The sequence below is a fragment of the Burkholderia sp. SRS-W-2-2016 genome, from assembly GCF_001931485.1.
GTDB lineage: Bacteria > Pseudomonadota > Gammaproteobacteria > Burkholderiales > Burkholderiaceae > Paraburkholderia.
In genome coordinates this window covers 1-115,343 of the sequence record NZ_MSDV01000034.1, presented here as the reverse complement: position 1 = coordinate 115,343, position 115,343 = coordinate 1, and the positions used below count along the sequence as shown (strand labels likewise).

The window sequence follows — 115,343 nt, the reverse complement described above, 5'->3', positions numbered from 1 at the left end:
GCGACGATCGGCCGGCGCAAAAATTATTATCCGGCGCGGCATCGCGCGCGGGAGGACGCGATCGTGATGCGTCTGTCGTTTGCCACGGAGGGCGCAGATGGCGCTGCATGAATCGGTGCTCGAGGAATTCGGCCTCGCGCCAATGTGGGTGCGTCGCGGGATCGCGACGCGGGAGGAGGCGCAGGTCGTTGCGCCGGATGCGTCGGTGAATCAGGCGCGCGGTGCGGTGGCCGGGCAGGTGGCTCAGGAGGCGATGTCGGCGCAAGCGGGTGATGCGCTGCAATCGCGTCAAGAGCATTACGACGGTGAACGCCGCGGGGCGTCAGCGCCGCCGGTGGCGCGCGAAACGCAGCGTGCAGCCGGAGCAGAAATGCAGCCGCCGGCAGCTGTGGGTCAATCGCAGCGCGCGGCGAGGGCCGAACCGCAGTCGTCCGCAGCATCCCGCGAATCGCAGCGCACAGCGGAGGCGGAATCGCAAGCACCGGTAGCGCCGCGAGCCTCTATGCAACGGGAACAGGAACCTGCGTCGCACCGCGCGGCCTCGCCCACGCAAGCACCATCCTCCGAACCGCCAAACTTCGATATCCCCCCCGACGACGACTTCGCCTGGTTCGATGACCCCGGCGCACCCGCGCCGGCCTCCGCCGAAATGCGCGGCGACGCGCCCGCATTACCGGCCGTCCATACGCTCGACTGGGATGCACTGGCCGCGCGCGTGTCCGGCTGCGAAGCGTGCCGGCTGTGCGAGAAGCGCACCAACACCGTGTTCGGCGTCGGCGATCGCGAGGCCGACTGGATGCTGGTCGGCGAAGCGCCCGGCGAGAACGAGGACCGCCAGGGCGAGCCGTTCGTCGGTCAGGCCGGCAAGCTGCTCGACAACATGCTGCGTTCGCTCACGCTCGCGCGCGGCACCAACGTCTATATCGCGAACGTGATCAAGTGCCGGCCGCCCGGCAACCGCAATCCGCAACCGGACGAGGTCGCGCGTTGCGAGCCGTATCTGCAGCGTCAGGTGGCGCTCGTGAAGCCGAAGCTGATCGTCGCGCTGGGCCGTTTCGCCGCGCAAAGCCTGCTGAAGACCGACGCGAGCATCTCGTCGCTGCGTGGTCGCGTGCATGCGTACGAGGGCGTGCCGGTGATCATCACGTATCACCCCGCGTATCTGCTGCGCAGTCTGCCGGACAAGGCGAAGGCGTGGGCGGATCTGTGCCTCGCGCGCGATACGTGGCTCGCGAACGGCGGCACGCCGTCGACCGAAGCAAAGTGACGACGCCCGACCGGCCGGCGGCGCCCGCTGGCCGCGCGACGCTCGTCGATACGTTGCTGGACGGCCAGCAGCCATTGCGCGACCCCGCGGTTCGCGATCTGGCGTGGCTGCTGTTCAGTGCCGATCTGTTGCGCCCGCAACTTCCGGCGGGCGCGCTCGCGCAACCGTTCGACACGCCGGGTGAATTGCACGCGACCGTCGCGTGGCTACGCACGCTCGACGCCACGCCCGAGCCGCTTCATCACGACCTCGCGGCAACCCGCATCACGCGTCTGGGCCGCTACGCCGAGCGGCTGCTCGGCTTCTTCCTGCAACACGGTCCGGCCGCGCAACTGATCGCCGCCGGCGTGCCGTTGCGGCGCGCGGGCATCACGCTCGGCGAATGCGATTTTCTGCTGCGGACCCGCCAGCACGCGCATCTGCATTGGGAACTGGCGGTGAAGTGCTATCTGCACGCGGGGGAGACGGGCAGTGCGGACGCTACCGTGGAGTCGGCGCAAGCGCGGCTCGCCGATTACGTCGGCCCCAATCTGAAGGATCGTTTCGATCTGAAGCTCGCGCATCTGCTCGATCATCAACTGCGTTTGAGCGCGCACGAAGCGTTCGGCTCGACCGGCTATGCGGGCGTGTGGACGCCGCAGATGTTCGTCAAAGGTTGGCTGTTTTACCGGCACGGCGGCGGCGCGGATGGAATGCCCGTTGACCCGCCCGAACTCGATCCCGCGCATGGCCGCGGCTGGTGGGTCACACGGCGCGACTGGCCGGCTTTCGCGGCCGCGCGGGCGGACCGCTGGCGCGCGCTGCCCAGGCTTGAATGGCTCGCGCCGCGCCATGACCGGCAACATGCGGAAGCAGGCAGCAACGCCGCCTCACAATACCTGGATGCCCGCACACTCGCCGCGCAGACCGCGAATCACCCGGGCCCGGTGATGGTCGCCGCGTTCATCGAAAACACCACGGGCGAACTGCTCGAACACTCGCGCGGTTTTATCGTCCCCGACGACTGGCCAGAACACGCGCGACGTTACGCACAGCAATAACGCCGCTTACCACCAGCGATAAAAATGATGCACCGGCCCGACGCCGCTACCGACGTCGAGCTTATCGCTCGCCTGCAACGCGCCGGTCAGATACAGCTTCGCATCGGCCACCGCGCTGGCCAGATCGCCGCGCTGCGGAATCAGCGCCGCGATCGCCGACGACAACGTGCAGCCGGTGCCATGCGTATTCTTCACCGGCACGCGCGGGCCGCCCAGACGCAGCGTGCCGCTCGCCTGCACGAGCCAGTCGGGGCTGTCGGCCGCGCTCAGATGGCCGCCTTTCATCAGCACCGCGCGCGCGCCGAGCGCGCGCAATGCGTCGCCCTGTTCGACCATGCCGGCTTCATCGGTGGCGCTCTGGGTGCCGAGCAGCGCAGCCGCTTCCGGCAGATTCGGCGTCAGCAGATCGGCGAGCGGCAGCAGCTCGTCGCGCACCGCCGCGACCGCGTCGGGCAGCAGCAGCGCGTGATTGCTCTTCGAGATCATCACCGTGTCGAGCACGATGTGTTTCGGTTTGTGGCGACGCAGCGCATCGGCGACCGCGCGCGCGATCGGCGCGTTCGCGAGCATGCCGATCTTCACCGCGTCGATGCGGATGTCGTCGAACACCGCGTCGAGTTGCGCGGTGATGAAGCCCGGGTCGGGTGCGTGAATCGCGGTGACGCCGCGGGTGTTCTGCGCGGTCAGCGCGGTGATCACGCTCGCGCCATACGCGCCGAGCGCGGAGAACGCCTTCAGGTCGGCCTGGATGCCGGCGCCGCCGCCGGAATCGGAACCGGCGATCGTCAGCACATTGGGAATCGGTTGGGTCATGGTCAAGCGGGGAAGAAAGAGGGGGCGCGCAGGGACTGCGGATGGAGCGCCGAGACGGCGCGGGCGGCTCGTTGCGATCGGCCGGAACCGCGCACCGAGGGTCCGGCTCGCGGTAACGGGCTCGCGGCAAGCGGCTCGCCGCTCAGTGCTTCGCTTCGCCGATCAGCGCGACCGAGTCGAACGCGCGCTGGTTCGCCTGGTGGCGCCGCATCACGAGCCACATCATCAGGCACACGAAGGTGCCGAACAGCACGATCACCGCGGTGACCGGCACGTCGAGCCACACCAGCACAGCGTACAGGCACAGCATCACCAGCACGGACAGATTCTCGTTGAAATTCTGCACGGCGATCGAATGGCCCGCCGACAACAGCACGTGGCCGCGATGCTGCAGCAGCGCATTCATCGGCACGACGAAGAAGCCCGACAGCCCGCCCACGATCATCAGGAACACATACGCGAACAGCAGATAACCCGGCACGTGCACACGGCCGAAATAGATGCCCCAGTGCGCCGGAAACAGCTCGCGCGTGTAGAACGCCATCAGCATCACCGCGATACCCATCATGACGCCGACCGGCAGCACCGACAGCGACTTCTTCAGCGGCACCCGCGAGGCCGCAAAAATCGCGCCGCCCGCGACGCCGACCGCCACCACCGCCTGCAGGATCGCCGCCTCGGACAGCGACATGCCGAGCGACACCTCGGCCCACTTCAGCACGATGAATTGCAGCGTCGCGCCCGCGCCCCAGAACAGCGTGGTCACCGCGAGCGAAATCTGGCCGAGCTTGTCGCGCCACAGCACGAGGAAGCAGTCGGCGAAATCGGTGATCAGGCGGATCGGGCCGTGTTCCTGTTTCGGGTAACGCGCGCCGGTGTCGGGAATCCGTAGATTGAACAGCGCGGCGATCACGTAGATGCCCATGATCACGAGCATCGCCGCTTCGGCCGGCGTATTGACGGTGGGAATATGCAGCTTGAGGATCGGCGCGGCGATATGCGGGCTGATCAGCGCGCCGCCGAGCACGGTGCCCAGAATGATCGAGCCGACCGTGGTGCCTTCGATCCAGCCGTTCGCGGCAACCAGCCGGTCAGGCGGCAGCAGTTCCGTGAGAATCCCGTATTTGGCGGGCGAGTATGCCGCCGCGCCGAAACCGACGATCCCGTACGCGAGCAGCGGATGCGCGCCGACCAGCATCGTCACGCAGCCGACGACCTTGATGGTATTGGTGACGAACATCACGCGTCCTTTCGGACGGGAGTCGGCGAAGGCGCCGACGAAGGCGGCAAGGACGACGTACGACAGCACAAAGAACAGCTTGAGCAGCGGCGTCATCCAGTTCGGAGCGTGGAGATCTTTCAGCAGTGCGATAGCAGCGATCAGAAGCGCATTGTCGGCCAGCGACGAAAAAAACTGCGCGGCCATGATGGTGTAAAAACCTTTTTTCATCTGATGCGATGCTGTCCTCGCTGCGGTCTGTCCGCCCCGGCCGTTTGCAGTGCGTCCGGGCTTATGCCGATCGAAATGGGTTGTGCGCACGGCTTTATATCATGAAAATAGCTGGATTCGGACTAGCAGAATCCTTGATCGCACCGCCCAGCGGGCCGCCGAGCGCCGAAAACGCCCGGTAAGCCGCTGATTCGCAAGTGTCTTTACGAAAATATCCCATGCCGCGCCCCCTCTCAGCCACGATTCATACCGCCGCTCTCGCCAATAATCTCGCCGTCGCCCGGCGTTATGCGCCGAAGTCGAAGATCTGGGCCGTCGTCAAGGCGAATGCGTACGGGCATGGCCTCGCGCGCGCGTTTCCGGGTTTGCGCGCAACCGACGGCTTTGGTTTGCTGGACCTCGAAGAAGCGGTGAAGTTGCGTGAATTGGGCTGGGCCGGGCCGATTCTTTTGCTGGAGGGTTTTTTCCGGCCGACCGACATCGACGTGATCGACCGCTACAGCCTGACCACCGCGCTGCATTCGGACGAACAGTTGCGCATGCTCGAAATGGCGCGCCTGTCCAAACCGGTCAATATCCAGTTGAAGATGAACACCGGGATGAACCGGCTCGGCTACACGGTCGAGAAATTCCGCGCCGCGTGGGAGCGGGCGCGCGCGTGCCAGGGCGTCGGCCAGATCACCCTGATGACCCATTTTTCCGATGCCGACGCCCAGCGCGGCATCGCCCATCAGATGGCCGCGTTCGAGCGCGGCGCGCAGGGCATTGCCGGCGCGCGCAGCCTCGCCAATTCGGCGGCGACGCTGTGGCATCCGGATGCGCATTTCGACTGGGTGCGCCCCGGCATCATTCTGTACGGCGCGTCGCCGTCGGGCGTGACGGCCGCGATCGAAGGCACCGGCCTGCAACCGGCGATGACCCTCGCGTCCGAACTGATCGCGGTGCAGACGCTCACCGAGGGCAGCACGGTCGGCTACGGTTCGGCGTTCACCGCGCGCGCGTCGATGCGCATCGGCGTGGTCGCGTGCGGCTACGCGGACGGCTATCCGCGCGTCGCGCCGGAAGGCACGCCGGTGATCGTCGATGGCGTGCGCACGCGGGTCGTCGGCCGGGTCTCGATGGACATGCTGACCGTCGACCTGACCCCGGTGCCGACCGCCAACGTCGGCTCGCGCGTCGAGCTGTGGGGCGCCGCGCTGCCGATCGACGACGTCGCGCAGGCCTGCGGCACGATCGGCTACGAGCTGATGTGCGCGGTCGCGCAGCGTGTGCCGGTTCGCGCGGAGTAACGCGTGGCGAAATCGAAGACGTTGTACGTTTGCAGTGAATGCGGCGGCCAGTCGCCGAAGTGGTCCGGTCAATGCCCGTCGTGTCAGGCGTGGAATACGCTGGTCGAATCGGTCGCCGAGGGTCCTTCGACCCATCGCTTCCAGTCGCTCGCGAAGAGCACGCCGGTGCGGCGCCTCGCCGATATCGAAGCGTCGGACGTGCCGCGCTTTACGACCGGCGTCAGCGAGTTCGATCGCGTGCTCGGCGGCGGTCTGGTGCCGGGCGGCGTGGTGCTGATCGGCGGCGATCCGGGTATCGGTAAATCGACGCTGCTGTTGCAGTCGCTCGCGGAAATCGCCGCGGACAAGCGCGCGCTCTATATCAGCGGCGAAGAGTCGGGCGCGCAGATTGCGTTGCGCGCGCAACGGCTGTCGCTGCTCGAACCCGGTTCGAAAGCGAGCGAGCTGCAACTGCTCGCGGAAATCCAGCTCGAAAAAATCCAGGCGACGATCGCCGAGCAACGGCCCGACGTCGCGGTGATCGACTCGATCCAGACCGTCTATTCGGATGCGCTGACGTCCGCGCCGGGCTCGGTCGCGCAGGTGCGCGAATGCGCGGCGCAGCTCACGCGTATCGCGAAGCAGTCGGGCACCACGATCATCATGGTCGGCCACGTGACCAAAGAAGGCGCGCTTGCGGGTCCGCGCGTGCTCGAACACATCGTCGATACGGTGCTGTACTTCGAGGGCGATACGCACTCGTCGTACCGGCTGGTGCGCGCGATCAAGAACCGCTTCGGCGCGGTCAACGAACTCGGCGTGTTCGCGATGACCGAGCGCGGTTTGCGCGGCGTCGCGAATCCGTCGGCGCTGTTCCTGTCGCAGCACGAGCAGTCGGTGCCGGGCTCGTGCGTGCTGGTCACCCAGGAGGGCACGCGCCCGCTCCTCGTCGAGGTGCAGGCGCTCGTCGATTCGGCCAACGCGCCGAATCCGCGGCGTCTCGCGGTCGGCCTCGAACAGAACCGTCTGGCGATGCTGCTCGCGGTATTGCACCGGCATGCGGGGATCGCCTGTTTCGATCAGGACGTGTTCCTGAACGCGGTGGGCGGCGTGAAGATTTCCGAGCCCGCCGCCGACCTCGCGGTGCTGCTCGCGATCCATTCGTCGATGCGCAACAAGCCGCTGCCGAAGGGGCTCGTGGTGTTCGGCGAAGTCGGCCTCGCCGGCGAAATCCGGCCGTCGCCGCGCGGGCAGGAGCGCCTGAAGGAAGCGGCCAAGCTCGGTTTCTCGATCGCGGTGATTCCGAAGGCGAATGCGCCGAAACAGCCGATCGAAGGCTTGCAGGTGGTGGCGGTCGAGCGCATCGAACAGGCGATCGACCGGGTCCGCACGCTCGAATAGCGGCGCGGGCTTCGGCGGGGGAGCGTGTCGCGCGCACGCCTTCCCGCTGTAACGATCAGTAAATATCTCCCTATTGGCTGTAACCTGGCCGCCATCTCTTTTTTCTAAGCTGTTGCGATATGCATCCCTGTGATGCCGGAAAAAGGATCGCGCTTTGAAACAGTCACATGAAACCCTGGCCGAGGGTCCTATCCAGGTGCGCGGCTGCCGGGTCTCCGCACCGATTCATCAACCGTGGGGCGGCGCCTGCCGGATCGTCGAGTGGATCGACACCGCCGGGCAGATCTCGCGGCGCGTGGTCGCCGAAGACGTGACCGCCGCCGAAGTCCGCGCAACGATCAGCCGCCACGTGGAAGGCCGCAAACACCTGCTCTACGACGACGAAAAAACCCCGCGCCAGGTGCTGCCGAGACAGACGGCGATGCGGCGTTGATGGTCTGAGTGCGCGGGCGCGGTGCGGTTTGACGCGCGCGCCGCGGGTGGTGGTTTGTGTGGGCGATGACGGTCGCCCGCCGTTTATCGCGGGCGCCAGTCGCGCTCGCCCGCGCTCCCGCTATCCGCTTCATCGGCACTCGCGCTTGCCGCCGCATACGCGTGCGGATTGAACAGCGGATGCTGCGCCGCTTCAGCCGGCGTCAATACCGGCGACACACAGCAATCGAGCGCCTCCAGCGACTCCACCCATTCGGCCAGCGTGCGCGTGCCGATCACACCGGCCAGTTCCTGCGTCAACGCCGCCGCATCGGGTCCGCCGATCGCCTGTCCCAAACTCCAGTGGCGCGTCGCCCATTCGGGCCGGTCGAGCGCCATGCACAGCGTTTCCCAGAATTTGAGCTCCAGCGCGCCGACCGCGAGCCAGCGTTGATCGCGGGTGCGATACAGGTTGTAGCAGGGCACGCCGCCGTTCAGCAGCCCGGCGCCGGCTGCGGGCGCGGCGCCGTCGTTGGCGAGCGCGACCTGCGCGACCACGTTGTGCGCGTAGCTCGCGTGCGTCATCGATACATCGACGAAGCGGCCTTCGCCGCCGCGCGCGACCTGCCACAGCGCGGCGAGAATCTGCGTGACCGCGGCGAGCGCGCCGCCGAGCAGATCGGCGATCTGAAAGTTCGGCAGGATCGGCGCGCCGTCGCGGCTCGCCAGCTGATCGAGTACGCCCGCGTAGCCGATGTAGTTCAGATCGTGGCCCGCATGATCGGCGAACGGACCGCTCGCGCCATAGCCGCTGATCGCGCAATAAACGAGCCGCGGGTTGGCCGCGCGCAGCGTGTCGTAGCTAAGGCCCAGGCGCTCCATCACGCCGGGCCGGAAGCTTTCTATCAGCACGTCCGCTTCCGCCGCGAGCGCGCGCAGCACGTTGCAGCCCGCCGGAGTTTTGAGGTCGAGACGGGTTTCGCGCTTGCCGCGATTGACCATCCGGTAAAACGCGCCGGGCCGCCCGGCGACGCGGTCGCTCGACGATTGCATCATCGTGCGGGTCGGGTCGCCCGCGCCGGGCGCTTCGATTTTCAGCACGTCGGCGCCGAGTTCGGCGAGCCGCAGCGCGGCGACCGGACCCGGCAGCAGGCGCGTCAGGTCGAGCACGCGCAGGCCTTGCAGCGGGGGCGGGGGAGCGGGTACAGGCGCGGGCCCTGAAGCAGGTCCTGAAGCAGGCCCTTGAGCAGGCCCTTGAGCAAGCCCTTGAGCAAGCCCTTGAGCAGGCCCTTGAGCAGGCGACTGGCCGGACGGCTGAGCCGCCGCCCCATCCGCTGATGCAGACGCAGACGATGAGTTCGCAAATGACAAAGCCAAGCTCCCGTGGTTGCCGGCGCGGCTGTGCCGTGGCGTGCCGCTAGCCGATCTGTTCGAGTTCGTCGTGCGTCTCGAGCCACTCGGCTTCGAGGGTTTCGAGGCGCGCGTTCACGTCTGCCTGACGGCGGATCGCCTCCGTCAGCTTGTTTTTCTGCTCGGGCTCGTAGCTGGCGGGATCGGCGACGAATGCATCGAGCGTCGCCTTTTCCGCGTTCAGCGCGTCCATTTCCTTCTCGATCTTCGCGATGCGGCTTTGCAGCGGCTTCTTCAGATGCGCGAGCTTCTGGCGCGTTTCCGCTTCGAGACGGCGCTGCTCCTTGCGGTTCACGCCGCTGTCGGCGCCGTTCGCCGCGCCTGCTCCGTTACCCGCCGCGCCCGCATTGCCGGCCGCGTTCGCCTTCAGCGCCGCGCGCTGCTCGGCCGCGTGCTGCAGCAGCCAGTCGCGATAGTCGTCGAGATCGCCGTCGAATTCCTGCAGACGGTGCTTGGCGACCAGCATGAACTGGTCCGTGGTCGCGCGCAGCAGATGGCGGTCGTGCGACACGAGGATCAGCGTGCCTTCGAATTGCGCGAGCGCCATCGTCAGCGCGTGACGGGTTTCGAGGTCGAGGTGGTTGGTCGGTTCGTCGAGCAGCAGCAGGTTCGGCTTCTGCCAGATGATCAGCGCGAGCGCGAGACGCGCCTTTTCGCCGCCGGAGAACGGCGCGATCTTCGCGGTCGCCATGTCGCCGGAAAAATTGAAGCTGCCGAGGAAGTCGCGCAGTTCCTGCTCGCGCGTATCCGGCGCGAGGCGCGCCAGATGCTGCAACGGGGTGTCGTCCGGGCGCAGCGTTTCGAGCTGATGCTGCGCGAAGTAGCCGATCCGCAGCCCCTTGCCTTCGCGCACGTGGCCGCTCAGCGCTTCGAGCGTGCCGGCCAGCGTCTTGATCAGCGTTGACTTGCCCTGGCCGTTCGCGCCGAGCAGGCCGATGCGCTGGCCGTTCTGGATCGACAGCATCACGCGCTCGACGATCGGAATCTCGCTGCCGTCTTCCGCGTGATAGCCGCAGCGCACGTCCTCCATCACCATCATCGGATTGGGCGCGGAGTCGGGCGTGCGGAACTCGAACGTGAACGGCGACGCGATGTGCGCGGGCGCGATCAGCTCCATCTTTTCGAGCGCCTTCACGCGGCTCTGCGCCTGACGCGCCTTGGTCGCCTGCGCCTTGAAGCGGTTGATGTAGCTCTGCAGATGCGCGACCGTGCGCTGCTGCTTCTCGAACGCGCTTTGCTGCAACGCGAGCTGCTGCGCGCGCTGCACTTCGAATTGCGAGTAGTTGCCGCCGTAGCGCTTGATCTGCTGCTGCTCCAGATGCAGCGTGACGTTGCAGATCGAGTCGAGAAATTCGCGGTCGTGCGAGATCACGATCAGCGTGCCCGGATAACGATGCAGCCAGTCTTCGAGCCAGACGATCGCGTCGAGGTCGAGGTGGTTGGTCGGTTCGTCGAGCAGCAGCAGGTCGGAGCGGCACATCAGCGCCTGCGCGAGATTCAGGCGCATGCGCCAGCCGCCGGAGAAGCTGGTGACCGGCTCGCGGGTCTGGTCGAGCGTGAAGCCGAGTCCGAGCAGCAGCGCTTCGGCGCGCGCCGGCGCGGTGTAGCCGTCGGCGTCGGCGAACGCGGCGTGCGCTTCTGCTTCGGCCGCACCGTCGTGGGCCGCCGACGCCTGCGCGATACGCGCTTCGATCGCGCGCAACGCGGCGTCGCCGTCGAGCGTGTAGGCGAGGGCGGTTTTGTCGACCGCGGGGGTTTCCTGCGCGACGTGCGCGATGCGCCACGTGGGCGGAATCGAGAAGTCGCCGCCGTCCGCGTGCAGCTCGCCGAGCAGCACCGCGAACAGCGTGGATTTGCCCGCGCCGTTCGCGCCGACGAGGCCGGCTTTTTCACCGGGGTTCAGCGTGAACGTGGTGTTGTCGAAAAGCGGCTTGGTGCCGCGCGCGAGGCTGAACTGGTTGAAGCGGATCACGACGTGGCCGGCTGAAGAAAACCGCTATTTTAGACTGCCCGGCGCGTCGCCGGGCGGGCGCCCGGATTGGGGCGGCGCGCGGGCGCGTGCGGCGGGCGAAACGGGCGTCGGCCCTCATCGCTGTTGGCCATTCGGCCGACTATGTCGACGACGCGTTTGGGCATAGACTGACGGCTTTCTCGGAGGGCACATGACATCGATTTATTCGTTTTCGGCGCGCACGCTCGGCGGCGAGGAAGTCAGTCTCGCACAGTATCAGGGCAAGGTTCTGCTGATCGTCAACACCGCGAGCGAATGCGGATTCACGCCGCAATACGCGGGCTTGCAGAAGCTCTACGAAGCGTACGCGGCACGCGGGCTCACGGTGCTCGGTTTTCCGTGCAACCAGTTCGGCAAGCAGGAGCCGGGCGATGCCGCGCAGATCGGCGCGTTCTGCGAGAAGAACTACGGGGTGACGTTCCCGATGTTCGAGAAGATCGACGTGAACGGCGCGAACGCGCACCCGCTGTTCAGCTACCTGACCGGCGAAGCGCCGGGGCTGCTCGGGCTCGAAAAGATCAAGTGGAATTTCACCAAGTTCCTGATCGGCCGCGACGGCAACGTGGTCAAGCGCTATGCGCCGCTGACCAAACCCGATGCGATCGTCGCGGATATCGAAGCGCTGCTGTGAGGGCGGCGCGCGGCAACGATGCGCGGCGCGCGGCCGGCGCCGACGTTGCCGCTCGCTACAGAATCGGCGAGAACAGCCGGGCCACGTGCATCAGCATCCGCCGCCACGCGGCCGCCTTGCGGTACTCGTTGCGATCGATTTCGAGCGATACGGCGAAGTCGTTCAGCAGCATCGTTTCGACTTCGAGCGCGAAGCCGCGATCGACGGTCAGCACCATGATCTCGAAGTTGAGGCGAAACGAGCGGTTGTCGAGATTGGCGCTGCCGATCGCGGCCGCGACGCTGTCGATCAGCACCACTTTCTGGTGCAGAAAACCCGGTTGATAACGGAAGATGCGGATGCCCGCGCGCAGCGAGTCGTACGCATAAAGTTTCGACGCGGCGAACACTACGAGGTGATCGCGCCGGCTCGGCAGCATGATGCGCACGTCGACGCCGCGCAGTACCGCGAGACGCAGCGCGGCGAACACCGCTTCGTCGGGCACCAGATACGGCGTGGTGATCCACACGCGTTCGCGCGCCGCGTTGATCGCTTCGACGAAGTACAGCGAGCAGGTCTCCTGCTTGTCGGCCGGGCCGCTCGGCAGGACGAGGCAGTGCATGTTGCCGGCGGGGGCCGCGGTGGTGTCCGAGGTGTCTGACGGTTCAACGGCCTCATCACCCGCGGCCGCGTCCCGCAACTCGAGATCGGGCAACTGCTGGGTCGCCCAATACCAGTCCTCGACAAACACGAACTGAATGCTCGCGACCGCCGGTCCGCGCACTTCGATATGGGTATCGCGCCACGGCGACAGCGGCGGCTTCGCGCCCAGATATTCGACGCCGACGTTATGGCCGCCGACGAATGCGCGCTCACCATCGACCGCGACGATCTTGCGGTGATTGCGGAAGTTCAGCTGCAGACGGTTGACGAAACGGCGGTTGGTCGCGAACGGATGCATCGCGACGCCGGCCGCGCGCAGCGCCGCGACGTAGCGATGCGGCAGATCGAAGCTGCCGATGCTGTCGTACAGGAAGTACACGCGCACGCCCTGTTGCGCCTTCGCGATCAGTGCGTCCTTCAGCATCTCGCCGAGCGCGTCGTTGCGCACGATGAAGAACTGCACGATCACGTAATGGCGCGCGTGTTCGATCGCATCGAGGATCGCGGTGAAGGTCGCGGTGCCGTTCACCAGCGTGCGCACGGCGTTGCCGGGCAGGAACGGCATCCCGCCGAGCCGCGTGAGCGACTGCACCGGCCGCGCGCCGAGCTGTTGGGTCGGCAGTCCCGCCGACGACGCCTGGGTATCCCACTGCTGCGGATACGCGCGGGTGCGCAGCAGCTCGTTTTCGACCCGCCGCGCGTCCGCGTAGCCTGCGAACTTGCTGCGGCCGAGAAACAGATACGGGATCAGCGTCAGATAAGGCATCGCGACCAGCGACACCGCCCACGCGATCGCACCCTGCGAGGTGCGGGTGTGGAGGATCGCATGGCCGGCCGCGATGATGCCGAGGATATGGGCAAGAGCAACCAGCGGGCCGACGTGAAGCAGGTCGAATTGCATAAGCTCGCGAAAGTTGGCGAAGCGCCGCGCTTCGGATCGGCCCGCCTGTACTTATACCGGCAGGTCGCGCGCCTGGATCAGGAACACGTTGTCGTCGCCGGCGCTGGTCGGCAGCCACACCAGATCGAGGCCGCCGAACGCCGCTTCGACGTGCTCGCGCTCGTTGCCGATCTCGACCACCAGCACGCCTTCGTCGGTCAGCCAGTTGCGCGCGTCGGCGATGATGCGGCGCACGATATCCATTCCATCCGCGCCGCCCGCGAGCGCCATCTCCGGCTCGTGCTTGTATTCGGCCGGCAGCGCCTGCATCGAGGTCGCGTTCACGTACGGCGGATTGCTGAGGATCACGTCGTAGCGGCGCTCGGCGAGCGGCGCGTACAGATCGCCCTCGAACAGCGCGATGCGGTCGTCGAGCTTGTAGTCGGCGACGTTGCGGGTCGCGACTTCGAGCGCGGGCGCCGACAGGTCGACCGCGTCGACGTCCGCGTTCGGGAACGCGTGCGCGGCGAGAATCGCGAGGCAGCCGGAGCCGGTGCACAGTTCGAGCACCGCGCCGACCTGCTCGGGGTCCTCGACGTACGGTTGCAGACCGTCCTGCAGCAGCTCGCCGATGAACGAACGCGGCACGATCACGCGCTCGTCGACGTGGAAGCGATAGCCGTGCATCCACGCTTCCTGGGTGATGTAGGCGGCCGGCACGCGTTCGGCCGCGCGTCGCTCGATCACCTTCAGCACCGCGTCGATTTCGGCGCTGGTGAGGCGCGCGTCGAGGAACGGATCGAGCAGATCGAGCGGCAGATGCAGCGTGTGCAGCAGCAGATAGGCGGCTTCGTCGTAGGCATTGGCCGAGCCGTGGCCGAACGACAGTTTGGCTTCGTTAAAGCGCGACACCGCGTAACGCAGCAGGTCGCGGACAGTGGAGAAGGGCAGCGTCATTGCAGGGAGTTCCGGTCAGGCGATCAGTTGTTCGAGCACGCGGCGATACACGTTTTTCAGCGGCTCGATATGGGCGACTTCGATATGTTCGTCGATCTTGTGGATGCTCGCGTTCAGCGGACCGAATTCGATCACCTGTTCGCAGATGCGCGCGATAAAGCGGCCGTCCGACGTGCCGCCGGTGGTCGACAGTTCGGTGTCGACGCCGGTCTCGTCCTTGATCGCCTTCGCGAGCGCGTTCGACAGATCGCCGCGCGGCGTCAGGAACGGCAGGCCGCTGACGGTCCATTGCAGATCGTATTCGAGGCCGTGCTTGTCGAGGATCGCGTGCACCCGCTGTTGCAGGCCTTCCACCGTGCTCGCGGTCGAGAAGCGGAAGTTGAACATCACGTCCGCGTGGCCGGGGATCACGTTGCTCGCGCCGGCGCCGCTGTGCAGGTTCGACACCTGCCAGGTGGTCGGCGGGAAGTATTCGTTGCCGTCGTCCCAGCGTTCGGCGACCAGTTCCGCGAGCGCGGGCGCCAGCAGATGCACCGGATTTTTCGCCAGATGCGGATAGGCGATATGGCCCTGCACGCCCTTGACGACCAGCTTGCCCGACATCGAGCCGCGCCGGCCGTTCTTGACCATGTCGCCGAAACGCTCACTCGAGGTCGGCTCGCCGACGATGCAGTAGTCGAGCCGCTCGCTCCGCGCCTGCAGCGCTTCGACGACCTTCACGGTGCCGTCGGTCGCCGGGCCTTCCTCGTCGCTGGTGATCAGGAACGCGATCGAGCCGCGATGCTGCGGGTTGGCGGCGACGAACTCCTCGCTCGCGACCACGAAGCCGGCGATCGACGCCTTCATGTCCGCCGCGCCGCGGCCGTACAGCTTGCCGTCGCGCTGGGTCGGCTCGAACGGCGCCGAATGCCACTGTTCGAGCGGGCCGGTCGGCACCACGTCGGTGTGGCCGGCGAACGCGAGCAGCTTGCCGCGCGTGCCGTCGATGCCGCGTTTGACGGCCCACAGGTTGGTCACGCCGTTGGATTCGATCGTCTCGTGCTCGAAGCCGAGCGCGGCCAGGCGTTCGATCAAGAGACGCTGGCAATGCTGGTCGTCGGGCGTCACGGACGCGCGGGCGATCAGTTGTTCGGTAAGGGCGAGGGTGCCGGACATGGATTCAGTACAAGCCACTTTGAAATGAAAAAATGCCGGCTCGCGGTGATGCACCGCAGCCGGCAACAGCTTTTGAACGACGCGGCGCGCGGCCGCGTGCGTCACATTCAGGCAAACTCAGGCAAACAGCGCCGCGTAGTCATCCGCGGAAAAACCGAGCGACTTCACCCGCCCGTTGACCACCAGCACCGGCCGCTTGATCACCGACGGCTTGTGGATCATCAGCGCGATCGCGCCCGGCTCGGTTTCGGCGGCCGCCTTCATGTCGTCGGACAAACCGCGCCACGTGGTGCCGCGGCGGTTAACCAGCGCGTCGAGCTTCACGTCCTTCAGCCAGTCCTGCACCAGCGGCTCGGTCACGCCGGCCTTCTTGAAGTCGTGAAACTCGAACTCGACGCCGTGCTCTTCCAGCCACACGCGTGCTTTCTTCACGGTGTCGCAGTTCGGAATGCCGTAGACGACGGTTTTGGTGCCGCGCGCCATCAGTCGCCTCGCAGCAGCTCGTTCAGGCCGACCTTCGCGCGGGTCTTCGCGTCGACCTTCTTGACGATCACCGCGCAGTACAGGCTGTGCGAGCCGTCCTTCGACGGCAGGTTGCCGGCCACCACGACCGAGCCGGCCGGAATGCGGCCGTACGTGACTTCGCCGGTTTCGCGGTCGTAAATCTTGGTGCTCTGGCCGAGGTACACGCCCATCGAGATCACCGAGTTTTCTTCGACGATCACGCCTTCCACGACTTCCGAACGCGCGCCGATGAAGCAGTTGTCTTCGATGATGACCGGGTTCGCCTGCAGCGGTTCCAGCACGCCGCCGATGCCCACGCCACCCGACAGGTGCACGTTCTTACCGATCTGCGCGCACGAACCGACGGTCGCCCACGTATCGACCATCGTGCCTTCGTCGACGTATGCGCCGATGTTGGTGTACGACGGCATCAGCACGACGTTCTTCGCGATGAACGAACCGCGGCGCGCGATGGCCGGGGGCACCACGCGGAAGCCGCCGGCGGCGAAGTCTTCAGCGGTGTAGTTCGCGAACTTCGAGGGCACCTTGTCGTAGAACTGCGAGTAGCCGCCGGCCGCCATCGGCGCGTTGTCTTCGAGGCGGAACGACAGCAGCACGGCCTTCTTCAGCCACTGGTTGACGACCCAGTCGCCGTCCTTCTTTTCGGCGACGCGCAGCGCGCCCTTATCGAGTTGCTCGATCGCGTGGGCGACGGCTTCGCGCACTTCGGCCGGCGCGGCCTTCGGCGACAGGTCGGCGCGGTTGTCCCAGGCGGTGTCGATAATTTGCTGAAGTTGTTGCGACATATGCGTGATTTTCTGAAGAGTTGAAGTCTGAAGAGGGGAGAGCGCGCGGGCTCAGGCGGCGTTCAGCGAGCGGCAAAACTCGACGATCCGCTGCGCGCCTTCCGTGCATTCGTCGACGTCGGCGACGAGCGCGAGGCGCACGAAATTGCGGCCGGGGTTCACGCCGTGCGCGGTGCGCGCGAGGAACGAGCCCGGCAGAACCGTCACATTATAGTCGGCGTAGAGGCGCTGGGCGAACTCGGTGTCCGAGAGGCCGGTGCGCTCGACGTTGGCCCACAGGTAGAACGCGGCGTCCGGCAGACGCACGTCGAGCACGTCGGCGAGCATCGGCGTGACGGTGGTGAACTTCTGCAGGTACTTCGCGCGGTTCTCGCGCACGTGGGTTTCGTCGTTCCACGCGGCGATGCTCGCGCTCTGGAATACCGTGGACAGCGCCGCGCCGTGGTAGGTGCGGTACAGCAGGAAGGCTTTCAGGATCGCCGCGTCGCCGGCGACGAAGCCCGAGCGCATGCCCGGCACGTTCGAGCGCTTCGACAGGCTCGACAGCATCACCAGCCGCTCGTAGCCGCGGCCGAGCTGGTGCGCCGCTTCGAGGCCGCCGAGCGGCGGGTTCGCTTCGTCGAAATAGATTTCCGAGTAGCACTCGTCGGACGCGATCACGAAGCCGTAGCGGTCCGACAGCGCGAACAGTTCGCGCCAGTCGTCGAGCGTCAGCACCGCGCCGGTCGGATTGCCGGGCGAGCACACGTACAGCAGCTGCGTGCGTGCCCAGACGTCGGCGGGGACCGCCGAGTAGTCGCACGCGAAGTTGCGCGCCGGGTCGCTATTGACGAAGTACGGCTGCGCGCCGCCGAGCAGCGCCGCGCCTTCGTAGATTTGGTAGAACGGGTTCGGACAGAGTACGATCGCAGGCTGCCCGGCGGTCGCGCCATCGGCCTTGCTGCTCGCGTCTCGCTGCGGATTGAGCACCGTCTGCGCGAGCGCGAACAGCGCCTCGCGCGAGCCCGCTACCGGCAGCACTTCGGTGGCCGGATCGAGCGGCGGCAGGTTATAGCGCGTCGACACCCATTTCGCGATCGACTCGCGCAGCGGCGCCGAACCGAGCGTGGCCGGGTAGGTCGCGAGGCCGCCGAGCGAGGCGATCACCGCGTCGCGGATCAGCGGCGGGGTCGGATGTTTCGGCTCGCCGATGCCGAAGCTGATGTGCGCGAGGCCGGCCGGCGGCGTGACGTCCTTGAAAAGCACGCGCAGCTTTTCGAACGGATAGGACTGAAGGGAGTCGAGTAGCGGATTCACGGACGAGATGGCCTGATCGGGATGGACGCGGACGGGGCGAGAACACGTGCTTCGCAAGCCGGCGGGCGGCGCGTCACACGGCGTCTCATGCGCGCGCCGTGCGGCCCGGCGAGGGCCGGCCGGCAGCGGCGGCAAGCGGTCGATTATAGCGTGGCGCGCCCCGCCGGGCGGCGCCTCGACACGCAGCGCAAAGGCCGCGGCGAGCAATGGCGCCGGGCTTTGCACGAAAAAACACGCAGGAGCAGCAATGTACGCAGCAGTTCCGGAGACAGGCCGACCGAGCGGGTGCCAGGCCGCCGCCAGCGGCAGGTTGGCGGGCACGCCCACGCCCGCTCGGATATCCACACACAACGCCGCGGGCGCTCAGGGGCCAACGTCTACGGGCAAGTCCACGCTCCCTCCGACCCGCACCGTTACGCCAGCGCCAAGCCCGACGCTAACGTCAGCGCCAACCCCGGCACGGGCACCGGCACATCTACCCACTTCAGCCCGCACCACCCGGAGCCCCAGCCGATGACCAACTGGCTGCGCAACGGCTGGCCGACGCTCGCGATCATGCTCGGCGCGTCGGTCTGGGGAATCGTCTGGTATCCGCTGCGGATGCTTGCCGCGCTCGGCGTGACCGGCACCGCCGCGAGTGCGCTCACGAGCGGCACCGGGTGCCTGTTCGTGCTGCTGGTGCGGCGCCGCGCGCTGAAGACGGTGCGCTGGCACTGGCTGCTGCCGGCGCTCGCGCTCGCGGCCGGCGTTACCAATCTCGGCTTCGTGTGGGGCTCGATCCACGGTCAGGTGATGCGCGTGCTGCTGCTGTTCTATCTGACGCCCGCGTGGACCGCGCTGTTCGCGCACTTCATCCTGCACGAGCGGCTCACGTGGTCGGGCGCGGCGCTCGCGGCGCTGTCGCTGGCCGGCGCGGTCACGATGCTGTGGTCGCCGCAACTCGGCATCCCGATGCCCGGCAACGCGGCCGAATGGGCGGGTCTGGCGGGCGGGATGGGCTTCGCGATGAGCAACGTGCTGATCCTGAAGACGAGCCGCGTGCTGCCGGACATGAAGCCGGAGATGCGAACCGCGACGGTGTTCGGCGGCGCGGCGCTGCTCGGCGCGCTGGCGGCGCTGTTCGAGCCGATGCCCGCGCCGCCCGCCGGCGCGCATCTGCTCACGGCGGCGGGGCTGGTGCTGGGCCTCGGCTTGCTGCTCGCGTCGAACAACATGCTGGTGCAATACGGGCTTGCCCGTGTGCCGGCCAATCGCGCGTCGATCATCATGCTGTTCGAACTGGTCGTGACCGCGCTGTCCGCGTGGCTGTTCGCCGGCGAGATGCCGGGGCCGCGCGAATGGGCCGGCGGCGCGTGCATCGTGCTTGCGTCGGCGCTGTCGAGCTGGGTGCATCGCACGAAGAGCGCGCCGCCCGATCCCGCGATCGAGGACACCGGCGTGCCGGGCGAGCATGACGGCGGCGGCGCTGGTGCCGGCGGCGCCAGCACGCAGGTAAACGAACCCGCGAATGAGCGAGGAATCGAGCACGGAAGCGAGCACGGAATCGAGCACGGAATCGAGCACGGAATCGAGCACGGAATCGAGCACGGAATCGAGCACGGAATCGAGCACGGAAGCGAGCGCGCAAGCGAGCCAGGCCGCGAGCGCGACGACCACCGTAAGGGCGGTAAGAATCGCCCGCGCGCGATGGTATGATTCCCCCTCATTAGCCGGCGCGTGCGCAGTTGCAAATGCAGCAGCGCGCCCCGCCGGCAACCCAATTGCGAAGGCTCGCGAGGTTGCGTGGGCCGTCCCGCCACGGCGGTGAACGACCGGCGCAACCTCGCGAGCCACCTATCACACCCTCTTTTCAAACAGCGAAATCGCCGTGCGTCTCACCTCGATCAAACTCGCTGGCTTCAAATCCTTCGTCGATCCCACCCATTTCCAGGTCCCAGGCCAGCTAGTCGGCGTGGTCGGCCCGAACGGGTGCGGCAAATCCAACATCATCGACGCGGTGCGCTGGGTGCTCGGCGAATCGCGCGCGTCGGAGTTGCGCGGCGAGTCGATGCAGGACGTGATCTTCAACGGCTCGACGGCCCGCAAGCCCGGCAGCCGCGCGAGCGTCGAACTGGTGTTCGACAACGCGGAAGGCCGCGCCGCCGGCCAGTGGGGCCAGTATGCGGAAATCGCGGTGAAGCGCGTGCTGACCCGCGACGGCACTTCCAGCTACTACATCAACAACCTGCCGGCGCGCCGCCGCGACATCCAGGACATTTTCCTCGGCACCGGCCTCGGGCCGCGCGCGTACGCGATCATCGGGCAGGGCATGATCGCGCGCCTGATCGAGGCGAAGCCGGAAGAGCTGCGGGTGTTCCTCGAAGAAGCCGCCGGCGTGTCGAAGTACAAGGAACGCCGCCGCGAGACCGAGAACCGTCTGCACGACACGCGCGAGAACCTGACGCGGGTCGAGGACATCGTCCGCGAACTCGGCGCGAATCTCGAGAAGCTCGAAGCGCAGGCGATCGTCGCGACCCGTTATCGCGAGTTGCAGACCGACGGCGAAGAAAAGCAGCGGCTGCTGTGGCTGTTGCGCAAGAACGAGGCGGGCGGCGAGCAGCAACGCCAGCAGCGCGCGATCGAACAGGCGCAGATCGACCTCGAAGCGCAGACCGCGAGGTTGCGCGAAGTCGAATTGGAACTCGAAACGCTGCGGGTCGCGCACTATTCCGCGAGCGACGCGATGCAGGGTGCGCAAGGCGCGCTCTATGAAGCGAACGCGGAAGTGAGCCGGCTCGAGGCGGAGATCCGCTTCATCGTCGAGTCGCGTAATCGCGTGCAGGCGCAGATCGCCGCGCTGACCGCGCAGCGTGAGCAGTGGCAGTCGCAGGCGGACAAGGCGCAGGACGATATCGCCGACGCCGAGGAGCAACTGGCCGTCGCCGAAGAAAGGGCGGTGCTCGCCGAAGAGGACGCGGCCGCGAAGCACGACGCGCTGCCCGCGCTCGAAGCGCGCTGGCGCGATGCGCAGGCCGAACTGAACGCGGAGCGCGGCGGCATCGCGCAGACCGAACAGGCGCTCAAACTCGAAGCCGCGCATCAGCGCAATGCCGATCAGCAGTTGCAGCAGTTGCAGCAGCGCCATGAGCGGCTGAAGTCGGAGGCGGGCGGGCTCGACGCGCCCGACGAAGCGCAGCTCGAAGAGTTGCGCATGCAGCTCGCCGAACACGAGGAAATTCTCCACGACGCGCAGGCACGCCTTGCCGATGCGCAGGAAACGCTGCCGAGGCTGGATGGCGAGCGCCGCGCCGCGCAGGAGCGCGTGCAGGCCGAAAGCGCGCAGATTCACCAGCTCGACGCGCGCCTCGCCGCGCTCAAGCAGTTGCAGGAAAGCGTGCAGACCGAAGGCAAGATCCAGCCGTGGCTCGACAAGCACGAACTGGGCAGCCTGCCGCGTCTGTGGAAGAAGCTGCACGTCGAAGCCGGTTGGGAAACCGCGCTCGAAGCGATGCTGCGCGAGCGCCTCGCCGCGCTCGAAGTGTCGAATCTCGACTGGGTCAAGGCGTTCGCAACCGACGCGCCGCCCGCCAAGCTCGCGTTCTACGCGCCGCCCTCGGCCGGTCAACCGGCGCCGGCGGCGCCCGCCGCGCTGCGCTCGCTGCTGTCGCTGGTGCGGATCGAAGACGCGGGCATCCGCGCGGTGCTGAACGACTGGCTGGGACTTGCGTTCGTCGCGGACGATCTGCAGCAGGCGCTCGCAATGCGCTCGCAGCTGCCCGAAGGCGGCGCGTTCGTCGTCAAGGCGGGGCATCTGGTCACGCGCGTCGGCGTGCAGCTGTACGCGGCCGACTCCGAACAGGCTGGTATGCTCGGCCGCCAGCAGGAAATCGAAAACCTCGGCCGTCAGGTGCGCGCGCAGGCGCTGCTCGCCGACGACGCGAAGGCCGCCGCGATCCGCGCGGAAGCCGCGCATACCCAGGCCGCACAGGCGCTCGCCGATCTGCGTGCGCAAGCCGAGCGCGCGACCCAGCGGGTCCACGCATTGCAGATGGACGTGCTGAAGCTGACTCAGGCGCATGAGCGCTACACGCAGCGCAGCACGCAGATTCGCGAGGAACTCGAGGAAATCGCCGCTCAGGTCGAAGAGCAGCGCGCGTTGCGGGCTGAGTCCGAAGCGAACTTCGAGCGCCACGACGGCGAACTCGCCGAATTGCAGGCGCGCTTCGAAGACCATCAACTGGCGTTCGAAGCGCTCGACGAACAACTGACGGGCGCACGCGGCGAAGCGCGCGATCTCGACCGTGCCGCGACCGATGCGCGCTTTGCCGCGCGCAACATGACGAACCGGATCGACGAGCTCAAGCGCAGCATCCAGGTCGCGCACGAGCAGAGCGAGCGCGTGGCCGGCTCGCTCGAAGACGCGCGCGCCGAGCTCGAAACGATCAACGAGCAGACCGCGCACACCGGCTTGCAGGACGCGCTCGACATCCGCACCGCGAAAGAAGAGGCGCTGCGCGCGGCGCGGGTCGAACTCGACGACCTGACCGCGAAGCTGCGTGCGGCCGACGAAACCCGCCTGACCGCCGAGCGCGCATTGCAGCCGCTGCGCGACCGCATCAACGAATTGCAGCTGAAGGAACAGGCCGCGCGCCTGAACGGCGAGCAGTTCATCGAACAGCTCGCGGCGGCGGGCGTCGACGAGGCCGAATTGCAGGCCAAGCTGACGCCGGACATGAAGCCGTCGTATCTGCAAGGCGAAGTCACGCGGATCAACAACGCGATCATCGCGCTCGGACCGGTCAACATGGCCGCGCTTGACGAGCTGAAAGCGGCGAGCGAGCGCAAGACCTTCCTCGACGCGCAATCGGCCGATTTGACCAGCGCGATCGAAACGCTCGAAGACGCGATCCGCAAGATCGACGCGGAAACCCGCACGCTGCTGCAAAGCACCTTCGACGAAGTGAACCGTCATTTCGGCGAGCTGTTCCCGCGACTCTTCGGCGGCGGCCAGGCGAAGCTGATCATGACCGGCGACGAGATTCTCGATGCCGGCGTGCAGGTGATGGCGCAGCCGCCGGGCAAGAAGAATTCGACGATTCACCTGCTGTCGGGCGGCGAGAAAGCGCTGACCGCGACCGCGCTGGTGTTCGCGATGTTCCAGCTGAATCCGGCGCCGTTCTGTCTGCTCGACGAAGTGGACGCGCCGCTCGACGACGCGAACACCGAGCGCTTTGCGAACCTCGTGCGGGCGATGTCGGACAAGACCCAGTTCCTGTTCATCTCGCACAACAAGATCGCGATGGAGATGGCGCAGCAGCTGATCGGCGTGACGATGCAGGAGCAGGGCGTATCGCGGATCGTCGCGGTCGACATGGAAACGGCGGCGGGTTTCGCCCAGAATATCGTTTGAGTTAAGGCCTTCGCGGGCGGCGCGTTCAGCGCAGCGGCGGTGCTGACCGGCCGCGCGAGAACTGAAGCGCACGCGGTCCCGCGCGGATAGAAGAATTGCTGATGGAGCATGCATGGACGAGTTGACACTCGGTTTGATCGGCGCGGGCGCCGTGGTGGTCGGGGGCGTGGTCGTGTACAACGCGTGGCAGGGCGCGAAGGTGCGTCGCAAGATGCCGCGGCCGATGCCGGCCGAGACCGCCGAAAGCTTTGCGCCGCGGGACGAGCATGAAGAGCAGAGCCCGTTCATCGAGCCGGCCCGGCCGACCACCCGGCGCGAGCCGAGCGTGAGCGCCGAGCCGCTCGCGGATACGAGCGCCGCGCGGGTCGAGCCGACCTTTGGTGCAAGTGCGGCTGCGGGTGCGGCCACCGCGCCGCTCGATACGCCGGCCGATATTCAGGCGGAGATGACCTCGCCGAACGGTTATCCGGCCGCTGAAGAAGCGGCGCGAGCCGAAGGTGAGGGCGAGTCCCAGCACGCCGAGGCGTCCGACGGCGACAGCGAGCGTCCCGCCGCCGAAACGGCTGCCACCGCGAAGCCCGCGCCGGTCGAGCAGGAACGCGTCGAGCCGATCCTGCCGGCCGCCACGACGATTTCGTCGGCACCGCCGGCGATCGTCGACCGTCGTATCGACTGCATCGTGCCGATTCGCCTGAACGGCCCGGTGGCCGGCGACAAGGTGATTCCGCTCGCGCAGCGGCTGCGTCGCGCGGGCAGCAAGCCGGTACATATCGAGGGCAAGCCCGAAGGCGGCGCGTGGGAGCTGCTGCAGAACGGCACCCGTTACGAGGAACTGCGCGCGGCCGCGCAGCTCGCGAACCGCAGCGGCGCGCTGAACGAGCTCGAATTCTCCGAGTTCGTGACCGGCGTGCAGCAGTTCGCCGATGCGCTCGACGCGGCGCCCGAATTCCCCGACATGCTGGAAACCGTCGCGATGGCGCGCGAGCTCGACGGCTTCGCCGCGCAGTGCGACGCGCAGCTGTCGATCAACGTGCTGTCGGACGGCGCGCCGTGGTCGGCCAATTATGTGCAGGCGGTCGCGTCGCAGGACGGTCTGCTGCTGTCGCGCGACGGCACCCGCTTCGTCAAGCTCGACTCGCGCCAGAGCCCGGTGTTCATGCTGCAGTTCGGCGACACCAACTTCCTGCGCGACGACCTCACGTACAAGGGCGGCGAGATGATCACGCTGGTGCTCGACGTGCCGGTCGCCGACGAGGACATCCTGCCGTTCCGGCTGATGTGCGACTACGCGAAATCGCTGGCCGAGCGGATCGGCGGGCGGGTCGTCGACGATGGCCGCCGGCCGTTGCCGGAGAGCGCGCTGCTGGCGATCGAAAAGCAGCTGATGACGCTCTACGCGAAACTCGAACAGGCGGGCATTCCGGCGGGCTCGCCGGCGACGCGGCGGCTGTTCAGCCAGTAACCTCCGCCTCGTAGCACCGCGCGTTTTTCGCGCAGGAATTGACGGCCGCACAATGTGCGGCCGTTGTCGTTTCCGGCATCGTTTTCAGGCATTCGCGCGAGTGCGCGAAACGCCTCGCAAGTCCCCCATTCGGCCGATGTAAAGGGCCAGGCTTCCTGCGATAATCCGATGTCCGACTTTCATCCTGATAAAGCTTCCGCGCGTATGGCCCGAACCCCTGTCCCTCCTTCCGAAACCAGTGCGCCGGCCGAACGGGCCGCATGGCTGCGCGCCGAGCTCGAACGCGCGAACTACGCGTACTACGTGCTCGATCAGCCGGACCTGCCGGACGCCGAGTACGACACACTGTTCAAGGAACTGGAGCGTATCGAAGGCGAGCATCCGGACCTGATCGTGCCGGATTCGCCGACCCAGCGCGTCGGCGGCGAGGCGGCCAGCGGCTTCGAGCCGGTCGTGCACGATCAGCCGATGCTGTCGCTGAACAACGGTTTCGCCGATGAAGACATCGTCGCGTTCGACAAGCGCGTCGGCGACGCGCTCGGCAAGAACGCGAGCGAGCCGCCGGTGCCGGTCGATTACGCGGCCGAACTGAAGTTCGACGGCCTCGCGATCTCGCTGCGCTATGTCGACGGCGTGTTCGTGCAGGCGTCCACGCGCGGCGACGGCACGACCGGCGAGAACGTCACCGAAAACGTCCGCACGATCCGCTCGATCCCGCTGAAACTGAAGGGCAAGCGCGTGCCGCACGTGCTCGATGTGCGCGGCGAGGTGCTGATGTTCAAGCGCGATTTCGAGCGCCTGAACGAGCGTCAGCGCGCGGCCGAGCAACGCGAATTCGCGAACCCGCGCAACGCGGCGGCGGGTAGCCTGCGCCAGCTCGATTCGAAGATCACCGCGCAGCGGCCGCTGTCGTTCTTCGCATATGGAATCGGCGTGCTCGACGGCGCCGACATGCCGGCCACGCACAGCGAACTGCTCGACTGGTACAAGGAGATGGGGCTGCCGGTCAACGGCGAGCGCGCGGTCGTGCAGGGCGCCGATGGGCTGCTGGGCTTTTTCCGCGGCGTCGGCGAGAAGCGCGACGGGCTGCCGTACGACATCGACGGCGTGGTCTACAAGGTCAACCGGCGCGATGAGCAGGACACGCTCGGCTTCGTGTCACGCGCGCCGCGTTTCGCGCTCGCGCACAAATTCCCGGCTCAGGAAGCGCTGACCAAGCTCGTCGCGATCGACGTGCAGGTCGGCCGCACCGGCGCGATCACGCCGGTCGCGCGGCTCGAACCGGTGTTCGTCGGCGGCGCGACGGTCACCAATGCGACGCTGCACAACGAAGACGAAGTGCGCCGCAAGGACATCCGCATCGGCGATACGGTGATCGTGCGGCGCGCCGGCGACGTGATTCCGGAAGTGGTCAGCGCGCTGCTCGACCGGCGTCCGGCCGACGCGCGCGAATTCGTGATGCCGACGCAATGCCCGGTGTGCGGCTCGAATATCGAGCGCCTGCCGGACGAGGCGATTGCGCGCTGCACCGGCGGTCTGTTTTGTCCGGCGCAGCGCAAGCAGGCGCTGTGGCACTTCGCGCAGCGGCGCGCGCTCGATATCGACGGCCTCGGCGAGAAGATCATCGATCAGCTGGTCGAGCAGAACCTCGTGCGCACGCCGGCCGATCTGTTCAACCTCGGCTTCGCGACACTCGCGGAACTCGACCGCTTCGCCGAGAAATCCGCGCAGAACCTGCTCGACTCGCTCGAAAAAGCCAAGAACACCACGCTTGCGCGTTTCATCTACGCGCTCGGGATTCGCCATGTCGGCGAATCGACCGCGAAGGATCTCGCCAAGCACTTCGGTTCGCTGACGCCGATCATGGACGCGTCGCTCGAAGAGTTGCTGGAAGTCAACGACGTGGGCCCGGTGGTCGCCGAATCGCTGCACCAGTTCTTCGCGGAGGAGCACAACCGCACGGTGATCGAGCAGTTGCGCGCGCCGGGCCGGGTCACCTGGAAGGAGGGGCCGCCCGCGCCGAAGGCGCCGCAGGGCGTGCTGGCCGGCCAGACGGTGGTGCTGACCGGCACGCTGCCCAATCTGTCGCGCGAGGACGCGAAGGAGATGCTCGAAGCGGCGGGCGCGAAGGTGGCGGGCTCGGTGTCGAAGAAAACCAGCTACGTGGTGGCCGGCGCGGACGCGGGCAGCAAGCTCGCGAAAGCGGAGGAACTCGGCATCCCCGTTCTCGACGAAGAAGGTATGCGCAAGCTCCTGGAGGGGCATTCATGATTCACGACATTCTGAAGATGGGCGATCCGCGCCTGCTGCAAATCGCCAAACCGGTCGATCACTTCGATACGCCCGAGTTGCATCAGCTGGTGAAGGACATGTTCGAGACGATGCACCACGCGAACGGCGCGGGACTCGCGGCGCCGCAGATCGGCGTCGATCTGCAGGTGGTGATCTTCGGCTTCGGCTCGAACGACCGCTATCCGGACGCGCCGTCGGTGCCGGAAACGGTGCTGATCAATCCGACCATCACGCCGGTGTCGCAGGACATGGAAGAGGGCTGGGAGGGTTGTCTGTCGGTGCCGGGGCTGCGCGGCGCGGTGAACCGGTTTTCGATGATCCGCTATCACGGCTTCGACCAGTTCGGCAATGCGATCGAGCGGGTCGCCGAGGGCTTTCACGCGCGCGTCGTGCAGCACGAATGCGATCACCTGATCGGCAAGCTGTATCCGATGCGGATCACCGATTTCTCGAAGTTCGGCTTTACCGAGATCCTGTTCCCGGATCTGGATCCGAATAGCGACGATTGATCTGGCTTGGTTGTGGCACGCGCGACGCGCCGTGCCGGTGGCAATAAAAAAACCCACGCTCATGCGTGGGTTTTTTTATTGATTGAAGCCGCAGCGCGCCGGCTCACGCGGAGCCGGCGCAGTGTTCGGACGTCAGAGCATCAGAACGCTTCGTCTTCCGACAGATAGCGCCACTGACCCGGCGGCAACGCGCCGAGCGTCACGCGACCCATCCGCACGCGCTTCAGGCCGACCACTTCGAGGCCGACCAGCTCGCACATGCGACGGATCTGGCGCTTGCGGCCTTCGCGCAGCACGAAACGCAGCTGCTCGCCGTTTTGCCAGTTGACCTGCGCGGGTTTGAGCTGGACGTCGTCGAGCGTCAGGCCGTGGCACAGCAGCGCGAGCTTGTCGGCCGGGAAGTGGCTTTCGACGTCGACCGTGTGCTCGCCATAGGCGACGCGCACCAGATACTCCTTGTCGACCTCAGAATGACCGCCGATCAGCTGCTTCGCGATGCGGCCATCCTGCGTCAACACCAGCAGGCCGGTCGAATCGATGTCCAGACGGCCGGCCGGCGCGAGCTGACGCAGATGCGAGGCCGCGAAACGGATGCCCGACTGGTCGCCTTCCCAGCGGTTTTCCGGCGTGACCAGCGTGATGGCCGGCTGATAGCCGTCTTCCGCCTGGCCCGACACGAGGCCGACCGGCTTGTGGATCAGCACCGTCACCTGGCTCGACTGCGCGGCTTCGGCGGCCGGGTCGATGTCGATGCGCTGATCCGGGAACACCTTGGTGCCGAGCGTATCGACGCGTTCGCCGTCGACCATCACCCAGCCTTTCTCGATCCATTCGTCGGCTTCGCGGCGCGAGCACAGGCCGAGCTTGGACATCAGCTTCGACAGCCGCAGCATGCCGGGCGCGTCTTCCTGGTCGCGGCGCGGGCGCGGGGTTTCAATCGCGGTGTCGGGCGCTTCGGCGCGCGGTTTGGCGGTGCGTGCGGGGCGGTCGTCGAATTCGCGGCGGGGTGCGCGTTCTGCGCGGTCGCTGAATTCGCGGCGCGGCGCACGGTCACCACGCTCACTGCTGCCTTCAAAACGGCGGGGTGCGCGTTCAGGACGATCGCCGAACTCACGACGCGGAGCGCGTTCGCCACGCTCGCTCGTGCCTTCAAAACGACGCGGCGCACGTTCCGTGCGGTCGCCGAATTCACGACGCGGAGCACGTTCGCCACGCTCACTGCTGCCTTCAAAGCGGCGGGGTGCTCGTTCCGGACGATCGCCGAACTCACGACGCGGAGCGCGTTCGCCACGCTCACTGTTGCCTTCGAAGCGGCGGGGTGCGCGTTCCGTGCGATCACCGAATTCACGACGCGGAGCACGTTCGCCACGCTCACTGCTGCCTTCAAAGCGGCGGGGTGCACGTTCTGCACGATCGCCGAACTCACGACGCGGAGCACGTTCGCCACGCTCACTGCCGCCTTCAAAGCGACGGGGCGCGCGTTCTGCGCGATCACCGAACTCACGACGCGGAGCGCGCTCACCACGCTCACCGCCACCTTCAAAGCTGCGGGGTGCGCGTTCCGTGCGATCACCGAATTCTCGACGCGGAGCACGTTCGCCACGCTCACTGCCGCCTTCAAAGCGACGGGGCGCGCGTTCTGTGCGATCACCGAATTCACGACGCGGAGCACGTTCGCCACGCTCACTGTTGCCTTCGAAGCGGCGGGGTGCGCGTTCCGGGCGATCGCCGAATTCGCGGCGCGGCGCGCGCTCACCACGTTCGCTCGTGCCTTCAAAACGACGCGGCGCACGTTCCGTGCGGTCGCCGCCACCCTCAAAGCGACGGGGCGCGCGTTCTGTGCGATCACCGAATTCGCGACGCGGAGCACGTTCGCCACGCTCACCGCTACCTTCAAAGCGGCGGGGTGCACGTTCTGTGCGATCACCGAATTCCCGACGCGGCGCGCGTTCCGCACGATCACCGAACTCACGACGCGGCGCACGTTCACCACGCTCGCCAGCGCCCTCAAAGCGACGCGCCGGCCGTTCGCCGCGCTCGCCACCTTCACGGCGCGGCCCACGCTCACCGCCGCGCTCGCCGCCGAACCCGCGCTCCCCACGCTCGCCGCCACTTTCAAAGCGACGCGGCGCACCCGCACCCGTCGGCTTCGCACCAACCGGCCGCTTACCGGCACCACCGCCCGCGACGCCACCTTCGCGAGCCGCACCGGACTCCGGCGCTTTCGGCCGCACCGGGCGGGTCGGCTTACGCGCGGACGCGCTGCCGGAACGGACAGGGGCGCGTTCGGACGAGGCCGGCCGCGGATGCTTGGCTGTTAATTTGATTCGCATGAAAAGCTCACACTGCGATCGCGCGCAGCAGTTCGGTTTCGACCTGGATTTGCAGGCGGTTGTCCGACAGGCTGTGTCCCTCGAGCAGGAACACGTCCTCGACGCGTTCGCCGAGCGTATTGATCCGCGCCGAAGCGACGCCGACCCGGTGCTCGGCCAGCACGCGCGCGATCGAATAAAGAAGGCCCGGCCGGTCGTTCGCCGACACGGACAGGATGTAGTATTGGCCGCGCTCGTCGGCCCGCAGGTCGACGCGCGGCGTGATCGGGAAGGTGCGCGACAGCCTTGACAGCCGGCCCTTCGACGGACCCGGCAGCAGCGTGCCGTGGCCGGCGAGGCGAGCGGTGAGCTCCTGCTCGACCAGATTGGCGATGTCGCGGTAGTGCACGTCCTGTTCGGTGTGCGCGACGAGGAAATTGTCGAGCGCGTAGCCGTGACGCGTCGTGCTGACGCGCGCATCGAGCACCGACAGCCCGTTGCGGTCGAAATACGCGCAGATGCCCGCGAACAGATCCGGCTGATCCTTCACGTAGACCAGTACCTGCAGCGCCTCGCCGATCGGCGATGGCCGCGCGCGCACGAGCGGCGTCGGGGTTTCGACGTGGCGGTACAGCACGCGAGTTTGCCACGCGATGTCCGCCGCGTCGTGGCGCAGGAAGTAACCGACGTCGAGCTTGTCCCACAGCGCCCGTTGCGCGCCTTCCGGCACGGTTTCGAGGCGCAGCAGCGCGAGCGCCTCTTCCTGGCGCGACTTCAGTTCCGAATGGGTATCGGGCGTGGCGCCGCCGAGCACGGCGAGCGTCGAGCGATACAGGTCCTCGAGCAGCTTGCCTTTCCACGTGTTCCAGACCTTCGGGCTGGTGCCGCGGATATCGGCGACCGTCAGCAGGTACAGCGCGGTCAGGCGGCGTTCGGTGCCGACCAGCTCGGCGAAGCGCTTGATCACTTCGGGGTCGCTGGTGTCCTGCTTCTGAGCGACCTGGCTCATCGTCAGGTGCTGCTGCACGAGCCACACGACCAGCTCGCCGTCCTCGCCTTCGATCCCGTGCTGCCGGCAGAAGCGGCGCGCGTCGGCCATGCCGAGCGTCGAGTGATCGCCGCCGCGGCCTTTCGCGATGTCGTGGAACAGCGCCGCCACGTACAGCACCCACGGCCGGTCGAAGTTCACGATCAGCTGGCTGCAGAACGGATATTCGTGCGCATGCTCGGCGATCGCGAAGCGGCGCAGATTGCGCAGCACCATCAGGATGTGCTGATCGACCGTGTACACGTGATACAGGTCGTGCTGCATCTGCCCGACGATGCGCCGGAAGTTCAGCAGATAACGCCCGAGCACGCTGGTCTGGTTCATCAGCCGGAACGCGTGGGTGATGCCGGCCGGCTGCCGGATGATCTCCATGAACAGCCGGCGGTTTTCCGGATCGCGGCGCCAGTGCTGGTCCATCACATCGCGGGCGTTGTAGATCGCCCGCAGCGTGCGTGCCGACAGCCCCTTCACGCCGGGGGTGCGCTCGTACAGCAGGAACGCTTCGAGGATCGCATTCGGCTCGCGCTGGAACACGTCGTCGGACGCGATTTCGAGCATGCCCTGTTTTTCGACGAAGCGATCCGACAGCACCCGGGTGATCCCGCTGGTGCTCGGAAACAGCTGCGCCTCGATGTTCTGGATCAGGATCGTCGCGAGCTGCGTGACGGCTTTGGCGGCCCAGTAGTAGCGGCGCATCAGCTGTTCGCTCGCGCGCTTGGTCGCGGTCGGCTGGTAGTCGAAGCTTTCGGCAACGGGCGTTTGCAGATCGAACACCAGAATGTCCTGGCGGCGCCCGGCAATCACGTGCAGCCGCGCGCGCAGCGATTTCAGGAAACCCTCGTTGCGGCGTAGTTCGCGCGCCTCGCGCTCGGTGATCAGCCCGCGCGCCTCGAGTTCGCGCCAGCTGCTGCCGAAGTCGGCCGCCTGGGTGATCCACAGAATCAGCTGCAGATCGCGCAGTCCGCCGGGGCTTTCCTTGATGTTCGGTTCGAGCGCGTACGGCGTGTCCTGGAACTTCGCGTGGCGCTGGCGCATTTCGAGCACCTTCGCCTGGAAGAACGCCTTCGGGTCGAGCGCGTCGCGGTAGCGCCGAGCGAAATCGTCGAACAGCGCGGTGCTGCCGGTGATGTGCCGCGCCTCCAGCAACGAGGTGCGCACGGTGACGTCGTTGGCCGCTTCCTCGAGGCATTGCGACACGCTGCGCACGCTGCTGCCCAGTTCCAGCCCGAGGTCCCACGCGAGGCTGATGAAGCGCTCGATGCGCGCTTCCAGATGCTCCAGCGGCGTGTCGGGCAACAACACCAGAATGTCGATGTCGGAATGCGGCGCGAGCTCGCCGCGCCCATAGCCGCCGACCGCGACGAGTGCCAGATCGTCCGGCAGCTCGCAGGTGTCCCACGCGGCGCGCAGCGAATGATCGGTGGCGCGCGCGAGCGCGGCCATCAGCGCATCGACGTTGGTCGCGGTGCGAAAGCGTTCCAGCAACTGGGCTTTGGCCACTTTGTAGTCCGCCTTGAGCGACGACGCATGGGCAGGGGCAACGGCTGGAACGCTACTCATTGGAGGGCGGGCGAAAAGGGTCGAAGTGCGCTCAGGCAGTGGCCGCGACGAGCGGCGGACGCGCTGGCGTGCCGGCCGACACGGTCAGCACGTCGTAGCCGGTCTCGGTGACGAGCACCGTGTGCTCCCACTGCGCGGACAGGCTGCGGTCCTTGGTCTTGACGGTCCACTGGTCGGGCATCGTGCGGATATCGCGGCGACCGGCGTTGATCATCGGCTCGATCGTGAAGATCATGCCCGCCTGCAGTTCGAGCCCGGTGCCGGGGCGGCCGTAATGCAGGATTTGCGGGTCTTCGTGGAACACGGTGCCGATGCCGTGGCCGCAATACTCGCGCACCACGCTGTAGCCGAGGCCTTCCGCATGCTTCTGGATCGCATAGCCGATATCGCCGAGATGCGCGCCGGGGCGCACCTGGTCGATGCCGAGCCACATGCACTCGAAGGTGGCCTGCACAAGGCGCTTCGCCATGATCGAGCCTTCGCCGACGATGAACATACGGCTCGTGTCGCCGAAGTAGCCTTCCTTGATCACGGTGACGTCGATATTCAGCGCATCGCCGTTTTTCAGTGCCTTGTCGCCCGGAATGCCGTGGCAGATCACGTCGTTGACGGAAATGCAGGTGGCTTTCGGGTAGGGCGGGTAGCCGGGCGGCTGATAATTGAGCGGCGCCGGGACCGTGCCCTGTTCCTTCAGCATGTATTCGTGACACAGGCGGTCGAGTTCGCCGGTCGTGACGCCGGCCTTGACGAACGGCGTGATGTAGTCGAGCACCTCGCTGGCGAGCCGGCAGGCGACGCGCATCTGGGCGATATCGTGTTCGTTTTTGAGCGTAATAGCCATGAGTCGGGCCTGAAATGCGATTTATTGCGGGATTATCGCACCATATTCCGGCTGCCGCAGGCTTTTGAGAGAGGCGCGGCAGGTTGAGTCACCCGATAGTCACGTGCTATACTCTTCGGCTAAGTCGATCTTGTCCCTTGTCGTTGCATTCCGTGCATGACAGGTGGGGCGGAGCGGCTTGTCGCGGCACTTCGGTTGTCTGTGTCGCGAGCAAAGTAGCGATTCAGGCAGCCAATTCGCAAGCCGGCGCACCCAGGGTGTCGACGCGTTTTACAGCAGCGCACGAAAGTGCGGGCGGACGCGGCCGATACGGCAGCCGGCTTAAGACCCAACCCTCGTGGAGAATTTCATGGCAGTTACGATGCGTCAAATGCTGGAAGCAGGTGTCCACTTCGGTCACCAGACCCGCTTCTGGAACCCGAAGATGGCTCCGTTCATTTTCGGTCACCGCAACAAGATTCACATCATCAACCTCGAAAAGACGCTGCCGATGTACAACGACGCGCTGAAGTACGCGCGTCAGCTGGCATCGAACCGTGGCACGATCCTGTTCGTCGGCACGAAGCGTCAGTCGCGTGACACGATCGCCCAGGAAGCGCAGCGCGCCGGTATGCCGTTCGTCAACGCACGCTGGCTCGGCGGCATGCTGACCAACTTCAAGACGCTGAAGGTTTCGATCAAGCGCCTGAAGGACATGGAAGCAGCGCTGGAAGCAGGCGAAACCGAGCGCATGAGCAAGAAGGAAGCGCTGTTGTTCGAACGCGAAATGGCCAAGCTGCAGAAGTCGATCGGCGGCGTGAAGGACATGGGCGGCATTCCGGACGCGATCTTCGTCGTCGACGTCGGCTACCACAAGATTGCCGTGACCGAAGCGAACAAGCTCGGCATTCCGGTCATCGCCGTGGTCGATACGAACCACTCGCCGGAAGGTGTGGACTACGTGATCCCGGGTAACGACGACGCCAGCAAGGCAGTCGCCCTGTACGCGGCAGGCGTGGCCGACGCGATCCTCGAAGGCCGTGCGAACGCGGTCAACGAAGTGGTCCAGGCTGCACGCGGCGGCGACGGCGACGAGTTCGTCGAGGTCAACTCGGAAGCGTAAGGCTGCCCAGTGTCCGGCATAAAAGGGGGCTTTCTACAGGCCCCCTTTTTTTAAGTCGCGACACTTGTAACACGCATCTGGCAAGGTGCTGGCGGACGGCAACAACAGGTCGTCCGTAAAATTACGCGAAAACGCTGAAACGAATTCCTGCCGCCGGCATCGAAGTGCGGGCGGCGTGTCACAGACAGAACCCAAGGAGCAAATGATGGCGGCAATTACCGCAAGCATGGTTGCAGAACTGCGCGCGAAGACCGACGCGCCGATGATGGAATGCAAGAAGGCGCTGACGGAAGCCGACGGCGATCTGGCGCGCGCTGAAGAGCTGCTGCGCGTGAAGCTCGGCAACAAGGCGAGCAAGGCTGCATCGCGCGTGACGGCTGAAGGCGTGGTCGCATCGTTCATCGCCGGCAACGCTGGTTCGCTGGTCGAACTGAACTGCGAAACCGACTTCGTCTCGAAGAACGACGACTTCCTGGCTTTCTCGAAGAAGATCGCCGAGCTGGTCGCAACGCAAAACCCGGCTGACGTCGCTGCTCTGTCGGCACTCCCGCTGGACGGCCAGACCGTCGACGCAGTGCGTCTCGCACTGGTCGGCAAGATCGGCGAAAACCTGTCGATCCGCCGTTTCGTGCGCTTCGACACCGCCAACAAGCTGGCAGCGTACCTGCACGGCACGCGCATCGGCGTGCTGGTCGAGTACACCGGCGCGGACGAGCAGGTCGGCAAGGACGTCGCAATGCACGTTGCGGCAATGAAGCCGGTTTCGCTGTCGTCGAACGACGTGCCGGCGGAGCTGATCGCCAAGGAACGCAGCATCGCTGAACAGAAGGCCGCCGAATCGGGCAAGCCGGCTGAAATCGTCGCGAAGATGGTCGACGGTAGCGTGCAGAAGTACCTGAAGGAAGTGTCGCTGCTGAACCAGACGTTCGTGAAGAACGACAAGCAGACGATCGAACAGATGCTGAAGGCAGCGAACGCGAGCGTGCAGAAGTTCACGCTGTTCGTGGTCGGCGAAGGCATCGAGAAGAAGCAGGACGACTTCGCGGCGGAAGTGGCCGCCCAGGTCGCTGCTGCAAAGCAACAATAAGCCTTACCTAAGCTTCAACGCTGTACCGTTGGACCCGCGGCGGGGCAAGATCCCGCCGCGCTCGGCAGTACCGCAAGGCCGCGCCCGGGTTGACCCTCGCCGCGCGGCCGCCGTCGGCGGACCTCATCGGTTCGCCGAGCTGGCGGCGCTTGCCCGAATCAGCATTTCACCCCTACATTAGTCCCTTGTTGTTGCCCTGTTCTGCGCGATCTGGATACCTCTATGCCCACTGCCTACAAACGCGTCCTGCTCAAACTCTCCGGTGAAGCTCTGATGGGCGACGATGCCTTCGGCATCAATCGCGCGACCATCGAACGAATGGTGGCGGACGTGGCCGAGGTGGTCCGTCTCGGAACGCAGCTGGCCGTGGTGATCGGTGGCGGCAATATCTTCCGCGGCGTCGCGGGCGGCGCGGCCGGTATGGATCGCGCAACGGCCGACTACATGGGCATGCTGGCCACGATGATGAACGCGCTGGCATTGCAGGACGCAATGCGCCACGCCGGCATCGAAGCGCGCGTGCAATCGGCGCTGCGCATGGATCAGGTGGTCGAGCCGTACATCCGGCCCCGCGCGATCCGCCAGCTCGAGGAAGGCAAAGTCGTGATTTTCGCGGCCGGTACCGGCAACCCGTTCTTCACGACCGATACCGCCGCCGCACTGCGCGGCGCGGAAGTCGGCGCGGAAGTGGTGCTGAAGGCGACCAAGGTGGACGGCGTCTACTCGGCCGATCCGAAGAAGGATTCGAGCGCGACCCGTTACACGACGATCAGCTTCGACGAGGCGATCGGCCGCAATCTGCAGGTGATGGACGCGACCGCGTTCGCGCTGTGCCGCGACCAGAAGCTGCCGATCCGCGTGTTTTCGATCGTCAAACCGGGCGCGCTCAAGCGCATCGTACAAGGTGAGGACGAGGGCACCCTCGTCCACGTGTAAACTCTCGTTTACATTAGTGGGCTTTGACGCGAGCCCGGGCCGCCGCATCGCGCGTGCCGGGCGGCTCGCACCGTTTAGAAGGTTCGGAGGTTAAAAAATGTCTGTGGCTGATATCAGGAAGGGCGCTGAGCAGAAAATGCAGCGTTCGATCGACGCGTTCAAGAACGACCTGTCGAAGATCCGTACGGGCCGTGCTCATACGGGCCTGCTCGACCATATCCAGTGCGACTACTACGGTTCGCCGGTGCCGATTTCGCAGGTCGCGAACCTGACGCTGATCGACGCCCGCACGATCGGCGTGCAGCCGTGGGAAAAGAAGATGGTGCAGGTCGTCGAAAAGGCGATCCGCGAGTCGGACCTCGGTCTGAACCCGGCCACCCACGGCGACGTGATCCGCGTACCGATGCCCGCGCTGACCGAAGAGCGTCGTCGCGAGCTGACCAAGGTCGTGCGCAGCGAAGCCGAAACCGCCAAGGTGGCCGTGCGCAATCTGCGCCGCGACGCCAACGAGACGTTGAAGAAGCTCGTCAAGGACAAGGAAATCTCGGAAGACGACGAGCGTCGCGCAGGTGACGACGTTCAGAAGCTGACGGACCGGTTCGTCGCTGAAATCGACAAGCTCGTCACGACGAAAGAAGCCGAGATCATGACGGTCTGACGCCGCCCGGCTCAGTCCTTTTGATTTCCACTTCTTTACTGGCATTACTGTCCCGACGGCCATGACCTATACCAGCTCAACCGTGCGCGTGCCTGAAGTCGCCGCGGTGCCGCGACATATCGCGATCATCATGGATGGCAACGGCCGTTGGGCCACCCAGCGGCGTCTGCCGCGCGTGGCGGGCCATACGCGCGGCGTCGACGCAGTGCGGGCGGCCGTCGAGGCGTGCGCGCGCAAGGGCGTCGAGTATCTGACGCTGTTCGCGTTCAGCTCGGAGAACTGGCGCCGCCCGAACGAAGAGGTGTCGTTCCTGATGCGCCTGTTCGTGACCGCGCTGGAGCGCGAAATCGGCAAACTGCACGCGAACGGGATCCGTTTGCGGGTGGTCGGCGATCTCGACCGCTTCGACGCGAAGATTCGCGATCTGATCAAACGCGCGGAAACCAAGACCGCGCGCAATACCCGTCTCACGCTGACCATCGCCGCGAACTACGGCGGTCGCTGGGACATCATGCAGGCTACCCGCAAGCTCGTCGAACAGGCGGCCGCGACCGGCAAGACGGTCGAGGTCAGCGAGGACTCGTTCGCCGAGCATCTGTCGATGGCCTACGCGCCGGAGCCGGACCTGTTCATCCGTACCGGCGGCGAGCGCCGGGTCAGCAACTTCCTGCTGTGGCAGCTCGCGTACACCGAGTTCTATTTCACCGACACGTTCTGGCCTGACTTCGATGCCGACGCGCTCGGTCATGCCATCGCTTCGTACGCCGAACGGGAACGCCGTTTCGGCCGCACCAGTGCTCAACTCGAGCCGCAATCGCAAAACGTCGATTCGCTTCCATGCTAAAGACCCGTGTCATCACGGCGATCGTCCTGCTGGCAGTGTTGCTGCCCGTCACGCTGTTCGCGCCGATCGGCGGGTTCGGCGCGCTGATCGCCTTCGTCGTCGTGTTCGCCGCGTGGGAGTGGGCGCGCCTGCTCAAGCTCGGCGGCGCCGGTCCGATCGTGTATGCGCTGATCGCGGCACTCGCGCTGGTCGCGAGCACGCGCGCCGGCATCGGTCCCGAAGCCGCGCGGCCGTTCTTTCAGGCGGCCGCGGTGTTCTGGGTGATCGCCGGTCCGTTCGTGCTGCTGCGCAAGCCGGTGCTCGCGCAGGGCGCGTGGCGCGCGTTCCTGTTTCTGGCCGGCATCGTCACGTTCGTGGCCTGCTGGCATGCGCTGGTCGCCGCCCGCGTGCAGGGCGTGCCGTTCGTGCTGTCGCTGCTGCTGTTGGTATGGCTCGCCGATATCGGCGCATACTTCTCCGGAAAAGCATTCGGCAAGCATAAGCTGGCCCCCGCGATCAGTCCGGGTAAAACCTGGGAGGGCGCGATCGGCGGCTGGTTGCTGGTGATGATCGTCGCTGCGGCGGCGATCTTTTTGCACGCGTTCGAGCCGACCCTGTATTCTGCGCTGCTGGCGCAACTGGGCGCGCTGCGCACGGTGCTCGCGCTGACCCTGCTGGTGATCTTCAGCGTGGTCGGCGATCTGTTCGAATCGATGTTGAAACGCCAGGCCGGCGTCAAGGATTCGAGCGGTCTGTTGCCGGGGCACGGCGGCGTGCTCGATCGCATCGACGCGTTGTTGCCGGTGCTGCCGCTCGCCATGCTGCTGCTCGGCTAGAGAAAGAGATATGCAAAAACGTCTGACATTGCTCGGTTCCACGGGCTCGATTGGAGACAGTACGCTCGACGTCGTCGCGCGTCATCCCGAGCGTTTCTCGATTTACGCGCTGTCCGCGCATCGCAACGGCGACAAGCTCGTCGAGCAATGCCTGCGCTTTGCGCCCGAAGTCGCGGTGGTCGGCGACGCCGATACGGCCGCGCGGGTCGCCGCGAAGCTGCGCGAAGCGGGCAGCAAGACCGAGGTCACGTACGGGCCGCAAGCGCTCGTTGACGTCGCGAAGAGCGACGGCTGCGACACGGTAGTCGCGGCGATCGTCGGCGCGGCCGGCCTCGCGCCGAGTCTGGCCGCCGCGCGCGCCGGCAAGCGCATCCTGCTCGCCAACAAGGAAGCGCTGGTGATGTCCGGCGCGATCTTCATGGACGCGGTGCGCGACAACGGCGCGGTGCTGCTGCCGGTCGACAGCGAACACAACGCGATTTTCCAGTGCCTGCCGCGCGAAGCATCGCTGCACGGCGGTGTCTCGAAGATCATCCTGACCGCGTCGGGCGGGCCGTTCCGCACCCGCGAACCGGCGACCCTCGTCGACGTGACGCCGGACGAAGCGTGCAAGCATCCGAACTGGGTAATGGGCCGCAAGATTTCGGTCGACTCGGCGACGATGATGAACAAGGGTCTCGAAGTGATCGAGGCGCACTGGCTGTTCAATCTGCCCGGCGAGCGTATCGAGGTGCTGATCCATCCGCAGAGCGTGATCCATTCGCTGGTGTCGTACGCGGACGGTTCGGTGCTCGCGCAGCTCGGCAACCCCGACATGCGCACACCGATCGCGCACGCGCTGGCGTTCCCCGACCGGGTCGACTCCGGCGTCGCGCAGCTCGATCTCGCCGAGATCGCCTCGCTGTCGTTCGAGAAGCCCAATTACGCGCGCTTCCCGTGCCTCGCGCTCGCGATGAAGGCGCTTGCCGAGGGCGGCGTCGCCAGCGCCGCGCTCAATGCCGCGAACGAAGTCGCGGTCGACGCGTTCCTGACCCGGCGCATCGGCTTCATGGCGATCGCCCAGGTGGTCGACTCGGTGCTCAACGCATTGCCGAACCGCAGCGCGCACGCGCTCGACGACGTGATCGAGGCCGACGCCGCCGCGCGCCGCGCCGCTACCGAATTCATCGCGCGTCTGCCCGACGGCGCCCGTCGTACGGAACGCGCCGTCCAGTGAGGCGCTTATGAATCTGCTGATCGAACTGCTCGCTTTCGCGGTTGCGATTGGGGTGCTCGTGGTGGTCCACGAGTACGGGCACTACAGCGTCGCGCGTCTGTGCGGCGTGAAGGTGCTGCGCTTTTCGATCGGCTTCGGCAAGCCGCTCGTTCAGTGGGTCAGCCCGAAGACCGGCACCGAGTGGACGATCTCCGCGCTGCCGCTGGGCGGCTACGTGAAGATGCTCGACGAGCGCGAAACCGGCACCGCGGCGATTCCCGCCGCCGACTTGCCGCACGCGTTCAACCGCCAGTCGGTGTGGCGCCGGATCGCGATCGTCGCGGCCGGCCCGGTCGCCAACTTCCTGCTCGCGATCGTGCTGTTCGCGCTGGTCTTCGCGACCGGGGTGACCGAGCCCGCTGCGGTGATCGCGACGCCCGCGCCGAATACGCCCGCGGCCATGGCCGGCTTCGAGGGCGGCGAGACGATCGTCGGCGTACGCACTGGCAACAGCGACGAGACCGAGCCGGTGCGCTCGTGGTCGGATCTGCGCTGGAAGCTGCTCGGTGCCGCGTTCGATCACCAGCACATCGTGCTGGCCGCGAAGGATTCGCACGGCATCTCCGATTTCCCGCTGGACCTGCGCGGCCTGACCGAGAAAGAAGTCGACGACGACCTGATGGCGCGGCTGGGCTTCGAGCCCGGCGGCGGCAAGCTGACGGTCGCGGGCGTGCAGTCGGGTAGCGCCGCGCAGAAGGCGGGGCTGGTCGCCGGCGACCGGCTGCGCGCGCTCAACGGCGTGCCGACCGACAACGCCGCGGCGTGCATCGCCTATGTCAAATCGCACGCCGGCGTGCCGGTCGTGCTGCAGATCGAGCGCGGCGGCCGTGGCGGCCATCCGGCGGGCAAGCTCGAAGAACTGAGCATCGTGCCGCAAGCGCAGCGCGATGCGGCGAGCGGGCAGCAGATCGGCCGCATCGGCGCGGAACTGGCGACCCAGGTGCCGTCGATCGACGTGCGTTATGGACCGATCGACAGTCTGCGGCTCGGCGCGCATCGCACGTGGGAGCTGTCGGTGTACTCGGTGCGGATGTTCGGGCGGATGATCGTCGGCGAAGCATCGCTGCGCAATCTGTCCGGTCCGGTGACGATCGCCGATTACGCGGGAAAGAGCGCACGTCTGGGTCCCACCGCGTTTCTGTCGTTCCTGGCCCTTGTCAGCATTAGCCTCGGCGTGCTGAACCTGCTACCGATTCCGGTATTGGACGGGGGTCATCTGTTATATTATTTGGTTGAAGCTGTGACCGGTAAAGTTGTCTCCGATCGCTGGCAACTCGTTTTTCAGAGGGCGGGTCTCGCCTGCATCGTCGCATTGTCGGCGATTGCGCTGTTCAACGACCTGGCTCGTTTAATCCATTTCTAAAGTGTCTGGCGGCGTTCAAGAGGGCGGCCGTCCGACCTGATGCAGCTATACACACTGGGGAAGCACGTTGTTTAAACCTCATCGCTTTGGTCCAAAGACGGTTATAGCCGCGGCACTCGCCGCGCATGGGCTGGTTGCTCACGCAACGACGCCCTTCGTGGTGCAAGACATCCGCATTGAGGGATTGCAACGCGTCGAACCGGGCACCGTGTTCGCGTACCTGCCCATCAAGCAAGGCGATACATTCTCCGACGACAAGGCGTCCGAAGCGATTCGCGCGCTGTATGCAACGGGCTTCTTCAACGACGTCAGAATCGCGACCGAAGGCAACGTGGTCGTCGTGCAGGTGCAGGAGCGTCCGGCCATCGGCACGATCGACTTCGCCGGCATTCACGAGTTCGAGAAGGACAACCTGATCAAGGCGCTGCGCGCGGTCGGGCTGTCGCAAGGCCGTTACTACGACAAGGCGCTGGTCGACAAGGCCGAGCAGGAACTGAAGCGTCAGTACCTGACGCGCGGTTTCTACGCGGCTGAAGTCACCACCACGATCACGCCGATCGACCGCAACCGGGTCGGCATTCTGTTCTCGGTCGCCGAAGGCCCGAGCGCGAAGATCCGCCAGATCAACTTCATCGGCAACAAGACTTTCAGCACCGGCACGCTGCGCGACGAAATGCAGCTGTCCACGCCGAACTGGTTCTCGTGGTACACGAAGAACGACCTGTACGCGAAAGACAAGCTGACCGGCGACCTCGAGAACATCCGCTCGTATTACCTGAACCGCGGCTACCTCGAGTTCAATATCGAGTCGACCCAGGTGTCGATCTCGCCGGACAAGAAGGACATGTACCTGACGGTCACGCTGCATGAAGGCGAGCCGTACACGATTTCGAACATCCGCCTCGCCGGCAATCTGCTCGATCGCGAAGCAGAGCTGAAGAAGCTGATCAAGATCAAACCGGGCGACCGCTTCTCGGCGGAAAAGCTGCAGGCCACCACGAAGGCGATCGTCGACAAGCTCGGCGAATACGGCTACGCATTTGCGACCGTCAACGCACAGCCGCAGATCGACCAGAACAACCACACGGTCGACCTCACGCTGCAGGTCGATCCGAGCCGCCGCGTGTACGTGCGCCGCATCAACGTGGTCGGCAACACCCGCACGCGCGACGAAGTGGTGCGCCGCGAAATGCGCCAGCTCGAAAGCTCGTGGTTCGATTCGAACCGCCTCGCGCTGTCGAAGGACCGTATCAACCGTCTGGGCTACTTCACCGACGTCGACGTCACGACGATTCCGGTGGAAGGCACGCCCGACCAGGTCGACATCGACGTGAAGGTCGCTGAAAAGCCGACCGGCGCGATCACGCTCGGCGCGGGTTTTTCGTCGACGGACAAGGTGGTGCTGTCGGCCGGTATCTCGCAAGATAACGTGTTCGGCTCCGGTACCAGTCTGTCGGTGAACATCAATACCGCGAAGACGTACCGCACGCTGACGGTCACCCAGGTCGATCCGTACTTCACGGTGGACGGCATCAAGCGCATTACCGACGTCTACTACCGCACGTATCAGCCGCTGTACTACTCGACGGATTCGAGCTTCAAGATCGTCACGCTCGGCGGCGACCTGAAGTTCGGCATCCCGTTCTCCGAAGTCGACACCGTGTACTTCGGCGCGGGCTTCGAGCAGAACCAGCTGGACGTCGATGCGAACACGCCGGCTTCGTACAAGCAATACGTCGAAGACTTCGGCCGCATTTCGAACAACGTGCCGCTCACGGTGGGCTGGTCGCGCGATGCGCGCGATAGCGCGCTGGTACCGAGCCGCGGCTACTTCGCGCAGGCGAACGCCGAGTACGGCACGCCGATCGGCGGCACGCAGTACTACAAGGCCGACATCAACGCGCAGTACTATTACTCGTTCGCGCGCGGCTTCGTGCTGGGCTTCAACTTCCAGGGCGGTTACGGTAACGGTCTGTCCGGCAAGCCCTATCCGATTTTCAAGAACTACTACGCGGGCGGTATCGGTTCGGTGCGTGGTTACGAGCCGAGCTCGCTGGGTCCGCGCGACAAGACGACCGGCGACCCGATCGGCGGCTCGAAGCTGCTGGTCGGCAATATCGAGTTGACGTTCCCGCTGCCGGGCACCGGTTATGACCGCACGTTGCGTGTGTTCACGTTCCTCGACGCCGGTAACGTGTGGGCGGATGCGAGCTCGGCGGCGACGTCGGTGGGCTCGAACGGTCTGCGTTACGGCTACGGTGTCGGTCTCGCGTGGATCTCGCCGATCGGCCCGCTCAAGCTGAGCCTCGGCTTCCCGCTGACCAAGCACACCGGCGACCAGTATCAGAAGTTCCAGTTCCAGATCGGGACCGCGTTCTGATCGGAGCGACGACGCTTCCGGCCGCTGGCGGCCGGAAGCGGGCAGCAAACTACAGTATCGAGAGGATGACTTTGCTAACCGGAATGTTTTCGAAACGTGTAGCGTGCGCATTGGCGCTGGCCATGACACTGGGCGTCGGGGTCGCGCATGCGCAGGAGGCGAGAATCGCCGCGGTGAATTCCGACCGGATCCTGCGCGAATCGGCTGCGGCCAAGGCCGCGCAGGTCAAGCTCGAGGCCGAATTCGCGAAACGCGACAAGGATCTCGCCGACATGGCGCAGAAGCTCAAGTCGATGTCCGATTCGCTCGACAAGAGCGGCGCGTCGCTGTCGACCGCCGACCGCGCGCAGAAGCAGCGCGACCTGTCGCAGCTCGATTCGGACTTCCAGCGCAAGCAGCGTGAGTTCCGCGAAGATCTGAACCAGCGCCGCAACGAGGAACTCGCGGCGGTGCTCGATCGCGCGAACAAGGTCATCAAGCAGATCGCGGAAACGCAGCACTACGATCTGATCGTGCAGGAAGCGGTGTATGTGAGCCCGCGCATCGATATCACCGACCAGGTGCTGAAGGCACTGGCGGCGTCGGGTAACTGAGCACCGCAGGACAGGAGACAGGATAGGCATGGGATTTACGCTCGAGGACATCGTCCAGCGGTTCGGCGGTGAAGTAGTCGGTAACGGTTCGCAGCGCGTGGGCAGTCTCGCGCCGCTCGACCAGGCAGGCCCGGACCAGTTGGCGTTCCTCGCCAATCCGAAGTATCTGTCGCAGGTCGAGACGACCCGCGCGGGCGCGGTGCTGATCAGCGCCGGCGACCTCGCGAAGCTGGCCACGCCGGACAGCCGTAACTTCATCGTCACGCCGAATCCGTACGCTTACTTTGCGCGCGTCGCGCAAACCTTCATCGACCTCGCGGCGCCGAAGGCGGTGCCCGGCGTGCATCCGAGCGCGGTCATCGACCCGTCCGCGCAGATCGCGGCGAGCGCGGTGCTCGGCCCGCGCGTCACGGTCGAAGCGGGCGCGGTGATCGGCGAGCACGTGCGGCTCGACGCGAACGTCGTGATCGGCCGCGGCACGCGGGTCGGCGCGAACTCGCATCTGTATCCGAACGTGACCGTCTACTACGGCTGCAAGCTCGGCGAGCGCGTGATCGTGCACGCCGGCGCGGTGATCGGCTCGGACGGCTTCGGCTTCGCGCCGGACTTCGTCGGCGAAGGCGAGGCGCGCACCGGCAGCTGGGTGAAGATTCCGCAGGTCGGCGGCGTGTCGATCGCAAACGATGTCGAAATCGGCGCGAACACCACGATCGACCGCGGCGCGATGGCCGACACGATCATCGAGGAGTGCGTGAAGATCGACAACCTCGTGCAGATCGGTCACAACTGCAAGGTCGGCGCGTACACGGTGATCGCGGGCTGCGCGGGCATCGCGGGCAGCACCACGATCGGCCGTCACTGCATGATCGGCGGCGCGGTCGGGATTGCCGGCCACGTGACGCTCGCCGATTACGTGATCGTCACCGCGAAGTCCGGCGTGTCGAAGTCGCTGCTCAAGCCCGGCATGTACACGAGCGCGTTCCCGGCCGTGAACCACGCCGACTGGAACAAGAGCGCCGCGCTGCTGCGCAATATCGACAAGCTGCGCGACCGTATCAAGGCACTCGAAGCGAACGCAGCCGCCGCGGCGGACAAGGGCGCCCATGCCGGCGGCAACCCGGCAGCCGACTCATCCCCGGGTACAAACACCTAAGATCACCGGCGGCGCGCCGGCACCGCGTAAAATAGCGGGCGAGCATCAGGAAGCAAAGCCGGTTGCCGTGACCGGGTGGCACGGCCGCCGGTCACGAGAGGCGCCGGCCGCGCGCGTTCTCAACCCACCTGCACCAGCATCCGCAGTCATCATCGCGCAGTCAATGCGTGAGCAGAAACACCATGAGCACCGAAAAAATCAATCTCGACATTCATAAGATTCTCACGCTGCTGCCGCATCGTTATCCGATCCTGCTGGTCGACCGGGTGCTCGAACTCGAACCGCACAAGAGCATCAAAGCGTTGAAGAACGTGTCGATCAATGAGCCGTATTTCCAGGGACACTTCCCGACGCGGCCGGTGATGCCTGGCGTGCTGATCCTCGAAGCGCTCGCGCAGACCGCGGCGCTGCTGACGTTCTCGGAAGAGCCGAGCGATCCGTCGAACACGCTGTATCTGTTCGTCGGCATCGACAATGCGCGCTTCAAGCGCGTGGTGGAACCGGGCGACCAGCTGATCCTGAACTGCACGTTCGAGCGCCATATGCGCGGCATCTGGAAGTTCAAGGCGCGCGCGGAAGTGGACGGCGTCGTCGCGGCGGAAGCCGATCTGATGTGCGCGGTGCGCCACACGGACAAAGACGCCTGAAGCCCGTGAGCGGGCCAGCGGCGGCGCGCGCAGAGCGCGCTCCCGGCCCGCGCGCGAGTCCATCCAGACAACGCAACAGAATCAGAAGCGAGGACGCATGAGCAGGATTCATCCCACTGCGATCATCGAAGCGGGCGCGCAGCTCGACGAATCCGTCGAAGTCGGACCGTACGCCGTGATCGGCGCACACGTGACGATCGGCGCGCGCAGCACGGTCGGGTCGCACAGCGTGATCGAAGGGCACACCACGATCGGCGAAGACAACCGCATCGGCCACTACGCATCGGTCGGCGGCCGTCCGCAGGACATGAAGTACCGCGACGAGCCGACCCGGCTCGTGATCGGCAACCGCAACACGATCCGCGAATTCACCACGATCCACACCGGCACCACGCAGGACGCCGGCGTCACCACGCTCGGCGACGACAATTGGATCATGGCCTATGTGCACATCGGCCACGACTGCCACGTCGGCAACAACGTGATCCTGTCGAGCAACGCGCAGATGGCCGGCCACGTGACGATCGGCGACCACGCGATCATCGGCGGCATGTCGGGCGTGCATCAGTTCGTGCGCATCGGCGCGCATTCGATGCTCGGCGGCGCGTCGGCGCTGGTGCAGGACATCCCGCCGTTCGTGATTGCCGCGGGTAACAAGGCCGAGCCGCACGGGATCAACGTCGAAGGGCTGCGTCGCCGCGGCTTCTCAGCGGACGCGATTTCGGTGCTGCGGACCGCGTATCGCGTGCTGTACAAGAACGGTCTGTCGCTCGAAGAGGCGAAGGTGCAGCTGCGCGAACTCGGCGCGGCTGGCGGTGACGGCGACGCGCCGGTGCAGACGCTGCTCGCGTTCGTCGAAGCGTCGCAGCGCGGCATCATCCGCTAGGCGATGGCGTTGCAACCCAGTCCGCTGCGCGTCGCGATGGTGGCCGGCGAGCCGTCCGGCGACCTGCTCGCCGCCTCTCTGCTCGACGGTCTCTCCAGCCGGCTGCCGGATGGCACGCAGTACTACGGCATTGGCGGCCCGCGCATGATCGCCGCGGGTTTCGATGCCCACTGGCCGATGGAAAAGCTGACGGTGCGCGGCTATGTCGAAGCACTGCGGCACATCCCCGAAATTCTCGGCATCCGCAACGAACTGAAGCGCCAGCTGCTCGCGGAGCCGCCGTCGGTGTTCGTCGGCGTCGATGCGCCCGATTTCAACTTCGGGCTCGAGCATCGGCTGCGCGATGCCGGCATTCCGACCGTGCACTTCGTCTGTCCGTCGATCTGGGCGTGGCGCGGCGGGCGCATCAAGAAGATCGCGAAAGCGGTCGACCACATGCTGTGCGTGTTCCCGTTCGAAACCGCGCTGCTCGAAAAAGCGGGCGTCGCGGCGTCGTACGTCGGTCATCCGCTCGCCGACCAGATTCCGCTCGAGCCGGACACGCTCGGCGCGCGCCGCCAGCTCGGCCTTGCGGAAGACGGCCCGGTGATTGCGGTGTTGCCGGGTAGCCGGCGCTCCGAAATCGATCTGATCGGCCCGACGTTTTTCGCGGCGATGGAAATGATGCAGCATCAGGAGCCGGGTCTGCGCTTCGTGATGCCGGCGGCCACGCCGACGCTGCGCGCAATGCTGCAGCCGCTCGTCGACGCGCATCCGGGCCTCGCGCTGACCATCACCGACGGCCAGTCGCAACTCGCGATGACCGCCGCCGATGCGATCCTCGTGAAAAGCGGTACCGTCACGCTCGAAGCCGCACTGCTGAAAAAGCCGATGGTGATCTCGTACAAGGTGCCCTGGCTGACCGGCCAGATCATGCGCCGTCAGGGCTATCTGCCATATGTCGGCCTGCCGAACATTCTGGCCGGGCGCTTCGTGGTGCCGGAAATCCTGCAGCACTTCGCGACTCCGCAGGCGCTCGCCGAGGCGACCCTGAAACAGTTGCGCGACGAAGCGAACCGGCGCACGCTGACGGAAATCTTCACGGAGATGCATCACGTGCTGAAGCAGAACACCGCGCAGCGCGCGGCGGAAGTGGTCGCGAGCGTCGTCGAACAGCGGGCGGGGCGGCCATGACCGCAGCGCGCGCGCCGCGCCGCAAGACCGCGGCCGTGGTCCGGGTGACTACCCAGGCCGGCCTAAACTTCGAGAGTGCTGAAGACATCGTCTGCGGCGTCGACGAGGCGGGGCGCGGACCGCTGGCCGGTCCGGTGGTCGCCGCGGCGGTGATCTTCGATCCGGCCAAGCCGATGATTCGCGGTCTCGACGATTCGAAGGCGCTCAGCGCGAAGAAGCGCGAAGAGCTGTACGAGAAGATCGTCGATCGCGCGCTCGCTTACTGCATCGCGTCGGCCACGGTCGAGGAAATCGATTCGCTGAACATTCTGCACGCCACCATGCTCGCGATGAAGCGCGCGGTGGAGGGCCTGGCGGTCGTGCCGACGCTGGTCAAGATCGACGGCAACCGCTGCCCGACGCTGTCCATTCGCAGCGAGGCGGTGATCGGCGGCGACGCGCTCGTGAAGAGCATTTCGGCGGCGTCGATTCTCGCGAAGGTCACACGCGACCGCATGCTGCTCCAGTTGCACGAGGCCTTTCCGATGTACGGCTTCGACGCGCATTCCGGTTACGGCACGCCGCAACATCTGGCGGCGCTGCGCGAGCATGGTCCGTGCGCGCATCATCGGCGTTCGTTCGCGCCGGTGCGTGAAGCGCATCTGCGTTTCGGCACGGCTGTGCCTTTAGTGACGGCCGAGGCGGTCGTCGTGGCCGATGCGCTGCTCGATAACGACGCGTTCGGCGCGGCCGGTCTCGCATAAAGACCGCGGCGGCGCGGTCCACGCACGGTCCGCGTCGCAGTTCCGAAGCGCCAGTTCCTCCCTTATCCATTCTCATTGCCTTCGCTGCCTGTGAAAGCCATCACCTCGCGGGACAATCCGCTCTACAAGCGCCTGAAGGCACTGGCCGGTTCGACGCATCAACAGCGCCGCAGCGGCCATGCGCTGCTCGAAGGCTTCCATCTGGCGAGTGCGTACCTGGACGTCGCCGGTCAGCCCGAGTTGTGCGTCGTCACCGAAGGCGCGCTGCGTCACGACGAAGCGCAGGCGATCGTGTCGCGCATCGACGAGCACCGGCTCGTGACGCTGCCCGATGCATTGTTCGGTCAGCTATCGAACGTCGTGCACGGGGTCGGCCTTGTGCTGCTGGTCGAGAAGCTCGACGCGCCTCTGCCGGAACGGATCACGCACAACTGTCTCGTGCTCGATGGCGTGCAGGATGCGGGCAACGTCGGCTCGATTTTGCGCAGCGCGGCCGCCGCCGGCATTGAGCACGTGTTCTGCGCGCCGGGCACCGCGTATGCGTGGTCGTCGAAGGTGCTGCGCTCGGGGATGGGCGCGCATTTCCTGTTGCAGATTCATGAGGACGTCGAAGCGGGCACGTTGCTCGAACGTCTGGCGGTGCCGGTCGTGATCACCGACTCGCACGGCGCCGAGGCGATCTATGACTGCGACCTGAGCGGGCCGCTCGCGTGGGTGTTCGGCAACGAAGGGGCGGGGGTGTCGCAGATCTGGCGCGACGCGGTGTCGTTGCGGGTGACGATTCCGCAGCCGGGCGGAATGGAATCGCTGAACGTGGCGGCCGCGGCGGCGGTCTGCGTGTTCGAGCAGTGCCGGCAGCAGCGCGGTGGGGCCAGGAGCCCGAAGTAAGCAAATGGCGTTGCGCGCCGTTGTGTCCGGCCGCGCAACGCGTCAAAGTCAGGCGCCGCTCAATACGACGGCCGGTCCAGCTTGATTTCCTGCAGGATCGTCGTCGCGATTTCTTCGATCGACTTGTGGGTCGACGACAGCCACTTGATCCCCTCGCGCCGCATCATCGTCTCGGCTTCGTTGATCTCGTAGCGGCAGTTTTCCAGCGCCGCGTACTTGCTGCCCGGGCGCCGCTCGTTACGGATCTCCGACAAACGCTGCGGATCGATCGACAAACCGAACATCTTCTGCCGGTGCTCGAGCAGCGGCGTCGGCAGCTTGCCGCGTTCGAAGTCTTCCGGAATCAGCGGATAGTTCGCCGCCTTCACCCCATACTGCATCGCCAGATAGAGGCTGGTCGGCGTCTTGCCGCTGCGCGACACGCCGACCAGGATCACGTCCGCGTCTGCCAGATTGCGGTTCGACTGGCCGTCGTCGTGCGCGAGCGAGAAATTGATCGCCTCGATCCGGTTCTTGTACTCCTCGGTGTCCGCGTTCTGGTGACCGCGGCCCATCGCGTGGCTCGACTTCAGTTCGAGCTCCTGCTCCAGCGGCTCGACAAAGGTCTGAAACATGTCGAGCACAAGCGCATTCGAGCCCTTGACGATCTGATTCGACGCGCTATCGACGAGCGTCGTGAAGACGATCGGCCGGCGGCCGTCCTGGATGACCGACTCGTTGATTTTTTCGAGCGTCACATAGGCCTTTTCGGTCGAGTCGACGAAAGGCACGCGAACCAGGCGGAATTTCTGGTCGAACTGGGAGAGGATCGAATGCGCGAAGGTTTCGGCAGTAATCCCGGTACCGTCGGAGACGATGAATACGGTGGGCGGCATCAGTGGAACTGGGAACGTGAGCGGCGTTTGCGCGTCGACAATGGCGAAGCGCAGCGCGCTCGGATCTATCAGCGCTGCGGCGCTGCCGCGGTCCGGTGGCTGACCGGAGACGGGCGACGTCGACGCAGCGCGCCGTGAGCGCCACGCTCGCACCCGGGCCTTCATGCCGCGCAGAAGCCCGCTGGCTGGGTCGGGGCGCGAATCGAGGCGCAATTCTCGTCCGACTGCCACATTTCAGGAGTCGGCACGGTAGAATAGCGGCAACCTGTTGGATAAGCAATTGCAGGCGATTGGCGGCTAACTCGCCGCGAACGAACGTTCAACATCATGTTATTGGTCGCCAACGTGCGTCGAACATGATGGATCGAACGGCAAACTCCGCCAATCGCGTTCTTCTTCATCGCACGGCCGGCGCGCTCGCTCAGCGCGCCGCGTCCGCGTTGAATGCCACCGCGATTGCTTATCTAACAGGTTGTGCAAGACACGGGGTCGAGCTTCCAATGGGCCGCCCGTGTTCAAGCCCACTTGCACAGCCGTGAATTTCTTTCACACTTAGGGGCTTGTATGACTAACGCAGTTACCGTCGCAAAGGATAAGGCGTATGTAGTTCCGTTCGAGCAGTTGCGGATGACCGACGTGGAAATCGTCGGCGGCAAGAATGCGTCGCTGGGCGAGATGATCAGCCAGCTCGCCGAAGCAGGCGTGCGCGTGCCGACCGGTTTCGCCACCACGGCGCTCGCTTTCCGCGACTTCCTGCAGCACAACAATCTGACCGAACGCATCGCCAAACGTCTCGAAACGCTCGACGTCGACGACGTGAAGGCACTCGCCGAAGCGGGCAAGGAGATCCGTCAATGGATCGTCGACGCGCCGCTGCAGCCGCAGCTCGAGGCTGACATTCGCGCGGGTTTCGACACGCTGCAAAACAGCTCGCCCGAAGAGCTGTCGTTTGCCGTGCGCTCGTCCGCGACCGCGGAAGACCTGCCGGATGCATCGTTCGCCGGTCAGCAGGAAAGCTATCTGAACGTGGTCGGCATCGACGACGTGCTCGATCGCATGAAGCACGTGTTCGCGTCGCTGTACAACGACCGCGCTATCTCCTATCGCGTCCACAAGGGCTTCACGCATGCTGAAGTCGCGTTGTCGGCCGGTGTGCAGCGCATGGTGCGCTCGGACGTCGGCGCCGCCGGCGTGATGTTTACGCTCGACACCGAATCGGGCTTCAAGGACGCGGTCTTCATCACGTCGAGCTACGGCCTCGGCGAAACCGTCGTGCAGGGCGCGGTGAATCCGGACGAGTTCTACGTCTTCAAGACCACGCTCGCGCAAGGCAAGTACCCGATCATCCGCCGCTCGATCGGCTCGAAGCTGATCAAGATGGAATTCACCAAGCCGGGCGAGCCGGGCCGCGTGAAGACCGTCGACGTCGCGCACGAGCAGCGCAACCGCTTCTCGATCACCGACGAAGACGTGATCGAACTGGCGAAGTACGCGGTCATCATCGAAAAGCACTACCAGCGTCCGATGGACATCGAGTGGGGTAAAGACGGCCGCGACGGCAAGATCTTCATCCTGCAGGCGCGTCCGGAAACCGTGAAGAGCCAGGGCGGCGGCAAGGCCGAACAGCGCTTCAAGCTGAAGGGCCAGTCGAACGTGCTGACCACCGGCCGTGCAATCGGCCAGAAGATCGGCGCGGGTCCGGTGCGTGTGATCCACGATCCGTCGGAAATGGACCGCGTGCAGCCGGGCGACGTGCTGGTCGCCGACATGACCGACCCGAACTGGGAGCCGGTGATGAAGCGCGCAGCGGCGATCGTTACGAACCGCGGCGGCCGGACCTGCCACGCGGCGATCATCGCGCGTGAGCTCGGCGTGCCGGCGGTGGTCGGCTGCGGCGACGCGACCGACGTGCTGAAGGACGGCGCGCTCGTCACCGTGTCGTGCGCGGAAGGCGACGAAGGCAAGATCTACGACGGTCTGCTCGAAACCGAAATCACCGAAGTGCAGCGCGGCGAGCTGCCGGAGATTCCGGTCAAGATCATGATGAACGTCGGCAACCCGCAGCTCGCGTTCGACTTCTCGCAACTGCCGAACGCAGGTGTCGGTCTCGCGCGTCTCGAGTTCATCATCAACAACAACATCGGCGTGCACCCGAAGGCGATTCTCGAGTACCCGAACATCGATCAGGACCTGAAGAAGGCGGTCGAAAGCGTTGCGCGCGGTCACGCGTCGCCGCGCGCGTTCTACGTCGACAAGCTGACCGAAGGCATCGCGACGATCGCGGCGGCGTTCTATCCGAAGCCCGTGATCGTGCGTATGTCGGACTTCAAGTCGAACGAGTACAAGAAGCTGATCGGCGGTTCGCGCTACGAGCCGGACGAGGAAAACCCGATGCTCGGCTTCCGCGGCGCGTCGCGCTATATCGCGGAAGACTTCGCCGAGGCGTTCCAGATGGAATGCGTCGCGCTGAAGAAGGTGCGTGAAGAGATGGGTCTGGACAACGTCGAGATCATGGTGCCGTTCGTGCGTACGCTGAAGCAGGCGGCACGCGTGGTCGAGCTGCTCGGCAAGTTCGGGCTGAAGCGCGGCGAGAAAGGCCTGCGCCTGATCATGATGTGCGAAGTGCCGTCGAACGCGATCCTCGCCGAAGAGTTCCTGCAGTACTTCGACGGCTTCTCGATCGGTTCGAACGACCTCACGCAGCTCACGCTCGGCCTCGATCGCGACTCCGGTATGGAACTGCTCGCGGTCGACTTCGACGAGCGCGACGCGGCGGTCAAGTTCCTGCTCAAGCGTGCGATCGAAACCTGCCTGCGCCTCGACAAGTACGTCGGTATCTGCGGTCAGGGCCCGTCCGATCATCCGGATTTCGCGCAATGGCTGACCGACGAAGGCATCAAGTCGATCTCGCTGAACCCTGACACGATCGTCGAGACGTGGCAGCAGCTGGCCAAGTCGAAACAGTAATTGACGAAGTCGTGCATGCCGCTTTTCAGGCGGTATGCATAACGGCTGGCGTGGTGATTGTTAAACCCACCGACGCCTGCCGCGACACCCGTTAAATACACGTTCGCTTCGTGCTATAAACACCCCGGTAGATCCGGGGTGTTTTGCTTTGTGGAGGTCGACGTGGCGCCTGGTGGGCTGTTCTGGTGGATCGGGGCGGGTGTGCTGGTCGTGCTGGAGTTGACCAGCGGCACCTTCTATCTGTTGATGATCGCGTTCGGCTTCGTCGCGGCCGCGCTCGCGCATATTGCCGGGGCCAACGCGGATGTGCAGTTCGCGGTCGCCGCGGTGGTCGCGCTGGCGGCGGTCGTGCTGCTGCGGCGCTCGCGCTTTGGACGGCGCAAGCGCGAACATGCGTCGCGTAACCCGGACGTCAATATGGATATCGGCCAGACGGTGAGCGTGCCGGCCTGGCAAGGGCGCAAGGCGCGCGTCAACTATCGTGGCGCCGCTTGGGACGTCGAACTCGCCGATGGCGAACCCGAAGACGCGCAAAACTATGAAATCAGGGAGTTGCGCGGCAGTTGTCTCGTGGTCGTCGCGAGCCGAAGCTCGCCAGCCTGAAAGCGCGCATCACGCAGGTCGTGCAACCTGCGCACAACAATTCCAAACGCGGACCGGAGGTAGTCATATGGATTCAACCATCGTCGCGGCAGTGCTGCTGATCGTCGTGATCGTGCTGGCGTCGCAGACCATCAAGATCGTGCCGCAGCAGCATGCGTGGGTGCTCGAGCGACTCGGCCGTTATCATGCGACGCTGACGCCGGGTTTGAGCTTTGCGTTTCCATTCGTCGACCGGATCGCGTACAAGCACGTGCTGAAGGAAATTCCGCTCGAAGTGCCGAGCCAGGTCTGTATCACGCGCGACAACACGCAGTTGCAGGTCGACGGCGTGCTGTATTTTCAGGTCACCGATCCGATGAAGGCGTCGTACGGTTCGAGCAACTTCGTGTTCGCGATCACGCAGCTGTCGCAGACCACGCTGCGCTCGGTGATCGGCAAACTCGAACTCGACCGGACCTTTGAGGAGCGTGATTTCATCAATCACAGCATCGTCTCCGCGCTCGACGAAGCCGCCGCGAACTGGGGCGTCAAGGTGCTGCGCTACGAGATCAAGGACCTGACGCCGCCGAAGGAAATCCTTCATGCGATGCAGGCGCAGATCACCGCCGAGCGCGAAAAGCGCGCGCTGATCGCGGCATCGGAAGGGCGCAAGCAGGAGCAGATCAATATCGCGTCGGGTGGCCGCGAGGCGGCGATCCAGAAGTCCGAAGGCGAGCGTCAGGCGGCGATCAATCAGGCGCAGGGCGAAGCGGCGGCGATTCTGGCGGTGGCCGAAGCGAACGCGCAGGCGATCCAGAAGATCGCGGCCGCGATCCAGTCGAACGGCGGGATGGACGCGGTCAACCTGAAGGTGGCCGAACAATACGTGAATGCGTTCTCGAATCTGGCGAAGCAGGGCACCACGCTGATCGTGCCGGGCGATATGTCGAATATGAGCTCGATGATCGCGTCGGCGCTGGCGATCGTGAACAAGGGCAAGCCCGGCGGCGACGTTATTCGAAGCTGAGTTCGCTAATCACGCGTGGTGAGCCCACGCGCCGATCTTTCCCCGCAAAAGCAAATGGCCCGCACATCATCGTGCGGGCCATTTTTTATCAACGTATCGAAGTTGGACCGAGCAGCAAGCCCGGCCCGCACTCGACGATCAGGTCGGCGAGCGCATCAGGCGCGCCTTCTCGCGCTCCCAATCGCGCTTCTTCTCGGTCTCGCGCTTGTCGTGCATTTTCTTGCCCTTCGCGAGGCCGATTTCGCATTTGACGCGGCCGTTCTTGTAGTGGAAGTTCAGCGGCACCAGCGTATAGCCGCGCTGCTCGACCTTGCCGATCAGCTTGCTGATTTCCTCGCTGTGCAGCAGCAGCTTGCGCGTGCGCACCGGGTCGGGATGGATATGGGTCGACGCCTCGGGCAGCGGGCTGATGTGCGTGCCGATCAGGAACAGCTCGCCGTTGCGGATCACCACGTAGCCTTCCTTGATCTGGCCGCGCCCCGCGCGCAATGCCTTGACCTCCCATCCTTCGAGCACGAGGCCTGCCTCATAGCGCTCCTCGACCGAGTAGTCGTAAAAGGCTTTTCTGTTGTCGATGATGCTCATGAATGGAAAGCGCCCAACTCGTTTAAAATCACGATTTTAGCAAAGCGGTGCAAGGAAAGCCCGCGGCGCTTGTCCACCCTTGCCACGCGCTGTTCAATTTATGGCAGATGTCCAGAAAACCGTGTTGATTCGCCATTCGGCGGAGCAGATGTTCGACCTCGTCACCGATGTCGCCGATTACCCCAATTTCCTGCCTTGGTGCGGAGGCGTCGAAATTCGCCGCCAGGACGAAACCGGCATGGAAGCGAAGATCGATATCAACTTCAAGGGCATCAAGCAGCACTTCGCCACACGCAACTCGATGGAGCGGCCCACCCGGATCGATATGGAATTCGCCGACGGTCCGTTTCGCAAGTTCACCGGCTTCTGGCGCTTCACGCCGCTGCGCGCCGATGCCTGCAAGATCGAATTCGCGCTGCACTACGAATTCACCAATATCCTGCTGGAGAAGATCATCGGGCCGGTGTTCAATCACATCGCCAACACCTTCGTCGAATCCTTCGTGAAGCGCGCCGATCAGCGCTATGGCAAAGCATGAGCGCGCATCTGTCGGTTGAGGTCTGCTACGCGTTGGCCGATGGGCAGACGCTGATTCCGGTCGAATTGCCCGCGGGCGCGACGCTGCAACAGGCGCTCGACGCGAGCGGGATTTTGCAGCGTTTTCCGTCGATCGATCTGGCTACGCAGAAGGTCGGCGTGTTCGGCAAGCTCAAGCCGTTGGATACCGTGCTCGCCGATCACGACCGGGTCGAAATCTACCGGCCGTTGCTGGTGGACCCGAAGCTGTCGCGGCAGCGCCGCGTCGAGAAGACCCGCAAGGCGGGGTCGATCGAAGGGCGCCGCTGGCTGAACAAGGATTCGCGCTAGGCGACCTGGTAGGGCGCCAGCGGGGTAATGAGCGGTGCTGCTGGCGGTCGCTGCCCGAGGGCCGCTGAGCCTTCCAGCCTCGCAAGCCGTAAGCCCACAAACCCACGCGCCGCTCAACCTGAAACAGCGCTTGTCCGGCCTTCATCCCTCATCAATGCGCGGAAACTTGCGGCTTGTCGTCCAGACGCGCCGCGCCCGACGCGTCGTCGTCCGAATGCTGGCGCACCGACCAGCAGACTCCCGCCACCAGCAGCAGGATCGCTGCAAACTCCAGCGGACGCGGCAGCCGCTGGTCGTAAATAAACGCATACAGCAACGCGAACAGCGTCTCGAACACGATCATCTGACCGGATAGCGTGAGGGGCAGCCGCTTCGACGCGGCGTTCCACAGCCCGTTGCCGAGCCACGACGCGCCGATCGCGAGCACCAGGTTGAGCAGCCAGAACGTGTGCCAGCGCGCGTCGGCCAGTTCCCCTTGCGGGCCGCCCGACGGCAGCAGCGCGATCACGAGCCACATCGCGCCGCCCAGCGCGCCGGTGACGACGCCCCACAGCACCGACCACTCATTGCCGCTGAAATGCGTTTGCCGCTGCAGATAGCGCGCGTTTTCGACCGCGAACCACGTCCAGCAGATCAACGCGCCGACCGCACAGGCGACGCCGACGAGCCGCGTCGCAACGCTCACCGGCGTCGCGCCTGTTTCGGTGAAAACGTCGATATTGATGCAGACGATGCCGGCCATCACGATCGCGAGCGGCCATGCGAGGCGCGCGAGCGGCACCGCGCCGTGGTCGCGCCGGCCGACCAGCGTGACCGTGACCGGCAACACGCCGACGATCAGCGACGCCGGCGCGATCCCGATCAGATGCACGGCGGCCGTCAGCAGCAGGTAATAGACGATGTTGCCGGCGAGCGCGAGCTTGACCAGCGCGATCAGGTCTTCGCGGGTCAGGCGCCTGAGCAGCGAGCGCGCGACCGGTAGCGCGGCGACCAGCGCGACGATGCCGTACATCGAATAGCGGCCGGCGCTGAGCAGCAGCGGAGAGAAGTCCGGCAGCACCCGCGGCACCAGAAACACCATGCCCCACAAGGCCCCGGCCATTACCCCATATGCCACACCGCGCTGCATCGACTGCTCCTGACTGGAAAACTGGAATGGTCGGCAGAATAGCGGTTTTGCGGGGTAGGCGTCTTGTTCGATCCTGCATTCGCGCCCGGGGAGCGGTTTTATGGGGCGGGTGTGGACGAACGCGCAAACGAAACCCGATCGAACCCGGGGCGAACAGGCAAGCGAAATCGGCGGCCCGGCAAAGCGGAAAAAAATCGTCCGAAATTCGCTAAGCTGCTGTTCGCGCAGTGAAAACCGGGGAGGTATCGCGTATAATTCGCTTTTGCGCCTATAGGATTTGCCATGCGTCTGATCCAAACAGCACTCACGTTCGATGACGTGCTCCTCGTCCCGGCCTTCTCCGATGTTTTGCCGCGCGACACCAGCCTCAAGACCCGGCTGACCCGCAACATTTCCCTGAATATGCCGCTCGTGTCCGCCGCAATGGACACGGTGACCGAAGCACGTCTGGCGATCGCCATGGCGCAAATGGGCGGCGTCGGTATCGTCCACAAGAACCTCACGCCGGCCGAGCAGGCGCGTGAAGTCGCCAAGGTCAAGCGTTTCGAGTCGGGCGTCGTGCGCGATCCGATCACGGTGCCGCCGCAGATGAAAGTGCGCGACGTGATCGCGCTGTCGCGCCAGCATGGCATTTCGGGCTTCCCGGTCGTCGAGGGCGCGCAACTCGTCGGGATCGTGACGAACCGCGACCTGCGCTTCGAAGAGCGTCTGGACGAGCCGGTGCGCAACATCATGACGCCGCGCGAGCGCCTCGTCACCGTCAAGGAAGGCACGCCGCTCGCCGAAGCGAAGGCGCTGATGCACAGCCACCGCCTCGAGCGCGTGCTGGTCGTCAACGACACGTTCGAACTGCGCGGCCTGATGACCGTCAAGGACATCACCAAGCAGACCGAGCACCCGGACGCCTGTAAGGACGAACACGGCAAGCTGCGCGCGGGCGCGGCGGTCGGCGTCGGCGCGGACAACGAAGAGCGCGTCGAACTGCTGGTGCAGGCGGGCGTCGACGTAATCGTCGTCGATACCGCGCACGGCCACAGCAAGGGCGTGCTCGAGCGCGTCAAGTGGGTCAAGCAGAACTTCCCGCACGTCGAAGTGATCGGCGGCAACATCGCTACCGCCGCCGCCGCGAAGGCGCTGGTCGAATACGGCGCGGACGGCGTGAAGGTCGGTATCGGCCCGGGTTCGATCTGCACGACGCGGATCGTCGCCGGTGTCGGCGTGCCCCAAGTCACCGCAATCTCCAACGTCTCCGAAGCACTGCGCGGCACCGGCGTGCCGGTGATCGCCGACGGCGGCGTGCGCTTCTCGGGCGACGTCAGCAAGGCACTCGCCGCTGGCGCGAGCGCGGTCATGATGGGCAGCATGTTCGCCGGCACCGAAGAGGCACCGGGCGAAGTGTTCCTGTACCAGGGCCGTCAGTACAAGTCGTACCGCGGCATGGGCTCGGTCGGCGCGATGAAGGACGGCGCCGCGGACCGCTACTTCCAGGACAACTCGGCGAACATCGACAAGCTGGTGCCGGAAGGCATCGAAGGCCGCGTCGCTTACAAGGGTTCGGTCAACGCGATCCTGTTCCAGCTGATCGGTGGCGTGCGCGCGAGCATGGGCTACTGCGGCTGCCGCACGATCGCCGAGATGAACGAGAAGGCCGAGTTCGTGCAGATCACCGGCGCGGGCCTGCGCGAGTCGCACGTGCATGACGTGCAGATCACCAAGGAAGCGCCCAACTACCACGTGGACTAAACGCCGATGAAGCCACTGCTGCGCGTTGTACTGATCCTGGATGCGTTGTTACTGCTGGGTTTCGGCCTGCTGTTCCTGCTGACGCCCTGGACTTCGCTGTACGACGGGCTGCATCTGGTGCAGACGCAGCCGGCGCTGGTCGGCCAGGCGTTCGGCATCGCGCTGATCGGGCTCGCGTGGCTGGCGGTGCATGCATCGTTCGACGGTGCGTTGACCTCGAAGGTCGCGAAGGTCGTCGGGCACGTGCACTGGCTGACCGGCGTGCTGATGCTCGCGTGGCTGCTCGGTCTGCGTACGCCGTCGCTGCCCGGCTACGGGCAACTGGTGACGGTGCTGGCCGCGGTCGTGCTGGTGGTCGTCGGGCTCGGCGGGGTCAGGCTGTCGGGTGCGGTGCGGCGGCGCGAGAAGGGTGTCGTCGCCGGCAAATCCTCCGGCAAGGCTGATAAGAAGGCCGCCAAAGAGGCGCAGAAGCAGGCGGACAAAGATGCCGTGCGGCAACGCGAACTCGAGCGTCGGGTCGAGCCCGACGGCGCGCGCGAGCCGCATGTCACCGCGGGCTTTCCGGTCTATCGCGCCGAGCCGGCGCCCGAACCCGTGGCGCCGGTCACGCGGCCGGTCAATCCGGCTGCCGCTGCGTCTGCGGCGCCCGGCGCCGCATCGGTCGCTTCCACGGCGCCGCTTCATCCGGCCACGGGCGCGTCCGAGCGCGCCGCGTCCGCTTCGGGCGATGCGCACAACGACGCGCCCCGGCCGCCGTTTCATGGCTGACGCGCCGCGCGCCACGCCGCTTACCGAAGCTTCCGGGTTGGGTTCGCGCGCGCCGCAGACGGCGCGCCGCGATGTTATCCATCTCCGTGCGCTTTACCGTGCTGTTTCAGGTCCGCGCCGCGCTGTATCCGGCGCCGCGTGGACCGTTTTGAATTCAACGCCGCGCTTCGTGCGCGGCATTCCGTATCCGCTCACTTTTGATTCCGTCCGCTGCCATGCATGACAAGATCCTGATTCTCGACTTCGGTTCGCAAGTCACCCAACTGATTGCACGTCGCGTTCGCGAAGCCAACGTGTATTCGGAAATCCATCCGTACGACGTCGATGCGGCGTTCATCCGCGAGTTCGCGCCGAAGGGCGTGATCCTGTCCGGCGGTCCGAGCTCGGTCACCGAGGAAGACACGCCGCGCGTGCCGCAAGCCGTGTTCGAACTCGGCGTGCCGGTGCTCGGCATCTGCTACGGGATGCAGGCGATGGCCCAGCAACTCGGCGGCAAGGTCGACATCGGCCATCTGCGCGAATTCGGTTACGCCGAAGTGCGCGCGCGCAACCACACGAGCCTGCTCGAAGGCATCGCCGACTTCACCACGGCCGAAGGCCACGGCATGCTGAAGGTGTGGATGAGCCACGGCGACAAGGTGCTGGAAATGCCGCCGGGCTTCGCGCTGATGGCATCGACCGAGTCGTGCCCGATCGCCGCGATGGCCGACGAACAGCGCCGTTTCTACGGCCTGCAATGGCACCCGGAAGTCACCCACACGGTGCAGGGCCGCGCGATGCTCGAACGCTTCGTGCTGCAGATCTGCGGTGCGAAGGCCGACTGGGAAATGGGCCACTACATCGACGAAGCCGTCGCGAAGATTCGCGAGCAGGTCGGTAACGAGCAGGTGATTCTCGGGCTGTCGGGGGGCGTGGATTCGTCGGTGGCGGCGGCGCTGTTGCATCGCGCGATCGGCGATCAGCTGACCTGCGTGTTCGTCGACCACGGTCTGCTGCGTCTGAACGAAGCCGAGCAGGTGATGGCGCTGTTCGCCGATAACCTCGGCGTGAAGGTGGTCCACGTCGACGCCAGCGAGGCGTTCCTCGGCAAGCTGGCCGGCGTGACCGACCCGGAAGCGAAGCGCAAGATCATCGGCGCTGAGTTCGTCGAAGTGTTCCAGACCGAAGCGGGCAAGCTGACCGACGCGAAGTGGCTCGCGCAGGGCACGATCTATCCGGACGTGATCGAATCGGCGGGCAAGGGCAAGAAGGCCGCGCAGACGATCAAGAGCCACCACAACGTCGGCGGCCTGCCGGAGACGCTGAACCTGAAGCTGCTCGAGCCCCTGCGCGAGCTGTTCAAGGACGAAGTGCGCGAACTCGGCGTGAAGCTCGGTCTGCCGCACTCGATGGTGTATCGCCACCCGTTCCCGGGCCCGGGTCTGGGCGTGCGGATTCTCGGCGAAGTGAAGCGCGATTTCGCGGACCTGCTGCGCCGCGCGGACGCGATCTTCATCGAGACGCTGCGCACCACGATCGACAAGGAAACCGGCAAGTCGTGGTACGACCTGACGAGCCAGGCGTTCGCGGTGTTCCTGCCGGTGAAGAGCGTCGGCGTGATGGGCGATGGGCGCACTTATGAGTACGTCGTCGCGCTGCGCGCGGTGCAGACGCTCGACTTCATGACCGCGCATTGGGCGCATCTGCCGCACGAGCTGCTCGGGCATGTGTCGAACCGGATCATTAATGAGGTGCGGGGGATTAACCGGGTGGTTTATGACATCTCGGGGAAGCCGCCGGCGACGATCGAGTGGGAGTAAGCGCCATTTCGGTACAGCTTCTGGCGCCACCTGGCAGTGACAGGCAGTAAATGAACTAAGCCCGCGATTTTGCGGGCTTTTTTTCATGTTTTTCCGATTGCGTCAATCATCGATAAGGCCGGCGTTTTTCGTCAAAAATCGCCTGCCTTATGTTTCTGCATCGGTTACGCCCGCAAATTGTCATTGCGGACCCAGACCTCGCGACGCGTCGTATCAGAACCGGTGACGCAGTCCCGCCAAAATCGCGATCTGGTTTTTCTGGTTCGCACCAGCCGGACCGAAGAAGTTGATCGCGGTTGCACTCGCGTCACCGGCCTGGCGCTGGAAAACGACGGACGCGTGCAGATCGGTGCGCTTGGACAGAAGATAGGAGGCCCCAGCATTGATCTGATGCCAGCGCGGATGACTGCCACTCGCGTACGACGTTGCTCCCTCGCCTGTATAGCCCGAGGCATCGGTGAAGATGTAGCCAATACCCGCCGAAATCGCCGGTGTGAACATGTACCTCGTATTGACTTCGTAATTGTCCACGCGCGTGGAGTGATCACCTCTGTAGTTCAGATGTGTATCGGTAAAAACAGCGTTAACCGACAGCTGGCCGAAGTCATAACCGCCGCCGACAGCCGCGACGCGTTGACGCTCCACAAAACCCGCGTTGTAGAAGATAGCCGTCGAGAAGGTGTACTCACCGCCGTTCGCGCCGTTCGGGTTGCTGCCGCCAGGTTGACCCGCCGAAGGGTGATCCAGTTGCAGGTAAGTCGCTGCCGCGTGCAAGCCGCCGCGCTTGTACGTGGCACCAAAGCCGAACGCGCGGTTATTGGCGAAACCTTGACCGTCCGGGCCGCCCGCCTGGTTACTGAAAGCGTAGATCGCGCCGAGTTTCAAACCTTGCAGCGGGCTGACTTCATATTTGACGGTGTTGTTCAGACGTACCGTCTGGAACGTGTTATCCACGTCGCCGACGTGCGCGCCGTAGATACTGCCGAACTGAAGCCACGAGAGCATCGGGGCGATGTAGTCGAACGTGAAGTCGTATTGGCGACCCATCGTGAAGCGCCCATACGTACTCGAATCCAGTCCGACGAACGCCTGACGACCGAACAGACGACCCCCTTGCGACGAAGTGCCGTTCACGGCACTGAAGCCCATTTCGAGCGTGAAAACTGCGGCGAGCCCACCGCCGAGGTCTTCACGACCGGTGAAGCCAACCCGGTCACCGCTACCCCAGCCGGTTTGCATCGACCAGCGCGATGCACCTTGCGCCGTGATCGACGAGGCGACTGAGTTTGTATAGGCAATACCATTGTCGATAATGCCGTACAACGTCACCGAGCTTTGCGCCTGAGCCATCATCGGCGTCGCGCACGCGGCCACGACTGCAGCGGCACTGATTGCAACCTTCATTGTCTTTCCTCCAGATGGAATAGTTGTTTTATTTAATTGATTTTGAATTAGTAAAACTAAATAACAGAAGCTGCAAAAAGAGCGTTAATGAGCAGCTTCCACTACGACTTCTTCGGAAATGTCATCTGAGCCACGGTACGCGCGTCCGAGAATAAAAATCAGCGCGGCGGCCGCCGCGACCGGGATCGCCGCGAACTGGAACAATTGCGCGACAGGAAGATGATCGGCCAGCAACGCGCCACCAATCATCGGGCCGGAAATCGAACCGATCTTCGCGATACCGATTGCTGTACCCGTCCCCTTCGCGCGAAAGCTGGTGGGGTAGACCATCGATCCCACGGCATTCAAGCCCGATTGCGTGCCGGACACGCAGAAGCCCACAGCGAATACAATTGCGGTCAGCGCACCTGCACCGAAGCCCATGCCGAGTGCCGCAACGAGCGGGAAGCCGATAAGCGGAAGGATCGTAACGAGCTTGACACCGTGCGTATCGATAAAACGCATCAGCACCAGACTACCTGCCGTACCACCGACAGAGAACAGCGTGGAGATCAGCGCGGCATGGTGCGCGTCGATACCGGTTGCCTCGATCAGGACGGGGAGCCAGTTCTGCAGGAAAAACAGCGCCATCGAATTCGCGATGTAGGCGAGCCAAAGGGTCGTGGTGATCTGGAGCAGGTTGCCCTGGAACAGCATGCTTACCTTGAACCTCGTCACGCTGCGTTCATCGCTGACGATGAACTTCGCATCGGCGGGAACCGACAGACCGGGCGCAAGGCGCTTGAGCGTTTTTCTGATACCCGCTTGCGGCCAGTTGTTAAGTACCCGATAGCGAAGCGATTCGTGCATGACGAAGGACAGGATGCACGCCGCGATGATCGGTGCGAGGCCTCCAACCACGAATACGGCGGTCCAACCGAATCTAGGCACGAGCCAGACAGCAACACCGCCGCCGAAACCCGCACCCAGCGTATAGCCGGTGAACATCGTCGTCACCCAGGTGGCGCGCAGCCGTTTCGGGGCAAACTCCGACACGAGCACGAACGCATTGGGCACCGCACCGCCAATGCCGATGCCCGCGGTAAATCGCAGCCACAGAAGATGGTCAATCGTGGTGGCCCATGCGGTCGAAAGCGTGACAAGACCGTAAAACACCGCGCCGAACAAAATGGCACGCTTGCGGCCGATCTTGTCGCCGATCCAGCCGAACAGGATCGAACCCACCATGATGCCGAAGATGTTCGCGCCGAATACCGGACCCAGTGCGCTTCGTTGAATACCCCATGACTTGATGAGCGAAGGTGCGGCGTAGGCGAGTGCGCCGAGTTCGTAACCATCCGTGAGCATGATGAGCCATGCCGTGAAGATCACGATAACTGCGAACCAACCGACCTTTTGCTCTTCGATGAGACGCGACACGTCGATCGTGCGCCCAGCATTTGATGCTTGAGTCATTGTCTCCTCCGTTTGAACACCGCGTCAGATACCAGACATCTCCAGTACGCTGCGCGGTGTTTCTTCATGCCGGCGACTCGGAGTCATCGGCTCTTTGCAGCTCTAATCCTTCAAATGCGGGGGATTAATGCGATCCACGTTGTCGAACAGGCGTTCGCGCAGCGCCTTGCGATCCACCGTCGAAATGGCCTTGCCGTCCGCGAGATCGAAGGCGTGCGCTACAGCCGCGCCCATTGCGATACACGGACCCATCACACGAACGCTCGACAACGCCGTCGCATCCGCGTCGATACAGCGACCGGCGGCGAGCAGATTTTCCGCACCTTTGACAACCAGGCTGCCGAACGGGACCGTATGCAGGTGATCATCGCCGAACGGCTCCCACACGTAACCATCGGCGCGGTCGTGCAGTTCGATCGGCCAGGAAGTACGCGTCACGGCATCGTCGAATTTGACGGCCCTGATGACGTCATCGGAAGTCAGTTGTTGCTCGCCGACGATCCAGCGCGTTTGACGGATACCCGGCAGTGCGTACGCACGGATACGGGAGTTCTTGTAGATTTCCGGGTATTCGCCTTTCAGGAATTCATATGCAACATCGGCCTGATCGCGGCCCGACAGGGCGATACGCGACGCTTCAATCGGGTCAAGCGGCGTTTCGATGTGCGTCATGTTCGCCATGGCGACCCCAGTGCCGCGCAGGTAGAACATGAGACCGTCTTTGCGTTTAAGGCCATAGACGTGGGCACGCGCTTCGACACGTTCACGGAATTCCGGGTAGGTCGGCAGGTTCGTTTCGTCCAGTCCTTCGACCACGAACATCTGCGTACCCTGGACGTGCGTGACTGGCTCCTGGCAATCGAAACCCGCGAGGTAGGTGAGGGCGGCGTCGCCGCTGGCGTCAACGAAACCATTCGCTGCAACGCGAACGTCGCCGTAGCGCGTTGCGACTTCGAGTTCCTGTACGCGCGAGCCCTCGCGCTTCACCTCACGCAGTACCGCGCCGAGCACGAGCGTCACGCCCGACGCGAGAATCTGCCTGTCGATCCAGCGGGCGAGTGCGACTTCGTCATACAGAACAACGGTCGTGAGCGGGCCTTCCTTGTAAGTCAGCGCGCCTTGCGCGCCGAGGTCCTTCAGAATCTCATCGGCAATACCGTGCGTTACCTGGAAGCGCTTCGGACCATTGGAAAAAAGACCGCAGAACGTACCGATAACCGAATTGACAGCCTGACCGCCGAGCGCCGGGAGGCTGTCGACGAGTACGACTTTGCGGCCGAGTCTGGCTGCTTCGAGCGCTGCGGAAATGCCGGAAATTCCCGCGCCTACGATACAAATGTCAGCTTGCAGTTGCCAGCTTTTCGACTTTTGGTTGCGTTGAACAATGTTGGTTTCTCGTGCCACCATACTTCTCCATAAAATCTGGCATGCGCGGGAGAAACCCCCGCCGCATTCAATCCCGTTTTAACTCTCGCGTCTAATCCCGCCTGCGCCGGGTCACTTCAACAATGCCCCGATCCGCATCCACCTTTACCCAATCGCCCGTTTCGATCACGTCGAGCGGATCGATGTCGAAATCGGTAATGGACGGTGAATGCGTGACCACGGCACCTAATGCAATCTTGGTCGTCATCTGGTTGAACAACATCGCAGCCGGGGCAGTACCCATGAGGCGCGCGATATGGAATTGACTCGACCAACCCGACGACCCCTTTGCACCCGGAAACACGAGCACCTTGCCCGCGAAGCTTTGGCCGCGCAGTTCGTGGCGTGTTTCGATGACGCTGCCGGTACGCGGATCGATACCCCCCCAACCCGAAATCTGTTCATGCGTCACGAGTGCTTCACCTTCAACCACGCCACCCACCACTTTGCGGCCGTGCAGAACGATCGTGACTTCGTCAGCCGCTTCAACTGTCCGCTCGCTCATGCTTTGAGCCCTCCTTGCCATTGCCCGGTGACTGCGGCGTCCACACATTCAGCCGTCGTGCCGAACCATGCTTCGACGCCCATAATTGCGGGCAGGTAGTGCGCCTGCTTGGCGGAATCCAGCGCAACCACGCGCGCGCCCTTGGGCATGACTCGACCGATTGCCGAGCAGGTGTCCGTCATTAGCACGGCACCCGCGTTTTTCAGACGTTCCGTGTAGCCGGCCTGGTCAGCGAGTTGACGCGTTGCACGAGCCGTGAAAATCCACAGCGCGCTATTTGCGTTCACCTTGCGGCTTTCGAGCAGTTCGCAGACTTCCCAAATCTGTTCGATGGAATAGTGCGGACAACCGAGCATCACGAAATCGACTTTCGATTCGCGCGCAGTCGTGTTCACGCGCTCGTACGCAAGACGACGCTCCGCTGCGCCGTAACGAATCACTTCGACCGGCTTGCGGCCCCGGAACGCCTGTTCGCGTGTGTGAGCTTCAGGCGTTTGACCGACGATGTGATACATCTCGACGCCGCCGGAGGATGCGGCGGCGGCACCGAAATGTTTCAGTTTCGGAAGGTTCGCGCCGCCTCTCAGGCCATCAATGACAGGAATCTGGTCCTGCACGGCTTCACCGATGTAGTAGCCGAGCAGCCCCCAATCCTGCACCGTCTTGATCTCGATATCGAGTTCGATCAGATGCGTGCCGGCGCGGTTTTCTTCGAGGTGAAGACCCCAGTAAGGAATCTTGCCCGTGAGCATCGCGGCGCCGGTGCTTTCACGTCCTTCGGCATTCGTGCGCGCCCCGAGTACGGCGTTGATATAAATAACGGCCGACGATTCCATCCACGCGCAGTGTTCGCCGCGCACCGGCACGTTGCCGGTGAGGTAGGGCGCACACGTATTCATGGGCTGAATACCGAGTTTGGCCTTGTACTCCTCGCCCATTTTGTAGACCTTGACGACTTGCTCATCAATGCCTTGAAGATGGGCGTTTTCGGGATCCAGCCCCTGTTGCAGGTGCGTGCTGAATACCTTGACCTTCGGAATGTCGATCCTGTTCGGCGTATCGAGGCTGAATTCCGAAAAGACGGAATCCATGCCGCTTTCCTTCAGTGCGTAGTCGCGCAGGAACGGCATCGTCGCGCCGACGGTCCCACACACGTTATTCGTGTCGACGAGACGTTCAGCGCCGAGCGCCTCGCCGTAGCGCACCAGTAGATCCATTGCTGCCTGAGCGGCCTCACCATCGCGGCCGTCCAGCATCGCGCGTTCATCGTCATTCAGGCGCATTTAAATCGCTCCGTGTTCGGCCGTAGCGGGCGTGCGATCCATATCCATGGTCGTCGCGCGGCGCAGTTCGCGGTGCTGCGACAAATCGTAGTGACGGCCGCGATGCAGCGTGCAGCGGTTATCCCAGATCACGAGGTCACCGGCTTGCCACGAATGCCTGTAGACGAACTGGCGCTGCGTGGCGTGCTCCAGCAGGTCGACCAGCATCATGCGTCCCTCGGCAACGGTGCGACCCGGAACATGCGTTGCGTGTGCGCCGATGTACAGATGCTTGCGATGCGAACCCGCGTGCTCGCGCACGATGGGCCATTGCACTGGCGGAAGAGCGGCGCGCTGGGATTCGTCGTATGCCGTATCGCCGAGGAAGAAGCGCGAGTGCAGCGCGTAGTGCTCGACTTCCAGACCGTCGAGTTCGGCTTTGCGGTCGTCTTCGAGTGCGTCGTACGCCGCGCGCATATCGGCGAATTCCGTTTCGCCCCCCTTCGCTGCGGGGACCACGCAGTGCAGCATCGAGTAGCGCGCGGACGGCTTCTGGAATGAGCTATCGCTATGCCAGAGCTGGTTCGCGAGATTGCCGACGATACGACGGTGATTGCGGTCCGCGATTTCGCCTTCTTCGTTCAGGTTCGAAATATCCGCGAGTTCCTGATATTTCAATCGCGCATGGGGCGAAGCCACGCGTTTGAAGCCGACATCGAGCGGACCGAGGCCGCGCGCAAAGTCAAGCTGTTGATCCTGCGTCAGCGGTTGTCCGCGGAACACCAGAACGCCGTATTGATTCATCGCATCGTCGATCTCGGATGCGAGCGCTTCGTTGACAGGCGCAGTCAGGTCAATGCCGGTTGCGAGGCCAGCAAAATCAGGACGCGCTGAATCGAGGGGCGTCACGTTAAACGGCATGGTTCATTCCTTTCTCAGAGATTGGCTCAGGCGTGGCGCGTTCACGGCTGCGCTGCAACAGACCCAGAATAAATGCGAGGGCAGCGACGATTGCAACCGGCACTGCAACCCAATAGAAAACCTGTGCAATGGGAACATGCGCGGAAATCAGCACGCCGCCAATGAGCGGGCCCGCGATTGCACCGATCTTCTGGATACTGACCGCGGTCCCCGTTCCCTTTGCGCGAAGGGCAGTGGGGTAAATCAGCGATGCGACCGCATTCAAACCCGACTGCGTGCCGACCACGGTGAAACCAGACAGGAATGCGAAACACCACAGCAGCGGTACCGGCAGACCCGTGCCGATCAACGCGACAACCGGAATGCCAATGATCGGCAACACGGTGATGACGATCGCGCCGCGCGTGTCGACGAAACGCATCAGCGCGAGGCCGCCGACCGCGCCGCCAATCTGGAACATCGTGGTAACGAGGGCAGCGTCGTGCGGGGAAAGACCAATACGTTCGATCAGCACCGGCAACCAGCTGCTCATAAAGAACAGCGCGAAAGAATTGGCGATATACACGAGCCACAGAATCGGGGTAATCGCGCGCAGCGGACCCGCGAACAATTCTGAAAACGCCCCTGATTCAAGCGGTTCTTCCGCGATCGCGAATTTCGTGTCCGGCGTGAGCGAAACGCCCGGCGCGCTACGCGCAATAATTTTCGCCACCTCTGCGTGGCGACCCTTGAGCGTAAGGAACCGGATCGACTCGGGGACGACGAGCGCCATCATGATCGAAGCGAGTATCGGTGCGATACCGCCGATCATGAACACGACTTGCCAGCCATACGCCGGAATGAATTGCGCTGCAATGATGCCGCCCAGGCTGGTACCCACCATATAACCGCAGTACATCAGCGTGACCCACGTTGCACGTTGACGCTTCGGTGCGAAATCGGTCATGTAGGCAATCGCATTGGGCACCACACCGCCGATACCGAGGCCCCCAAGGAATCGTAGCCACAACAGCTCAGTCAGATCCGTGGCTTGCGATGCCGCGAGGGTGAACACCGCGAGCACGAGGCTGCCGAGGATGATCACGCGTTTGCGACCGAGCACGTCACCGAGATAACCGAGGACAAATGCGCCGATCATCGTCCCGAACACAAACGCGCTGAACACGGGCCCAAGCACGCCGTGATCCAGATGCCAGGCGCGAGCGAGTGCGGGGGCCGCGAAAGCCATCGCGGCAAGGTCATAGCCTTCGGTCATCATCACCACAGCCATGGCAATAATGAGCAGAGCGCCGAAACTGCGCGTTTGCTCCCGCTCAATCACCGTACCAATATCGACTACGGATGAGCGGTTCATGTCAGCGCCCCTTTTGCGTACGCGATGCGTTGAGGACGACGCCTTGCGGCGTGTCGCTGACCGTAGCGCGGTAAACCTTCAGCCAGCCCGTGTCGTTGACCGGCGCGGGCTTTTTCCACTCGGCGCGGCGCTGTTCCAGCACGGCCTCATCAACGAGCAGGTCGCACACGCGGCGATCGAGGTCGATGTCGATCAGGTCGCCATCTTCCACGAGGGCCAGCGGCCCGCCCGTTGCCGCTTCCGGCGAGACTTCCGCGACCACGAGACCCTTGCACACGAGGCCTGAAAGGTGACCGTCGGTGAGCATCGCGACTTCTTCACCGAGGCCCGCACCGTCGATGGCGAACACGACACGAGACGCACCGCCGCCCATTGCCGGACCACCGCAGGCACCGGCGCCCCGCATGACGACCACGTTGCCGGGCTTCACGCGACCGTCCTTGATTGCCGCGATAGCTTCATCGGAAGTCCAGAAGCAGATCGCTTCGCCCTTGAAGAGGCGAGCCTTGGTCGGCGATATGCCGAACTTGACGATGCCGGTTTGCGGCGCGAGGTTGCCTCGCACCAGGATAATCGCCGCGCTATCGGCAAACGGCTTATCGACGGGACGGATGACGTCGGCGTCGGCAATCGTCACGTCAGCGAGATTTTCAGCCACGGTTTTGCCCGTCACCGTCATTGCGCTCGTGTCCAGCAAGGATTCGAGGCGCTTCATCACGCCGCGCGCGCCGCCGGCCGCTTCCAGTTGCTCGATGGTGTGCGAGCCGACCGGACGAACACCGGTGATGACCGGCGTTTGATCGGCGAAATCTTCGAACAGCTTGTAAATGTCGACGTCGATCTGGCCTTCCGTCGCGACCGCCTGAAGGTGCTTGACGGAGTTGATCGAGCCGCCGACCGCGAGAACCGCCTTCACCGCGTTGGCGAATGCGCCCGGCGTGAGAATGTCGCGCGGACGCTGGTCATCGAGAACCATCTGAACGATGCGTGCGCCGGCTTCACGCACATGGTTGAACATTTTTTCGCTGTTGGCCGCAACCGGCGTGCTACCCGGCAGGGCCATGCCCAATGCCTCGCAGACGATATGCATCGAATTGGCCGTTCCGAGACCCGAGCAGACACCAGGGCCGCGAATGGCGTTCTGGCTCATGCCGATCAGGTCCTCTACAGGCAGCTTGCCGGTGAGCGTATGCATCGCGCCGACAAATACATCTTCGATGTCGACGTGCTCGCCCTTGTATTCGCCGCTCGGCTGGTAGCCGCAGGCCACCACAATGGTCGGCACGTTCAGGCGGGCCGCGGCCATCAGTTGGCCCGGGATCGTCTTGTCGCACGATACGAGGCACACCATTGCGTCAAGCTGCGCGCCTTCGACAGCAACTTCGATGTCGTTCGTGATGAGATCGCGCGCCGCCAGCATGTACGCGCCGCGCGCACCCGCGCCGGTGATGAAATCGCTCGGCGCCGCGGTACGGATTTCGAAGGGCAGCGCGCCCGCTGCGCGGATCGCGTCCTTCAGTTGGGCGGCGATGCCGTCGAGGTGGCTGAAGCAGGTTGCGAGCTCGGAGGACGAATTGACGATCGCGATCTTCGGTTTGGTCAGGTCTTCCTCGCTGATGCCGAGATTGCGCCACTGGGCGGCACGCACCGCGCCGAGGTAGGAACCGCGCGGGAAATTGCTGCGCAATGGGCGTTGCGGCTTTTGTCCTTCAGACATGGTGTCTCACTCCTTTGGTATGGAAACGATGTTAAGAATCGCGATAAAATCCGTCAATTATGTGACTTCGATAGGGATCATCCAAATTATGGATATTCGTCAGGTCGATCTGAACCTGTTAAAGGTTTTCGACGCGCTGCTGAAGAAGCGCCACGTGACCCAGGCGGGTGCGAGCATCGGGCTGAGCCAGCCGGCAATGAGCTACGCGCTGTCGAAGTTGCGTGATCTCTTCGGGGATCCGTTATTCGTGCGTACCGGGCGCGGGATGGAACCGACGCCGCGCGCGCAGGCGCTCGGCGATCCGGTCGCGCGGCTGCTCGATCTCGTGCAGGTCGAGATCCTGCCGGCCCCCGAGTTCCGGCCGGCGGAGTCCTCGCGTAGCTTCGTGCTGTGCATGTCGGATATCGGCGAGATGGTGTTTCTGCCGCGCCTGCAGAGCTTTCTGGCGAAAGCCGCGCCGCACATACGGATCAAGACAGTCGCGCTCAGCATGCCGGATCTGGAGGAGGGGCTGGCGAGCGGTGATGTCGATCTCGCGATCGGCTACTTTCCGGGCTTGAACAGCGAGTCGCTCAAGCGCAAGGCGCTGTACCGGCACGAGTACGTGTGCATCGCCCGCGACGACCATCCGCAGATTGGCGACACGTTATCGCTCGACCAGTATAAGGAGGCCGCGCACGTGGTGGTCCACGCCGACGGCCGCGAGCAGGATGTGCTCGAACGCGCGCACGAACGGCTCAAGATCCGCATCAACGTGCGTTTCAGCGTGCCGCGCTTTATCGGGGTGCCGTTCATCGTCGCCGGATCGGACATGATCGCGGCGGTCCCTCAGGCGGTCGGGCGACGCTTCGCGGAATTCGTCAATGTGAAGCTGCTGCCCTTACCGTTTTCCGCTCCGACGTATGACTTCTATCTGCACTGGCATCCGCGTTTTCATCACGAGCCGGCCAGCTGCTGGATCCGCGACGCGATGAGCGACCTCATTAAGGGGCCGATGCGGCATGAGCCGCTGGCGAACACGAAGCGGATGCGTATGAACACTGCGTCGTAGCGTTCCTCGTGCGGTGACGGGATCCTGCGAGATCGGGTGACCGTAAGCAGTAGCACTTCAGAAGCCCGCGATTTCGCGGGCTTTTTTTATTTCCGGCCCCCGCCACGTCACCCCAAAAAGCCAGGGTAAACGCAAATGCCCGCCACCGCCTCCTGCATCCTAAAATCACCGTAATTCGCAAATAGCAACACAACTTGCTATAGATTAATTTCAGATTCAGGAGACATCATGCCGGTCGACTACCAGAAACTGCGTTTCGACTACGTTCGGGCCGCCGAGCACGACGCCCCCGCCCACGCGTTGCTGCCCGTCGTCGTGGTCGGCGCCGGCCCGGTCGGCCTCGCCGCGGCGATCGATCTCGCGCAGCAAGGCGTCGACGTGGTGCTGGTGGACAACGACGACACGCTGTCGAGCGGCTCGCGCGCGATCTGCTTCGCGAAGCGCACGCTCGAAATCTTCGACCGGCTCGGTTGCGGCGACCGGATGGTCGAGAAGGGTGTGAGCTGGAACGTCGGCAAAGTCTTTCTGCAGGACGAACTGATCTACACGTTCAACCTGCTGCCCGAAACGGGCCACGCGCGGCCGGCCTTCATCAATCTCCAGCAGTACTACGTGGAAGGCTATCTCGCCGAGCGCGCGATGCAGCTCGAGAACCTGCAGATGCGCTGGAAAAGCAGCGTCGCCGGACTCACGCAATACGACGATCACGTCGAACTGCTGATCGACACGCCCGACGGCACCTATCCGCTGCGCGCGCAATACGTGGTCGCGGCCGACGGCGCGCGCAGCGCGATGCGCAACATGCTCGGCCTCGACAGCCGCGGCCGCACGTTCAAGGACCGCTTCCTGATCGCCGACGTGAAGATGAAGGCGCCGTTTCCGACCGAGCGCTGGTTCTGGTTCGATCCGCCGTTCCATCGCAATCAGTCGGTGCTGCTGCATCGGCAGCCGGATAACGTCTGGCGCATCGATTTCCAGCTCGGCTGGGACGCCGACCCGGTCGCCGAAAAAGCGCCCGAGCGGGTGATTCCGCGCGTCAAGGCGCTGCTCGGCGAGGACGTCGAGTTCGAACTCGAGTGGGTCAGCGTCTACACGTTCTCGTGTCTGCGGATGGATTCGTTCCGCCACGGCCGGGTGCTGTTCGCCGGCGATTCCGCGCATGGCGTGTCACCGTTCGGCGCGCGCGGCGCGAATAGCGGCGTGCAGGACGCGGACAATCTGGTGTGGAAGCTGCGGCTGGTCACGAACGGCGCGGCGCCCGACGCGCTACTCGACACCTATGCGTCCGAGCGCGAATACGCGGCCGACGAAAACATCCAGAACTCGACCCGCGCGACCGACTTCATCACGCCCAAAAGCGCGGTGTCGCGGCTGTTCCGCGACGCGACATTGAAGCTCGCGAAAGACTGTCCGTTTGCGCGGCGCATCGTCAACAGCGGCAGGCTGTCGGTGCCCGCGGTGCTGTCGGGCTCCGTACTGAACACGCCGGATCTGCCCGGCGACGAGTTCGCGGGCGCGATGGTGCCGGGCGCGGTCTGCGCCGATGCGCCGGTCGCAAGCGACGGCAAGTCGGCGTGGCTGCTCAGGCACACCGACGGCGGCAATTTCACCGGCCTCTATTTTTGCGGCCCCGACGAGAATCTCGATGCGGTCGTCGCGCAGTGTGCGGCGCTCGCGCATGAGCCGATTCCGGTCCGCGCGCTGGTAGTCGTCCCGGCCGGCGCGAAGGTGTCGCCGCTCGCCGGCGTGACGATCGTCGAGGACGTGGCGGGCGTGGTCCAGCAGCGCTTCGATGCGCGCGCCGGCACGTTCTATCTGCTGCGCCCCGATCAGCACGTGTGCGCGCGCTGGCGTGCACTGGATCCCGCTTCTGTCCGCGCGGCCGTCGGGCGCGCAACCTGCAACGTCACCCTGAACGGTTGAACCCACGATGAGCCATCTGAATCTCGAACCCAACATTGCGGACATGGATGCGTTCTACGAGCATCTGATCGATACGCACAACGGACTAAGCGACGCCGATAGTCACGCGCTGAACGCGAAGCTCGTGCTGCTGCTGGCGAATCATGTCGGCGATACCGACGTGATCCGGGAGGCGCTCGCGAAGGCGCGCACGGATCTGGGCGGCGGCGCGGAAGCGGCTGCCGGGTCTAACGCGCCGAACGCGCCGAACGCCGTTGCGCAACCGGTGCCTGCTCAGGAGACCGTATGAATGCGCTGACCCTGCACGGCTACTTCCGCAGTTCGGCGTCGTTCCGTGTGCGCATCGCGCTGAATCTGAAAGGCGTGCCGCACGATCAGGCGCCAGTGCATCTGCTGCGCGACGGCGGCGAGCAGTTGCAGCCCGCGTATCGCGCGCTCAATCCCGACGGACTGGTGCCGTCGTTGTCGGTTCACGAGGAAGCGACGACCAGCGTGCTCACGCAGTCGCTGGCGATCATCGAGTATCTCGACGAGTTGTATCCGACGCCTGCGTTGTTGCCGGCCGCGCCGCTCGATCGCGCGTTCGTGCGCTCCGTCGCGTTGCAGATTGCCTGTGAGATTCATCCGCTCGCGAATCTGCGGGTGCTGAAATATCTGAGCGGGGAACTGCACGTCTCCGACGCGCAGAGGCAGGCGTGGTACCGGCATTGGCTCGAAGTGGGATTCGCGTCGCTGGAGCAGCGTCTTGCGGCGGAGCCGCGCGTCGGGCGCTTCACGTTTGGCGACGCGCCGACGCTCGCCGATCTGTGCATCGTCCCGCAGGTCTGGAATGCGCGCCGCTTTGAAATCCCGCTCGACGCGTATCCGACCATCGTACGCATCGCCGATCACGCGATGACGTTGGACGCGTTCGCCGCCGCCGAACCGGGCCGGCAGCCAGACGCGAACGCGTGAGAAGAGTGCATGAGGCGGAGGCGGAGGCGGAGGCATGAGGCGAGGGCGCTCAAGTCACCCTCAAGCCTCGCTCAAGCCACCCTCAAACCTCCCCGGCGCCTTCCCCAAACAACCCGAAGCGCCACGACAACCGTCGCGTCGCCTCCAGCAGCGCGCGCCCGATCGCACCGTTCGGACTGCGATCGAACCCGCTCGACGGCCCGATCACCGCGATCACCAGCCGGATGCTGTGCGTGTGATCGAACACCGGCGCGGCCAGCGTGCCGATGCCGGGCACCGGCGTATCGAACGCGTCGTCGATGCCGGTCGCGCGGATGCGCGCGAGACGCGTACGGTACTCGGGTGAAAGCGTCGCCTTCGGCGCCGCTTTAGTCGCGGTTTTCGCCGCGCTTTTCGTAACCTCCCCGGCGAGCCGGATCGGCTCCTGCGCGAGCAACCCTTCCAGCTCGTCTTCCGGCAGATGCGCGGCGAACACGCGGCCGATCGCGGTATTGACCAGCGACATCACCGTACCGACGCGCAGACTCACGTGCTGCGGCCGCGTCGATTCTTCGAGCCGGATCACGGTCGGCCCCAGTGGTCCAAGCGTCGCCGCCGCGACCGACATCCCGGTCGACACCGCGAGCGACGCGATCTCCGGCTCGGCATCGCGGGTCGGCGACAGCCGCTGCAACGCGATCAAACCCAGTTCGAAACCGAGCGGCCCGCTCGCGAAACAGCCATCGTCGCGGCGCGCCAGCAGGCCGATCTTCTGCAGGCTCACCAGATGCGGAAACGCCTTCGCGGGCGGCATGCCGGCGGCCGCCGCGAGGTCGCGCAGACTGAGCGGCTGACCGGCCCCGGCGAGCGCCATCAGCAGTTCGCCGGTGCTGTCGAGCGCGTTGATCCCGCGCTGCGCTTTCGCTTCGACGGTGGTCGCGGCGTCGTTCGAGAGTGCGGGGTCAGCTTGCATGAGTGAGGCTCCGGTCAGGCAGCGCTTGCGCGATGCGTTGAGCGAGTTCGCGCAGCTCGCGCGCGATCGCACCGTTCCAGCCGACATCCATCGTGCCCGACGGCCCGATCACGGTCAGCGCGAGCAACAGGCGCCGGTCCGCGTCGAGGACCGGCACGCTCATCGCGCTGATGCCGGGGCTCGGCATGTCGACGTTGCGCGCGATCCCGCGGCGCCGGGTGTCGTCGAGCTGAGCCTGCCATTGCTCCGGCTCGTAGCCGCCAAACGGCGACTCGTCGACGCCGACGTGAGGGGGCGTCAGTCCCTGGCGCTCCATCGTCGCGGCCAGTTCGGCCGCATCGAGGAACGCGCTGAAGACGCGGCCGGTGGCGGTGGTCCGCAGCGACATCACGGTGCCGACGTGCAGGTTCACATGCAGCGGCGAGCCGCCGCGCTCGTAGCGCACGATCGTCGGTCCCTGCGGGCCGCTCACGCAGAGCGCGACGCTGAAGCCGATGCGTTCGGCCAGTTGCGTCGCGTACGGCGCGGCGATCCGGTAAGCCGGCTGCTGCTCGACGCCCATCATCCCGAGGCGCAGCGACAGCGGGCCCGGTTCGTAGTAGCCGGTGAGCGCATCGCGCTTGACGAGGCCGAGCTTGGTCAGGCTGACCAGATAGGTATGCGCCTGCGCGGTCGAGAGTCCGGCGGCGCCGGCCAGTTCGCTCAGCGCGACCGGCTCGCGGCGCCGCGCGAGCGCTTCGAGAATGCGTCCCGCGACTTCGACGCTCTGAATCCCGCGCTGCGTTTTTTCGCTTGTTTCTTTCAATTGAGAGGTCCACTCGTGCCGGTGCGCGCGATCGCGCCCGATCCTGCGCATTGTGCCATCGCGGCCCGTCACGAGGGTTTTCCCGTTGTTTAACTATGGCAAGCATATTTGCTATTGACAAATATCAACCGCGAAGCGACCATGCGTCATCCCCCGCAGATTCACAGGAGAGAACATGGCTAAAGCATTCGCATCGCAGGCAGACCTCGAAGAGAAAAAGATCACGTGGACCCAGCTGTCGGAGAACGCCTACGCGTACACCGCCGAGGGCGATCCGAACTCGGGCGTGATCATCGGCGACGACGGCGTGCTGATCGTCGACACGACCGCGACGCCGGCAATGGCGCAGGACCTGATCGCGAAAATCCGCAGCGTGACCGACAAACCGATCAAATACGTGGTGCTGTCGCATTACCACGCGGTGCGCGTGCTCGGCGCGTCCGCGTATTTCGCGGAAGGCGCGCAGCAGATCATCGCGAGTCGCGGCACCTATGAAATGATCGTCGAGCGCGGCGAGCAGGACATGAAGTCGGAGATCGAGCGCTTTCCGCGTCTGTTCGCCGGCGTCGAAACGGTGCCGGGCCTCACATGGCCGACGCTGGTGTTCGAGAAGGAAATCACGCTGTTTCTCGGCAAGCTCGAAGTACGAATCGCGCATCTCGGCGCCGGCCACACGAAGGGCGACACGGTCGCGTGGCTGCCGTCGCAGAAGGTGCTGTTCTCCGGCGACCTGGTCGAATACGACGCGGCCTGCTATTGCGGCGACGCGCAACTCGAACAGTGGCCCGCCACACTCGAAGCGCTGCGCGCTTTGAACGCGGAAAAGCTGGTGCCGGGGCGCGGTCCCGCGCTGCTGTCGCCGGCCGAGGTGAACAAGGGCCTCGACTACACGAAAGACTTCGTCACGACGCTGCTTCAGGCCGGCCATGACGCGGTCGCCGAAAAGCTCGATCTGAAAGGCGCGATGGCGCTGACCCGCAAATCGATGGACCCGAAGTTCGGCCACGTGTTCATCTACGAGCACTGCCTGCCGTTCGACGTGTCGCGCGCGTACGACGAAGCGAGCGGCCTCACGCATCCGCGCATCTGGACCGCGCAGCGCGACAAGGATATGTGGACCGCGCTGCAGGACTGAAGGTAGTCGCGACCGCGACAAAGGTCCCGCGTGGGACCTTTGTTCATCAATAGCGAAGAGGGCGCGCAAGACGCCGGAATACGAGCGATCCGCCAACAGACGGGCGGCGCCGTGGAGACAGAAGATGGAAAAGAGCCTCGAATTCGGCGTGGCGCGCGCGTCCTATGCGCCGGCCGACGACCAGCAGATCTTCTCGAAGGTCGCCTGGCGGATCATCCCGTTCCTGTTCATCTGTTATGTGGTGTCCTTCCTGGACCGCATCAACATCGGCTTCGCGCAGTTGCAGATGAAGCACGACCTCGGCTTCAGCGATGCGATGTACGGCCTCGGCGCCGCCGTTTTCTATGTCGGCTACGTGCTGTGTGAAGTGCCGAGCAATCTGCTGCTGGCGAAATTCGGCGCGCGCAAGACCTTCACGCGAATCATGCTGCTGTGGGGTATTGCATCGGTCTGCATGATGTTCGTGTCGAAACCTTCGCACTTCTACGTACTGCGCTTCATGCTCGGCGTGTTCGAAGCGGGCTTCTTTCCGGGCATCGTGCTGTATCTGACGTACTGGTTTCCGGCCAACCGGCGTGCGGCGGTGATGTCGATTTTCTTCGCGGGCGTCGCGGTCGCGGGTGTGCTCGGCGGTCTGGTGTCGGGCTGGATCATGCGCGATATGGCCGGCGTGATGGGCCTGTACGGCTGGCAGTGGATGTTCGCGATCGAGGGCCTGCCGGCGGTGTTGCTCGCGTTCGTCGCGTTCTTCTATCTGACCGACCGGCCGCAGGACGCGAAGTGGCTCGACGCGGACGAAAAAGCCCGGCTGATCGAATTGTGCTCGGCGGACCACGCGGGCAAGAGCGGCACGCACGCAAACAGCGCAAACAGCACACATAGCGCACACAGCGCGCACGGTCTGCGCAGCCTCGCGACCGCGCTCGGCGATCCGCGTGTCTATCTGTTCGCGTTCATTTATTTCTCGCTGACCTGCGCGGCGTTGACGCTGAACTTCTGGATGCCGCTGATGATCCGCGACTTCGGCGTGAAAGACGTCATGCAGGTCAGTCTCCTCACGGTGATTCCGAATGCGATCGGCGCGGTCGGGCTGATGCTGATCGCGCGGCACTCAGACCGGATGGGCGAGCGTCGCAAGCATTTCGCGTTCTGCACGATTGCCGGCGGGATCGCATTGGCGGCGCTGACGCTGCATCTGAGCAGCCTTGCGGCGATGCTGGGGATTCTGTCGATTGCGGCGGTGCTGATCTTTGCCGCGCTGCCGATCTTCTGGGCGGTGCCGCCGAGCTATCTGGCGGGCCATACCGCCGCCGCGGGGATCGCGCTGATCAGCAGTATCGGCATTACCAGCGGGATCGTCAGTCCGTGGGTGATCGGCCAGATTCGCACGACGACCGGCAGCATGGATCTCGCGTTCTATCTGCTCGCGGCACTGCTGGTGATGAGCGGCGTCGCGTTGATGCTGGGCGTCAAGCGGGAGCCGCGCGCGGCGCGTCGATAAAGGTCGGCGCACGGACCGGACTCGCGCCGTTGCCGATCCGTGCTAGCGCCCGCGCGCGCGTCCCGCCTAAGCTTGCCTGTCCGCAAGCCGCATCGTTGCGCTTGCGTCTGGAGGAGCTACCGGCATGATCGATTCGTTTCCCGTCGCCAGTCTGGACCACGATCTGGCCGACGCCGGCATGTTGCTGTTCGCGCTCGCCGCGACGCCGGTCGTGCCGGCCGTTGAACGCGGCTGGTTCCGGCGTCGCGCGCACGCGTGTGCAACCGTGATCTCGCGTGAAGAGGATGTCTCCGATGTGCTGCTGCGCTTGCCGCAAAGCTGGAACATCGTCGACGGCGCGCGTTGCAAGGGGCTGCACGACGACGAGGATATCGTCGCCAGCGATCCGCGCTTCGACCACGGTTGCGACCCGCGCAGTTTCGCGATCGTGGCGCACGCCGGCGGCGAACGCTTCGCGATGCTAATGATGGTCAACGCCGCCGAGGCGGTGCTGATGCCCGAGCGGCTGTTTCGCAAGGAGCAGTCGTTCGAGCGTTGCGTGTTCGAGCGCGAGTAAGCCGATCCGCGTATCGACCGCTCACGGCACCTGCTCCGACGAATGTTTACCCGCGTATCGCAAGCCGCTGCCGATTTGCGCTAACGCGCGGCCGGCGCGGCTCATAAAGTCATTCGCGGGAGCCGCGCGCGCAGCGCAGCGGTTCGATGACCCAGTCAGACGAGACAGCGAACATGACCATCACCAGTGAAACGAAGATCGCCATCGATGCGCGCGTGCGCGCGTTCATCGCGCAGCAACACGGTTTATTCATCGACGGCGCGCCGTGCGCCGCGCATTCGACGCGGCGGCTCGACGTGTTCGACCCGTCGAGCGGCCAGGTACTGACGAGCGTGGCGGACGCGGACGCGAGCGATGTCGAGCGCGCGGTGGCGAGTGCACGCGCGGCATTCGAGCAGCGCGTGTGGAGCGGGCTGCGTCCCGCCGATCGAGAGCGCATTCTGCTGCGTCTCGCCGATGTGCTCGAAGCGCACGCGGAAGAACTCGCACAACTGGAGACGCTGAATCAGGGCAAGTCGATCAATATCGCGCGCGCGATCGAGGTCGGCGCGAGCGTCGAATACGTGCGCTACATGGCCGGCTGGGCGACCAGGCTCGGCGGCGAAACGCTCGACGTGTCGATTCCGTTTCCGCCGGGCGCGCGCTATACCGCGTTCACGCGCAAGGAGCCGGTCGGCGTGGTCGCCGGCATCGTGCCGTGGAATTTTCCGTTGATGATCGCGGTGTGGAAGCTGATTCCCGCGCTCGCGGCCGGTTGCACGATCGTGATCAAGCCGTCGCCGGAAACGCCGCTGAGCGCGCTGCGGCTTGCCGAACTGGCGATAGAAGCGGGCGTACCGGCGGGCGTGTTCAATGTCGTGACCGGCGGGCGCGAATGCGGCGCGGCGCTCGCCGCGCATCGCGGCATCGCGAAGATTTCGTTCACCGGTTCGACGCCGACCGGCAAGCTGATCGGCGCGGCCGCCGTGCAGAACATGACGCGCTTCTCGCTCGAACTGGGCGGCAAGAATCCCGCGGTGATGCTCGCGGATGTCGACATCGATCAGGCGGTGCAGGGCGCGCTCGCCGGTGGCTTTCTGAATCAGGGGCAAGTGTGCGCGGCGGTCTCGCGCATCTACGTGCATCGCAGCAAGTACCGGCAGATCGCCGACGGTCTCGCCGACATCGCGCGCTCGATGACGCTCGGCCCCGGCCTCGATCCGCACGCGCAGATCAATCCGCTGGTGTCGGCGCAGCATCGCGCGCGTGTCGAAGAACATATCGCGCGGGCGCGCGCCGAAGGGCTGCGTTTTCTCGCCGGCGGCACGCCGGTCGACGCGCCCGGCTATTACGTGCGGCCGACGGTGATCGCCGACGTGCCGGCCGATGCAAACATCATTCGCGACGAAGTATTCGGCCCGGTACTCGCGCTCGTGCCGTTCGACGATCCGCAAGATGCGCTCAGGCTCGCGAACGATTCGCCGTACGGGCTCGCCGCGAGTTTGTGGACCAACGATCTGCGCGCGGCGATGAATCTGATTCCGCAAATCGACGCCGGCACCGTCTGGGTCAATTGCCACGTGCCGCTCGATCCGTCGATGCCGTTCGGCGGCTACAAGCAATCGGGAATCGGCCGCGAATTCGGCAAATACGCGGTCGAAGGTTTCACCGAAACGAAGTCGGTTTGTATCGCGCACTGAGCCGTTTTGAGCGCTTGCCGCGGCTTTTGTTCGGTTAACATTGGCGGGATTCAGGAGAGAAGGCGATGGAGTTCAAAGTCAGCTCGCTTGCCGATGTGCACGATCATTCGCTCGCGGTGAACGGCTGGGAACAGGTCTATCGGCAGATGACGCCGGGCCGTTTCGAGAGCCGGCTGGTGCAGGCCACCTCGGCGGAATTTCATTTTTTCCGCGAATCGACCAACCGGCGCATCGTTCAGGCCGGCGTTTCGCCGGCCGGTTTCGCATCGATTGCGGTGCCGCTGTGCGCGCCGCTTACCGGTACGTTCCAGGGGCAGCGCGTCGACGGTTTCGCATTGATGCTGCTCGGCCCGTGCGAGGAATTCCGTTTCTACACGCCGGAGGCGATGCATTACGTCGGCGTGAGTCTGCCGGTCGACGAGATGAACGAACTGGTCGCGATCACGATCGGCGAGGACGCCGCGCGCCAGCTGAAGCGCAATGTACTGCCGGTCAGCAATGAGACCGCGCGGATTCTCCAGACCCGCCTCGCGCCTTTTCTCGACGCGGCCGAAGCCAATCCGGCCGCGCTCGACCATCCGGTATCGAGCAAACGCTTTCAGGACGAACTGCTGAGCGTGCTGCTCGGTCTGCTCGAAAGCGCGACCGGCGCGGCGCAGCGCGATCTCACGCACGCCACCTATAGCGATATCGTCAGGCGTTGCGAGCGCATCGCGGCCGAACACACGCTGGAGCCCGTCACCGTGCTCGATCTGTGCCGCGCGCTGCGTTGCAGCCGGCGGACCCTGCAGACCAGTTTTCAGCGCGTGGCGAACGTCACGCCGGTCGAATATCTGCGGGCGATGCGCCTGAACGCGGTGCGCCGTCTGCTGCGCTCGACCAATGCGGAAGAACTGCTGATCGGCGACGCAGCCGCGCGCTATGGCTTCTCGCATCTGAGTTACTTCGCTCGCGAATATCGCGACCTGTTCGGCGAATTGCCGTCGCAAACGCCGCGCAAATTCTGAAGCATCCCTTACGTTCTGCTTTCTTCCATGCGCTGACGGCGGGCATCACGCATGCCGTTGCGCGTGTTTGCGTCGATGCATGCGCCCGCTTACAACAAAGGAATTGTCCCTGGGCAAAACCCTGGCGTCATCGTGCATTGCCAATCTGTGCTGCCGGTAGTCAATTTTGACTTTCTAAAGTCTCCAGTAACGCGGGCTCACGCGTCGATCGTGATCCGCGAACGACGCCGCGACCCGCTCAACGTCGCTTCAACGTCGCTATACCTGGAGAAAGAAACCCATGAGCGTCGCTATGGAACCCACGCCCTCGACCGAATTGCGCAAAGGCGCGCTCGGGCTGGGCTTTATCGTTTTCTTCGTTATTTCGGCCGCGGGCCCGCTGGTGGCAATCGCAGGCGGCTTGCCGATCGGCATCATGCTGGGCAATGGCGCGGGCACCCCGGCGCTGCTGGTCGCCACCGTCGCGATTCTGCTGCTGTTCGCCGCGGGTTACACCGCGATGGCGCGCCACGTGACGAATGCCGGCGGCTTTTATGCGTTCACCGCGCGGGGCCTGGGCGGCACCGCGGGCGGCGCGGCCGCGTTGATCGCGCTGCTCGGCTACAACACGATGCAAATCGGTCTGTACGGAATGTTCGGCGCGGTTTCGGCCGGCTTCATGGCGACCCATTTCGGTATCGACGCGCCGTGGTGGAGCTATTCGCTGCTGGCACTCGCGAGCATCGCGGTGTTCGGCTACCGGCAGATCGATCTGTCGGCGAAAGTTTTGTCGCTGCTGGTGCTGGGCGAATACGTGGTGGTGCTGCTGCTCGATATCGCGATTCTGCGCGCCGGGGGCAAACATGGAATCAACCTCACGTCGTTTACGCCGCGCGCATTCCTGAGCGGCACGCCCGCGCTCGGCTTTCTGTTCTGTTTCGCGACGTTCATCGGCTTCGAAGCGACCACGATCTATAGCGAGGAAGCAAAGAACCCGCAACGCACGGTGCCGCTCGCGACGTATATCTCGGTGCTGCTGATCGGCGCGTTCTACTGCTTTTCGGTGTGGTGCATGATCGTCGGCGCGGGCGCGGACGAGATCGTCAAGACGCTGACCTCGCTCGCCGACCCGACCACGTTTCTCTATTCGCTGTCGGATCACTACGCGAGCCCCGCGCTGACCACCGCGATGAGCGTGCTGTTCATCACCAGCGTCTATGCCGGCCTGCTCGCGTTTCACAACTCCGCGTCGCGCTACTTCTACGCAAGCGGCCGGGAAGGGCTGTTGCCGCAGTCGCTCGGCCGCACGCATCCGCGTCATGGCAGCCCGCATTTCGGCTCGCTTGCGCAGTCGGCGATCGCGGTGGTGGTGGTCGGCCTGTTTATCGCCGTGCATGCGGATCCGGTGCTGACGCTGTTCTCGTGGCTGACCAATCTGGCGACGCTTTGCATCATCGCGCTGATGACGCTGTCGTCCGCCGCGGTGTTCGTGTACTTCAGAGGGCGGCCGTCGCGCGACGAGGGCGTGCTGCGTGTTGCGGTGTTTCCGGTGCTGTCCGGTATCGCACTCGCGGTGGTGCTGATCCTCGCGGTCGCGAATTTTCCGCTGCTCACCGGCGCGGGCGCCACGCTGTCGTATTCGCTGACAGGTTTGCTGCCGGTGTTCGGCATTGCCGGCGCAATCGTCGCGCGACGCTTGCGGCAACGCGACCGGGCGTCGTACGAGCGCCTCGGCAGTTCGCGGCTCTAAGCGGGCCGGCCATATCGCAAGCAGGCGCTTCATGTCAGGCACCGCGCGGCGACAGACAGTCTGGTCCGCTGTTTGTTCGCGCGAGCACTGTTACTCAAACCTTTACCGTTGCGCGGCATCGACCGATGCCCGCGCGAAAATCCGTTCGTCGATAACAACCTCACTCATGAAAAAGATCTCCCACTCGAATCTCAGCTGGCTGGCCGTCGCGCTCATGAGCGCGGGGGTCTCTCACGCGTATGCGCAAAGCAGCGTGACGCTTTTTGGCACCGTCGATGCGGGCGTCGTCTATTCGACGAACCAGCAGATCACGCACGCGGACGGTTCGGTCTCCGGCGGACACGCGGTGCAGATGAGCGGCGGCAATCTGGTGCCGTCGCGCTGGGGGCTCACCGGTACCGAAGAACTGGGCGGCCCTTTAAAAGCGACGTTCTTTCTCGAGAACCAGTTCCTCACCGGAACGGGCGCGCTGCTGCAAAACGGCACGCTGTTCAATCGGCAGGCGTGGGTCGGCTTGCGCGACGAGCGGATCGGCACGCTTGGCTTCGGCCGGCAATACGATTCCTATTCGGACTTTCTCGGTGCGTACGTGTCGAGCACCAATTGGGCGACGTTGTACGGCTCGCATTTCGGCGACGTCGACAATCTGAACGAAGCGTTCAACATGAATAACGCGCTCAAGTTCACCAGCGTGAATTTCAACGGCTTCACGTTCGGCGGCACGTTCAGTCTGGGCGGCCAGGCCGGCAATTTCGCCGCGCGCCGCGGCTACTCGGTGGCCGCCGGCTATGCGCATGGACCGGTGTCGGTCAGCGCCGGCTACATGGCGCTCAACGATCCGTTCAATGCGGCGCTCGGCGGCGCGCAGGGCTATATCGGCGATATGGCGTGCGTGAACGCCGCGGCGAACTACTGCCAGTTGCAGAACGCGCGCTCGATCAAGGCGTTCGGCGCGGGCGGCTCCGTCGCATTCGGCGATGCGACCGTCGCGCTCGTCTATACGCATACGAAGCTCGAAGGCAGCCAGTACTTCGCGAGCGCGGCGGAGCCGGGCGGCCGCGATGTGTCGTTCGATATCGCCGAACTGAACGCGACTTATGCACTCACGCCGGCTTGGAATCTCGGGCTCGCCTACATCTTCAACAACGCGAAGCCGAGCGGCGCGGGCTCCACGCATTTCCATCAACTGAACCTGGGCACCAACTACGCGCTGTCGAAACGCACCGCGCTATATGCGGTCGCGATCGCGCAGAAGGCGACCGGCGAGGGGCTGGGCATCGATCCGTCGACGGGTGGCAGTGCTAACTACGCGCAGATCCCCAATCTGGTGAACAGCAATTCCGATCGCCAACTGGCGGTGATGGCCGGCGTCAGGGTGAACTTCTAGTCGTGTGTCGAGCCGCCCGCTTCGACGGCGGGCGGCTCGACGCAGTTCGAAAGGCACGCGCGCAGCTCAAGCGCGCGTAGATCGCAGTAGACGCTTGCCGATTTGTGCTCACCCTGCGGCGTGCGGCGCGCTCAGAATCAGTACACCGCAATCCGGTTGCCGCTACCGATCGCGCGATATCCGCGGCAGCGCTCCCGGCCCCCGCGGTTGCGACAGAGACAAAGGAATGACAATGCATGCAGACGAGACGGCCACGTACTACACGGCCACCAAAAAGTACGAACTGAGCTTCCCGTCGCTGGAGAACGATATCCAGGCGGACGTGGTGATCATCGGCGGCGGTTTCTCCGGCATCCATACCGCGCTCGAACTCGCGGAAAACGGCGTGACCGATGTCGTCGTGCTGGAGGCGCGCTATCTCGGCTACGGCGGCTCGGGTCGCAACGGCGGGCAGGTGATGGCGGGCATCGGTCACGACCTCGACGCGATCAAAAAAGATGTCGGCGACGAGGGCTTGCGGGCGATTTTCGCGCTGAGCGACCTCGGGCCGCAAATCATGCGCGAGCGCATCGCGAAGTACAACATCGACGCGGACTTCTGCAGCGGCTACGGTTATATGGCGTACAACCGGCGCCAGGCGCAGACGCTGCGCAATTGGGAAAAGGAATTCAAGTCGCTCGGCTCGCCGCACGAGATTCGCTATGTCGAAGGCAATGACGTGCGGCAGATTATCGGCAGCGACGTCTATCACGCGGGGCTGCTGCATATGGGCGGCGGACACGTGCATTCGCTCAACCTGCTGCTCGGCGAAGCGAAAGCGGTGTCGGACATTTATGGCGTGCGGATTTTTGAATACAGCCCCGCACTCGAGATCGCTTACGGCGATCGGATTCGCGTACGCACCGCAAAGGGTTGCGTGAGTGCCAAACGACTGGTGTGGGCGTGCGATGGTTTCAATAACAACCTCGAGCCGCAATTGCATCGCAGCACGATCAACGTGTACGCGTACAACTCGATGACCGAACCGCTGAGCGACGAGCTGATCAGGCGCATCAGTCCGATTCACGGCGCCTATAGCGATATCCGTCCGGTGATCAACTATTACCGGGTGACCAATGAGAACCGGCTGCTGTTCGGTTCGTCGACGTCGCTGGTCGAGCACATTCCGCACGATCTGAAAGAGTGGAACCGGCGCCTGATGGTCGAGGTGTTTCCGTATCTGAGCGACGTGAAGATCGATCTTGCGTGGGGCGGTCCGATGGCGTCGACGCTCAATCTGTTTCCGCAGATCGGCACGCTGGCCGATCGTCCGAATGCATTCTTCGTGCAGGGGTATTCCGGTTTCGGGGTGACGCCGAGCCAGATCATTTGCAAGATCCTCGCGGAGGGGATTCTGGGCGGTTCGGACCGGTATCGGCTGGTGAGTTCGATTCCGCGCGCGACGATCAAGGGCAAGGATCAGTATCGCAACCTGCTGGTGACGCTGGGCAAGGTGATGCATCAGACCTCCGGCTACTGGCACGGACGGCGATGATTTTGGTGTGAGCTATCTATCTGGAGAGTGTTGTTATGAGCGTGACTGCAATCAAGCTGGGTACGTCTATTTCCGAACTCGACGCGTGGGGCAGCGTGAGTGCGTTGGGCAGTGAAATCCTTAGCGACGGCGACGTCCTCGCGTACGGACGGATGACGCACGGCGCGCCGACGGATGCCACTTCGGCGGGGTACTTCGGTGCGTCGAAAGGCAAGTTCCGACTGGTCTATCCGTTCAACGAGCAGGCGACGATCGTGACCGGGGAGGTGAGGATCACTGACGAGTCGAGCGGCGAGACGCGCACTTTCCAGGCCGGCGATTCATGGTTCGTGACGAAGGGGACGTCGACGGTTTGGGATGTGTCCGGGGAGCAGGTTGTTAAGCACTATCTCGCGTTTGCGTAGGTAGGCGAGTTTCGGTAGAGCAGGGTATGCGCTGACAGAGTCCGTGGCGGACTCGGTCAGCGCATTTTTGCATTTGGAGCGCCGGATACCGGGGGCCAGGAATGGTGATCCCGGTCCCGGCAGTCCGGATAATCCTCAATGCTGCGACACCGCCAGCAACGTATCGATCTTCTCATCCTGCGCGAGCAGCTCCGCCGCGGTACTCGCATGAATCACCGAGCCGCGTTCGAGCACCACCGCATTGTGCGTAATGCTCAGCGCCTTACGCGCATTCTGCTCGACCAGAATCACCGATAAACCTTCATCGCGAATAATGTCCGACAGGATCCGCATCAACTCCTGCACGATGATCGGCGCGAGACCTTCCAGCGGTTCATCGAGTAGCAGCACCTTCGGATTGAGCATCAACGCGCGGCCAATCGCGAGCATCTGCTGCTCGCCACCGGAGAGCTGATTACCCATATTCGCGCGCCGCTCCTGCAAACGCGGAAACATCTTATAGATGCGCGCCAGATCCCACGGCCCGGGAACCGCAATCGCGGTCAGATTCTCCTCGACCGTCAGCGACTTGAAGATATTGCGTTCCTGCGGCACCCAGCCGATTCCGGCCAACGCGCGCTGATGCGGCTTGAAGCCGGTGATGTCCGCGCCATTGAGCCAGATCCGTCCGGCAAAGCGCCGCGTATGGCCGACGATCGTATTGATCAGCGTCGTCTTGCCGGTTCCGTTGCGCCCCAGCAGCGCCAACGCCTGACCTTGATCCAGCGACAGACCGATGTCCTTCAGCACCTTCGCCTCGCCGTACCCTGCGACGATTCCTTCCACCTTCAACAGCTCAGACATGTTCACTCCCCGCCAGCTCCTCACCCAGGTACACCGCCTTCACACGCGGATCGCGGGCGATCTCGGCGCAGCCGCCTTCAGTGAGCAGACCGCCGCTGACCAGCACTGAAATGCGCGTGGCAAAGTTGAACACCAGGTCCATGTCGTGTTCGATCAGCACGATCGTCACGTCCTCGGGCAACGCGGCGACGGTATTGAGAATCTCGCGGCGCTCGCCGTCCGGCACGCCCGCCACCGGTTCGTCGAGCAGCAGCACCCGCGGCTTGGCCGCCAACGCTAGCGCGATTTCGAGCAGACGCTGCTTGCCGTACGGCAGCACGCGGGTTTCGCGATGCATCGAGTCGGTCAGCTTGCACTGTTCGAGCAGCGCGCCAACCTCGTCCATCAACTCGCCGCGATGACCGAGCGCGCGCCAGAAGCGTGCGCCGAGACCGTCGCGTTCGGAGATCGCGACCGCCAGCGATTCGGCCGGCGTCATCTCCTTGAACAGCTGATTGATCTGGAACGTGCGCACGAGTCCCGCGCGCGCCCGCTGATGCACCGGCAGCGAAGTGATATCGCGGCCTTCCAGTTCGATGCGGCCCGAGCTCGGCGCGAGCACGCCGGTCAACTGATTGATCAGCGTGGTTTTGCCGGCGCCGTTCGGGCCGATCAGCGCCTGACGGGCGCCTTTCTCGACCGTGATCGATACGTCGTTGGTCGCGACGAGGCCGCCGAAGCGCTTGATCAGATTGAAGGTTTGCAGAGCGATCGTCATGCTTGACCTCCGCCGCGGCGGAACCACGTCCACGGCCGCACGAGCCGCTCATGACCGACGATCACGATGATCACCAGCAAGAGCCCGATCCAGAATTGCCAGTATTGCGGCGTGATATCCGCGAGCCAGTTCTGCATGAAGCGGAAGATCACCGCGCCGATGATCCCGCCGTACAGATAACCGGCGCCGCCGATCATCAGCATCAGCAGCACGTCGGCCGAACGGTGGAAGTCGAGCACGTCGAGCGATGCGAAGCCGGTGGTCTGCGCGAGCAGCGCGCCGGCCACGCCCGCGTAAGCGGCGCTCAGCGTATAGACGGCGGTACGGCGCAGATTGACCGGCACGCCCATCGCGGCCGCGCGCAGCGGATTCTGGCGGATCACCTGCAGCGACATCCCGAACGGCGACTTCACGACCGCGCGCGCCAGCACGAACAGCACGAACAGCGTGACGATCGAGTAGCTGTACGCGACCTTGCCGAAGATATCGAACTCGACGTGCCCGAACAGCGGCACCATCGGCACGCCGGTCAGGCCGTCGGCGCCGCCGGTGAGCCAGCCCAGCTTGTTCGCGAGTTCATGCAGGATCGACGCGACGCCGAGCGTCACCATCAGCCGCGTGAGGTCGGAGCCGCGCATCACCAGCACGCTCGTGACGAGGCCGGCGAACGTCGCGACCCCGCACGCAATCAGCATCCCTGACAGCGGGTCCATGTTGAAGTGCTTGGCCAGCAGCGCCGCCGTGTAGGCGCCCAGACCGAAGAACGCCGCATGACCGAGCGACACGATGCCGGTATAGCCGAGGATCAGATCGAGCGACACCGCGAACAGCGCGAGAATCGCCATTTCGTTGAGCAGCAGGTAGTTGTCGTTCGGCACCACGCAGGCGCCGAGCGCGACGACCCAGAAGGCGATTTCCGCGGGCCGCCAGCGCGACCAGCGCCGGCCGATCGTGCGCACGTCGGGCGCCGGCGCCGGGGTGCTTATTTGAGTGGAAGTTGCGGACTTCATTTGCCCCCCGCCCTGACGAAAAGACCTTGTGGCCGCCACATCAGGGTGATGATCATGACGCCGTAGATGATGAATGCCCCCAGATCGGGGATGTAGTACTTGCCGGCGACATCCGCGATGCCGAGCAGCAGCGACGCGAGCAGCGGACCGGTGAGCGAGGTCGTGCCGCCGACCGCGACCACCACCAGGAAATAGATCATGAACTTGAGCGGAAAGATCGGATCGAGACCGAGCATGTTCGCGCCGAGCGCACCGCCGAGACCGGCGAGACCCGAACCGAACGCGAAGGTCGTCAGGAACACGAAATTGATGTTGATGCCGAGACCGCTGGCTGCGCGCGGATCGTCGACCGACGCGCGCAAGCGGCTGCCGAAACGGGTTTTGGTGAGGATCAGTTGCAGCGCGACGACCAGCACCACGCACACCAGAATCACGAACAGCCGGTAGTAACCGATGCCGATGCCGGCGAACACGGTGCGGCCTTGCAGCCATTGCGGCAGATTCAGGAACTGCTGGGTCGAGCCCATGAAGTAGTCGACCGTCGCGATGCCCATGAAGGTCAGGCCGATCGTAAACAGCACCTGGTTCAGTTCGGACTGCCCGTATACACGCTTGTACAGCGTGCGTTCGAGAATCCCGCCGAGCACCGCCGACGCGACGAACGCGATCGGCAATGCGCACAGAAAGGGCACGCCCAGACGCGACATCGCGAGCACGGCGGCGTAGCCGCCCACCATCGCGAACGCGCCGTGCGCGAGGTTGACGAAGTTCATCAACCCGAGCGTGATGGCCAGACCGCTGGCCAGCACGAACAGCAGCATGCCGTAAGCAATACCGTCGAAGAGAATGGTTAGCATAAGTGTGTGAAACCGAAGCGCCGCACCGCTCGCGAGGTGACGCGGGCGAGCCGTGCGGCGGGCAAATCGGAAAAGCCTGGTACGACTTAGCGTGCTATCAAGCGTGCTGTGAAGCTCGCCGTGAAGCTTGCTATGAAGCTCGCTATGAAGCGTGCGATCGGGCGCTTACTTGATCTTGGCCGGATCCTTGACGGCTTCGATCTTGTCGAACGGCACGTTGAACAACTGGCCGTTCACGCGCTCGGTGCGGGTGATGTACACGTTCTGGATCATTTCACGCGTCTGCGCATCGAGCTGCACCGGGCCGCGCGGGCTCGCCCATTTCTGGCCCTTCATCGCGGCCAGCAGCTTGTCGCCGTTGGTGTCGCCCTTGGTCGCCTGCAACGCGGTGTAGATCACCTGCATCCCGTCGTAGCCGCCGACGCTGTGGAAGTTCGGCCGCAGGTTCGGGTTGGCCTTCTCGAACGCGGCGACGTACGCGCGGTTCTCGGGGTTATCGAGCGCGGCCGTGTAGTGCATCGAGGTCACCGCGCCGAGCGCGACGTCGCCCATGCTGTTCAGGATGTCGTCGTCGACCACGTCGCCGGTGCCGATCAGTTTGATGCCCTGTTTGGCAAGGCCGCGCTCGGCGAACTGCTTCATGAACACCGCGCCCGCGCCCGACGGCACGAAGATGAACAGCGCATCGGGCTTCAGATCGGCCACTTTCTGCAGGAACGGCGAGAAGTCCGGGTTGGCGACCGGCACGCGCAGTTGCTCGACGACGCTGCCGCCTTCCGATTCGAACACCTTCTTGAACGAGTTCTGCGCATCGATGCCGGGACCGTAGTCGGCGACCAGCGAGACGACCTTCCTGATGCCGTTCTTCGGCGCCCAGCGCGCGATGCCGAGCGTGTTCTGCGGCAGCGTGAAGCCGGTGCGCACGATGTACGGCGACTGCTCGGTGATCATCGCGGTGGCCGCGGCCATCACGATCATCGGCACCTTCGCCTGGGTCGCGAGCGGCGCGGCGGCGAGCGCGAGCGGCGTCAGGCCGAAGCCGGCCAGCACCGCGACGTGATCCTTGACGATCAGCTCCTGGGCGAGACGCTTGGTGGTGTCGGGAACGTTGGTGTCGTCCTTCAGGATCACCTGGATCTTCTTGCCGGCGACCGTATCGCCATGCTGGGCCATGAACAGTTTGACCGCCGCGTCGATCTGGCGGCCGGTCGACGCGAACGGGCCGCTCATCGGCACGATCAGGCCGATCTTGACGACATCGTCCGCGTGGGCGAACAGGCTCGAACCGGCGAGCGTGAGGGCGGCTGCGGCCTTCAGCAGAGTGCGCTTCTTGATTTCCATCAGGTCTCCTGGCTAACAAAATCACGTCACAACGATTGAAAATCGGATCCCGGCGCCGTGTTTTCTGGATGGCTGTTGGCGGGATCCGGCATAACGGTGCGTTGCCCCGTAATGCGGGGGCGCGGCTAGGTGGTCGGCTGGGGCGGGGCGATGTTGCACGCGCGCTCGAACGGCGCCTGAGCGGCTCGGGTGGTGAACGGCGTGACGCTGGTCATCTCGCATCGAAACATCGGTTGTCCCCTCGACGGAGGCCTTTCGGTTGTGGCCTTGGTTTAGCTGTGACCGGCCCTGTAATTGATATGGTCGCCGGCCGGCTGCAGCCAGCACGATAAGCATGCGCAGCGCGGCTTGAAAGAGCGGGTTAACCACATACGTAATTTGCGCGCCTGTAAGGTAAGCCGATACGGGTAGTCGGGTGCTCGCGCTTGAGCGTCTGCAAGCCGCGTGCGATAAGGCTTTGAGCGATATCGGCGGGACCGTTGCGAGGGCGTATGCTGGGGCGGTTTATGTCACCCCGATAAACAGATTCGATTCCCGCTGAAAGGAATCGCAACCCTGCCGGGCGGCCTTCAGGGGACGCGAGGAGGTTGGAGCGGGCGCGTCGACACGCGCGGAGTTTGCGGCGCTGAAGTATTGCTCGCGCGGCAGCGGCAAGCCGGCCGCGTGCCGCGCGGTTTTCTAGAGGACGCGTCCGCCTCAGGGACGAGCGACGAACAGCTCGAACGACGCGACGCGTTTACCGATGCGCCACGCGCCGTCGATGAACACGAATTCGTCATCGAAGCGCCCGACGATCTGCTGGCCGCGCGACGGTCGTCCGAACGGGCCGGGCGCGTCGTCGGTGCTGCCGCTCCACAGCAGCACCTGGGTCGTGGCGGTGGCGTGCTCCGCTTTGATCCCGGTGAAGTTCGACGCGAAGATCAGATGCCGGCTGATGCGATCGGCCGGCCGCGCCGCATACGACGCGACGATCGCATCGCAGCCGCTGAGCGTCGCGCCGTTCGGGCGGACCAGCAGCGCGTCGCTGGAGAAGACTCCGGACAGCGCGGCGAAGCGGCCGCCGTCGACCAGCTCCGCGGCCTTGATCACGAGCGCGCGACACGCGTGCTCGGCGAGCAGCGCGGCGACAGGATCGAGTTTGTCGTCAGTCACCGGCCACCTCCTGTTCGAGCGCCCATTGCACCCATTCGACCAGCACCGCGGTGACCTCGGCGGGGCGTTCCATCGTCGACATATGGCCGCTGTGTTCGATCGCGCGCAGCCGCGAGCCCGGCATCAGCGCGTGCATCTCTTCGTGACGCGCGAGCGGACTCCAGCGGTCTTCGCTGCCGCACGCGAGCAGCGCCGGACAACGGATCTCGCCGAGCAACGTGCCCGCATCGGGACGGTTAAGCAGCGCGTCGATCTGCGCGGCGAATTTCTCCGGCGTGCTGCGCTCGATCATGTCGAGAATCGAGCGATAGAGGTCCGAGCCCAGCCGGTCGGGATGCACCATGCCCGGTGCCCATTGTTCGCCCATCGCGCGCATCCCTTCGGCGCGCGCGAGTTCGAGCAGCGCGAGTCGTTTCGCGCGCTCGGCGTCGCCGGCCTCGCCGCTCGCGCGCGCTTCGTAACCGGTGTCGAGCAGCGCGAGGCCGGCTACGCGTTCCGGTGCGCGGCGCAACACTTCGAGCGCGACGCGGCCGCCCATCGAATGACCGGCCACCAGCAGGCGCCCGGCGGGCACCGAGGCGAGCACGTGTTCGGCCATCGCGCCGATCGAGTCGCGCAAGCCGTAGTCGGGGACATGGCACTGCCCGAATTCGCCGAGCGCGGAAAGTTGATCGGTCCACACTGCTTTGTCGCAGAGTAGACCCGGCAGCAGAACGATTTGCATAGCCATAAAAGTTGCCCGTGTCTCCGTGTGTTTAAGTCAGAAGGGCCGCTTCGCGGCGAAGCGGCCGGGTTCGACATTTCGTTTCGTTTGATTTCATTTCAGCAGGCGCAAATGCGTGAGCACACACGCACCTGAACGCGTCACTCCCGCAACTGCCGCTCCAGCGAATCGAGCACCTCGTAGCAGGGCAGCACCTGCGCGACGCTCGCATTGGGCTCGCGCTTCTCAAGAATCGCCGCGACGAATTCGCGGTCCTGCAACTCGATCCCGTTCATCGATACATCGACGTTCGACACGTCGATCCGTGCGTCCCGGCCGTCGAACAGGTCGTCGTAACGCGCGACGTAGGTGCCGCTGTCGCCGATATAGCGAAACAACGTGCCGAGCGGCCCGTCGTTGTTGAACGACAGACTCAGCGTGCAGATTGCGCCGTTCTCCGCCTTCAGCTGGATCGACATATCCATCGCGATGCCGAGCGTCGGATGCAGCGGACCGGCGAGCGCGTTCGCCTTCACGATCGGACTGCCGCATTGATACGCGAACAGATCGACTGTGTGCGCGGCGTGATGCCAGAGCAGGTGATCGGTCCAGCTGCGCGGCTGGCCGAGCGCATTGATATTGGTGCGGCGGAAAAAGTAGGTCTGCACGTCCATCTGCTGCAACTGGAATTCGCCGCGCGCGATGCGCTGGCGTATCCATTGATGGCTCGGGTTGAAGCGGCGCGTATGTCCGCACATCGCGACGAGGCCGGTCGCGCGTTGCAGGCCGACGACCTCGCGCGCATCGTGCAGCGAATCGGCGAGCGGAATCTCGGCCTGAACGTGCTTGCCCGCTTTCAGGCAGGCGAGCGCCTGGCTCGCGTGCAGCGGCGTCGGCGTGCACAGGATCACCGCGTCGACATCGTCGCGGGCGAGCGCGTCGTTCAGATCGTCGCTCACGTGCGGGATGCGGTAGCGCGCGGCGATCTCGTGCGCATCGTCCGGATTGCGGGTGACCAGCGACGTGACTTCGGCGTTCTCGATACTTTGCAGGCCGTCCAGATGCTTGATGCCGAACGCGCCGGCACCGACGAGCGCGATTCTGACTTTGCGGTTGCTTTCCATCTGCGCAGCGTTCTCTGACAGGAATCGTCCACCAGGGTGGCGCGACATTGAGGAGCGATTCGCCCGGTGCGCCGCGTGACGGCGGCCCGGGCGAACAGGGAGCACAAGATTAGCGTCTTATCGGCCGGCGCGCTTGCCGCGATAAACAGGTTATGGGGCGGACAAAGCAGTTTAGATCGGTGAGCCCCTTGCCAATTCGCTGCGTCTGCGCTGCAAAAAGCGCCGCGCGGCCGGATCGCGTTCGAGGCCGATCGCGAGATCGTAGGCGGCGAGCGCTTCAAGGGTCGCGCCGGCGCGCGCGAGCAGATCGGCGCGCGCGGCCCAGTACGGCTGGTACTCGGCGAGTCGCGGATCGTCCGCGTACGGCGCGAGCGCGTCGAGCGCGGCTTGCGGGCCGTCGCGTTCGGCCAGCGCGAGCGCGCGGTTCACCGCGACGACCGGCGACGCGGTAATCGCAAACAACGCGTCGTAAAGCTGCACGACCTCGTTCCAGTTCGCGCGACCGCTCTGGCAACGATGCACGTGCGCGGACTGCAACGCCGCTTCCAGCTGAAAACGGCCGATCGCGTGGAAGGTGCTCGCGCGCGTGAGCAGCGCGTCGGCGGCGTCGAGCAGCGGCGCGTTCCAGCTCGCCGGGTTCTGCGCGGACAGCGGCACGTAGTCGCCGGCCGCATCGCGTCGCGCGGCCCGGCGCGCATGCGCGTACAGCATCAGCGCGAGCAGGCCGAGCGTTTCGGGCTCGTCGGGCATCAGTTCGGCGAGCAGTTGCGCGAGAAACAGCGCCTCGCCGGCGAGATCGCGGCGCTCGACATCGTCGCCGAGCGGATCGGTCCAGCCTTCCGCGTATGCGGCATACACCGCTTCGAGGACCGCGGCGAGACGGCCGGGCAACTCGTCGCGCTCGGGCACGCTGAACGGGATGCCGGCGGCGCGAATCTTGTGCTTCGCGCGCACGAGGCGCTTGCTGATCGCCGCCGGCGACAGCAGAAACGCCGACGCGATCGTCTTCGCGTCGAGACCGAGCACCACCTGCAACATCAGCGGCGTGCGGATCGCCGGTTCGAGCGCCGGGTGCGTGCATGCGAACAGCAACGCGAGGCGCTGATCGGGCAGCGCGCCGGCTTCGTGCGCGTCGATTTCGTCGGCGAGGATCAGCAGCTGGTTCGCGACTTCGTCGCCGGTGTGGCGATGGCGCGCGCCGTCGATCGCCCGGCGGCGCGCGACCGTCATCAACCATGCTTCCGGATTGGCCGGGCAGCCGCGCGCCGGCCAGTCGGCGAGGGCGGCCGCGAACGCGTCGGCGAGCGCGTCTTCGGCCGCGGCGACGTCGCGCGTGCGCATCGCCAGCAGCGCGACGAGCTTGCCATAGCTGCGGCGCGCGACCGCCTCGGCGGTCGCGCGGGCGGCGTGGGTGGCGTGAGAGTCGGCTTCGGCGTTTGCGCTGGCGTCTGCATTGGCATTGGCCTGCGCCTCAGCTTCGCCGCCCGCATCACCCGCGCCGCTGCGCCGGTTCATCAGGCGTTACGCGCATCGTACGGCGCGGTCCACACCGGACGCACTTCCATCCGCCCATGCGCGGCGCCCGGGCAGCGCGACGCCCACGTGATCGCCGCATCGAGATTCGGCACGTCGACGAGGTAATAGCCGGCGAGCTGCTCCTTCGAATCGGAGAACGGCCCGTCGAGCACCTGCGGCTTGCCGTCGACGAGCTGCACCGTGGTCGCGGTCCCCGACGGTTGCAGCCGGTTCGCGCCGACCAGCGCGCCGGCCTTCTGCAACGACTCGGTGTACGCGTGATACGCGGCCACGCCTTGTTGCCGTTCGGCATCGGTCATCTGGTTCCAGCGGGTTTCTTCCGAATAGATCATCAACAGGTATTGCATCTGAGCCTCCGTCATGGGATTGAGGCGGGTCAATTGAATCGGTCCGCCACTTCAATGACGCGCGGGCCGCGTGCCGATGGACAGGGCGGTCGAAAAAAATGGAGCGCCGGTTGACGCGCTGCCGGCAAGCCGGTGTCGACCCACTCATGGATGGTAGTGCATCGCGCCCGCACGGCGCGCAGGCGAGGGGCCGCGCCCGCGCGGTTGCACCCGTTACTTTCGGACACACTTCGTTGCGGATCGGAATATGCGGGCCTTCTAGAATTCGGGTCACGGAGAACAAACATGCTCAAACTTCTATCTGTCCTGGCCCTTGCGGCCACCCTGTCGGGCTGTATCGTCGCCCCGCCTTATGGTTATGCGCCCGCGCCGGCGCCCGTCTATGGCTATGCGCCGGGTTACTACGCGGCGCCGGTCGTCGATGTCGGCGTGGGAGTCGGCTTCGGCGGCGGCCGCGGCTGGCACCGTTGAGATCACTGATATCGCCGAGATCGGAATGATGAAAAAGACCCGGATTGCCCTGATCCTCGCCACGCTGACCGCGCTCAGCCCGCTCGCTCACGCGAGCGTGTCGAGCGGCGCGCATCAGTTCAAAAGCGATGTAAAGACGGCCGGCCGCAACACCGGCCATGCGGTGCGCGATGGCGCACACGCGGTCGGCCACGGCTTTAAATCGGCGGGCCACGCGGTCGCCGACGCGACCCGCCACGGTTATCACGCGACCAGAAAGTTTGTGACCGGCCACGCGTGAACCGCGCCTTGAACCTCGTTCTGAACCGCGTGGCCCGCTCGTCCCGCGTGGCGCCGCCCGATCGCCACGCGCCCGTCAATGCGACAGCGCATCCTTAACGACCGGCCCGGTCTTCGCGCCGCCGCACATCGCCATCGCGACCAGCAGCAGCGCCGATAACGCAGCCGGCACCGCCACCGCCAGAAAGATGTCGCCGTTCGACCAGTTGCGGCGAATCAGTTCGCCGCCCAGCACCGGCCCGACGATCGAGCCGATCCGCCCGATCCCCAGACTCCAGCCGATTCCGGTAGAGCGCAGCGTGGTCGGATAGTAGGTCGCGGCCAGCGCATTGACGGCCGGCTGACCGCCGACGATGCAGAACCCCGTCACCAGCACCGCCGCGAACAGCAGCGGCAGCGCGATGTTCGGCTGGCCGATCGTCGCGATCGTGACCGCGGCGACGAGGAACGACGGCACCAGCATCTTGAAGAAGCCGACCCGGTCGATCACCGGTCCCATCAGCACGGTGCCGAGCACGCCGCCCACCTGCAACGTGGTGCCGACCAGCACGGCGGTCTGCGTGGACATGCCGGTGCCGGCGGCGATCGTCGGCAGCCAGTTCGACAGGAAGTACAGGTTCAGCAGATTCATGAAGTTGACGACCCACAGCAGCACCGTGACCAGCGCGCGGCCGTGGCGGAACAGCTCGCCGACCGGCGCGCCCGAGTGCCGCTGCTCGGTGATCGCATAGCGGGTGTTCGCATCGATCCGCGCGGCCGGCGCGATCCGCCGCAGCGACTGCGCGACCGTGTCGAGCTTGCGGCCCTTGAGCACCATGAACTGCAGCGACTCGGGCACCAGCCAGTACATCAGCGCGGCCATCAGCAGCGGGACCGCGGCGCCGAGGTAGAACACCGAGCGCCAGCCGAACGCGGGAATCATCGCCGCGGACAGCAGGCCGCCGAGCACCGCGCCGAGCGTGAAGCCGCACGACACCAGCATCATCAGCGTTACGCGCTTGCGCTTCGGGCTGTATTCGCCGGCCAGCGCCATCGCGTTCGGCATGATCCCGCCGAGCCCGAGACCGGTGATGAAGCGCACCACCTCCAGCTGCGTGATCGTGGTGGTCCAGACAGTGGCCAGCATGCAGATCGAAAAGAACAGCGTCGCGCCGATCAGCACCGGCCGCCGGCCGATCTTGTCGGCGAGAACGCTGAGCGCGAGCGAACCGATCAGCATCCCGAACAATCCGGCGCCGAATACCTTGCCGAGTTCGGCCTTGCTGATGCCCCATTCGTGAATGATCGCCGGGGCCACGAAGCCCATTGCCTGGACGTCGAAGCCGTCGATCACGACGGCCATGCCGACCAGCACCAGAATGCCGACCTGAAAGCGGCTGAGCGGGTTCGCGTCGATCAGCTCGCGGATATCGACGGACTGTGCGGGTGTGTTCATCTCGGGTGTCTCCTGTGCGTCTCGCTCGGGTCTGCTGTACCCGGCGAGCCGTTGCCGGTTTATTTCTTCATGGCCGCGAGGTTGTCTCTCGCTTCCGCTTCGCTCTCGAAAATATAAGGCGCGAGTTTGCGGCGCGCCAACGCGTCGCCGAGCTTCGCGCGCATGAACGCGCTGGTCGTGAAGCGCGTGACGCTCGAATAAAAACGCTCGACGCAGTCGCGCGCCATCTCTATGTAGCGGTCCTCCATATCGCGGTCGATCTCGAAGCCGTCGTAGTTGACGATCGCCTGCACGCGCTGGCCGCGCGCGACGACCGGCTCGCAGATCTCCGCGACCTTCAGGCGGATCGCCTCGATGGTCTGCGCTGTCTTGATCTCGAAGCGCTCGAAGTTCAGATACAGCACGTTCTTCGCGGCGTCGTACGCGAAGCGCGCGTCGAACGGCAGGCCGACGAGGCGGCGGCGCAGCTCCATCGGCTCGTCGCGAAAGAGGCGCCGGTCCATCGGCCGCGGCCCTTCGATGCGCGGACGGAACGCCATATGCGCGAGCACGTCCCGTTCGAGATCGACGCCCGGCGCGAGCTCGGTCAGCACGAGGCCGTCCGCGCGCAGTTCGAGCACGCAGCGCTCGGTGACGAACAGCACCTCCTTGTGCTCGGCCGCCGCGTGAGATCCCGAGAAGGTGCGGTGTTCGACCTCGGCGACGAACTTCGACGTGCACGCGTCGCGCTCGATGCACAGACCGTCGGGCGTCACCGCGATCTCGCACGCGCCGCTCAGAAAAGTGCCTGCGTACACGACTTTTTTCGCGCTCTGGCTGATGTTGATGAAGCCGCCGGCGCCGGCGAGGCGCGGCCCGAACTTCGACACGTTGACGTTACCCTCGGCGTCGACCTGGGCGAGGCCGAGCACCGCGACGTCGAGCCCGCCGCCGTCGTAGAAGTCGAACTGGTACGGCTGGTCGATGATCGCCTGCGGATTGACCGCCGCGCCGAAATCGAGCCCGCCGGCCGGAATGCCGCCGATCACGCCGGGCTCGGCGGTCAGCGTGAACAGGTCGGCGATGCGCTCTTCGGCGGCCACCGCCGCGACGCCTTCCGGCATGCCGATGCCGAGATTGACGACGCTGCCCGCGCGCAGCTCCATCGCGGCGCGCCGCGCGATCACCTTGCGCACGTCGAGGCGCATTGGCTTCGATGTGTCGTCGGGTACGCGCAGCTCGCCCGCATAGGCCGGGTTGTAGGCGGTCGCGAAAGTCTGCCGGTGCTGCTCGGGCCGAGCGAGCACCACGCAGTCGACGAGGATGCCGGGAATCTTCACCTCGCGCGGATTGAGCGAGCCGCGCGCGGCCAGCCGCTCGACCTGCACGATCACGAGGCCGCCGCTGTTGCGCGCGGCCATCGCGATCGACAGCATTTCGAGCGTCAACGCCTCGCGCTCCATCGTGATGTTGCCGTCGGGGTCGGCGGTGGTGCCGCGCACCAGCGCGACGTCGACCGGCAGGGTCGGGTAGAACAGATATTCCTGTCCGCGCACTTCGATCAGCGACACCAGCTCTTCGGTGGTGCGCGCGTTCAGTCTGCCGCCGCCGTGGCGCGGGTCGACGAAGGTGCCCAGACCGATGCGGCTCAGATGCCCGGGCTTGCCGGCGGCGATGTCGCGAAACAGATGAGTGATTACCCCTTGCGGCAGGTTGTACGCTTCGATCTCGTTGTCTAGCGCGAGCTTCTGCAGGCGCGGCACCAGTCCCCAGTGTCCGCCGATCGCGCGTTTGACGAGCCCCGCGTGGCCGAAGTGATTCAGCCCGAGCGTTTTGCCGTCGCCCTGGCCGGCCGCATACAGCAGCGTCAGGTCGGCGGGCTTCGCGGCGGGCGGCATCTGCGGGTCCAGGTACAGCGCTTCGAGCGCGGCCGCGACCGCTTCCGGAAAACCGATGCCGACGAAGCCGCCGGTCGCGACCGTGTCGCCGGGCCGGATCAGGCGCACCGCATCGGCGGCGAGGACGATCTTGCTGCGGTAGCCCTCGGCGAGGCGGGCGACCGTGTCGCTGAGCGAACGTGTCATCGCATGCTCCCTCTAACGGGCGGTCCAGCCGCCCTCGACCGGCAGCGCGGCGCCGGTGATCGAGGCGGCGCCCGGCGAACACAGAAACAGCACCACGTTGCCGATTTCGTCGGCTTCGACGAAGCGCCGGTTCGGTTGGGATTGCAGAATAACCTCGCGAACCACGCGCTCTTCGCTCATGTCGTGCGCCTTCGCCTGATCGCGAATCTGGCCTTCGACGAGCGGCGTTCTCACATAGCCCGGACAGATCGCGTTGCAGGTGATCGGCGTCTCGGCGACTTCGAGCGCGACGGTCTTCGTGAGTCCGAGCACGCCGTGCTTGGCCGCCACGTAGGCCGACTTGAACGGCGACGCGACGAGCCCATGCGCCGACGCGACGTTGATGATACGCCCCCAGCGGCGCGCCTTCATGCCCGGCAACGCGGCGCGAATCGTATGGAAATTCGACGACAGGTTGACCGCCAGAATCTGTTCCCAGCGGTTGGCCGGAAACGCGTCGACCGGCGCGACGTGCTGGATGCCGGCGTTGTTGACGAGGATATCGACGCTGCCGAGCCGGCGCTCGGTGTCGGCGACCATCCGCGCGATCTGTTCGGGTTCGCTCATGTCCGCGCTGCTGTAGTGGATCGGCACGCAGTATTCCATCGCCAGCGATTCGCGCAACGCTTCGACCTCCTCAGCATGTTTGAGGCCGTTGAGCACGACGGCGACACCGGCGCCCGCCAATTGATGCGCGACGGCCAGACCGATGCCGCTGGTCGAGCCGGTCACGATCGCCACTTTGCCCTTGATCATAGGGGTCTCCTTTTTATCGTTCGATTCCGCCGCGCTGTGCTGTGCATATGTCATGCGGCGCTCCCAGGTCCGTGCCGAAGCCGGTTTTTTCTCGTGGTACTACGGCGCCGCGCGCCCGAACACCGGCAGCACCGTGCCGCGGCATTCGCCGAAGCCGATTCGCCGCAAGCCCTCGCGCGCGCACCATGCGCGCAGCACGATCGTGTCGCCGTCGGCGAGAAAGCTGCGTTGCTCGCCGTTCGATAGCGTGAGCGGCTGCTGGCCGCCGACCGTCAGCTCCAGCAGCGAGCCCGATTGCTGCCGCGTGGGACCGGACAACGTGCCGGAGCCGAACAGGTCGCCGGCGCGCAACGCGCAGCCGTTCACGGTGTGATGCGCGACCAGTTGCGCGAGACTCCAGTACGCGGCGTCCGCGAAATTCGAGCGGCTGATCACGTCGCCGGCGTGGCCCGCCTGGGCCATCCGCGCGGTCTGCAACAGCACTTCCATCTGGATGTCGAGCGCGCCGTACGCGCGGTTGTCCGGCGAGTCGAGATAGGGCAGCGGCTCGGGGTCGCCGGCGGGGCGCTCGAACGGGCGGCGGAACGGCGCGAGCGCGTCGAGCGTGACCATCCACGGCGACACCGTGCTCGCGAAGTTCTTCGACAGGAACGGGCCGAGCGGCTGATATTCCCAGCTCTGCACATCGCGCGCGCTCCAGTCGTTGAACAGCGTGACGCCGAACACGTGATCCTCGGCGCGCTCGATCGGCACCGGCACGCCCTGCGCATTGGGCCGGCCGATAAAGAAGCCGAGTTCGAGTTCGATGTCGAGCCGCGCGGTGGGCAGCAGTTCGGGCCGCTCGCGCGCCGCGCTCATCACCTGACCGAGCGGCCGGTGAAAGCCGCTGCCGCTGACCTGCAACGTCGACGCGCGGCCGTGGTAGCCGATCGGCACCCACTTGTAATTGGGCAGCAGCGGATTGTCCGGGCGAAACAGCTGGCCGACCGCGCTCGCGTGATGGATGCCGACGTAGAAGTCGGTGTAGTCGCCGACCTCGCAGGGCAGCCCCAGTTCGACAGCCGACTGCGCGACCAGCGCCGCTTCGAAGTCCGGGCGTTGCGCGCTGCCTTCGCGCAGCCCCGCCGAGATCGCATGGCGCAGCGCGTGACGCTCGGCCGGCTCGCTCTGCATCAGCAGGTTCATGTCGTTGTGCCCGATCAGCCCGGCGTCGTGCAGGTCCAGCACCTGATCGCCGATCGCGACGCCGATTCGCCACTCGCTGTCCGGGTCATAGCGGAAACGCCCGAACGGCAGGTTCTGGATCGGGAACTCGGTGGCCGGGTCGTTGGCCGAGCGCACCCAGCTCGTCAGCGCCGGGTCGTGGGTGATGTCGAGAATGTTCATCGCTTGCCCGGATCGAAGTGTTTGCGCAGGGATTGCCAGCAGCGGTAGTAGTCGTCCTGCAGTTCGGCCGCGTCGAGGGCCTGCTGGGTCGGCCGCCAGATGCAGCGGGTTTCGAACATGAAGGCCATCGTGTCGCGAATCGCTTCGGGTTGCGAAGTATCCGCGTGACTGGCTTTCTCGAAGGTCGCGCCATCCGGGCCGTGGCCGGTCATGCAGTTGTGCAGGCTGGCGCCGCCGGGGCTGAAGCCGTCGGCCTTGGCGTCGTAGCTGCCGTGCACGAGGCCCATGAATTCCGATGCGACATTGCGGTGAAACCACGGCGGCCGGAACGTATCCTCCATCGCGAGGATGCGCGGCGGAAAGATCACGAAGTCGATGCTGCTGACCCCGGGCGTATCCGATGCGCTGTGCAGCACCAGAAATATCGACGGGTCCGGGTGGTCGAAGCTGATCGAGCCGATCGTGTTGAAGCGGCGCAGGTCGTATTTATACGGCGCGTAGTTGCCGTGCCACGCGACCACGTCGAGCGGCGAATGGCCGATGCGGGTCGACCACAGATGCCCGGCGAACTTCGCGACGAGTTCGTGCGGCGCGTCGACGTCCTCATAGGCGGCCACCGGCGTCAGGAAGTCGCGCGGATTGGCCAGACCGTTCGAGCCGATCGGACCGAGATCGGGCAGCCGGAACGGCGCGCCGTAGTTCTCGCAGATATAGCCGCGCGCGACGCCGTCCGGCAACTCGACCCGAAAGCGCACGCCGCGCGGAATCACGACGATCTCCTGCGGCTCGACTTCGAGCACGCCCAGTTCGGTGACGAAGCGTTGGCGGCCCTGTTGCGGGACGATCAGCAGCTCGCCGTCGGCGTTGTAAAACACCCGTTCGACCATGTCGCGATTGGCCGCGTACGTATGGACGGCCGCGCCGTGCATCGCGTTCGGATCGCCCTGGCCGGCCAGCGTGACGATTCCGTCGATGAAGTCGGTCGGTTTCGCGGGCGCCGGCAGCGGATTCCAGCGCAACTGGTTCGGCGGCGTCAGCGTCGCACTGAAGTCGCTGACGAAGCGCGGCGCGTCGATCCGGGTGAACGGCGGATGCATCGCCGCGGGACGGATCCGGTACAGCCACGAGCGGCGGTTCTCGGCGCGCGGCGCGGTAAATGCGCTGCCGGTCAGTTGCTCGGCGTACAGCCCGTACGCGCAGCGCTGCGGCGAATTGCGGCCGGCCGGCAGCGCGCCGGGCAGCGCCTCGCTCGCGAAGCTGTTGCCGAAGCCGCTTTGATAGTCGAGTTCGCTCATCGTGTCCGCCCGCCGGGGAGGGTGTGCGAAGCATGCGCTGGCGGTGCGGTGACGCTGGCGGTGGTGCGCAAGCGCACGGGTGTGCCGCTCGGTTGGCCGCGTTCGGATTGCGTCGCTTTCATCGTGTCTCCTGGAGTATCGCCACGGCGCTCACGTGCTGCTGTGCATGACCCCGAACTGCAACCGGGACCGCCGATGGATGCTCTATTCAACTGCGCCGCGCGCATGCGGGCAAACGCTTTTTTCTTGTCGATTTATCGGAACCGGCGATGAATCGCGGCGCGGCTCAAGCGGGCGGCAGCGGCACCTCACTTTCGTTGAACGTCGCGTTCCAGTCGCGCGCATCGAAGTAGCCGACGAGGAACTCGGCGAAGCCCTGCGCGACCGGACCGAGCTGCCGCTCCGCGCGGCTGTACACGTGGAATTTGCGGGTCAGCGAGGGTTCCACCAGTTGCCGCCGTTGCAGCCGGTGCAGATCGAGCAGCGATACCGCGTAGGGCAGGCAGGTGGTGATGCCCAGACCCGTGGCCACCATGCTCAACGCGGTCGTCACGAACGCGACTTCATACGCGGGTTCGAGTTCGAGCTGGATCATCGCGGTCAACTGGCTGTTCAGCATCCGCGTGTAGTCGTCGCGCAGCGAGATCAGCGGATAGCGCGCGAGATCGGCCCATGCGACCTGCTTCTGGCGGCCGAGCGGATGGTCTTGCGGAAACACCGCGAGAAACGGCAGATCGAACAGCGGCCGTACCGCCAGTTCGCTGCTGACCGCGCGCTCCGGGCCGATGCCCAGATCGGCTTCGCCGCTGAGCACGCGCATCGGAATGTCCTCCACGTCGCAATCGACGATCAGCACATCGACCTTCGGATGCTGCGCGGTGAACGCGGCGACCACTTGCGGCATCAGCGTGCAGGCCATCAGCTGCGGCACCGCGATGCGCACCTGACCGGCATTGAGCGACTTCAGTTCGGCGATCGAGCGCTTCGCGCGTTCGAGATCGTCGAGGATGCGTTGCGCGAGCGGCAGAAACTGCGCGCCGACATCGGAGAGCTGAACGCTGCGGGTGGTGCGATGCACCAACTGCACGTCGAGCGCCTGTTCGAGATCCTTGATCAGCGCGCTGAGCGCGCTTTGGGTGATGTGCAGCCGGGTGGCCGCGCTGGTGAACGCGCCGGTTTTGGCGAGGACCACGAAAGCGCTGAGTTGTCGGAGCGTGATATTCATCGCGTTTTCCAGATCGTTAGTGGGCGCGCGGCCGGGTCGCGAACAGGACGGCCGGCCGTCTGCGCACAATAACGAGATGAATCGGCCGGCGCCATCGGGGGCAACCACCACGGGCGGACTGACCAAATTTGACAGTTGCCGCCAGGCGATTTTTCAATTCTTGAAACGTTAAATCTGGGCGCGCTGCTAGTCTGGCGTTGCCGCAATTTCTCAAAAATCGGTGCTTCGCCGTTCGGCCAGATACCAGGGATTCCAGATGATTCGATCGACACACCAAGCCATCGCGCTGCGGGCCTTCTTTGCCGCCGCGCTGGCCGCCTGCTGCACGCTCGCCGCCGCGGCCGAGCCGGGCGCTTCCGCCGATGAACTGCTCGGCGACGCCAACCGGGCGCTGCAACAGATCGACGCCGGCCAGTACGACGCGCTGTGGCAGAGCGCGGCGCCGTTCATGCGCGAGAAGATGAACGAGCAGCAGTTCGCGGGCTCGATGCGGCAGGCGCGGCAGACGGTGGGCGCGGTGTCGAAGCGCGGCTGGGCGGCGGTCACGCGGATCCGTTATACGCAGGTCAACGGGGTGCCGGACGGACTGTATGCGAACGTCGATTTCGCGACCACGCTCGCCGACGGCCATACGCTGTTCGAGATGGTCAGCTTCCAGCTGGAGAACGACGGACAGTGGCGTCTTACCGGCTACGCGCCGCGGCAGTCGCAAAACGCCGGCGCGGGACCAGCACGGATCGCGACACCGTGATGGGCGGCGCAGCGGTGGTGCGAGCGCTGTCCGGCGCGGGCCAGCATGCGGCGATGCCGGGCGGCGCCGCCGGGTCCGCCGGGTCCGCCCGCGATCACGTCGCGGCCGGCGTCACCTCCGTGCAGGTCCGCGCCACGCCTCATGTGCTGCTGGCGATGCCCGCATCCGACACGCCGTTCTCCCGCATCGAGCGGCGTCTGACGAGCGGCGATCTGCTTGCCGCGTCCCGTGAGATTGCCGACTGGCTGCAACGCGCACCCGCCGATGCGGGCGCGTTGACCGCGCAGGCCATGTTGCTGCGTCTGCTGGGGCGCTACGCGGAGTCCGCCGCCGCGCTCGAACGCGCGGTTGCGAGCGCCCCCGACTTCGCGCCGGCGCTGCTCGAAATGGCCCGCCACGCGCGTCGTGACGGACGCTTGCAGCAGGCACAAAAGTGGTACGCGAGAGCGCATCATCAGGCACCCGATGCGACCGCATGGTTCGATGAGTGGTGCGAACTTTTGCAGCAACTGGAACGCGACGACGAAGCCGCCGAGGTCGCGCTGCGCTGGTGCGACCGGCAGCCGGATGCGCCGAACGCGTGGTTCCAGCTCGGTCTGTTGCGTCAGCGCAGCGGCGCGTATGCGGCGGCGCTCGCCGCGTACCAACGCGTGCGCTCGCTCGATCCGCAGTATCCGATGCTGAGCAACAACCTGGCCGCGCTGCATCTGGCGCGCGGCGACAGCGAAGCCGCGCTGCGCCTGTGCAACGACGCGCTTCGTATCGGTCCCGATTCGGCGTTGCCGTGGACCAATGCGTCGAATGCGTGGTTGATGCAGCGCCAGCCGGAGCATGCGTTGCTGGCCGCGCAACGCGCGTGCACGTTGGCGCCTACGTATCCATCGGCGCTGCTCGCGCTGAGCAACGCGCTGCGGGAATTGCAGCGCCATCGCGAAGCGCTGGACGTGATGGTGCGTGCCGCGCGAACCGGCTCGGCCGATGCAAAAACCCAATGGTCGATCGCGATGCTGCAATTGCTGCTCGGCGATTACCGCAATGGCTGGCTCAATCACGAAGCGCGCTGGGCCGGTTCGCCGGAACTGGAACGGGCTTCGCAATTGAGCGACGACACCCGCTGGCGCGGCGAGAGTCTGGCCGGCAAGACCTTGCTCGTGTGGGGTGAGCAGGGCTTCGGCGATGCGATCCAGTTCATGCGCTTCGTGTCGCGGCTCGCGGAGCAGGCGCGGCAAGCGGGCGGCACGCTGATTTACTGCTGCTTTGCGCCGCTGTGCGCGCTGTTCGAACGCACGCTCGCGCCGCTCGGCGCGCGGGTGTTGCCGCATGATGCGCAGCCCATGCCGCGCTTCGATTTTCATTTGCCGGTGGGTAGTCTGCCGTTGGCGTTGGGCATCACGCTCGAGACGTTGCCGGCGCCGCGCGCTTATCTCGAAGCGGATCCGGTGAAGCTCACGAAGTGGCGCGAGCGTCTGTCGGGCGATCGCAAGCTCAAGGTCGGGCTGGTGTGGAGCGGCAGTCGCACGCATCAGCGCAATGCGCTGCGCGAGGTGTCGCCCGCGCTGTATGCGCAGGCTTTCGCCGGCTTGCCCGACGTGACGTTTTACAGCCTGCAGATCGATGGCGCCGCCGAGGTTCACGAGATGTCGGCGGCGGGTTTGCCGCTGACCGATTACACGGCGGAATTCGCATCGTTCGACGACACCGCCGCGTTGATCGGCAATCTCGATCTGGTGATTACCGTGTGCACGTCGCTCGCGCATCTGGCCGGCGCGCTCGGCGCGCGTACGTGGTTGCTCGCGGACGTGAATCCGCACTGGGTGTGGATGCTCGAGCGTGATGATTCGCCGTGGTATCCGTCGGTGACGCTTTACCGGCAGCAGCAATACGCGGATTGGGCGCCGGTTTTGCAGCGGGTGCGCGCTGAGCTGGTGGGCCTGTTGCGTTAGCTGCGCGCGCGTCAGCTCGGCGCGCGATTCTTCTGCAAGCGAGCCAGATCGTCAGCGATCCTCTCTATCACCGGCGCCCAGTCGCCGGGCTGCCGTTGCCGGTACAGACGCGCGATGCCCGGATACCACGGCGAGTCGTCGCGCTCGTGCAGCCAGCGCCAGCAACCGTCGAAACGCGACAGGATCCATACCGGTTTGCCGAGCGCGCCGGCCAGGTGGGCGACGGACGTATCGACCGAAATCACCAGGTCGAGGTTGTCGATCAACGCGGCCGTGTCGGCGAAATCGCCGACTTCGTTCGTCGGATCGAATGGCCGTAGCTCCGCGGGAAGGTCCGCCAGTTGCGCCTGCGCGCGTTGACCCTTTTGCAGACTGACGAAGCGGATGCCCGGCACGCGCAGCAATGGCAGATATGCGCGTGGCGGCAGCGAGCGACGCTGGTCGATCGCATGCGCGTGCAACTGATCGGGACGCGGCTCGCCGGACCAGACGAGGCCGACTTTCAGCGCGGGGTTCGTGTCGGCGTTGATGTTGGCGTTGGTGTCGGCCGGCATGCACGATGCCAGCCGTTCCCGCCAGTACTCGATGCGTGCCGGCGCCGCATGCAGATACGGTAACCGGGCAGGGAGGTTGTCCAGCGTCGTGTCGAAGTGCAGCGGCAGACTCATCATCAGACACCAGTAGTCATGCGCCGGAACCGTGGCCGGGTCGTCGTCCGAGCAGACCCACGCGTCGACGCCGTCGAGCGTCGCGAACAGATTCTTCAGCGCGGGCGAACTGGCGACCGTCAGCTTCGATACGCCGCGCGCCTTCAGCAGCGGAATAAAACGCGCGAACTGGAGGCAATCGCCGAAGCCCTGCTCGGGCCACACGAGCAGCGATTTGCCCGCCAGCGATTCGTGTTGCCACTGCGCGAACGGCAGCGCGGGCCGCTGGTGCGCGAGCATCTCGTCCTTGCCCCAGTCGGGCGAACTCAGATAGCGCGTTTCGTGCAGCGGCCATGCTTGCGCGTAACGGCCGGTTTTCAGCAACACGAGGCTCAGGTTGTAGTGCGCGGGCAGATAGCCGGGGTTCAGCGCGATCGCGCGTGTGAAGCACGCGTGCGCTTCGTCGAGATGCTGCGCTTCGTACAGCACGCAGCCGAGCCGGTTGTGCGCGACGGCCGAGCCGGGTTCGAGCGTCAGCGCGTCGCGATAACACGCTTCGGCTTCGGCCAGGCGCCGGCGGCTATGCAGCAGACGGCCGAGGCTCGCATATGAATCCGCATGGTCCGGTTGCAGCGCGAGCGCGTGCCGATGCAGCGCCTCGGCTTCGTCGGCGCGCGCGGTGGCGGCGAGCAGTACGCCGAGATTGTTGTACGCATCGACATAGCCCGGTGCGAGCGACAACGCGCGCCGGTAATACGACTCCGCTTCGGCCACCGCGCCGGTGTCGGTCAGCAGGTTGGCCAGGTTGAATTGCGCGGCGGCATCGGCGGGTTGCAGCGCCGCGGCTTGCCGATAACAGGCTTCCGCTTCGGGCCAGCGTTGCGCTTCGTGCAGCAGGCTGCCGAGATTGCCCCACGCGCCGGCGAAGCCGGGCTGCAACTCCAGCGCGCGGCGATAACTCGCTTCGGCGGCGTCGAGTCGCTGCATTTGCGCGAGCGTCAGAGCGAGGTTGTTGTGGGCCTCCGCATAGTCCGGCGCGAGCGATAGCGCGTGCCGGTAGCAGGCCTCGGCTGCTTTCGGATCGTTCATGTCGCGCAGCAGATTGCCGAAATTCAGCTGCGCGCGCGGGTTGTCCGGTTGCAGCGTAACGGCCTGCTGGTAGCAGGTCAGTGCATCGTGCAGGCGTCCGGCGCGGTGTAGCAGCAGCGCGAGGTTGAGATGGGCATCGGCGTAATCGGGACGTTGTGCGAGCGCCTGCTTGTAGCTTGCTTCGGCCTCGGCGAAACGGCCGCTGTCGCTTAGCAGGAGTCCGTAATTGTTGTGTGCGTCGGGGTAGTGCGGGGCGAGCAGCAGCGTGTGCCGATAGCAGGTTTCGGCTTCGGCCAGCCGCGCGGCGTTGAATAGCAGATTGCCGAGATGGAAGTGCGTGTGGACGCGCGCGGGTTGCAGTGCGAGCGCGTGCCGGTAGCAGGCCTCGGCTTCGTCGAGACGGCCGGTGTTTTCGAGCACGATGCCGAGATTGTCGTGCGCTTCGACGAAATCCGGCTTCAGAGCTAGCGCCTGCCGATAGCAGGTTTCGGCTTCCGCAAAGCGCTGCAACCGCTCCAGCGCGACGCCGAGATTGCAGTGAGCTGCCGCGCGATCCGGCTCGGATGCGATGCTGCGGCGAAGCAGCAGACTCGCGTTGTGCGCATCGCCGCGCTGTAGATGAAGCACGCCGAGCCGATGCAACGCTTCGGCATGCTCAGGATTCGCGGTCAGCACCTGGCGGTAGTGATGCTCGGCGTCGGCCAACGACATCGCATCGTGGGCCGTCACGCCTTGCTGCAAGTGTTCGGTAATCGGGTCGGCGCTCATCGGTTCCTCGGGGCGGCATCGGCAGACGATAGGGGCAAGCGTACCGGCTGGCAAGCGGTAAACCCGCGCGCGGCAGCGGGGTGAGATTGCGCCGATGTCGGTGCGGTAGTGGGGGGCTCGAATTTCAAACGGGTTGACGGTTTTTAATGGGCGCGAGTTGCGCGACTGCGCGGGTTGGGTTTTTTTAACCGGAGTTAACTATTTTGTCATTGGTCGGCCGGTTTTTATGGTTGTAGAAGATTAAAAAATAGAAATGAGGATTTTAAGCGTTTGGCGTGAACGATTTCAATTGGCTCGAAATTAATGGATTGCTGAAATCGGAGCGAATTTCGGAAGATTTTTCCGAATCTTAAAAAATGTTGGTTCACGCGGGGCTGGCGCAGGAAGATTGTCAGCAAACGTTTGCTGGGAAAACCTCATATTTGTCAGTAATTTACGAATTTAGAGATTTGGCAATATTTGACAAATTCGTCATATTTAATTTGCATTGTTTGGCAGTCGGTAAAAAAGCGGAATCTTAGAATTCGGTCATCCCCGTCACGCGCGTCTGATTTTCGGTCTCATTCTGGCGGATCGAAATCGTTCTGATAAATAGATTCGGGGCGGTTGTAGCGCGCATTTTCGTTAGAGATGACAGATGAATAAAACTTACCGCTCGATCTGGAATGAGGCCCTCGGTGCATGGGTGGCCGCTTCCGAAATCTCGTCCGCGCGCGGCAAACCGAATATATCCGCGGTGGCGAAAGCCGTCGTGGTCGTCGCGCTGGCGAGCGGCGCCGCGATGAACGTCGCGCAGGCGCAGTACTCGGCGGGGTTGGGGGCGGCAACGGGGACCGCGTCGATTGCGATCGGCGGCAACGTGGCGGCTGGCGGCGCGTTGAACACGACGGTGACGACCGCGTCCGGTGCGGAATCGGTCGCGCTCGGCTGGAACACCACCGCGAGCGGTTCCTATTCGCTGGCGATTGGGCGTGCGTCGACGGCGACCGCGAACAGTTCGACCGCGTTTGGTTCGGGCTCCAAAGCGTTGAACGTCAGCGCCGCCGCGTTCGGCAACGATGCGACCGCCTCCGGGGTGGGTTCGATCGCGTTGGGCGGCGGCAATAATTCGGGCTCGGGCGGCTCGGCGGCCTTGGCGGACCAGTCGTTCGCGGTGGGACGGTTCGCGGTGGTCAGCGCGAGCGCGACCAACGGTATCGCGATCGGCACGCAGTCGACGGCCTCCGCGGTGAACTCGGTGGCGATGGGGGTGGGCGCGACGGCGGCGGGCACCAGCGCGCTGGCGCTCGGCACCAGCGCGGTCGCCAGCAACGCCAACGACGTGGCACTGGGCTCGAACTCGAAGACCGCCGCCGCGGTCGCCACTACCGGCACGACGATCAACGGCACCGCGTATACGTTTGCGGGCACCGCGCCGGCCAGCACGGTGAGCGTCGGCGCGTCCGGCGCGGAGCGCACGATCACCAATGTCGCGGCCGGGCGGATTTCCGCGACCAGCACGGACGCGGTTAACGGTAGTGAGTTGTATGCGACGAATCAGGCTGTTGCTGGGGTGGGGACGGCGGTGACGAGTTTGTCGACGTCGGTTTCGACTTCGGTTAGTTCGTTGTCGACGTCGACTTCGACTACGGCTAGTTCGTTGTCCACAGGGGTGAGCTCGCTGTCGACTGGTCTGAGCACGACCAATAGCACGGTGAATAGCCTGTCGAGCTCGACGTCGACGGGCGTGAGTTCGCTGTCCACGGGTGTGAGCTCGTTGTCGACTGGCCTGAGCACGACGAATAGCACAGTTAATAGCCTGTCGAGCTCGACTTCGACGGGCTTGAGTTCGTTGTCCACGGGTGTGAGCTCGTTGTCGACGGGTCTGAGCACGACGAATAGCACGGTGAACAGTCTGTCGAGCTCGACTTCGACGGGGTTGAGTTCGTTGTCGACGTCGACTTCGACGACGGCCAGCTCGTTGTCGACGGGCGTGAGTTCACTGTCGACGGGTTTGAGCACGACGAACAGCACAGTGAATAGCCTGTCGAGTTCGACTTCGACGGGCGTGAGTTCGTTGTCGACGGGTTTGAGCACGACGAATAGCACGGTGAACAGCCTGTCGAGCTCGACTTCGACGGGGCTGAGCTCGCTGTCGACGTCGACTTCGACAACGGCCAGTTCGTTGTCCACGGGCGTGAGCTCGTTGTCGACTGGTCTGAGCACGACCAATAGCACGGTGAATAGCCTGTCGAGTTCGATGTCGACGGGCTTGAGTTCGTTGTCGACGTCGACTTCGACGACGGCCAGTTCGTTGTCCACGGGTGTGAGCTCACTGTCGACGGGTTTGAGCACGACGAACAGCACCGTGAACAGCCTGTCGAGTTCGACTTCGACGGGCGTGAGTTCGTTGTCGACTGGTCTGAGCACGACGAATAGCACGGTGAACAGCCTGTCGAGCTCGACTTCGACGGGGCTGAGTTCGCTGTCGACGTCGACTTCGACGACGGCCAGCTCGCTGTCCACGGGCGTGAGCTCACTGTCGACGGGTTTGAGCACGACGAATAGTACGGTGATCAGCCTGTCGAGCTCGACTTCGACGGGGCTGAGTTCGCTGTCGACGTCGACCTCGACGACGGCCAGCTCGCTGTCCACGGGCGTGAGCTC

General features: G+C 65.0%; 95 protein-coding genes and 4 pseudogenes (1 of these 99 running past the window's edge). 55 read left to right on the top strand and 44 right to left on the bottom strand.

The window, feature by feature from the left end; genetic code table 11:
* The 3 genes in view from rimI to BTH42_RS16170 are tightly spaced (each overlapping or abutting the next) and all read left to right on the top strand, a layout consistent with a single transcriptional unit that may run on beyond the window.
* Positions 1 to 111 carry the final stretch of a ribosomal protein S18-alanine N-acetyltransferase gene (rimI, locus tag BTH42_RS16180; protein ID WP_075301131.1) on the top strand. Its footprint begins 384 nt before the window's first position, so 111 of the gene's 495 nt are visible here — the last part of the coding sequence; its start codon lies off the left edge, out of view; it ends in the stop codon at positions 109 to 111.
* Positions 98 to 1,267 (top strand): uracil-DNA glycosylase family protein, encoded by a 1,170-nt coding sequence (locus BTH42_RS16175; RefSeq protein WP_075301129.1) that lies wholly within the window; start codon positions 98 to 100, stop codon positions 1,265 to 1,267. Before rimI ends, BTH42_RS16175 begins: the two co-directional genes overlap by 14 nt.
* A complete protein-coding gene (locus BTH42_RS16170; RefSeq protein ID WP_075301127.1) occupies positions 1,264 to 2,307 on the top strand; it encodes a DUF1853 family protein in 1,044 nt (347 codons plus the stop codon). The genes BTH42_RS16175 and BTH42_RS16170 overlap by 4 nt, the downstream gene beginning before the upstream one ends.
* A gap of 6 nt (positions 2,308 to 2,313) precedes the next feature.
* Here the strand turns inward: BTH42_RS16170 and thiD are convergent, their stop codons facing one another.
* Together thiD and lplT are read right to left on the bottom strand one after the other, a co-directional pair.
* Positions 2,314 to 3,120, bottom strand: coding sequence for a bifunctional hydroxymethylpyrimidine kinase/phosphomethylpyrimidine kinase (gene thiD / locus BTH42_RS16165; RefSeq protein WP_075301125.1), 807 nt, complete (start codon positions 3,118 to 3,120; stop codon positions 2,314 to 2,316).
* Positions 3,121 to 3,262: 142 nt separating this feature from the next.
* On the bottom strand, positions 3,263 to 4,570 hold the full coding sequence (lplT, locus tag BTH42_RS16160) for a lysophospholipid transporter LplT (RefSeq protein ID WP_075301123.1): 1,308 nt from the start codon (positions 4,568 to 4,570) through the stop codon (positions 3,263 to 3,265).
* Positions 4,571 to 4,788: 218 nt separating this feature from the next.
* On the opposite strand from lplT, the gene alr reads away from it, so the two are divergent.
* The 3 genes from alr (at position 4,789) to BTH42_RS16145 (ending at position 7,672) form a co-directional block, all read left to right on the top strand.
* Positions 4,789 to 5,859: an alanine racemase gene (gene alr, locus BTH42_RS16155; RefSeq protein ID WP_075301121.1), complete on the top strand. Its 1,071-nt coding sequence runs from the start codon at positions 4,789 to 4,791 to the stop codon at positions 5,857 to 5,859.
* Positions 5,860 to 5,862: 3 nt separating this feature from the next.
* The gene (gene radA / locus BTH42_RS16150) at positions 5,863 to 7,239 is read left to right on the top strand and encodes a DNA repair protein RadA (RefSeq protein ID WP_075301119.1); all 1,377 of its coding nucleotides are present in this window, start codon (positions 5,863 to 5,865) and stop codon (positions 7,237 to 7,239) included.
* Positions 7,240 to 7,393: 154 nt separating this feature from the next.
* Positions 7,394 to 7,672 (top strand): DUF2866 domain-containing protein, encoded by a 279-nt coding sequence (locus BTH42_RS16145; protein ID WP_075301117.1) that lies wholly within the window; start codon positions 7,394 to 7,396, stop codon positions 7,670 to 7,672.
* Between the two features lie 83 nt (positions 7,673 to 7,755).
* Here BTH42_RS16145 and BTH42_RS16140 read toward each other — a convergent pair whose 3' ends face one another.
* The gene (locus tag BTH42_RS16140) at positions 7,756 to 8,835 is read right to left on the bottom strand and encodes a CaiB/BaiF CoA-transferase family protein (RefSeq protein WP_075301178.1); all 1,080 of its coding nucleotides are present in this window, start codon (positions 8,833 to 8,835) and stop codon (positions 7,756 to 7,758) included.
* A gap of 232 nt (positions 8,836 to 9,067) precedes the next feature.
* A complete protein-coding gene (locus BTH42_RS16135) occupies positions 9,068 to 11,032 on the bottom strand; it encodes an ATP-binding cassette domain-containing protein (RefSeq protein WP_075301115.1) in 1,965 nt (654 codons plus the stop codon).
* A gap of 190 nt (positions 11,033 to 11,222) precedes the next feature.
* Between BTH42_RS16135 and BTH42_RS16130 the strand changes: the two genes are divergently transcribed.
* Complete coding sequence (locus BTH42_RS16130; protein ID WP_075301113.1) at positions 11,223 to 11,702, top strand: glutathione peroxidase; 480 nt, start codon at positions 11,223 to 11,225, stop codon at positions 11,700 to 11,702.
* 55 nt (positions 11,703 to 11,757) lie between these two features.
* On the opposite strand, the gene cls is transcribed toward BTH42_RS16130, so the two are convergent.
* From cls to dapC, 6 genes are all read right to left on the bottom strand, one after another.
* Positions 11,758 to 13,245 (bottom strand): cardiolipin synthase, encoded by a 1,488-nt coding sequence (gene cls / locus BTH42_RS16125; RefSeq protein ID WP_075301111.1) that lies wholly within the window; start codon positions 13,243 to 13,245, stop codon positions 11,758 to 11,760.
* A gap of 51 nt (positions 13,246 to 13,296) precedes the next feature.
* Positions 13,297 to 14,181, bottom strand: a complete 885-nt coding sequence (prmB, locus tag BTH42_RS16120; protein ID WP_075301109.1) for a 50S ribosomal protein L3 N(5)-glutamine methyltransferase — start codon at positions 14,179 to 14,181, stop codon at positions 13,297 to 13,299.
* A 15-nt stretch (positions 14,182 to 14,196) separates the two neighbouring features.
* Positions 14,197 to 15,336, bottom strand: coding sequence for a succinyl-diaminopimelate desuccinylase (gene dapE / locus BTH42_RS16115; protein ID WP_075301176.1), 1,140 nt, complete (start codon positions 15,334 to 15,336; stop codon positions 14,197 to 14,199).
* Between the two features lie 117 nt (positions 15,337 to 15,453).
* The gene (locus tag BTH42_RS16110; protein WP_075301107.1) at positions 15,454 to 15,819 is read right to left on the bottom strand and encodes an ArsC family reductase; all 366 of its coding nucleotides are present in this window, start codon (positions 15,817 to 15,819) and stop codon (positions 15,454 to 15,456) included.
* Positions 15,819 to 16,646, bottom strand: coding sequence for a 2,3,4,5-tetrahydropyridine-2,6-dicarboxylate N-succinyltransferase (dapD, locus tag BTH42_RS16105; protein ID WP_075301105.1), 828 nt, complete (start codon positions 16,644 to 16,646; stop codon positions 15,819 to 15,821). The genes BTH42_RS16110 and dapD overlap by 1 nt, the downstream gene beginning before the upstream one ends.
* A 51-nt stretch (positions 16,647 to 16,697) precedes the next feature.
* Entirely contained in the window at positions 16,698 to 17,942 is a 1,245-nt protein-coding gene (dapC, locus tag BTH42_RS16100; RefSeq protein ID WP_075301103.1) for a succinyldiaminopimelate transaminase, read from the bottom strand.
* A 513-nt stretch (positions 17,943 to 18,455) separates the two neighbouring features.
* Between dapC and BTH42_RS16095 the strand changes: the two genes are divergently transcribed.
* The 5 genes from BTH42_RS16095 to def all read left to right on the top strand — a co-directional run bounded on the left by BTH42_RS16095 (position 18,456) and on the right by def (position 27,594).
* Positions 18,456 to 19,637 carry a DMT family transporter gene (locus BTH42_RS16095; RefSeq protein WP_143752086.1) on the top strand — a complete coding sequence of 394 codons (1,182 nt, stop codon included), beginning with the start codon at positions 18,456 to 18,458 and terminating at the stop codon, positions 19,635 to 19,637.
* A gap of 172 nt (positions 19,638 to 19,809) precedes the next feature.
* Complete coding sequence (gene smc / locus BTH42_RS16090) at positions 19,810 to 23,331, top strand: chromosome segregation protein SMC (RefSeq protein WP_075301101.1); 3,522 nt, start codon at positions 19,810 to 19,812, stop codon at positions 23,329 to 23,331.
* 112 nt (positions 23,332 to 23,443) lie between these two features.
* Complete coding sequence (locus tag BTH42_RS16085; RefSeq protein WP_075301099.1) at positions 23,444 to 24,793, top strand: cell division protein ZipA C-terminal FtsZ-binding domain-containing protein; 1,350 nt, start codon at positions 23,444 to 23,446, stop codon at positions 24,791 to 24,793.
* 204 nt (positions 24,794 to 24,997) lie between these two features.
* Positions 24,998 to 27,064, top strand: coding sequence for an NAD-dependent DNA ligase LigA (ligA, locus tag BTH42_RS16080; protein ID WP_075301097.1), 2,067 nt, complete (start codon positions 24,998 to 25,000; stop codon positions 27,062 to 27,064).
* Positions 27,061 to 27,594: a peptide deformylase gene (def, locus tag BTH42_RS16075; RefSeq protein ID WP_075301095.1), complete on the top strand. Its 534-nt coding sequence runs from the start codon at positions 27,061 to 27,063 to the stop codon at positions 27,592 to 27,594. Before ligA ends, def begins: the two co-directional genes overlap by 4 nt.
* 140 nt (positions 27,595 to 27,734) lie before the next feature.
* On the opposite strand, the gene BTH42_RS36335 is transcribed toward def, so the two are convergent.
* The 5 genes and pseudogenes from BTH42_RS36335 to map all read right to left on the bottom strand — a co-directional run bounded on the left by BTH42_RS36335 (position 27,735) and on the right by map (position 33,355).
* Positions 27,735 to 28,304, bottom strand: coding sequence for a pseudouridine synthase (locus BTH42_RS36335; RefSeq protein WP_305954795.1), 570 nt, complete (start codon positions 28,302 to 28,304; stop codon positions 27,735 to 27,737).
* 111 nt (positions 28,305 to 28,415) lie between these two features.
* Positions 28,416 to 28,466 (bottom strand): annotated as a pseudogene (locus BTH42_RS36330) (hypothetical protein); the annotation flags it as partial.
* A complete protein-coding gene (locus BTH42_RS36325; protein ID WP_305954794.1) occupies positions 28,466 to 29,803 on the bottom strand; it encodes a hypothetical protein in 1,338 nt (445 codons plus the stop codon). The pseudogene BTH42_RS36330 and the gene BTH42_RS36325, both read right to left, overlap by 1 nt.
* 131 nt (positions 29,804 to 29,934) lie before the next feature.
* Positions 29,935 to 32,514, bottom strand: a complete 2,580-nt coding sequence (locus tag BTH42_RS16065) for a [protein-PII] uridylyltransferase (RefSeq protein ID WP_075301091.1) — start codon at positions 32,512 to 32,514, stop codon at positions 29,935 to 29,937.
* 31 nt (positions 32,515 to 32,545) lie between these two features.
* Entirely contained in the window at positions 32,546 to 33,355 is an 810-nt protein-coding gene (gene map, locus BTH42_RS16060; protein ID WP_075301089.1) for a type I methionyl aminopeptidase, read from the bottom strand.
* A gap of 349 nt (positions 33,356 to 33,704) precedes the next feature.
* Here map and rpsB point away from each other — a divergent pair, with 349 nt between their 5' ends.
* The 16 genes from rpsB to BTH42_RS15980 all read left to right on the top strand — a co-directional run bounded on the left by rpsB (position 33,705) and on the right by BTH42_RS15980 (position 49,878).
* Positions 33,705 to 34,457 carry a 30S ribosomal protein S2 gene (rpsB, locus tag BTH42_RS16055; protein ID WP_018417646.1) on the top strand — a complete coding sequence of 251 codons (753 nt, stop codon included), beginning with the start codon at positions 33,705 to 33,707 and terminating at the stop codon, positions 34,455 to 34,457.
* A 205-nt stretch (positions 34,458 to 34,662) separates the two neighbouring features.
* Positions 34,663 to 35,544, top strand: coding sequence for a translation elongation factor Ts (tsf, locus tag BTH42_RS16050; protein WP_075301087.1), 882 nt, complete (start codon positions 34,663 to 34,665; stop codon positions 35,542 to 35,544).
* A 222-nt stretch (positions 35,545 to 35,766) separates the two neighbouring features.
* Positions 35,767 to 36,480, top strand: coding sequence for a UMP kinase (gene pyrH / locus BTH42_RS16045; RefSeq protein ID WP_075301085.1), 714 nt, complete (start codon positions 35,767 to 35,769; stop codon positions 36,478 to 36,480).
* Between the two features lie 97 nt (positions 36,481 to 36,577).
* Positions 36,578 to 37,138 (top strand): ribosome recycling factor, encoded by a 561-nt coding sequence (gene frr, locus BTH42_RS16040; RefSeq protein ID WP_075301083.1) that lies wholly within the window; start codon positions 36,578 to 36,580, stop codon positions 37,136 to 37,138.
* 61 nt (positions 37,139 to 37,199) lie between these two features.
* Positions 37,200 to 37,982 carry a polyprenyl diphosphate synthase gene (gene uppS / locus BTH42_RS16035; protein ID WP_075301081.1) on the top strand — a complete coding sequence of 261 codons (783 nt, stop codon included), beginning with the start codon at positions 37,200 to 37,202 and terminating at the stop codon, positions 37,980 to 37,982.
* Positions 37,976 to 38,797, top strand: a complete 822-nt coding sequence (locus BTH42_RS16030; RefSeq protein ID WP_075301079.1) for a phosphatidate cytidylyltransferase — start codon at positions 37,976 to 37,978, stop codon at positions 38,795 to 38,797. The genes uppS and BTH42_RS16030 overlap by 7 nt, the downstream gene beginning before the upstream one ends.
* Before the next feature lie 10 nt (positions 38,798 to 38,807).
* The gene (locus BTH42_RS16025; protein WP_075301077.1) at positions 38,808 to 40,013 is read left to right on the top strand and encodes a 1-deoxy-D-xylulose-5-phosphate reductoisomerase; all 1,206 of its coding nucleotides are present in this window, start codon (positions 38,808 to 38,810) and stop codon (positions 40,011 to 40,013) included.
* 7 nt (positions 40,014 to 40,020) lie between these two features.
* Entirely contained in the window at positions 40,021 to 41,415 is a 1,395-nt protein-coding gene (gene rseP, locus BTH42_RS16020) for an RIP metalloprotease RseP (RefSeq protein WP_075301075.1), read from the top strand.
* A gap of 67 nt (positions 41,416 to 41,482) precedes the next feature.
* Positions 41,483 to 43,795, top strand: a complete 2,313-nt coding sequence (gene bamA, locus BTH42_RS16015) for an outer membrane protein assembly factor BamA (protein ID WP_075301073.1) — start codon at positions 41,483 to 41,485, stop codon at positions 43,793 to 43,795.
* Positions 43,796 to 43,866: 71 nt separating this feature from the next.
* Positions 43,867 to 44,388, top strand: a complete 522-nt coding sequence (locus tag BTH42_RS16010; protein ID WP_178392180.1) for an OmpH family outer membrane protein — start codon at positions 43,867 to 43,869, stop codon at positions 44,386 to 44,388.
* A 28-nt stretch (positions 44,389 to 44,416) separates the two neighbouring features.
* Positions 44,417 to 45,541, top strand: coding sequence for a UDP-3-O-(3-hydroxymyristoyl)glucosamine N-acyltransferase (gene lpxD, locus BTH42_RS16005; RefSeq protein WP_075301069.1), 1,125 nt, complete (start codon positions 44,417 to 44,419; stop codon positions 45,539 to 45,541).
* Between the two features lie 182 nt (positions 45,542 to 45,723).
* Positions 45,724 to 46,188 (top strand): 3-hydroxyacyl-ACP dehydratase FabZ, encoded by a 465-nt coding sequence (gene fabZ / locus BTH42_RS16000; protein ID WP_006048683.1) that lies wholly within the window; start codon positions 45,724 to 45,726, stop codon positions 46,186 to 46,188.
* Positions 46,189 to 46,285: 97 nt separating this feature from the next.
* Positions 46,286 to 47,074 carry an acyl-ACP--UDP-N-acetylglucosamine O-acyltransferase gene (lpxA, locus tag BTH42_RS15995; protein ID WP_075301067.1) on the top strand — a complete coding sequence of 263 codons (789 nt, stop codon included), beginning with the start codon at positions 46,286 to 46,288 and terminating at the stop codon, positions 47,072 to 47,074.
* Between the two features lie 3 nt (positions 47,075 to 47,077).
* Entirely contained in the window at positions 47,078 to 48,247 is a 1,170-nt protein-coding gene (gene lpxB, locus BTH42_RS15990) for a lipid-A-disaccharide synthase (RefSeq protein WP_075301065.1), read from the top strand.
* A complete protein-coding gene (gene rnhB, locus BTH42_RS15985) occupies positions 48,244 to 48,990 on the top strand; it encodes a ribonuclease HII (RefSeq protein WP_075301063.1) in 747 nt (248 codons plus the stop codon). The genes lpxB and rnhB overlap by 4 nt, the downstream gene beginning before the upstream one ends.
* Positions 48,991 to 49,080: 90 nt before the next feature.
* Positions 49,081 to 49,878, top strand: a complete 798-nt coding sequence (locus tag BTH42_RS15980) for an RNA methyltransferase (protein WP_075301175.1) — start codon at positions 49,081 to 49,083, stop codon at positions 49,876 to 49,878.
* Between the two features lie 59 nt (positions 49,879 to 49,937).
* Here the strand turns inward: BTH42_RS15980 and BTH42_RS15975 are convergent, their stop codons facing one another.
* Entirely contained in the window at positions 49,938 to 50,753 is an 816-nt protein-coding gene (locus BTH42_RS15975) for a pyruvate, water dikinase regulatory protein (RefSeq protein ID WP_075301173.1), read from the bottom strand.
* A gap of 564 nt (positions 50,754 to 51,317) precedes the next feature.
* Here BTH42_RS15975 and ppsA point away from each other — a divergent pair.
* From ppsA to BTH42_RS15960, 3 genes are all read left to right on the top strand, one after another.
* Complete coding sequence (gene ppsA / locus BTH42_RS15970) at positions 51,318 to 53,720, top strand: phosphoenolpyruvate synthase (RefSeq protein WP_075301061.1); 2,403 nt, start codon at positions 51,318 to 51,320, stop codon at positions 53,718 to 53,720.
* A gap of 162 nt (positions 53,721 to 53,882) precedes the next feature.
* Positions 53,883 to 54,323: an NfeD family protein gene (locus BTH42_RS15965; RefSeq protein ID WP_075301059.1), complete on the top strand. Its 441-nt coding sequence runs from the start codon at positions 53,883 to 53,885 to the stop codon at positions 54,321 to 54,323.
* Positions 54,324 to 54,390: 67 nt separating this feature from the next.
* Complete coding sequence (locus tag BTH42_RS15960) at positions 54,391 to 55,329, top strand: SPFH domain-containing protein (protein WP_075301057.1); 939 nt, start codon at positions 54,391 to 54,393, stop codon at positions 55,327 to 55,329.
* Positions 55,330 to 55,467: 138 nt separating this feature from the next.
* On the opposite strand, the gene smpB is transcribed toward BTH42_RS15960, so the two are convergent.
* On the bottom strand, positions 55,468 to 55,914 hold the full coding sequence (smpB, locus tag BTH42_RS15955; protein WP_013089686.1) for an SsrA-binding protein SmpB: 447 nt from the start codon (positions 55,912 to 55,914) through the stop codon (positions 55,468 to 55,470).
* A gap of 100 nt (positions 55,915 to 56,014) precedes the next feature.
* Between smpB and BTH42_RS15950 the strand changes: the two genes are divergently transcribed.
* Both BTH42_RS15950 and BTH42_RS15945 read left to right on the top strand, forming a co-directional pair.
* Positions 56,015 to 56,452, top strand: coding sequence for a type II toxin-antitoxin system RatA family toxin (locus BTH42_RS15950; RefSeq protein ID WP_075301055.1), 438 nt, complete (start codon positions 56,015 to 56,017; stop codon positions 56,450 to 56,452).
* A complete protein-coding gene (locus BTH42_RS15945; RefSeq protein ID WP_075301053.1) occupies positions 56,449 to 56,781 on the top strand; it encodes an RnfH family protein in 333 nt (110 codons plus the stop codon). The genes BTH42_RS15950 and BTH42_RS15945 overlap by 4 nt, the downstream gene beginning before the upstream one ends.
* A 151-nt stretch (positions 56,782 to 56,932) precedes the next feature.
* On the opposite strand, the gene BTH42_RS15940 is transcribed toward BTH42_RS15945, so the two are convergent.
* On the bottom strand, positions 56,933 to 57,910 hold the full coding sequence (locus BTH42_RS15940) for a DMT family transporter (RefSeq protein WP_075301051.1): 978 nt from the start codon (positions 57,908 to 57,910) through the stop codon (positions 56,933 to 56,935).
* 282 nt (positions 57,911 to 58,192) lie between these two features.
* Between BTH42_RS15940 and guaB the strand changes: the two genes are divergently transcribed.
* From guaB to guaA, 3 genes are all read left to right on the top strand, one after another.
* Complete coding sequence (gene guaB, locus BTH42_RS15935; RefSeq protein WP_075301049.1) at positions 58,193 to 59,653, top strand: IMP dehydrogenase; 1,461 nt, start codon at positions 58,193 to 58,195, stop codon at positions 59,651 to 59,653.
* A gap of 6 nt (positions 59,654 to 59,659) precedes the next feature.
* Positions 59,660 to 60,421, top strand: coding sequence for a hypothetical protein (locus tag BTH42_RS15930; protein ID WP_075301047.1), 762 nt, complete (start codon positions 59,660 to 59,662; stop codon positions 60,419 to 60,421).
* 215 nt (positions 60,422 to 60,636) lie between these two features.
* Positions 60,637 to 62,220 carry a glutamine-hydrolyzing GMP synthase gene (gene guaA / locus BTH42_RS15925; RefSeq protein WP_075301045.1) on the top strand — a complete coding sequence of 528 codons (1,584 nt, stop codon included), beginning with the start codon at positions 60,637 to 60,639 and terminating at the stop codon, positions 62,218 to 62,220.
* A 213-nt stretch (positions 62,221 to 62,433) separates the two neighbouring features.
* Here the strand turns inward: guaA and BTH42_RS15920 are convergent, their stop codons facing one another.
* From BTH42_RS15920 to BTH42_RS15885, 8 genes are all read right to left on the bottom strand, one after another.
* Positions 62,434 to 63,624 (bottom strand): porin, encoded by a 1,191-nt coding sequence (locus BTH42_RS15920; protein WP_075301043.1) that lies wholly within the window; start codon positions 63,622 to 63,624, stop codon positions 62,434 to 62,436.
* 84 nt (positions 63,625 to 63,708) lie between these two features.
* The gene (locus tag BTH42_RS15915) at positions 63,709 to 65,079 is read right to left on the bottom strand and encodes an MFS transporter (protein ID WP_075301042.1); all 1,371 of its coding nucleotides are present in this window, start codon (positions 65,077 to 65,079) and stop codon (positions 63,709 to 63,711) included.
* Between the two features lie 102 nt (positions 65,080 to 65,181).
* On the bottom strand, positions 65,182 to 66,486 hold the full coding sequence (locus BTH42_RS15910) for an FAD-dependent oxidoreductase (protein WP_075301040.1): 1,305 nt from the start codon (positions 66,484 to 66,486) through the stop codon (positions 65,182 to 65,184).
* Positions 66,487 to 66,556: 70 nt separating this feature from the next.
* Positions 66,557 to 67,009: an aconitase X swivel domain-containing protein gene (locus tag BTH42_RS15905; protein ID WP_075301038.1), complete on the bottom strand. Its 453-nt coding sequence runs from the start codon at positions 67,007 to 67,009 to the stop codon at positions 66,557 to 66,559.
* Positions 67,006 to 68,292 carry an aconitase X catalytic domain-containing protein gene (locus BTH42_RS15900; RefSeq protein WP_075301036.1) on the bottom strand — a complete coding sequence of 429 codons (1,287 nt, stop codon included), beginning with the start codon at positions 68,290 to 68,292 and terminating at the stop codon, positions 67,006 to 67,008. The genes BTH42_RS15905 and BTH42_RS15900 overlap by 4 nt, the downstream gene beginning before the upstream one ends.
* Positions 68,293 to 69,192, bottom strand: a complete 900-nt coding sequence (locus BTH42_RS15895) for a TauD/TfdA family dioxygenase (RefSeq protein ID WP_075301034.1) — start codon at positions 69,190 to 69,192, stop codon at positions 68,293 to 68,295.
* A complete protein-coding gene (locus BTH42_RS15890) occupies positions 69,182 to 70,546 on the bottom strand; it encodes an MFS transporter (protein WP_075301032.1) in 1,365 nt (454 codons plus the stop codon). Before BTH42_RS15890 ends, BTH42_RS15895 begins: the two co-directional genes overlap by 11 nt.
* Position 70,547: 1 nt before the next feature.
* Positions 70,548 to 72,263: a dihydroxy-acid dehydratase gene (locus BTH42_RS15885; protein WP_075301030.1), complete on the bottom strand. Its 1,716-nt coding sequence runs from the start codon at positions 72,261 to 72,263 to the stop codon at positions 70,548 to 70,550.
* Between the two features lie 88 nt (positions 72,264 to 72,351).
* Between BTH42_RS15885 and BTH42_RS15880 the strand changes: the two genes are divergently transcribed.
* From BTH42_RS15880 to maiA, 4 genes are all read left to right on the top strand, one after another.
* Entirely contained in the window at positions 72,352 to 73,314 is a 963-nt protein-coding gene (locus BTH42_RS15880; RefSeq protein WP_075301028.1) for a LysR family transcriptional regulator, read from the top strand.
* 228 nt (positions 73,315 to 73,542) lie between these two features.
* Positions 73,543 to 75,237 carry an FAD-dependent oxidoreductase gene (locus tag BTH42_RS15875; protein WP_075301026.1) on the top strand — a complete coding sequence of 565 codons (1,695 nt, stop codon included), beginning with the start codon at positions 73,543 to 73,545 and terminating at the stop codon, positions 75,235 to 75,237.
* Between the two features lie 7 nt (positions 75,238 to 75,244).
* Positions 75,245 to 75,526, top strand: a complete 282-nt coding sequence (locus BTH42_RS34335) for a DUF2783 domain-containing protein (RefSeq protein WP_083654826.1) — start codon at positions 75,245 to 75,247, stop codon at positions 75,524 to 75,526.
* A 5-nt stretch (positions 75,527 to 75,531) separates the two neighbouring features.
* Positions 75,532 to 76,191, top strand: a complete 660-nt coding sequence (gene maiA / locus BTH42_RS15865) for a maleylacetoacetate isomerase (RefSeq protein ID WP_075301171.1) — start codon at positions 75,532 to 75,534, stop codon at positions 76,189 to 76,191.
* Between the two features lie 82 nt (positions 76,192 to 76,273).
* Here the strand turns inward: maiA and BTH42_RS36035 are convergent.
* Positions 76,274 to 77,999: pseudogene (locus tag BTH42_RS36035) on the bottom strand (IclR family transcriptional regulator).
* A 124-nt stretch (positions 78,000 to 78,123) separates the two neighbouring features.
* Here BTH42_RS36035 and BTH42_RS15850 point away from each other — a divergent pair.
* From BTH42_RS15850 to BTH42_RS15810, 9 genes are all read left to right on the top strand, one after another.
* Positions 78,124 to 79,083, top strand: coding sequence for an MBL fold metallo-hydrolase (locus BTH42_RS15850; protein ID WP_075301020.1), 960 nt, complete (start codon positions 78,124 to 78,126; stop codon positions 79,081 to 79,083).
* A gap of 124 nt (positions 79,084 to 79,207) precedes the next feature.
* Complete coding sequence (locus tag BTH42_RS15845; protein WP_075301018.1) at positions 79,208 to 80,584, top strand: MFS transporter; 1,377 nt, start codon at positions 79,208 to 79,210, stop codon at positions 80,582 to 80,584.
* A 124-nt stretch (positions 80,585 to 80,708) separates the two neighbouring features.
* Entirely contained in the window at positions 80,709 to 81,140 is a 432-nt protein-coding gene (locus BTH42_RS15840; protein WP_075301016.1) for a hypothetical protein, read from the top strand.
* A 179-nt stretch (positions 81,141 to 81,319) separates the two neighbouring features.
* The gene (locus BTH42_RS15835) at positions 81,320 to 82,819 is read left to right on the top strand and encodes an aldehyde dehydrogenase family protein (protein ID WP_075301169.1); all 1,500 of its coding nucleotides are present in this window, start codon (positions 81,320 to 81,322) and stop codon (positions 82,817 to 82,819) included.
* A gap of 65 nt (positions 82,820 to 82,884) precedes the next feature.
* Positions 82,885 to 83,826, top strand: coding sequence for a helix-turn-helix domain-containing protein (locus BTH42_RS15830; RefSeq protein WP_075301014.1), 942 nt, complete (start codon positions 82,885 to 82,887; stop codon positions 83,824 to 83,826).
* 280 nt (positions 83,827 to 84,106) lie between these two features.
* The gene (locus BTH42_RS15825) at positions 84,107 to 85,555 is read left to right on the top strand and encodes an APC family permease (protein WP_075301012.1); all 1,449 of its coding nucleotides are present in this window, start codon (positions 84,107 to 84,109) and stop codon (positions 85,553 to 85,555) included.
* 166 nt (positions 85,556 to 85,721) lie between these two features.
* Positions 85,722 to 86,942, top strand: a complete 1,221-nt coding sequence (locus BTH42_RS15820; RefSeq protein ID WP_178392178.1) for a porin — start codon at positions 85,722 to 85,724, stop codon at positions 86,940 to 86,942.
* A gap of 232 nt (positions 86,943 to 87,174) precedes the next feature.
* A complete protein-coding gene (locus BTH42_RS15815) occupies positions 87,175 to 88,476 on the top strand; it encodes an FAD-binding oxidoreductase (protein WP_075301008.1) in 1,302 nt (433 codons plus the stop codon).
* 35 nt (positions 88,477 to 88,511) lie between these two features.
* Complete coding sequence (locus BTH42_RS15810) at positions 88,512 to 88,880, top strand: cupin domain-containing protein (RefSeq protein ID WP_075301006.1); 369 nt, start codon at positions 88,512 to 88,514, stop codon at positions 88,878 to 88,880.
* A 135-nt stretch (positions 88,881 to 89,015) separates the two neighbouring features.
* On the opposite strand, the gene BTH42_RS15805 is transcribed toward BTH42_RS15810, so the two are convergent.
* From BTH42_RS15805 to BTH42_RS15760, 10 genes are all read right to left on the bottom strand, one after another.
* Complete coding sequence (locus BTH42_RS15805; protein ID WP_075301004.1) at positions 89,016 to 89,723, bottom strand: ABC transporter ATP-binding protein; 708 nt, start codon at positions 89,721 to 89,723, stop codon at positions 89,016 to 89,018.
* Positions 89,716 to 90,480, bottom strand: coding sequence for an ABC transporter ATP-binding protein (locus BTH42_RS15800; protein ID WP_075301002.1), 765 nt, complete (start codon positions 90,478 to 90,480; stop codon positions 89,716 to 89,718). Before BTH42_RS15800 ends, BTH42_RS15805 begins: the two co-directional genes overlap by 8 nt.
* Positions 90,477 to 91,490, bottom strand: coding sequence for a branched-chain amino acid ABC transporter permease (locus BTH42_RS15795; RefSeq protein WP_083654825.1), 1,014 nt, complete (start codon positions 91,488 to 91,490; stop codon positions 90,477 to 90,479). The genes BTH42_RS15800 and BTH42_RS15795 overlap by 4 nt, the downstream gene beginning before the upstream one ends.
* On the bottom strand, positions 91,487 to 92,347 hold the full coding sequence (locus BTH42_RS15790) for a branched-chain amino acid ABC transporter permease (protein WP_075301000.1): 861 nt from the start codon (positions 92,345 to 92,347) through the stop codon (positions 91,487 to 91,489). The genes BTH42_RS15795 and BTH42_RS15790 overlap by 4 nt, the downstream gene beginning before the upstream one ends.
* 165 nt (positions 92,348 to 92,512) lie before the next feature.
* The gene (locus BTH42_RS15785) at positions 92,513 to 93,688 is read right to left on the bottom strand and encodes an ABC transporter substrate-binding protein (RefSeq protein WP_083654824.1); all 1,176 of its coding nucleotides are present in this window, start codon (positions 93,686 to 93,688) and stop codon (positions 92,513 to 92,515) included.
* A 696-nt stretch (positions 93,689 to 94,384) separates the two neighbouring features.
* On the bottom strand, positions 94,385 to 94,840 hold the full coding sequence (locus BTH42_RS15780; protein WP_178392177.1) for a nuclear transport factor 2 family protein: 456 nt from the start codon (positions 94,838 to 94,840) through the stop codon (positions 94,385 to 94,387).
* The gene (locus tag BTH42_RS15775) at positions 94,833 to 95,570 is read right to left on the bottom strand and encodes an alpha/beta fold hydrolase (RefSeq protein ID WP_075300998.1); all 738 of its coding nucleotides are present in this window, start codon (positions 95,568 to 95,570) and stop codon (positions 94,833 to 94,835) included. Before BTH42_RS15775 ends, BTH42_RS15780 begins: the two co-directional genes overlap by 8 nt.
* 134 nt (positions 95,571 to 95,704) lie before the next feature.
* Positions 95,705 to 96,667: a Gfo/Idh/MocA family oxidoreductase gene (locus tag BTH42_RS15770; RefSeq protein ID WP_075300996.1), complete on the bottom strand. Its 963-nt coding sequence runs from the start codon at positions 96,665 to 96,667 to the stop codon at positions 95,705 to 95,707.
* A gap of 171 nt (positions 96,668 to 96,838) precedes the next feature.
* Positions 96,839 to 98,182: an RNA polymerase sigma factor gene (locus BTH42_RS15765; RefSeq protein ID WP_083654822.1), complete on the bottom strand. Its 1,344-nt coding sequence runs from the start codon at positions 98,180 to 98,182 to the stop codon at positions 96,839 to 96,841.
* Positions 98,182 to 98,550: a YciI family protein gene (locus tag BTH42_RS15760; RefSeq protein ID WP_075300994.1), complete on the bottom strand. Its 369-nt coding sequence runs from the start codon at positions 98,548 to 98,550 to the stop codon at positions 98,182 to 98,184. Before BTH42_RS15760 ends, BTH42_RS15765 begins: the two co-directional genes overlap by 1 nt.
* A 285-nt stretch (positions 98,551 to 98,835) precedes the next feature.
* Between BTH42_RS15760 and BTH42_RS15755 the strand changes: the two genes are divergently transcribed.
* Together BTH42_RS15755 and BTH42_RS15750 are read left to right on the top strand one after the other, a co-directional pair.
* The gene (locus BTH42_RS15755; RefSeq protein WP_075300992.1) at positions 98,836 to 99,021 is read left to right on the top strand and encodes a hypothetical protein; all 186 of its coding nucleotides are present in this window, start codon (positions 98,836 to 98,838) and stop codon (positions 99,019 to 99,021) included.
* A 28-nt stretch (positions 99,022 to 99,049) separates the two neighbouring features.
* On the top strand, positions 99,050 to 99,301 hold the full coding sequence (locus BTH42_RS15750; RefSeq protein ID WP_075301161.1) for a hypothetical protein: 252 nt from the start codon (positions 99,050 to 99,052) through the stop codon (positions 99,299 to 99,301).
* A 75-nt stretch (positions 99,302 to 99,376) separates the two neighbouring features.
* On the opposite strand, the gene BTH42_RS15745 is transcribed toward BTH42_RS15750, so the two are convergent.
* The 6 genes from BTH42_RS15745 to BTH42_RS15720 form a co-directional block, all read right to left on the bottom strand.
* Positions 99,377 to 100,735 carry an MFS transporter gene (locus BTH42_RS15745; RefSeq protein WP_075300982.1) on the bottom strand — a complete coding sequence of 453 codons (1,359 nt, stop codon included), beginning with the start codon at positions 100,733 to 100,735 and terminating at the stop codon, positions 99,377 to 99,379.
* A gap of 59 nt (positions 100,736 to 100,794) precedes the next feature.
* Positions 100,795 to 102,798: an acyl CoA:acetate/3-ketoacid CoA transferase gene (locus tag BTH42_RS15740; protein ID WP_075300980.1), complete on the bottom strand. Its 2,004-nt coding sequence runs from the start codon at positions 102,796 to 102,798 to the stop codon at positions 100,795 to 100,797.
* Between the two features lie 12 nt (positions 102,799 to 102,810).
* Positions 102,811 to 103,593, bottom strand: a complete 783-nt coding sequence (locus BTH42_RS15735; RefSeq protein ID WP_075300978.1) for a 3-hydroxybutyrate dehydrogenase — start codon at positions 103,591 to 103,593, stop codon at positions 102,811 to 102,813.
* Positions 103,594 to 103,692: 99 nt separating this feature from the next.
* Positions 103,693 to 104,979, bottom strand: coding sequence for a fumarylacetoacetase (gene fahA / locus BTH42_RS15730; RefSeq protein WP_075300976.1), 1,287 nt, complete (start codon positions 104,977 to 104,979; stop codon positions 103,693 to 103,695).
* The gene (gene hmgA / locus BTH42_RS15725; protein WP_075300974.1) at positions 104,976 to 106,274 is read right to left on the bottom strand and encodes a homogentisate 1,2-dioxygenase; all 1,299 of its coding nucleotides are present in this window, start codon (positions 106,272 to 106,274) and stop codon (positions 104,976 to 104,978) included. The genes fahA and hmgA overlap by 4 nt, the downstream gene beginning before the upstream one ends.
* Positions 106,275 to 106,560: 286 nt before the next feature.
* On the bottom strand, positions 106,561 to 107,499 hold the full coding sequence (locus BTH42_RS15720; RefSeq protein ID WP_075300972.1) for a LysR family transcriptional regulator: 939 nt from the start codon (positions 107,497 to 107,499) through the stop codon (positions 106,561 to 106,563).
* Positions 107,500 to 107,755: 256 nt separating this feature from the next.
* On the opposite strand from BTH42_RS15720, the gene BTH42_RS15715 reads away from it, so the two are divergent.
* Positions 107,756 to 108,250: a DUF4019 domain-containing protein gene (locus BTH42_RS15715; RefSeq protein WP_075300970.1), complete on the top strand. Its 495-nt coding sequence runs from the start codon at positions 107,756 to 107,758 to the stop codon at positions 108,248 to 108,250.
* The gene (locus tag BTH42_RS15710) at positions 108,250 to 110,193 is read left to right on the top strand and encodes a lipopolysaccharide assembly protein LapB (RefSeq protein ID WP_256702061.1); all 1,944 of its coding nucleotides are present in this window, start codon (positions 108,250 to 108,252) and stop codon (positions 110,191 to 110,193) included. Before BTH42_RS15715 ends, BTH42_RS15710 begins: the two co-directional genes overlap by 1 nt.
* An 11-nt stretch (positions 110,194 to 110,204) precedes the next feature.
* Here the strand turns inward: BTH42_RS15710 and BTH42_RS15705 are convergent, their stop codons facing one another.
* Positions 110,205 to 112,697 (bottom strand): tetratricopeptide repeat protein, encoded by a 2,493-nt coding sequence (locus BTH42_RS15705; protein WP_083654821.1) that lies wholly within the window; start codon positions 112,695 to 112,697, stop codon positions 110,205 to 110,207.
* 637 nt (positions 112,698 to 113,334) lie between these two features.
* Between BTH42_RS15705 and BTH42_RS36030 the strand changes: the two are divergent.
* Both BTH42_RS36030 and BTH42_RS36465 read left to right on the top strand, forming a co-directional pair.
* Positions 113,335 to 113,415, top strand: a pseudogene (locus BTH42_RS36030) (ESPR domain-containing protein); the annotation flags it as partial.
* Positions 113,416 to 113,505: 90 nt separating this feature from the next.
* Positions 113,506 to 115,343, top strand: a pseudogene (locus tag BTH42_RS36465) (hemagglutinin); the annotation flags it as partial.

Coding starts and splice junctions, on each gene's coding strand:
- BTH42_RS16175 (WP_075301129.1), top strand. CDS start 98: ATGGCGCTGCATGAATCGGTGCTCGAGGAATTCGGCCTCGCGCCAATG.
- thiD (WP_075301125.1), bottom strand. CDS start 3,120: ATGACCCAACCGATTCCCAATGTGCTGACGATCGCCGGTTCCGATTCC.
- lplT (WP_075301123.1), bottom strand. CDS start 4,570: ATGAAAAAAGGTTTTTACACCATCATGGCCGCGCAGTTTTTTTCGTCG.
- alr (WP_075301121.1), top strand. CDS start 4,789: ATGCCGCGCCCCCTCTCAGCCACGATTCATACCGCCGCTCTCGCCAAT.
- BTH42_RS16130 (WP_075301113.1), top strand. CDS start 11,223: ATGACATCGATTTATTCGTTTTCGGCGCGCACGCTCGGCGGCGAGGAA.
- cls (WP_075301111.1), bottom strand. CDS start 13,245: ATGCAATTCGACCTGCTTCACGTCGGCCCGCTGGTTGCTCTTGCCCAT.
- prmB (WP_075301109.1), bottom strand. CDS start 14,181: ATGACGCTGCCCTTCTCCACTGTCCGCGACCTGCTGCGTTACGCGGTG.
- dapE (WP_075301176.1), bottom strand. CDS start 15,336: ATGTCCGGCACCCTCGCCCTTACCGAACAACTGATCGCCCGCGCGTCC.
- BTH42_RS16110 (WP_075301107.1), bottom strand. CDS start 15,819: ATGGCGCGCGGCACCAAAACCGTCGTCTACGGCATTCCGAACTGCGAC.
- dapD (WP_075301105.1), bottom strand. CDS start 16,646: ATGTCGCAACAACTTCAGCAAATTATCGACACCGCCTGGGACAACCGC.
- BTH42_RS16095 (WP_143752086.1), top strand. CDS start 18,456: ATGACCAACTGGCTGCGCAACGGCTGGCCGACGCTCGCGATCATGCTC.
- BTH42_RS16085 (WP_075301099.1), top strand. CDS start 23,444: ATGGACGAGTTGACACTCGGTTTGATCGGCGCGGGCGCCGTGGTGGTC.
- ligA (WP_075301097.1), top strand. CDS start 24,998: ATGGCCCGAACCCCTGTCCCTCCTTCCGAAACCAGTGCGCCGGCCGAA.
- def (WP_075301095.1), top strand. CDS start 27,061: ATGATTCACGACATTCTGAAGATGGGCGATCCGCGCCTGCTGCAAATC.
- BTH42_RS16065 (WP_075301091.1), bottom strand. CDS start 32,514: ATGAGTAGCGTTCCAGCCGTTGCCCCTGCCCATGCGTCGTCGCTCAAG.
- map (WP_075301089.1), bottom strand. CDS start 33,355: ATGGCTATTACGCTCAAAAACGAACACGATATCGCCCAGATGCGCGTC.
- rpsB (WP_018417646.1), top strand. CDS start 33,705: ATGGCAGTTACGATGCGTCAAATGCTGGAAGCAGGTGTCCACTTCGGT.
- tsf (WP_075301087.1), top strand. CDS start 34,663: ATGGCGGCAATTACCGCAAGCATGGTTGCAGAACTGCGCGCGAAGACC.
- pyrH (WP_075301085.1), top strand. CDS start 35,767: ATGCCCACTGCCTACAAACGCGTCCTGCTCAAACTCTCCGGTGAAGCT.
- frr (WP_075301083.1), top strand. CDS start 36,578: ATGTCTGTGGCTGATATCAGGAAGGGCGCTGAGCAGAAAATGCAGCGT.
- uppS (WP_075301081.1), top strand. CDS start 37,200: ATGACCTATACCAGCTCAACCGTGCGCGTGCCTGAAGTCGCCGCGGTG.
- BTH42_RS16030 (WP_075301079.1), top strand. CDS start 37,976: ATGCTAAAGACCCGTGTCATCACGGCGATCGTCCTGCTGGCAGTGTTG.
- BTH42_RS16025 (WP_075301077.1), top strand. CDS start 38,808: ATGCAAAAACGTCTGACATTGCTCGGTTCCACGGGCTCGATTGGAGAC.
- rseP (WP_075301075.1), top strand. CDS start 40,021: ATGAATCTGCTGATCGAACTGCTCGCTTTCGCGGTTGCGATTGGGGTG.
- lpxD (WP_075301069.1), top strand. CDS start 44,417: ATGGGATTTACGCTCGAGGACATCGTCCAGCGGTTCGGCGGTGAAGTA.
- fabZ (WP_006048683.1), top strand. CDS start 45,724: ATGAGCACCGAAAAAATCAATCTCGACATTCATAAGATTCTCACGCTG.
- lpxA (WP_075301067.1), top strand. CDS start 46,286: ATGAGCAGGATTCATCCCACTGCGATCATCGAAGCGGGCGCGCAGCTC.
- lpxB (WP_075301065.1), top strand. CDS start 47,078: ATGGCGTTGCAACCCAGTCCGCTGCGCGTCGCGATGGTGGCCGGCGAG.
- rnhB (WP_075301063.1), top strand. CDS start 48,244: ATGACCGCAGCGCGCGCGCCGCGCCGCAAGACCGCGGCCGTGGTCCGG.
- BTH42_RS15975 (WP_075301173.1), bottom strand. CDS start 50,753: ATGCCGCCCACCGTATTCATCGTCTCCGACGGTACCGGGATTACTGCC.
- ppsA (WP_075301061.1), top strand. CDS start 51,318: ATGACTAACGCAGTTACCGTCGCAAAGGATAAGGCGTATGTAGTTCCG.
- BTH42_RS15960 (WP_075301057.1), top strand. CDS start 54,391: ATGGATTCAACCATCGTCGCGGCAGTGCTGCTGATCGTCGTGATCGTG.
- smpB (WP_013089686.1), bottom strand. CDS start 55,914: ATGAGCATCATCGACAACAGAAAAGCCTTTTACGACTACTCGGTCGAG.
- BTH42_RS15950 (WP_075301055.1), top strand. CDS start 56,015: ATGGCAGATGTCCAGAAAACCGTGTTGATTCGCCATTCGGCGGAGCAG.
- BTH42_RS15945 (WP_075301053.1), top strand. CDS start 56,449: ATGAGCGCGCATCTGTCGGTTGAGGTCTGCTACGCGTTGGCCGATGGG.
- BTH42_RS15940 (WP_075301051.1), bottom strand. CDS start 57,910: ATGCAGCGCGGTGTGGCATATGGGGTAATGGCCGGGGCCTTGTGGGGC.
- guaB (WP_075301049.1), top strand. CDS start 58,193: ATGCGTCTGATCCAAACAGCACTCACGTTCGATGACGTGCTCCTCGTC.
- BTH42_RS15930 (WP_075301047.1), top strand. CDS start 59,660: ATGAAGCCACTGCTGCGCGTTGTACTGATCCTGGATGCGTTGTTACTG.
- guaA (WP_075301045.1), top strand. CDS start 60,637: ATGCATGACAAGATCCTGATTCTCGACTTCGGTTCGCAAGTCACCCAA.
- BTH42_RS15920 (WP_075301043.1), bottom strand. CDS start 63,624: ATGAAGGTTGCAATCAGTGCCGCTGCAGTCGTGGCCGCGTGCGCGACG.
- BTH42_RS15915 (WP_075301042.1), bottom strand. CDS start 65,079: ATGACTCAAGCATCAAATGCTGGGCGCACGATCGACGTGTCGCGTCTC.
- BTH42_RS15910 (WP_075301040.1), bottom strand. CDS start 66,486: ATGGTGGCACGAGAAACCAACATTGTTCAACGCAACCAAAAGTCGAAA.
- BTH42_RS15905 (WP_075301038.1), bottom strand. CDS start 67,009: ATGAGCGAGCGGACAGTTGAAGCGGCTGACGAAGTCACGATCGTTCTG.
- BTH42_RS15900 (WP_075301036.1), bottom strand. CDS start 68,292: ATGCGCCTGAATGACGATGAACGCGCGATGCTGGACGGCCGCGATGGT.
- BTH42_RS15895 (WP_075301034.1), bottom strand. CDS start 69,192: ATGCCGTTTAACGTGACGCCCCTCGATTCAGCGCGTCCTGATTTTGCT.
- BTH42_RS15890 (WP_075301032.1), bottom strand. CDS start 70,546: ATGAACCGCTCATCCGTAGTCGATATTGGTACGGTGATTGAGCGGGAG.
- BTH42_RS15885 (WP_075301030.1), bottom strand. CDS start 72,263: ATGTCTGAAGGACAAAAGCCGCAACGCCCATTGCGCAGCAATTTCCCG.
- BTH42_RS15880 (WP_075301028.1), top strand. CDS start 72,352: ATGGATATTCGTCAGGTCGATCTGAACCTGTTAAAGGTTTTCGACGCG.
- BTH42_RS15875 (WP_075301026.1), top strand. CDS start 73,543: ATGCCGGTCGACTACCAGAAACTGCGTTTCGACTACGTTCGGGCCGCC.
- BTH42_RS34335 (WP_083654826.1), top strand. CDS start 75,245: ATGAGCCATCTGAATCTCGAACCCAACATTGCGGACATGGATGCGTTC.
- BTH42_RS15850 (WP_075301020.1), top strand. CDS start 78,124: ATGGCTAAAGCATTCGCATCGCAGGCAGACCTCGAAGAGAAAAAGATC.
- BTH42_RS15845 (WP_075301018.1), top strand. CDS start 79,208: ATGGAAAAGAGCCTCGAATTCGGCGTGGCGCGCGCGTCCTATGCGCCG.
- BTH42_RS15840 (WP_075301016.1), top strand. CDS start 80,709: ATGATCGATTCGTTTCCCGTCGCCAGTCTGGACCACGATCTGGCCGAC.
- BTH42_RS15830 (WP_075301014.1), top strand. CDS start 82,885: ATGGAGTTCAAAGTCAGCTCGCTTGCCGATGTGCACGATCATTCGCTC.
- BTH42_RS15825 (WP_075301012.1), top strand. CDS start 84,107: ATGAGCGTCGCTATGGAACCCACGCCCTCGACCGAATTGCGCAAAGGC.
- BTH42_RS15820 (WP_178392178.1), top strand. CDS start 85,722: ATGAAAAAGATCTCCCACTCGAATCTCAGCTGGCTGGCCGTCGCGCTC.
- BTH42_RS15815 (WP_075301008.1), top strand. CDS start 87,175: ATGCATGCAGACGAGACGGCCACGTACTACACGGCCACCAAAAAGTAC.
- BTH42_RS15810 (WP_075301006.1), top strand. CDS start 88,512: ATGAGCGTGACTGCAATCAAGCTGGGTACGTCTATTTCCGAACTCGAC.
- BTH42_RS15805 (WP_075301004.1), bottom strand. CDS start 89,723: ATGTCTGAGCTGTTGAAGGTGGAAGGAATCGTCGCAGGGTACGGCGAG.
- BTH42_RS15800 (WP_075301002.1), bottom strand. CDS start 90,480: ATGACGATCGCTCTGCAAACCTTCAATCTGATCAAGCGCTTCGGCGGC.
- BTH42_RS15795 (WP_083654825.1), bottom strand. CDS start 91,490: ATGAAGTCCGCAACTTCCACTCAAATAAGCACCCCGGCGCCGGCGCCC.
- BTH42_RS15790 (WP_075301000.1), bottom strand. CDS start 92,347: ATGCTAACCATTCTCTTCGACGGTATTGCTTACGGCATGCTGCTGTTC.
- BTH42_RS15785 (WP_083654824.1), bottom strand. CDS start 93,688: ATGGAAATCAAGAAGCGCACTCTGCTGAAGGCCGCAGCCGCCCTCACG.
- BTH42_RS15775 (WP_075300998.1), bottom strand. CDS start 95,570: ATGGCTATGCAAATCGTTCTGCTGCCGGGTCTACTCTGCGACAAAGCA.
- BTH42_RS15770 (WP_075300996.1), bottom strand. CDS start 96,667: ATGGAAAGCAACCGCAAAGTCAGAATCGCGCTCGTCGGTGCCGGCGCG.
- BTH42_RS15765 (WP_083654822.1), bottom strand. CDS start 98,182: ATGAACCGGCGCAGCGGCGCGGGTGATGCGGGCGGCGAAGCTGAGGCG.
- BTH42_RS15760 (WP_075300994.1), bottom strand. CDS start 98,550: ATGCAATACCTGTTGATGATCTATTCGGAAGAAACCCGCTGGAACCAG.
- BTH42_RS15755 (WP_075300992.1), top strand. CDS start 98,836: ATGCTCAAACTTCTATCTGTCCTGGCCCTTGCGGCCACCCTGTCGGGC.
- BTH42_RS15750 (WP_075301161.1), top strand. CDS start 99,050: ATGAAAAAGACCCGGATTGCCCTGATCCTCGCCACGCTGACCGCGCTC.
- BTH42_RS15745 (WP_075300982.1), bottom strand. CDS start 100,735: ATGAACACACCCGCACAGTCCGTCGATATCCGCGAGCTGATCGACGCG.
- BTH42_RS15740 (WP_075300980.1), bottom strand. CDS start 102,798: ATGACACGTTCGCTCAGCGACACGGTCGCCCGCCTCGCCGAGGGCTAC.
- BTH42_RS15735 (WP_075300978.1), bottom strand. CDS start 103,593: ATGATCAAGGGCAAAGTGGCGATCGTGACCGGCTCGACCAGCGGCATC.
- fahA (WP_075300976.1), bottom strand. CDS start 104,979: ATGAACATTCTCGACATCACCCACGACCCGGCGCTGACGAGCTGGGTG.
- hmgA (WP_075300974.1), bottom strand. CDS start 106,274: ATGAGCGAACTCGACTATCAAAGCGGCTTCGGCAACAGCTTCGCGAGC.
- BTH42_RS15720 (WP_075300972.1), bottom strand. CDS start 107,499: ATGAATATCACGCTCCGACAACTCAGCGCTTTCGTGGTCCTCGCCAAA.
- BTH42_RS15715 (WP_075300970.1), top strand. CDS start 107,756: ATGATTCGATCGACACACCAAGCCATCGCGCTGCGGGCCTTCTTTGCC.
- BTH42_RS15710 (WP_256702061.1), top strand. CDS start 108,250: ATGGGCGGCGCAGCGGTGGTGCGAGCGCTGTCCGGCGCGGGCCAGCAT.
- BTH42_RS15705 (WP_083654821.1), bottom strand. CDS start 112,697: ATGAGCGCCGACCCGATTACCGAACACTTGCAGCAAGGCGTGACGGCC.